Origin of the sequence: Xanthomonas sp. GPE 39 (assembly GCF_000963005.1) — a bacterium.
Lineage (GTDB): Bacteria > Pseudomonadota > Gammaproteobacteria > Xanthomonadales > Xanthomonadaceae > Xanthomonas_A.
In genome coordinates this window covers 1478217-1589132 of the sequence record NZ_JZHZ01000007.1, presented here as the reverse complement: position 1 = coordinate 1589132, position 110916 = coordinate 1478217, and the positions used below count along the sequence as shown (strand labels likewise).

Here is a 110916-nt window from a genome sequence, read left to right as displayed (position 1 = left end):
CTGCTCATGGACACCTCCGAATTAGCCATTTTCCATGGCCTTGAGATGTCTAGGGAACCCTGGGCGTATCAGCGACCATCCCCGCCAGCACGTCCATCAGGCTGCTTTTGCCAACACCCGATGGGCCGCTAATCAGGGTCAGGGTACCGGGTGCCAGGATCAAATCACACACACTCAGTGCCTCCAATGGAGGTGCCAGGCTGAGTCGCTGGATATGAATCGGCATCTGCACTGGCGCTGCGCTCATGCTCGCCGTCTGCGTTGGCATCACCGTGCCCAGGGCGACGTAGCGCTGCCACAACGCCAACGCCGGTGCGGCCGAACGCAGTTGCTGCACGCTCTGTCGGGTCGCGACCAGATAAGGCAGCAGTCGTCCCAGCAGCAGGCCCACGGTCATGAGCGCGCCGCGGTCGAGCCCATGCCACAGCGCGGCCAGCAGCATGAGCGTCGCGATGGCGACGACTGCGACCAATTCCAACACCAGGCGTCCGGAAGCGACCAGCGCCTGCTGGCGCCAATAGCCGTGCGCAAGACGTGCGGAGATGCGGTCGTAGGCGGCCTGCTCATGCTCCTGGCGGGCGAACGAGCGAACGTGGCGTAGGCGACGCGGGAAGTCCTCGCTGAGCCAGAACAGCTGGGTCATATCGGCAACGTATTGGCGACTGACACGTGCTTGTTCGTGACCGGCGATGCGAAAGGCGAGCATGGCCAGCGCCAGTAGCGGTGGCAACGCCAGCACCAGGATCGGCGAGAACAGAAACGCGATGGCAAAGCTCACCACTGCGGTGATGGCGGCGACCAGCAACTGCAGCAAGGCGCTGAAGCCCTGCACGACAATCTCCACGTTATAGGTCAGCAGATTGGCGATTTCTGCCGAACTAGCGTCTGCCAACGCATGCAGCGGCGCCTGCAACAAGCGCGCATGCACCCGCCGACGCAACTCCAGTGCATGCTGGCTGGCCAGGTGCGCGGCCATACGTGTGCATTGCCACCGCAACAGGGCAAAGCTGACGCTGGCAATGACGAACAGCATGGCCTGAGCGAACAAGCCATCGGGTAAGGGCAGCGTCTGTCCGCCAAGGATCAAAGCATGTCCGGGCTGCACCAGCGGCACTAACGCGACGGTGGCGATAGCGCCGGCCAGCGCCGTGCCCAGCGATACCAGCACGTACCAGGCGATGCGTCGGCGTTCGTCGCGCTGGAGCGTGGACAGAAAGATACCCAGCAAGCGGGACAGCGGTTGCGGCGTGGTGGTATCCGCGGACGCGATCACTGGCCGTCTCCAATGACGCTGCACTGCGGCCAGATATCGGTGTCATCGCCCCCCCTCTGGCGATACGCGTTGCCTCGACGGTAGTGCATCACCTGCGCGTGCCTGCTCATGCCAGTAGTGCCTGCAAGGCATCCACCGACGTATCCGGATGGGGGCCACGCTGCAATTCGTACATGCCCAGGCATTGCAACTGGTGGGCGAACAGTGACCAGTGTGGCTGGCCTGCGGCATAAGGTTGGTCCGCCGTCAGGCGCTCGAACGCCGTGTCCTCGGCGATCGGCTGTAACAGCCGGTGTGGATCGGCGGCAAGCGTAGCGGAAACAAAGACCGCCCCGACCAGACGTAACGGAGCCGGCGCGAGTCGCGCGATCCCCCTGCGAATGTCCACTTCGTGCTTGAGCACGCCACTACGGCGGCGAATGACCGGTGCGGCGGCAATCCACGCTCGGGTCGGCGGGTCCAGCAGAGGAAACAGGTCTGTGCGCAGATGCAGAAAGTTGCCGATGCCAGTGGCGAGCATGCTCGTCGGCGCGACGAAGAGTGCATCCTCGGCGATGAAGTCCAAGCCGCGCAGCAGACTGTGCAAGGCCAATGTGGATTTGCCGCTGCCGCTGCCACCGAGCAGTAGCACGCCGCGCCCGTCGCGACCAACACAGGCAGCGTGCAGCGGCACCAGGCCCATGCGCCGTGCCGCCAGCACGAACACCGCGAACTCGATCAGTTCGTAGCGCACGTGATAGGGATGGTCGAGCATGTCCTCGGACACCATCACCATGGCCCTACCCTGCTCCGGAGCTATCACCACATAGTTGTGCGCATCAACGACGCCGCACAGCACGCCGGCACCGCAATGCGTCTGCACCGGTGGCGGCTCCATCGCCAGCACATAAGGCGCATCGACGTGCGTGAGCAGGGTGAGTTCGATACGGAACTCGGCACTCTGCGCTAAACGATGCGGCGGGACTTCGCCAAATGCCGCCTCCACCAAGGCCAACAGCGCGGTGCTGTTGCTCTGGAAATGGAAACGGCCCCCAAGCAATTGCTTGTCGAGCGTATGCGTGCGGCGTAATTGCGCACCAAACGGATCGCTGGCGAAGCATGCGACTGAAGAGGGCATCGCCTCGGTGCCGTCAACGCACTGACTGCGCGCAGTGGATCGCTGCATTGGAGAACTTCGTTTTGAGCTGAATGTTGCGTTGGTGCATGCGCAGCGCACAAAGGTTGCATGCCGCGCTGCGGACACATCCGACGACAAGGTCGCCGCAAACGGCGCACAACCAAACGCCGCATGGGTGGCACTTACCGCCACAACCACCTTTGCGCAGTCATTGCTGCATGCGCCGCTTGCACGCTGTCGCCGAACGAGATCTTTCACCGATGCTCAAAATCCAGGTCAGCCATTCGTATTTTTTGCGTTACGACCCCAAGCAATGGGAGCGTGGCAAGCCGTATCCGCCACTGGCCACGTTGCAGGTGGCGTCGCTGCTGCGCCAGCATGGGCATCAGGTGACGCTGTTTGACGCGATGCTGGCCGAGGGTGTGCAGGACTATGCGGACGCGCTGCGCGGACAACAGCCGGACCTAGTGGTGCTCTATGAGGACAACTTCAATTTCCTCACCAAAATGTGTCTGAGCCGGATGCGTGAAGCCGCCTGTCAGATGATTGCGCAGGCACGCGCCAACGGCAGCCGCGTGATCGTCGCCGGATCCGATGCGTCCGATCATCCCGAGGCGTTCCTCGCCGCCGGTGCGGATGCCGTGCTGATCGGCGAAGGCATCGCCGCGTTACTGGATCTTGTCGCGCGATTGCAACAGACCCCGCACATCGCCCCCACCGACTGGGTGGCCAACGTGGCCGATGTCGCCAGCGCGGCATCGCCGCAACTGCGACGCGCGCAGATCGGTACGCGGCCGCCAGACCCGCGCCTGTCCACCATGGCCGCATGGGACTTGGTGGACATCGAGCGCTACCGACGCTTGTGGCAAGAACGGCACGGTTATTTCAGTTTGAACATGGCCGCTTCGCGCGGTTGCCTGTTCCATTGCAACTGGTGCGCCAAGCCGATCTGGGGGAACCACTACAAGCGCCGCGATGCGCAAGATGTCGCAGCGGAAATGATTCATCTCAAGCGCAACTTCGCACCGGACCACATCTGGATGGCCGACGACATCTTCGGCTTCCATGTCGAATGGGTGGAAGCCTTTGCCGAAGCATTGGCTGCTGCCGAAGGCTCGATCCCCTTCACCATCCAGACCCGTGCCGACCTGGGGAGCGAGCGCATGGCCGCAGCACTGGCTCGCGCCGGCTGCGTGGAAGCCTGGATCGGTGCGGAAAGCGGCAGTCAGCGCATCCTGGACAAGATGACCAAAGGAACGCACGTGGCCGGAGTGATCGCCGCACGTCAGCGCCTGGGCGCGCAGGGCATTCGCGTTGGTTTCTTCCTGCAACTGGGCTATCTGGACGAACAATTGGAAGACATCCTCGCCACCCGTCGATTGCTGGCGCAGGCACGTCCGGACGACATCGGCGTCAGCGTGTCCTATCCCCTGCCCGGCACCGTGTTCTACCAGCAGGTGAAAAACCAACTCGGACGCAAGACACATTGGCAAGACAGCGACGATCTGGCGATGATGTTCCATGGCGCTTACGACTCGGACTTCTACCGTCGAGTACGCGATCTACTGCACAGGCAAGTGGATCTACAACGCGACACAGCCGATGGCTCCAAGCAGGCGCAGGACGTTGCGTTATTGGACACCGACTGGGACAAACTGATCTCCAGCGAGATTCTGCACCGCACCGACGCCGCATTGCCGGCATCGGTACTCGCCGGTACTGGCAGTTCCGCACGGCGCATTGCGCTGGTGCAACGTTCATGACGCCACAGCCTTCCGCGCCAGTTGCGACCGCCACGGCCACGCCGCACCCCTCGCCACTCGAAGCCACGTTGCCTGGACTCAAACGGATCGGTCGCGGCCTGCGCCTGAGCACCGAAACGCTGGCGCGCGAACTGGCGCAGCCGGGGACTGCGTCGCCAACATGGGACCCATTGCAGTGGCAACTGGCGGCGGCGGCGGCGGTCGCGCATGGCGTGGCACCGTTGCTCAGCCAGCGCTCGCAATGGCCACGGTGCGACTGGCAGGAGTTCCTGACCGCACAGCGCGACCACGTCGCCGCGCGCTATCAGCGTATCGCCGCATTGCTCGAACGCATCGATGCGCTGGCGCAGACCGCCGGTATCGCCATCGTGCCGCTGAAAGGTGCGGCACTGCATGCGCAAGGTCTGTATCGGCCTGGCGACCGCCCCATGGCCGACATCGACCTGCTGGTCCGCGAGCAAGATGCGCAGCGGACCGCCACGCTATTGAGCGCATTGGGCTACGTCGCAGAGTGCGCTCTATGGAAACACCAAACCTTCCGTCCCGCGCAGGTACAGGCAACGCACCAGCTGGGCGAACATCGCGATACCCCGATCAACATCGAACTGCATGTGCGCATCCAGGAGCGCCTGCCGCTGGAGACGGTGGAGATCAGCTCACGGATCTTCCCTGGCAACGAGGCCGCCGGACTACACCCCTACCCCAGCAACGGCGCATTGATGAGTCACCTGCTACTGCATGCGGCCGGTGGAATCTGCAACCGCAGCCTGCGACTGATGCACCTGCACGACATCGCCTTGCTTGCAACGCGCATGCGTGCCAGCGATTGGGAGATGCTGTGCAATGCGCACGATGACGCTGGTGCCTGGTGGGCATGGCCACCAATCAGCCTGATGCTGCGCTATTACCGTGCCGCCATCCCTGCAACGGTGCTCGTGCAATTGCGTGCGCAGTGCCCACCACTACTCCGCCTGCAGACAACGTTACTGGACTTGACGGCAGCGTCGTGTTCGCACTTGTGGCTGCCGACATTGCCGGGAATCGCCTGGTCGCGCTCGTGCGGTGCGGCGCTGCGCTATCTGCGTCAGCGACTGCAACCATCACTGGAAAGCCAGCAGGAGCGTGCCGAGATGATCCGCACCCAACTCTGGCTGCAGGGCCAAACATGGGTGCATTTGCCGCACGTGCACCGGGTGTTGCAGCGGTTGCTACGCCCGGTGCCGCGCATGGATACCCTGTACGTGGTACGCAATGCACTGCAAGGATATGCGCCGAACGCATCATGAAACACCTCATGAGTCGTGGCTGCCGATGCGGCTGCTGCGATGCCTCGGTGATCGCAGCGCACCATCGTCGGAACTCGGCGCAACGATCACCCACGCCGGATCGTGACGCAGCTTAGAGTGGCTAGAAAAACCTCGCGATGCGATATCGGATCGGCGCGGAGAGCACGCAGGAGTCGCCATGGTTGTGTTGGCGACTCTTTGCCGTCACTGCGCGTTGGCAAGGGCCGACGCGACACATCTTGTGGCCTGCTGTCGCCACAGTAGGTCGGGAGCAGACGCCCCCCGCACACCGGCATCATCCTCTCGAGGCCGAAGCGGCGAGCAATTGTGCTAATCGCGCACCGCCGGCACCCAGGCGCAGATGCTGGGGACACGCATAGGCATCGCCGGACATCACGAAGGTGTTGTATGGCGGCGCCAGCAATCTTCGGCAAAACTCTTCCGCACCGACGGGGAGATGCAACCGGGCCAGCCCGAGCAATCCCGCCTGCGGCGGCGTCCAGCTCAGCGCCGGTTGCGTGGCGACGAAACGATCCAGCAAATCGATACGTTTGCGTCCGACCGAACGGGCATGTGCGACCGCATCTGCAAAGTGTTCCGGACGCAATGCGATCTCGGCGATCCGTTCGCCGAGGACGTTCATGATCTCGCTGGTGTTCTCGCGCAAGACCATGGCCGCCTGCAACACAGCGCGATCACGGGTCACCATCCAGCCAGTGCGCAAGCCCTGCAAGCCGAGCAGTTTGGAGACGCTGCCGGTACTGATACCACGCTCGTATAGGGTGGCGATGCGCGGCGTCTGCTGCGCATCCCACTCCAGGCCACGGTAGACCTCATCGGAGAGAATATAGGCACCGACACGGTCAGCGGCGGCGATGATGCGCGAAAGCGTCGCGGCATCCTCCACCCGACCGGTGGGATTATTCGGATTGCACAGGAAGATAAGTTTGGTCCTCGGCGTGACCAGCGCTTCGAGCTGGGCGATGTCCAGCGCCCAACCATTGGATTCGAAGCGTTGCACGCGCTTGGCGACCGCGCCGATTTGCTCGGCCAGCACCAAGGGCTGCTGCCAACCCGGCGCATCGATGACGAACTCATCGCCGCGCTGTAGCAACTGAGTTAGCGCTAGATAATTGGCCTCCTGCGCGCCAGCGGTGATCAGCACATCCTCCACGCCACAGGCAGGAGCATAGCCGTACTGTTCGAGCACGCGCTCGCGCAGCTTCGGCAGGCCCTGGTAATCCTCGGCGGACCAGTCCAGCGACTGCGCCGTGTCCAGCTCGGCGAGAAACCGTTGCAACGGTGGCGATGGCGACAACGAATAGGTCACGCAGGCATCGGGCTTGGCGCGATGTGCGGTGAGCCATTGTTCCCAGAAGCGGTTCGAGGGGACGGGCATAGCTGGCTCCTTAGTCCATGATGCCTGGGCACACGCCCAGGCCAAGCGATGCGTCGATGACGGCCCCGCGCAGGATGCGGGCTTCGTCGCGGCACAGATACAGGCACAGATCGGCGATTTCGCGCGGATGAATCAGGCGTCCGCCCGGCAACGAGGCTTCTAATGTCTGACGTTGCACGGCGGAAAGCGCATTCAAGGTACTGGCCTGGAACATCGGCGTATCGGTCGCGCCGGGACACACGGTGAACACATCCACGCCGGTGCAGGCACAAGCGGCGGCGAGCTGCCGGCCCAGGAACGCCACAGCCGCCTTGCTCATGCCATCGGCGGCGCGGAAACGTGGGAAATGGGTAATCCCACCATCCACCGAACTCATGAACAGCACTTTGCCATGCCCTCTGTTCTGCATTCCCGGTAGCAGATCTTCGGTCAACCAAAGCGGCCCTAACGTATTGACCCGGAAAAACGCTTCGTCCTGTTCCTTGTGGGTGGCCGCCGCACGCTCGACGGTCTTGGTGCCAAGCCCGGCATTGTGGATGACGATATCCACCGGATCGTGCAAGGTCTGCATGAAGCGGGCGTGGCTATCGCGATCACCGACATCGAGTACGTGCGCGGCCACGGCGGCCGGACCGACGCTCTCGAGCAGGGCCTGAGCCCGACGCTGACTGTCTTCTCCCGGGCGATACGTGAACGTCACCTTGTGCGCGACCTGCGCGAACGCGTGAATCAACTCGATGCCGATGCCGCCGGCTCCGCCGGTAATCAAGACATGCTTGTCCTGCAATGCCAAGCTCATGACGCGACGCCTTCTACCGCGTATGCAGGGCGCTGGCCTGTCCGCATCGCCGGTGTCGGCAACATGCTGGATGCCAAGGCATCGGCAAGCGACGCATAATCATCGAGCGTGTTGTAGATGTGCGCGGATATCCGCACGACTTGGCTTGCCGGAATCGGCCATGCGCAGATCGCCACATCGATGGCATGAGTGGTGTACAGATGCTCCTGCAATGCGCTTGCACTCAGCGCGCACCTCGCGGCATCAGCGTCGTGCAAGTCGAATGCGACCATGCTGCCGACCATCGTATCGGCTGCCAGGCGTGTCAACGGCAACTCTGCGGCAACACGCGCCGCCGCCGCGATGGCCAAGGCGCGGTTACGCGCGTACAGCGCCGACAGGCCGCCAGGCAGTAATCCGGCAAGAAACTGCACGGCCGTCGGCAGGCACAGTAGTGCGGTCGGATCGGCGGTGCCCAGCCAATCGAATTCCAGATGCAGACGCGGACGCGGCGTCGTTGTGTTGCCGTAGCCGCGACTGATCACCGGAGGATGCAGACCGCGTTGGCGATCAGCTCGGATATGCAGGAAACCAGCGCCACGTGGGCTGCACAACCACTTGTGGCAATCGCCTGCGTAATACGCCGCGCCGATCGTGTGCATATCGATGGGCAGCATGCCCGGAGCATGGGCGCCATCCACCAACGTCTCCACGCCGAGCGCGGCGAGCCGTTGCACCAGCGCGGCAATGGGAAACACGATGGCCGTCGGGCTGGTGACATGGTCGAGCACGGCCAGCCGTGTCCGCGCAGTGACGCGCTCCAGCACGGCGTCGATCACCTGCTTCGGTCCATCCACCGGTGTTCGCACCATCGCCACGACGATCACCGCACCGCTGCGTTTGGCGATGTAGTCGAGCAGATTCAAACAGGACAGATAGGCATGGTTGGTGGTCAGGATTTCATCGCCTGGCGCGAAGTCCAGCGAGCGCAGCACCGCGTTCAACGCCGTCGTGACGTTCGGCAATAGGACCACGTCCTCGGCGTCGGCACCGATCAAATCGCACAAGCTATGCCGGGCCTCGTCGAGCAGCGCGGGCAGCTCGTGCAACACGAAGGCGGCGGGTTGACGCTCGATGCGCGCGCGCAACGCGTCCTGCCGCTGGAGAACCGGGAGTGGGCACGCTCCGAGCATGCCGTGGTTGAGACAACGGACATCGGGATCCAGTGCGAAGTAATCACGGAAATGGGGCGGATCGGCGTCCGTATTCCAGATGGGATGCGGCATGCAACGCTCCAGAGAAGAGAAAATCAGGCAGGTGGATGGACGCAGTCGGCCATTCGGTTGTCGGCGATCAGCCGCATCAGCGCCGCTCGACTCGGTTGCGGTGGTGACGGCATGTCCTGCGCGCGATGCGCGTGGACGCGGACCAAGACGTCCTCGCGGGCGAAGATCGCCTCGGGTGCATCGAGCATGCCGGTGCGGCGCGCCAGCGCGTGCCAGACCAGGGGGTCATGGCGAGCGGTCGCGGCGATGTCCTGCAGCGTGATGTCCGCCGACCGGGGCGACGGCGGCATCCCGGCCCAGCACGCGGTGCGCACACGGTCCTGTTCGACGCTGTCCTGGTACCAAGGTCTGACCCAGCGTCCCGCCAGTCGGTCCGCTTGCAGCGCGAAACTTACGGGATCGTGCACCCCCTCGCAGGCGGCCAGATCGGCGAGCGCAAACGCATAGCGCATGGCCAGCGACATCCCACGGGTATAGGTCGGATTGGTGATGCATAGCGAATCGCCAACCGCGACCGCGCCCAACAGCAGCGGGCGCCCGTCCATCACGAAGCGATGCAAGCGATTCTCGCAGACCGGCCAACGCAGCACATCGGATAACGGCGTGCAGACTGTCGGTTGCAGCCAGTCGGCCACACCGGGATGCGCCCGCGCCACGGCAGTGAACAACAGAGGATCGTCGAAGACGTGCAGACGCTTGTCGGCTTGCGGCACCATCAGCGTCACCGAGGCGTAACCGTTGTCGGCAGGACACACCACGCACCCGCTCGCTGCGGCATATCCGCCTGCAGACAATCCCGCCTGCAACCGCACCGAAGGCGGCTGACGCACACGATACCAACGCGTGTAGTACGCAAGTCCGCATGGCTCGACGCTCTCCGACGGCTCCGGCATTCCGGCCGCATACAGCCACTTCGCCAGCGGCGAGCCGCGTCCCAATGCGTCGATTGTCAGGTCGCCGAGTACATCGCCAGCGGTGGTGCGTACACCCTGCACCGTCGGGATTGCGGCCCTGTCCAGGATCAGGCCCGTGACCGCTGTCTGCGAGCGCAGTTGCACGTTCGGTTCCGCGCAGACAATGGGCCGCAACACCGCCTCGACCAAGGAGCGCCGCACAGATAGGCCGAACAGATCGGGATCCTCGCAACGCGGGATGCGTCCCCGCCCGTCCAGAGTTGCGCCGAACGGCATCTCAAGAGCACCGGCCGCGAGCAAGGCATGCCAGACGTCTGCCGCACGCTCCCGCAGCACCTGGCGACCGAGGGCTGCCAGGGCATGCGTATGCCGTGCATGCGCCACGCCCTTGCGCCACCAGGCCTTGAGCGACGCACCCTGCCGCAGATCCGAAACGTTCGGATGGTCAATCGGATCGCGCTCGATCAAGGTGACCCGAGCGCCCTGTCGGGCGAAGGCCAGCGCGCTCGTCAGTCCGGCGACACTGCCACCCAGCACGACGACATGCGGCACCGTCATCGCCCCCGCTCCAGCGCACGCTCATCGCACACAGCATGACGCAGTGGCGGCAAACTCGCCGTGGGCAGCAGCAAGGAACGCACCGTCCATAGATCGGAAAATATCCGATATTGCAATGCCGTCTGATCCAGATACGCGACCCCGGGCGATCCGCCGGTGCCGACGCGATGGCCGATGAAACGCTCGACCATCCTTGCATGGCGCTGGCGCCAGATGAGCATCGACTGCTCCAGTGCGACGATCTCTTCGAGCAACTCCCATGGCCAGGTCAGCATGGGCAGATCACGGTGACTCTCGATGAAAATCAGCGCCGTGCGCACCGCGCGCCGCTGCGCTCTTTGCGCTGCGTTTGCCTGCGGATCGTCTTCGCCAAGCAGGAATGAGGCGGCATTGGTGCTCTCGATCGCCAAACGCGCATGCTGTTGCGCCACAGCTTCTGCACTTGCTCCGCTCGTGCAGGCAGCCCTGAACCGACGTTCGCTTTCGGCATCCAGTGCGTCGATGTAGTCATGCACGAATCGGGTGGCGACCACTGGATCGTGCGAGCCATTGATTGGCATGCGCGCAAGCCAGGCATCAAGACTCTGTTTCAAGCTCGGGCCGGAGCAGATCCGTGCTTGCAGCCGCCGTGCGGAACTGGATGAGGCTCCATTGGGAAGCTTGAGTGCATCCTTGAAGGAGCCGACTTGCCCCATCGCGATACGCTCGCCCTCCTCCAGCCCAAGCAAGACCTCGATCTCGCGCAACTGAGCGGATTGAAAGCCGCTGGCCGGCGCCAAACGCGCGCGAAATTCCAGGAAATCGCGTGCCGTCATCGTCTCCATCAATTTGAAGTGCGAATTGGCCTGTTCAAACACCGCAGTCGCCCGTCGCAGCGAGCGCACAGCCAGTGTCATGCGCGGGTCCTCCGGTTGCAGCACCTGGAGTAGATCACGCGTGCTGGTGAGTTCGCGCAGGATGAGTTTGAACCAGAGCTCGTAGATCTGGTGAACCGCGATGAATAAGGCTTCGTCGTTGCCGACAGAAGCCTCGTCATCGTTCAACCCACCCTGCAAGGCAAGCAACTGCTCGACCTTGATGTAGTCCCAGTAATTCATCGCCTTCGCCGTCTTGCTGCGCTCGCCTGGCTTACTGGAACAGGTACGTGCGTTCAGTACGGGGGCAATCGTGCTCATGTGGCAGCGGCCTGCTTCAATGCCACCCACCGGGCCAACTCGGCGTGGGCATTCTTCGCCAGATCGTCCCAGATCGCAGTCTGCGCGATTACAGGTTTGACCAGCAATTCCAGCCGATGCCCATTAGGGTCGCGGAAGTACCAAGAGCGGGCCAGTTCACCGCAGGTTTGATCGCCTGCTACTTCGTGGATCACTGGTCCCTCCACTGCAGTGCCGTGCGCGTGCAGACGAGCGGCGATCTGCTCGGCACGTTCCACATCATGGACTTCCAGTGCCAAGTGCTGCGCCCAAGTATCGCTCAAGGGCGCTGATGGGCCGTCATCGTCGATAATGTCGAAGAAACATAGATAACTGCCATCTTCCATCTCGAAAAAGACATTGTTATTGGACGGCCGCACTCCTTCCGATGGCGCATGATCGATCAATGCCGCAGCGAATTTCAGCCCGATCACGCGCCCATAAAAATCGACTGTTTCGGCAGCATCCCTGCAACGGTATCCAACATGATGTAACTTTTTCAGCATGGAATTCTCACCTGCAACAAGTGACGGGGGAGCCGCAATTACGCCGCATCATGCTGGCGCAACGGTTCAATCAGCGGCGATGAGGCTGTGTGCCAGAACACGCACAATGTGTTTCTCGCGCCTGATTAATCTGCGAGCAAAACAAAGCAATGGCAGTAGCGTCCTGTTTGTTAGAGATAAATTCAAGATGTTTTTCTTGATCGTTCATTGCAATGCAGCAAAAAAATTCAATCAAATTAATGCAACCATTATCTTGATAAAAAACACGTATCCGCGTGTCGCACAGTTACTCAGTGACACTCGTCTAAAATATCGGCGCTATTTTTTAAAAATAAAATTTTTTGCAGCCAAGACATCAGTCAATGAAAAATCACGAAGAGCTGACATCGCAGCACATCGACGCTATCTGCAACAACCATCGACATCACATGCCGATCACGCACGCCATGCCGACGATGACACTTGATTTCATTGCATATAGCCGAGCACACAGGAGGCAACGCATCGCGCAGTTGCCGGCAGCGGTAGCGATCAGCTCGCTGCCCCGCACAGGCGCTCATACAGGGCGCTGAAGCAGCGCACGCTGTGATCGATATCCTCGCGCACCGCGCGACACTGCGCCGACCAGGCCAGACGCAGGCGCAAATCATCGTCACTGAGGACCTGCCGTAATGCGTCGGCCAGGCCGGCCCAGTCGCCGACGGGCACCGCCAAGGCCGCCGACGGTGCCCATTCGAGTAGATGCCCAACCGCCGTGCCGACCGTTGGCACGCCGGCGACTGCGGCTTCCAGCAACACCAACGGCCCAGCCTCGTGCAACGAGGACATGACTAGTAGATCCGCCGCCTGCACCAGTGGACGCAATTCGCGCTGGGTCTTGAAGCCGAGGAAGCGCACGCGCTCGGCCAGGCCAAGTTGCACACTCAATGCCTGCATCGCACCGTCGAGCGTATCCACGCCAACCAGATCGATACGGAAATCCACCCCGGCACGAGTCAATGCGGCCAACGCACGCAGCAACGTCGGCTGATCCTTGACCCGGTTGAGGCTGGCAACGTGCAACAAGCGGGCCGGTCCATTGCCACGCGCACGCGGCGCAGACGGCGGCCATGCACGCAGATCCACGCCCAAAGGCACACGCTCGGCGGCGATTCCCAGCGCCTTCAGGCTATCGATGATGGGGGCGCTGGCGGCAGTCACCACGCTGGCTAATCGCAACACCACGGCCTCGCGTAGCCGTCCCTGCCATTTGCGTCGCCCGCCGTAGCCAATCGCGTGCAATGCGACCAGCTCGCCACCGGCGATATGGATCAGGCTGGGACGCCGTAGCCAGCGCGCCGCAGCGACCGCGATCAGGCCGCAGTGCCCGGAGAAGATCGATTGCAGCAGATCGAACGGCGCACGGCGATGCTCGGCGCAGATCGCGGCGATTGCGCGCCAGCGGGTACGGCCTTGGCCGATGTTGTGGATCTGCGCACCGAGCAGATGCCACTGCGCCGGCTGTGGCTCCTGATGCAGGACGAAAACGTGCAATTCATGTTCGCGCGCCAAGCGCTCGATCAAGCTCAGCAACACCGGAATCACCCGATATTCGCCGCTGCGATCCACTCCGCCGGGAACGACCAGCGCCAGTTTCATCGCTCACCTCGCGGCGAGTGTTCACGCAATTGCGCGTAGGCCTGCGCCCAGCGCCGGCCCACCGCCGCGAACGACAAGTGTGCATCGAAATGCGCGCGTACCAATGCGCGTGATGGCCCTTGCTCGACGACGTGTACCAGCGCCTCGGCGAGGCGGGCGGCGTCGCCGCATGGCCACAGTGCGCCGATCCGGCCGTGATCGCTGAGCATGCGGAAGGCGGGAATATCGGTCAACACCGGCACGGTGCCGCAGGCGAATGCCTCCAGCGCCGCGTAGCCGCAGCTCTCGCCGTGGCTGCCAGCGACGAAGACATCCGCCGCGCGCATCAGCGTCTGCACCTGCGCATGCGGCACACTGCCGAGCAGATGCACGCGACCACGCAAACGCGCATCCTCGGCGATGCGCTGCTGTACCGCAGGCAGCAACGGCGCATCGCCGAACACGCAGAACAATTGCAATTCAGGCAGACGACCAACCGCACGCGCCACACCGTCGAGGACACTCAACGGATCCTTGCCCGCGCTCAGATGCCCGACCCACAGCACGCAGGGGGCACCGCTCAATCCGCTCTCGCCTCGTGCCTGACTGCGATCACCGGGAGTGAAGCGGCAACTGGATTCGGGGATCGCGAACAGGCGCGTGGATGGAGCAAATAACGCGTGCTGGACGAAGCTGCGCGTCAGTTCCAGCGAAGTGAACGCGATGCCGGAGGCTGCCGCGTACAACCGTCGCCAGCGCGTGCGTTGCCACCAGCATGGCGGGCGGTTGGCATGGTCCTGCAGCAAGATGGGTAGCGTTGGCCATTGCTGTCGCAGCGCCCATGCCTGACGCGCGAATTCCAGGCCATGGATGTGCACCACGTCGGCGCCCAGCGTGTCCAGCCGCGCGATGGCGCGGTGTGCATGGCGACCACGGCGACCGCTGCCAAGATCGATGAAATGGTAATCGACCCCGTTGCGCTGTAGCCGCGTGTCACTGGCGGCGGCTTGGATCACCGAGACGCGGGTGCCGCCGCTGGCAGCGGTTTCGGCGATGTCGGCCAGCGACGGCCAATGCGCGAAAACCCGCGTTGGCGGTATGTTCGCCGGCACCGGGACAAAATTGATCTGCACCGCATGCAGTGGCCTGAGCACGCACTGCGGCATGGCGGACGCGCCCAGCACCTGGTTCACGACCAACGCCGCAGGCGCACGACCAACGCCACCGGCACCTGCAACGCGACAGGATCGAAATGGGCGCCGGCCGGAATATCGGCCGGGTCGAGCATGGGTTCGCACACCACTTCGATAGCCAACCCGAGCGCGGTACAGGCCGCGTGCCAATGGCTATACAGGTGTTGGGTGTGGCGCACCGCATAGTGCTTGCCTGCGGATTTGAAGTCGCGACGCCACCCCAGTGCCGACCCAATCGGATGCACATCACTGCACAGCACCCAACCGCCGGGCCGGGTGACACGGCGCAATTCCGCCAGTGCCGGAGTCAACTGCGGCAGATGTCCGATGGCCAGCGCACACAGACTCAGCTCGACGCTGGCATCGGCCAGCGGAAGCGCCTGCAGACACCCTTCGCGCAAGCTGTAGCGGCTGTCCTGGATATCGGCCAGTTCGCATGCTGCGCGTGCCAGCATCTGCGCGGACAGGTCCACACCGGTGACGTGCATCGCGCCGCGCCGCAACGCATGCAGTAGGTAGCGCCCGCTGCCGCAGCCTGCGTCGAGCACGCGCTGGCCTTGCAGCGAGGCCGGTAGTAACCCCAGCATTGCACGCTGCTCGGCTTGCATCACTGGATTGTGCGCGTGTGCCGGATAATGTTCCGCCCACAGTGCATAAGCGTCGAGCGGATCCAGGGTTGGCATCGCGCTCATGCCAGACAGGCCGTAGACGATGTGATCTCGTGCAGAGGCGACGGCGCGCTCAGCAACGCCAGCCCCGGCTCCAGTGCGAGCAACGCCGGGTCGGCCAGATCGGCCGCCAGCAGTTTGGGCACGCCATCCAACGTCACCGGCACCGTCTCCACGCCAGCGGCGGCAAACCAGTCGGCAAAATCCGGATCGGCGATTTGTGGGCATCCATCGCGCACGACCGCACGCAATGCGCTGCGTGTCAGGCCGACCAGACTCTGCGCCGGTGCACCATCGCAGTCGGCCACGATCACCAGATCGGCGTGCGCGCCGGGCGTCAGGCAGCCACGCCGAGGCAGACGCAGAATGTCGGCGGCGGCAACGGTCGCCAAGCCCACGGCCTGCGTCGCATCCAAGCCATGGGTTGCGGCCAGACCCAGGTCGTCGAGTAAATCGCGCCCGCCACTCAGACGCGAATCGCTACCCAATGTCAGACGTCCTGCCGCGCACAGCCGTTGCGGCGTCAGGGTTCGACCAAGCAATGTCAGGTTGCTCGATGGACACCACACCACCGCCGCACCGCAGGCGATGACGCGCGCGATATCCGCCTCGCTCAGGCCCACGCCATGGATCAGCACGCTGTTGTGCGCGAGACAACCGCGCCGCTCCAACTCGGCCAATTCGCCGGCGGCTACCGCATCGGTGCCCTCGGCCAGATGGATCATCCAGGGCCAGCCTGCGGCAGCCGCAGCGGCGAAACTCGGCAGCAGTGGTGGACCGTAGGCAGGTCCGTGCAAGGTGTAGGCCCAGCCGAAATCGCGCAGCAGCGCGACCGGAAAATCGGCGGTCTCCAGTTCGGCATGCCAGGGATCGTGGTGGGCGACGCAGGTGACTCCCGCCAGCAGATTTTTCAGTCCGCCGTGGCGCAGACGCAGCGCCTTGGGCCGTTGCAAGGCGGCGATCACGGCCGGCTCCTTGAAATGCGCGGCGAAGGCGGCGATCCAGGCATAGCTGTTGGCGAATGGCGTGCATTGCGGCAAGGGCGGTACCGCATTGACGTGCAGATGGTCGTGAGCGTTGATCAATCCGGGAAAGATCGTGTGCCCATGCAGCGCAATACGACACGCGCGCGCACCGACGCGCTCCACGATACGGCCCGCGCGCAGGGCCAGTGGTGCACGTTCGGCGCCCATCGGATGGGCCAGGCGGGCACCGTACAGGTACGCTTCGGCGGCGGCGGAAGGCACACGCATGGTTTAGCGTTTGCGCATCACGATCAGGAAGTGATCCCCCATGTCGCGCAGCAACGGCCAGCCGCCGATGCGATCATCCACACGGCCAAGCCACTGGCCCACACGCGGATGGCGACGGTAGTGTTCGACCAGATAAGGCGGCGGCAGGCAAAGGCTGAGTGCGCGGTAGGACTCCAGCGCGAAGTGCGGGGCGAAGGCGCGGTAGAACTCGCGCGGCAGGTAGTACCAAGTCCAGATCGTGTGCCCGTTCATGCCGACGGCGGTAGCGCCGCGCGCCGCGCGCACCGTGGCACGACGCAGGCGTCCGCGCAGCAAGTAATGGCCCAGTTCCCACGGACACAAACGACCGATCACCGAAAACACCAAGCGTCCATCGCCACGCAGCAGACGCGCGCACTGCGCTGCCACCTGCGGCAAATCCGGCGCGCAATTCAGCGGGCCGAAGTTGGAATACATGCCATCGAACTCGCCATGCAACTGGTCCAACTGCTGGATGCCGACATGCGTGGCGCTGAGGCGGCCATGCAGCGTCGGATCTTCGGCGCGGGCCTGGGTACGCGCCACCATTTGCGGCGACCAGTCGGTGGCTAGCACGCGATAGCCGAGCTGGGCGAAGGCGTAAGCATCCAAACCGGTACCACAACCCAGATCGATCAATCGCGAGCCGACGGGAAGCTGCGCTCTCACCGTATCCCAAAGCGTGGAGCGCATCCGCTGGATGAGTGCGTTATTACCGCGTGGGCCGTCGTAATCGACAGCCACGCTGTCGAAGGCGCGCTGCGTCTCCAATAGTTGCGACGGGTCGATCGTCATCGCGCGGGCGGCCGCGCCAAGCTTGCCGTTTGCCATCACATGCCTCTCTCCACTGCCCTAGCTGCATCGTTGGGGGAAGCCGCGCAGGGCCAAACGCGCGGTCACTGAGGTAAGTGCGGGGGCGAGGCGATTTGGTTGAATTCTTCTTCGACCGTGGCTCTATACCGCTTGCGAGGTGGCAATGGTGTGGGAAGCGGCACATGCCTGACGCCGGCGCAGCGCGTTCCTGATCACCGCAGCCAGTACACCACCACCGCCGCCCAACAGTAGCGCCAACCCCAGCACCAGCACCGAATTGGGGAATGCCGGCTGTCGCGGCACGTCGGTCGCCCACGGCGCCGAGGTGTCGTAGGTGTAACGTGGGTCGAGTCGGCTGAGTAGATCGTCGCGCTCGGCCTTGAGCGTGCGCAGAGAGGTGGCCTTTTCCGACATCAGCAGATGGATCAGCAATTGCTGCTCGGCACTGCCTTGGGCCTGGCGTTGTCGTTGCAGCAGAGCCTCGCGCTCGGCCTGGATCGCGGTCAGTGTGTCGTTGATGTCGCGCAGGCGGTCAGTGCTCTGGCGTAGCGGACCGGCCTGAATGCGCTGGTGCAAGGCACGCTGATGCGTTCGATTGCCATAAGCGTGCGTTGCCGACAAGGCAATTGCGGCGATGTCGTCGCGACCATGCAACCTTTTTCCGCCTCCCCGGCACCTATGCAGGACAACCGCTGCAGCGGCGCACCGCCCCATGCCACTGCCCCCGATATCGCTTCACCAGGATCAAAGCGACAAGGCCATGACTTCCACCACGCAGGCCGATGCAGAAATGACCTCGCACGTTCCCATCGGGCCCGTGCCCTCCGCCGCCTTGCCGCGCCCGATGGTATGGCTGCACTGGCTCACCGTGCTGTGCCTGGTGTTGGCGGCCGGCCTGATCCTGCTGCGCGAAGAGCTCGATGGGCGAATGCTGCGCCAATGGCTATTGGAAGGTCATCGCCACTTTGGCTTGTTCGTCCTCGTGCTGTTCTGCGTGCGCGTGGCACTGCGCCTGCGGCTCGGCCGCAGGCATGCCCCAGAGGTCGGCTCGGCGCTGATGCGCGCTATAGCGGCACTGACGCATATCGTCCTGTACGCGCTGTTGCTGACGCTGCCGGTGCTGGGCATTGGTCTGAGTCAGGCGCTGGACAAGCCGGTGCATCTGTTGGGTGCGACGCTGCCCACATTTGTCGCAGCGGACCCTGATTTGGCCGACACCTTGGGCGCATGGCACCTTGATGCTGCCTGGGTGTTGCTTGGTCTGATCGTGCTGCATATCGGTGCAGCGCTGTGGCACCACTTCGTGCGCCGCGACGAGATACTCAGGCGCATGTTGCCGTTCCTGCCTCGCCGTTGAATCCCGCGTTGCGTTCCCCTCCTCCCCACGATCCCGCCCGTCGCCGAACCGACCAGCCCAAGGACCTATCGCATGCCTTACGTCCCGTCCGTCTTTTCCTTCTCCCGTCACGACAGGACACGCGGCGCCGAGCAAATGTTGCTGTGGTCAGCGCTCGGCTCGCTTTTACTGGTGCTTAGCCCACGTGCGGCAGCGGTTCCGGCCTTCGCGCGGCAGACAGGCTCCTCGTGCGCGGACTGCCACATCGGCTCCTATGGTCCGGCACTGACTCCCTACGGCATTCGCTTCAAGATGAGCGGTTTTACCGACAGCGACGGCAAAGGCACCAAGATTCCTGTCTCCGCGGAACTCACCGCGACCCAAAGCGTGCCCAAGCACGGCCCAAGCCCTGCGCGCTTAAGCACAGCCAACCTGTATCTGGCGGGCCGCATCACCGACAACGTCGGTGGCTATATCGAAGTCAGCACCACCAACAACGGCAACAACAAATACACCACCAAGTTGGATAACGTGGATCTGCGCGCCGTCGCCAAGACCTTCCAGGTCGGCGGCAAGGACGCGCTGGTGGGCGTGAGCGTCAACAACAATCCCGGCAGCCAGGATCCGATCGGCATGCTGCCCAATGCCTCCGGCCTCGGCCCGGCATCCGCATACCCCAGTTCGACCACCTTGCTCAACCAATCCGCGTTGTCCAACCGGGTGATTGGCGCCACTGTCTACGGTCTCTACGATCGCAATTGGTATGGCGAGGTCGGCACCTACACCGCGCTGCCCGTGTCCACCCAGGACAAACTGGGTTACGACATCGGTGGCGATCCAGGCAAGCTCAGCGATACCGGCTACCTGCGGCTGAGCTACATGAAGGACTTGAAAAAACAGTTCTTCTCCGCCGGCGTGATCGCCCTGACGACCCACCTCCAGTTGCCACGCGACACCGGCCCGCGCGACACCTACACCGACCTGGGCTACGACCTGAACTACCAGTTCCTGGGTACCCGCGAACACGTGCTCAAACTCGGCTATCTCGACATCTACGAGCGCCGCCGCTACGGCAGTACGCTGTTCGACCCGACCACCCCCGGCCTGAGCAGCGCGCGCCGCGCCAGCATCCATGACCAATCGGTCAGCCTCAGTTACGCCTACCAGCAAACCTACGGCCTGCTGCTGGCGCACTTCATCAACACCGGCTCGAACGATCCGTTCCGCTATCGCCCGTATGGCGCCCCGGACACCACAAGCAATCTGGTCGTCGCCTATTGGGCGCCATTCGGTAAGGACGATTCGTTCTCTTCGATCTCCAACCTGCGCCTATCGGCAAGCTGGTTCCGTTTCAGCAAGTTCAACGGCACCACAGGTAATATTTTCGGGGCGCTGCCACCCACCCGCCCGGGTGACCTCAGCCAGTTCGCCTTGTCGCTGAGCCTTGCCTTCTGATCTCCCTCATGCCCAGAACCTCATTCATCATGAAACCGGCCAACACCATCGCGCTGTGGCGCACCCTGATCGTCGCTCTGTTGCCGCTGAGCCTGGTCCTTGTACCCGCCGCACATGCCGGCAGCGGCCCACCTGGCACTGGCGTGTTCGCCAGCGAGTGCGCCGAATGCCACAGCGCCACCGCTGGCAAGAACAAGAAAGGCCCCAGCCTGTTCGGAGTGGCCGGACGTCGTGCCGGCAGCGTGCCGGATTTCAACTATTCCGACGCCATGAAGCAAAGCCAGTGGACCTGGAGCGACGAGAAGCTGCACAGCTACTTGTCACAAACATCGTCCAAGGCACTGCCAGGCACCAAGATGAAGTACGACGGACTCGACGACGAAAAACAATTACAGGAGTTGATCTCTTATCTGCACAGCCTGCATTGAAGTCGCTGCGCGATCAGGTCATATTCGGTGGCCGGCTTGGCCGGCCATCGTGCCGTGCCAAGCTGGAAGCCCTGACCTGCGAGCATCGAGCCCCCCGTGCACTCCAGTCCCGTTTTCGTTAGCGTTTTTACCCACGCCGTTGTCCTTGTCCTAGATTGCCGCAGGCCTGCTCAGGCATGCTGAACAGGTTCTTGCAGGTCGCCATCCCGTTCGTGGGACATTGGCTGGCACCGCAGCTTAAGGCCGCCGGACCTCTACTGGCGCTGACCATCGCGACCGCATCGATATCCGACGTGGCCGCTGCGAGCGATTTCGGTGGTGCCGCCGGGCTCAGCTCGCAACTGGTTGATCGCGGCATTGCACTGACCCGCGATACCAGCGTCCTGCAAGGCACGCTGTTCTGGCTGCCCGCTCCGGACTGGTCGGTGAGCGTCTCGGCCAGCTCCGCGTTGAACGCCCCGGGCAAGATCCTGATGGTCACCGCTGGAGTGTCGCGGAACTGGACCCTGTCGGACAGTTGGCAGATGCAGGTCGAGGTCCTGCGCTACAGCTATCCCACCAATCGCATCAACCGGATGTTCAACCGCAACGAGGCCAGCCTCGGCTGGACCTACCGCGACCGCCTGAGCATTTCCCTGGCCGCGTTCCAGATGCCCGACAACGGCCTGAGGCAGCGCTGGTACGGTGCCGCCGACCTGAGCACACACCAGCCATTGATCGGTGCGCTGTCGTTGTCGGCCGGGATCGGCGTCAGTCAGGCGCCAGCGGCCATTTATGGAATGGAACACACATCGCACTACAACTACGGACACGCCGGGCTGATCTACACCACCGGCCACTGGAACGTGGAACTGAACCGAATATTCAGCAACTCCCATACTGGCTACCCAGACCACGGCCTATGGCCCTGGGTGGCCAGCGTCTCACGCAGTTTCTGATCCCGGTGCAACCTTTCCTTCCCACTTCCACACATACGTGTGTCCGTTGCCAAGTCCTCCCCCATGAACGACAACGATCTACTCGGCGATGCCACCGACCGCATGCTGCTGCAGCGTATGGCGGCCAGCGACCGCGATGCGCTGGCGCGTCTGTATCGCGCCTACCATGGGCGTCTGTGCCGGTTCCTATCGCGGTTGACCCGGCGCCCGGACATCATCGAAGAAGCCATCAACGATTGCTTCTGGATCGTGTGGCAAAAAGCCCGCGATTTTCGCGGCGACTCGCAAGTCTCGACCTGGATCATGGGCATCGCCTACCGCTGCGGACTCAAGGCGATTCGCCACCACTGCGATGACGCCATCGACGACGACACCAACGCCGAGGACCACGTCACCGCAGCGGATCCGGACGAAGATCGCGAATTGCGCGACTGGCTAGGCAAAGGGTTGGAACGTCTATCGACCGACCAGCGCCTGGTGGTGGAGCTGGTGTACGGCCTGGGCCACAAGCTGGAAGAGGTGGCGGCGATCATGCAGTGCCCGGTGGGCACCATCAAGGCTCGCCTCTTCCATGCGCGAGTCAAGCTTCGCAATGTATTGCCGGGATTGGCCGGCGACACGTCAACGCTGACGGGGAGCGTTTCATGAAAACAAGCTGCAACGAACCAGGCAACGAATGCACACATGCCTGGGATCTCATGCCGTGGGTGCTGCAAGGCAGTGCGACGGAAGAACAAAACGAATGGTTGGTGGCACACTTGGCCAAGTGCCGTTTCTGTAGCGCCGAGTTCGCGCAGCAGAGCCGCTTGCGTATGGCGATGTCGCTGCCCAGCGATGTACCCGTGGACGCCGAAGCCGGCCTGCAACGCCTGCTGCAACAGTTGGATACGCCAGTACCGCAACAGCCAGCGCTGCGTCCGCGCTCCAGTTGGACCACACGGGCACTGGTCGCAGCGGCCCTCTTGCAGGCTGTCGGCCTGGGCGTGCTTGGCGTCAGATTGTCGACCGATCACGACCGCGGCAGCGTCTACCGCACCCTCAGCGATACCGCGCCGCCAGTGGCCACCGGGGCGATCCGGGTGGTGCCGGACGCACGCATGGCCCTGGCCGACTGGGACGCCCTGCTGCACAAGCTACAGTTGCGTGTGATCGACGGCCCCAATGGCGCTGGCGGCTATACAGTGGCACCGGCGCAGGCAAACACCGCGGCACAGACACAACGTAACGTGCAGCAGTTGCGGGCCAGCACCGGCATCCGTTTAGCGGAACCGATTTCCGCGCCATGACCATCCGCCTACGTCTCGTCAGCTTGCTGGCGACCTGCCTGATCCTCGCCGCTTGTGCGCACAGCGCACCCGGCGCGCTCACCGGCACGGCCCACGCCAGCAATGCCCCACTACTGCCGCATCAGGACCCGTCACCGGCATTGGACAGCCAGCGCCAGATCGTCCTTGCCGTCGCCAACCCGATGGCCGCGCCGAGCCGCCATGCTGGCTCGGATCTGCTCGGCTACGCTTCGGCGCGCTACTACGGCGCCGGCACCCAGGCGGTCGCCACGCTGGAGGCGTTGAATCGCCGTTACGGCCTACGCCAGGTCGCCGGTTGGCCGATCAAGGCGTTGGGCCTGTACTGCGTGGTGCTGGAACCTGCACCCGGCAGCGACCGTGCGGCACTGCTCGCACAACTGGCCAAGGACGAGCGCGTCGCGCTATCGCAGCCGCTGCAGGAATTCGGTACCTATGCAGATCCAAGCGCAGCCGCAACTGCGCCAGCGCCGACACCAAAGTCCGCTTCCTCACCAAAGTCCGCTTCCTCGCCACAGGCGCTACGCTACAACGATCCCTACGTGGACATGCAACGCGGCTTCGTCACTACCAACGCCGCCGCCGCGCAGGTGTTGAGCCAGGGCCAGGGCGTTGACGTGGCAATCGTCGACACCGGCGTGGATACCGCCCATCCGGACCTGTATGGACGCTTACGCAACGTGCGCGACCTGGTCGCCGCCGATCCCACCGCGTTCAACCGCGATCACCATGGCACCGAAGTGGCAGGCATCATCGGCGCTGGAAGCAACAACCATCTGGGCATCGTCGGCATGGCCCCCAAGGCGATGCTGGACGTGTACAAAGCCTGCTGGTATCCGCAACAACCCGGCGTTGGTGCTGGCTGCAATTCCTTCACTCTGGCCAAGGCGCTGGCGGCAATCGGCGATACCCCCGCACGCATCGTCAACCTGAGCCTGGGCGGACCCGCCGACCCACTGCTGCGCAAACTGCTGGAACAACTGCTGCGACAGGGCCGCATCGTGGTCGCGGCGATGCCGCCGGACGGGCGCATGAACGGCTTTCCCGACAACACGCCCGGGGTCATCGTGGTCCGCAGCAGTGCGACCACGACGGCACCACCGGGAGTGCTGAGCGCGCCTGGGCAGGACATCCTCACCACCCAACCCGACGGCGGCTACGACTTCACCTCCGGATCGTCGATGGCCACCGCGCACGTCAGTGGCGTGGTCGCGTTGCTGCTGGCGCTCTCGCCACATCTGGACGCGCGCAGCGTGCATGACTTACTACTGCGTACCAGCCAGCAGCGCGATGGCTTGCTGCAAGTGGATGCGGCCGCGGCGGTGCAAGCCCTGCCCGGCATCCGCCGCAGCGTTCAGTGAGTGCTGCGCCATGACCTCGTGGATTCCGGCGTGGTTGCACCGGTTGGCGTCACCGCCGACCTTCTTCCGCGTGGCCGGTCGTGTGCGACCTTGGAGCCTTGGCGCGGCCGTCGTGCTTGGCGCCATCGCCCTCTACGGCGGCCTGGTGTTGGCACCACCGGACTATCAGCAGCATGACGCCTATCGCATCATCTTCGTACACGTGCCTTGCGCCTGGATGAGCCTGTTCGTTTACGCCGCCATGGGCGTGAGCGGATTCATCGCGCTGGTGTGGCGGATCAAGCTGGCGGAAGTGGCGTGCATGGCCTCGGCCCCGATCGGCGCGGCATTCACCTTCATCACCCTGTGCACCGGCTCACTGTGGGGCAAACCGATGTGGGGCGCGTGGTGGACCTGGGATGCACGGCTGACCTCCGAGTTGGTGCTGCTGTTTCTGTATCTGGGCGTGATCGGCTTGCACCGCGCCATCGACGATCCACGTCAGGGCGCGCGCGCCGCGGCGCTGCTGGCGCTGGTCGGGCTGCTGAATCTGCCGATCGTGCATTTCTCCGTGATATGGTGGAATACGCTGCATCAAGGCTCTACGGTGCGTGTTCTCGGCCCCTCGACGATGCCCCTATCCATGTTGTGGCCGCTGCTGACTGCGATGCTGGCAAGCAAGTGCTATTACCTGGCCAGCCTACTGGCACGCATGCGCAACGATCTATTGGCGCTGGAGTGTGGCAAAGCCTGGGTGCGCACGATCGCCATGGCCGCACACCCGTCGTCACGGTTGCCGGCCAATGCGCATTTGTCGATGTCGATACCGGAGCATGCGCAATGAACAGCGGCTTCTGGGCCATGGGCGGCTATGCCGTCTACGTATGGACCGCCTACGCACTGGCACTGCTGGTGCTAGTGATGGACTATGTGCTGCCGCGCGTGCGGCAACGCCGCCTGCTCGCCGCCGCCCGCGCGCATGTCATGCGCGAACACGCCCGCCGCGCACGCGGCGCCTCCGTCGGCACCTGGCAACACGATGAATCCCACCCGTAAACGTCGCTTGCTGCTGGTCCTGTTATTGCTCGGTGCGACGACCCTGGCTAGCGGCCTGTTCGTCCTGGCCCTGCAACACAATATCAGCTACCTGTTCACCCCGAGCCAGGTACAGGCCGGTGCGGCGAAAGGCTATCGTGTGTTCCGTCTCGGCGGCATGGTCAAGGCCGGTTCGATCCGACGCAGCACCGATTCCCTGCGTGTGGACTTCACTGTCATCGACAAAGCCGGTGCCACGACCGTGACCTATACCGGCATCCTGCCGGACCTGTTCCGCGATAACCAGGCGGTGATCGCCACCGGTTCGATGCAAGGCGCGGGTTTCGTCGCGACCGAAGTGCTAGCCAAGCACGACGAGACCTACATGCCGCAGGAACTGAAGGACGCCATGGCCCAGGCCCACGCCGCGCACCCGCACAGCGGCACCAGCGTGGTCACGCCGCACCCATGAGCCTACACATGGCCGCGCACCACGTCATGGTGCCGCGATGAGTGCCGAACTGGGCCAGTGCGCATTGATCCTGGCGTTGCTATTGGCGCTTGTGCAAGGCGTACTGCCGCTGCTCGGCGCCTGGCGCGGCGAGCGCGCCTGGATGGCAGTGGCGCGGCCAGCGGCGTATGCGCAGGCCGGGTTCGCCTGGCTGGCCTTCGCGCTGCTCGCGTATGCGCTATGGCGCCTGGATTTCTCGGTGCGCTACGTGGCCGCCAACGCCAATCTGGCGCAGCCCTGGTACTACCGTCTGGCGGCGGTGTGGGGTGCACACGAAGGCTCACTGTTGCTGTGGATCGCCATCCTCAACCTGTGGACGGTGGCGCTGGCGTGGAGCGGACGACACCTGCCGGAAGCTTTCGCCGCACGCGTGCTCGCTGTGTTGGGACTGGTCTCCAGTGGCTTTCTGGCCTTCGTCCTGTTCACCTCCAATCCGTTCGCACGACTCTCGCCGATGCCACGCGACGGCAGCGAGCTCAATCCGGTGTTGCAGGACCCCGGCATGGTGTTTCACCCGCCGGTGCTCTACACCGGCTACGTCGGTTTCTCGGTCGCCTTTGCCTTCGCCATCGCCGCGCTACTGGGCGGCGAACAGCAGCAGGCCTGGGTGCGCTGGGCGCGCCCGTGGACTAACGTCGCCTGGGGCTTCCTCACCGCTGGCATCGTCGCCGGCAGTTGGTGGGCCTATGCCGAACTCGGCTGGGGCGGCTGGTGGTTCTGGGACCCGGTGGAGAACGCCAGTTTCATGCCATGGCTGGTCGGCGCTGCGCTGATCCATACCCAGGCGGTGACCGAAAAGCGCGGTGCGCTCGGTGCCTGGACGTTGCTGCTGTCGATCATGGCATTTTCGTTGTCGCTGCTGGGGACCTTTCTGGTCCGCTCCGGCGTGCTGACCTCGGTCCACGCCTTCGCCGCCGATCCGCGTCGCGGCCTGTACATTCTCGGTTTCATGGTACTGGCAGTCGGCGGCTCGCTGCTGCTGTACGCATTCCGCGCGCCACGGCTGGCGGCAGGTAAACCGTTTACCGCGCTGTCGCGGGAAACCGCGATTCTGGTCGGCAATCTGATGTTGAGCGTGGCCGCGGCGATGGTCCTGCTCGGCACCTTGTTCCCACTGCTCGGCGAAGTGCTGCGGCTGGGCAAGATCTCGGTGGGACCGCCCTACTTCGGGTTACTGTTCCCGTTGTTGATGCTGCCAGTGGTACTGCTCATGCCACTCGGTCCTTATCTGCGCTGGGGTCGCACCGAACCCGGCGCGCTACGCGCGGTGGCCACACGCGCCGGCCTGGCCGCACTGGGCTGCGCACTGCTGGCCTGGCTGCTGACGGCCGGCACCCTGCGCGCGGTGCTCGGCGTTGCGGCGGCGGCATGGGTCGGCGTGGGAACGGTCCTGTATGCCTACACGCGCTGGCGCGAGGCACCACGCGGCCGCCGTTTTCCGGCAGAGATGACCGGCATGCTGCTGGCCCATATCGGCGTGGCGGTATTCGTCGCAGGCGTGTTGCTGTCGGAAAGTCTCTCGGTGGAGCGCGACGTGCGCCTGGATCCAGGACAAAGCACCCGCATCGGTGCCTACGATTTCCGCTTCGATGGCGTGCGCCTGCTCGACGGCCCCAACTGGAAAGCCGAACAAGGCACGCTGACCGTGCTACGCGATGGCGCCACGGTGGCGGTGCTGCATCCGCAAAAACGCTTGTACAGCAGCGAACGGATCCAGACCGAGGCGGCGATCGACGCCGGCATTGTGCGCGATCTCTATGTCGCCCTGGGCGAGCCGCTGGACGACCAGCACATCGAATACGGCTGGACCGTGCGCCTGTACGACAAGCCCTACATCCGCTGGATCTGGGCAGGCGGCCTGCTGATGATGCTCGGCGGCTTCGTCAGCGCTGGCGCGCGCCGGCTGCGTGCACGGCACGATGAAAACACAGCAACAGCAGCCCTCGCGAGCAGCACGGCGCAGACGATGGGGGCGACGCCATGAGCCGTGTGCTGCCGCTACTGGGTTTCCTGCTGTTGGTCATCCTGTTCGGAGTCGGGTTATGGTGGAGCCGCACCCACGATCCACGCGCACTGCCATCGCCGTTGCTCGGCAAGCCGGTGCCCGCATTTTCGCTGCCGCGCCTGGACCGTCCCACTGAAAAAAGTGGCAGCGCCGCGCTACGCGGTCGTCCATATCTGCTCAACGTCTTCGGCAGTTGGTGCATGGCCTGCAACGAGGAGCATCCGCTGCTGATGGCGCAGGCACCTAAGCTTGGCATTACCTTGATCGGATACGCCTATAAGGACAATCCGCGCGACACGGCAGCCTGGCTTGCACAACGCGGCAACCCGTATGCGCTGGTGTTGCTCGACGAAGACGGCCAGCAGGCGATCGACCTCGGCGTCTACGGCGCGCCAGAGACCTTTCTGATCGACGCACATGGTGTGGTGCGCTACAAATACGTCGGCGTCCTGACCCAGGCGGTGCTCGCCGAAGAACTCCGCCCAGCCATCGCAGCGCTGCTTGCGGAGGAGCGGCGATGAACGCTTTGCGCCTGCGCTGGTGCCTGTTGCTGGCACTGTTGTGGCTCGCCTGCAGCCTGCCAAGCTTCGCTCAGGCGGTGGATCCCCTGCCGTTCAAAGATCACGCGCAGGAGCAACGCTTTCAGCAGTTGACCACGCAACTGCGCTGTCTGGTCTGCCAGAACGAAAACCTTGCCGACTCTGACGCACCACTGGCGCGTGACCTGCGCCATCAAGTGTTCGCGCAGTTGCAAGCAGGGCGTAGCGATGCACAGATCAAACAGTACATGGTGGCGCGCTATTCCGACTTCGTGCTGTACGACCCGCCGCTGGCACCGGCCACCTGGCTGCTGTGGTTCGGGCCGGCCCTGTTGTTGGTCGCAGGCGCTGGCATGGTCGTGGCGACACTGCGACAGCGCCGACATGGGCCCGATGCAGGCGCAGCGCAGCCGGAAGCGGAGGATGGCTGGTGATCGCGATTTTCCTGCTGACAGTCGCCACGATGCTCGGAATTGCCCTGGCCGCCGTGTTGCGTCCGTTGTTGGCCCGTGGCGATGGTAGGCGTGCGCACTATGCGAGCGCCGCCGTGCTGACCATCGCCTTGCCCATGCTTGGCGCAAGCGTGTACTGGTCCATCGGCGATCCCGGCGCACTGGCTGGCGTGCCGCTGCAACCGGCAGCGTCCGCCATGCCTTCATCAGGTGTCCAGAAGACGCTAGCCACTCTGCTGCAACAAGGGTGGGACGCACAGCAGGCACAACGCCACGCCGACGCAGCGCAAGCCTATGCGCAAGCGTTGCAACTCGCCCCGGACAATATCGACGCCTTACTCGGCTGGGTCGAAGCAGACATGGCACAACGCCCCGATTTCGCCATCGTCACGATAGCGCGCGACAGGCTCGAACGGGTCCTGGCACTGCAACCGGACAACGAGCGTGCACTGTGGATGCTCGGCATTGCCGCATTCCAGCAACAACACTACGCGCAAGCCGCCGCGTACTGGCGCCAGCTACAACGTCTGCTGCCGCAGGCCACGCCACTGCGTGCAGCAGTGGCACAGAAGATCGCCATTGCAGAGAAGCGGGCCGGCACCACAGCACTCGCGCCCCGCTCGCCCAACCCTTGAGCGCCTCAGGCGATTCACGAGCGCCCGTGAGTCGGTACTGAAAAATGGCTTGAGCAGATCACCATCCAGCAACCACACCCAGTGTGGATAGGCGAATGCCCGCACCATCCCGATCAGCATGCCGCAGGCGCTGTGCCGTTGCACTGCCATGCTCATTCATCGCATGTGCTCATCGTTGCGCTCCTGTGTCTGCGGGGTTGGCGGCGTTTGCTGCGACTGTCCAACGCGACGCAGTCGGGAAGCCAGGCCGGCAATCCGCACAACCTGCGCAAGCGTCTGCGCACCGCGTCGATATTTGCCATGCCCCACGCGCTGGGAACGGTAGATCCCGCTGTGACCGGAAAACAGATAGGCCGTGACGCAGCCGATGGCCGCCAGCGGAGCGATGTCGGCGCCAAATAACTCCATCGCCATCAACGTGGTGGCGATCGGCGTATTGGCCGCGCCGGAAAAGACCGCAACGAAGCCAATCCCGGCCAACAACGAAAATGGCAGATGCAGCAGCGGCGCCAACGCGTTGCCGAGCGTCGCACCGATATAGAACAACGGCGTGACCTCCCCGCCTTTGAAGCCGCTCCCCAACGAGGTCACGGTAAATACCAATTTACCGAGGAAATCCAACGGCGGCATCGGTTGCTGAAACGAACGCACGATATCGGGAATGCCCAGGCCGACATAATGGTAGGCGTCGAGTGCCCAGACTGCTGCCGCGATCACGATGCCGCCAATGGCCGGCCGTAAGGGCGGGTAACCAATCGTGCGCTTGACCAACGCGCCAAGCCAATGCGTGGCGGTGGCAAACAGCATGCCGACCAGACCGAACACGATTCCTGCGGCGACCACGGCCATGACGCTTCCGGCACCGACCGGAACAAACTGACCTATCGCATACGCTGTGTGATGAATGCCCCAGGCCAAGCAAACTTGGTCGGCGATGATCGCGGCGACGATACATGGGAACAACGCGTCGTAGCGCATGCGTCCAATCGCCAACACTTCCAGGCCGAACACCGCGCCTGCCAACGGTGTCCCGAATACCGACGCGAAACCAGCGCTGATGCCCGCCATCAAGAGGATGCGCCGGTCCTGACGCCGCATGCGCAATCCGTGGGTGAGTTGGTCGGCCAAGGCTGCGCCCATCTGCACTGCCGTTCCCTCGCGCCCCACCGAGGCACCGAACAGATGCGAAACCACGGTACCGCCCAGCACCAACGGTGCCATGCGCAAGGGCACGACCTTCTTCGGGTCATGGATCTCGTCGATGATGAGGTTGTTGCCGCCATCGACCGCCTTGCCCAGCAGGTGATAGACCAAACCGACGCCGAATCCGGAGACAGGCAATAACCAGATCGCCCAATGGTGTGCTTCGCGCCAAGCCGTGGCACGGTCAAGGGACCACAAAAAGAGTGCCGAGGCACTGCCTGCCATCCCCCCCACGACACTGGAAATGAGCAGCCATTTGCCCAGATGAGGCACGACATCGAATTGTTCGGGACGTTGGAATTTAGGCATCGGTGGTATCCGCACGAATGGATATGGCCGACCGAAGCGAGGGATGTGGACGCATGCGCCTACAGCCCCGACTTGATCGGGCGACTGTAGGCGTCATCAACCATGCGGATCGCACGGTGGTTAAAGGAGGAACGCCATCTCCTACGGCGCAGTATGGAAGATGGCCCGTGACGTGTCCAGCCACGGCAACGCAGGTCGATGCCTCATGCCTACTCACCCGATACGCAGCACAAGCCAGAGCAACGCACCGCCTGGTTCACTGCGTCAACTGCGCGGTGGCTTGGCCTTCTCGGCACGGGCTTGTGCGCGCTCGGCGCGCAGCCGGTCGAGCTTGTCCTTGAGCTTGATTTCCAACCCGCGCGGCACTGGCCGGTAGTACACACGCTCGCCCATCGCGTCGGGAAACCCGGTCTGGTCCAGGGCGATACCGCCTTCGGTGTCGTGGTCGTATTGATATTCCGCACCGTAGCCCAACTGCTTCATCAGTTTGGTCGGCGCGTTACGCAGATGCAGCGGCACTTCCTGGGTTCCACTCTCGCGCACCTCCGCCTTGGCCTGATTGAACGCGGCGTAGCCCGCATTGGATTTTGCGGTACTGGCCAGGTACAGCACCAGTTGCGCGAACGCCAGCTCGCCTTCCGGGCTGCCCAGCCGCTCGTAGATGTCCCAGGCTTCCAGCGCCATCGACTGCGCGCGTGGATCGGCCAAGCCGATGTCCTCAATCGCCATACGCGTCAGCCGCCGCGCCAGATAGGCCGGATCGCAGCCGCCATCGAGCATGCGCGTCAACCAGTACAACGCCGCATCCGGATTGGAACTACGCACCGATTTATGCAGCGCCGAAATCTGGTCGTAGAACTGTTCGCCGCCCTTGTCGAAGCGGCGGGTACGATCAGCCAACACTTGCTGCAAGGTCTGCGCGGTAATTTCGCCGCCCTCGTCCTGAGCTAACTCTGCGGCGATTTCCAGCAGCGTCAATGCACGCCGCACGTCGCCGTCGGCGGCGCTGGCGATCTCCAACAAGGCCGCATCGGATACCTGGATCGCCTCGGCACCCAAGCCACGTTCGGCATCGTGCAATGCACGCTGCAAGGCCTCGACGATGTCCTGCGGCGATACCGCTTCCAGCACATGCACACGGCAACGCGACAACAACGCTGAATTCAACTCGAACGAGGGATTTTCTGTGGTGGCACCGACAAACAGGATGGTGCCGCGCTCGATATGCGGTAAAAACGCATCCTGCTGCGCCTTGTTGAAACGGTGCACCTCATCGACGAACAGCACCGTGCGGCGCCCATCGGCGAAACGCTGCGCGGCTTCGGCCAGCACCAGCCGCACGTCCGGCAAACCGGAGAGCACCGCCGAGATCGCCTTGAACTCGGCCTCGGCATAGTGCGCCAGCAACAAGGCCAACGTGGTCTTGCCGCAACCGGGTGGCCCCCACAGGATCATCGAGTGCACACGCCCGGCGGCAACGGCACGGCGCAGCGCGCTGGATGGCGTCAGCAGACGCTTCTGTCCGACCATCTCATCGAGCGTCTGCGGGCGCATGCGTTCGGCCAGAGGCCGCAGCGCTTCGCGATCGACGCGCAGCAGATCGGGCATATCGGAGGCGAGACGTCTGCGCTTGGTCACCTGCGCATTCTATCGCCGCAACCGCCGCAGCGTCGCGGCAGCGGCATGCGGCTACAATCGTCGCTCAGTCACACTTGCCTAGCGAATCCCGCCATGAGCCACCATCGCACCCTGGATACATTCACGCACTCCCACAATTTTCTGGGCGCGCGCCACGAGCGCAATGCGCGCCGCACCTGGGCAGTCGTGGCGCTGACCGCCACGATGATGTGCGTGGAGATTGTCGCCGGCTGGTGGACCGGTTCGATGGCGCTCTTGGCCGATGGTCTGCACATGGCCACCCACGCCGGTGCCCTGTCGCTGGCTGGCTTCGCCTATTGGTTCGCGCTACGGCACCGGAACAATCCACGCTTTACCTTTGGCACCGGCAAGGTCGGCGACCTGGCCGGGTTTTCCAGCGCGCTGATCCTGGCATTGATCGCACTCGGCATCGGCGTGGAGTCGGCGCTGCGGCTGGCACAGCCGGTGCAGATCGCCTACGACGAAGCCCTGTGGATCGCCGCGCTGGGCCTGCTGGTGAACCTGCTCAGTGCCTGGATGCTGGGCGCCGATCACCACCACGATCATGCGCATGGCCATCATCACGGCCATCATCATTCTCACCACGATCACCAGCACTCCCACGACGGGCACGATGATCATCACCATCACGACCACGCGCATCACCCTGCAGCGCACGCTGCCGCAGGCCATGACACGCACGCGCATGCCGACCACAATCTGCGCTCGGCCTACGTGCATGTGCTGGCCGATGCGCTGACCTCGGTGATGGCGATCGTCGCCTTGCTGCTGGCCAAATACTTGGGCTGGCAGTGGACGGACGCCCTCATGGGCATCGTCGGTGCCATCGTGATCGCACGCTGGTCGCTGGGACTGCTGCGCGATACCGGCGCCGTGCTGTTGGACGCGTCAGCCCCGCCCGCGCTGCAAGCGCAGATCCGCGAACGCCTGGAACAGGACGACGAACGCATCGCCGACCTGCACGTGTGGCGGATCGGCCCCGGGCAACACGCCGCCATCGTGTCGTTGGTGACCCATCGACCACGGCCGGTCGCGTTCTATCACGCACGCCTGCACGATATTGCGACGTTGGGACATGTCAGCATCGAAGTGCAGACCTGTTGCGACTAACAGTGGCTAACAAACCGTCACCAGTCGCTGCCGGGTAGGCGCGGAGCGCGCAGGAACCCCACGGGACACATGAGGATTCCGAGCACTGCCCGCGCCCGTCCGGCGGCAACGCCATCGTTCTGTTAGCGACTGTGCATACGTGCCGCATGCAAGTCACGGGGCGGGCACGCCTCAGCGGTCGCCGACCACGTCCACGTCCTTCTCGGGGACGTAGCGAAACGTACCTGTGGCAAAGCGCGGGTTACGCTCCCAGCCAGTGAAGCTGATCTCGGTGCGCTGGCCGACCGGGTCGACCACCTCCATCCTGGCGAGACCTTTGCCGTCGAAACCCAGCTTGGCTAACTGAAAGTTGGCCTCGGTACCGACCTTCGGGGTCATGGTCAACCACTGCAGTCCATCGCGCGCCACCGCCTCCTCGCTGACGTCGTACTGGCGATCGAGCTTGCCCGGGTCGATCAGCGCAGTCAGTGGGCTGTTCTGCTCTTCGGCCCCTTGCGTGCGCACCGTGGCTTGCTTCAGGTCTGGATCGTAGACCCACACCTTGCTGCCATCGGCCACGATCAATTGGCTATACGGCTTGCGGTACTCCCAACGGAACAAGCGCGGTGCCGACAGAGCGACACGGCCACTGGAACTTTCCTTCAGCGTGCCTTTGCCGTCGTAAACCTTCTGTACGAACTGACCGTCCAGGCCTTTAAGCCCGTGGGTGAAGGTCGTGAGGTCTTCGCGTGCACCGGCATAAGCGGTGCTGGCCAACAAGGCGGTGGCGAGGACGGTGTAGCGGAGTGTGGAAAACATACCGATAGATTCCGGACGAAGAATGGGAAGTGTGAGGCGCAGGGGCTGAATCGGCGATCAGACGGTGGCGTGTCGCTCAGGGTGCGGTCTGCATCCGGCGCAGGTCGCCGTAGAGGATCTGCCCGCGGAAACCACGCCGAACCTGCTGGTACAACTCGCGAAAAGCCACGTAATCCTGCGGCTGGCACAGCGCGGCCGGACCATGGATCGCGCGTCGGTGCAGCGTCTGCGTGGCGATCACAGTCTGCCCCTCGCGAACCCACTTCGCGGTGTATTCACCGGCAGCGTTACGGAAACGCATGTCATTCGGAATCGCAATGATCGGCACGCTATCGGGGAAGGTCAGCCGATAGGTCTCGCTGTGCGCGTTATCGTTGCAATAGAACGGGGTCAGGTTGTACTCCGCCGAAGTAGTGGTGTAAGCGGCGCGTATCGAATCGGCGCCAGGGATCAGCGGCAATGTCATGCCGCCGACCACACTGAAGTCAACCGCGTCGTCGGCACGAAAACGGTAGGCATAACCGAATGGCCGACTCGTATCCTGTGGTGTGCCCTGCAATTGCAGTTCGCCGCTGCCATCGAAACCGGAATCTGCAAGGATAGACTCCTCAATGCGTCTACGGTTTTGTGCGTTGAGCTGCACAAACATTGCGCGCAGGCTGATCTCGCCGATCTCGCCACTGTCCAGATGGGTGGTTCCGCTGAGGCTGCCATCGGCGGCGAAGCGATATTCGACCTCGACACGGTATCGATTGACCTTGGCATCGTTGGGCGGGGTCCGCGCGAGGGTGCCGTCGGCGGTGTGCAGGACCGGAACCCCCAGATCGCTGGCAGGCAACTGGCCGAAGCGTGCATACGGATTGGTCGAGTCCACGTAAAGCTTGAATTCGGGCAGATAGGTGATGGCATGATTGAAACGCCCAAGCACTGGCACGTCCGGCAGGGTCGGCCCGCCCTCGGCACCGATCAGCACCGGCGTACTGGCAATCCCCTTGGCCGCTAGCAGCGCCTCCAGTACCACGGTGTGGTCCTTGCAGTCGCCATAGTGATTGTCGAGGATGCTATCGGCGCTGTTCGGCTGCAGACCGCCGTTGCCCAGATACACCGCCACATAGCGGATATTGCGCGCCACCCATTCGTACAGCGCAGCGGCCTGCGCGCGACGGTCGTGGAGGCCGGCGGTGATCTGCTCGGCACGCGCGCGGACCTTCGGTGTCACCTGCGCGGCCACGGCACTGCGGCGCTGATAGGCTTGTGCCATCTGTGCCCAGCGACGGAAGCTGCTGGCCATGATGGTCGGGCTGAACTCCCAGGTCGCCGCCGCCCAGTTCTGGCTCTTCATCGGCTCGCGGCGGCTGTAATGCCATTCCCAGCGCGCATGCTCGCCGTCGATCTTCGGCGTGTTGCTGCCCTGTATGCCGCGCGTGTACACCTGCATCGGCATGCGACGCGGTGCCACCAGTGTCACCGTGGCGTCGTCGTACTGGGAGAACACGCTGAAAGTCTCCCATAGGCTGAAGTAACCAGGGAAGTACGGCATATGCCGGGTGCGACGGATCTGGTACACCAGCCGCGTGCCGGGCATCAGGTTCGGGAAGACCACGGCCTTGACCTTGCGATCGGCGTACATCGCCGCCGAGGCGCTGGAATAGCTTTCCTGAGTGTAGATCTTGTCAGCCGGCACGTCGTGACGGATGCCGTCGGGGGTGATGGTATAGGCCGTCAGCACCTCCAGCGTCTCCAGCTTTTCGCTATAGCTCAAGCGCACCTGGCTGAACTGGTCGACACCCGCCTTGGTTTTGAGCAGCAACTCGTACTCGTCGGTTTCCACGCTCGTGGCGTCCTCACCCACGACGTAGTCGGCGCGATAACGCACGTAACTGTAGTTATTGGCAACTTCCGGCGTGGTACTGACGGTCTTGGTCACGGGCGCTTTCGGCGCGGGCTGCACCGTAGCGGCAGCGGCAGCACCGGCAACAAGCAGCCATGCTGCGCACGACAACAAGGCCACCAAGGCGCTGGCAGACGCCCTCATGGCGCCAAACGACCTAGCGAACAACGCCGCGCGGTTCACTTCGGCGGCGGCGGCGCCAGCACACTGCGGTCGCCGTTATGTTCGGGCGGGCTGACCACGCCGGCCGCTTCCATCGCCTCGATCAGCCGCGCAGCGCGGTTGTAGCCGATCTTCAGCCGCCGCTGCACGCCGGAGATCGAGGCGCGCCGGGTCTCGGTGACGATGCGCAACGCTTCGTCGTACAGCGGATCGGATTCGTCGCCACCGCTTGCGCTGCTTTCGGGCAAGCCCGTCGCGCCGACCACGGTGCCGTCGCCCATGATCTGGACTTCGTCGAGCACGCCTTCGATATAGTCGACCGGGCCACTGGCCTTGAGATGCTCGACCACCCGGTGCACCTCTTCGTCACTGACGAAGGCGCCATGCACGCGGTCCGGCATCGCCGTGCCAGGCGGCAGGTACAACATGTCGCCATGGCCCAGCAGGGTTTCGGCACCGGACTGGTCGAGGATGGTGCGCGAATCGATCTTGGAACTGACCTGGAAGGCAATCCGGGTCGGGATATTGGCCTTAATCAGGCCGGTAATCACATCTACCGATGGCCGCTGGGTCGCCAGGATCAGATGGATGCCAGCGGCACGCGCCTTCTGCGCCAGACGCGCGATCAACTCCTCGACCTTTTTGCCGACGATCATCATCATGTCGGCGAATTCGTCGATAAAAATGACGATGAACGGCAACGTGTCCAGCGGCCGTGGCGCCTCTGCAAGATCCGGATTGGGCTTGAACAGCGGATCCATCAACGGTTGCCCAGCCTCCTCGGCATCCTTGACCTTCTTATTGAAGCCGGCCAGGTTGCGGACCCCGACCGCGCTCATCAGCTTGTAGCGGCGCTCCATCTCCGCCACGCACCAGCGCAGGCCGTTGGCGGCCTCCTTCATATCGGTGACCACCGGTGCCAGCAGGTGCGGGATACCCTGGTAGACGCTCAGTTCGAGCATCTTCGGGTCGATCATCAGCATCCGCAGTTCCTTGGCCGAGGCCTTGTACAGCAGGCTCAGCACCATCGCATTCACCGCCACCGACTTGCCCGAGCCGGTGGTGCCGGCGACCAGCAAATGCGGCATGCGCGCCAAATCCGCCACGGTCGGGCGCCCGGCGATGTCCTTGCCCAGCGCCAAAGTCAACGGACTGGTCGATTTGTCGTATTCCTTGGAACGCAACAGCTCGCTGAGGTAAATCATCTCGCGGCTGACGTTGGGAATTTCCAGGCCGATCACCGACTTGCCCGGAATCACGTCGACCACGCGGACCGACTTCACCGACAGGCCGCGGGCGATGTCTTTATCCAGGGAGCTGATCTGGCTGACCTTGATCCCTGCCGCCGGTTCGATCTCGAAGCGGGTGATCACTGGCCCCGGATAGGCGCCGACCACCTGTGCGTCGATACGGAAGTCCTTGAGCTTGAACTCGATCTGCCGCGATAGGGTTTCCAGAGTCTCCTCGGAATAGCCCTTGGCCTGGGGTTTGGGATCGTCCAGCAAGGCCAGCGGCGGCAGGCCCGACGCATCGCCGCCGGTGCCATGGAACAGGGGAATCTGCTGCTCGCGCTTGGCGCGGTCGCTCTTCTCCACCACTGGCGTCGGTGGCGGCTCGATCTTGACCGGCTCGCGCTTGGCACGCTGCACCGCATCGACCTTGCGGACTTCCTCGCGTTCCTCGCGCATGGCGCGGGTCTGCTGCCATTCGTTGGCCTGCTGAGTGCCACGCCGGGCCAGCGCCGGTAGCGTCATCACCGCTTTGCCGATGCGATCCATCAGGGCGAACCAGGACAGGCCGGTGGCCAAGGTGATCGAGACCAGCAGTAGAACCAGCACGAACAGGTTGGCGCCGAGCGCGCCGAAACCCGCCGCCAGCGAATTGCCCACCAGCTTGCCAAGGATGCCGCCAGCCACGCCTACATCGCCGGCGAATAAGCGCAGGTGTAGCAATCCGGTCGCGGCGATCATCAAACCGACGATGCCGACCAAGCGTAACGCGGGACCCAGGTCGGCCTCATCATCGCCATCGCGGTCCATCCCAAACAGCGCGATCCAGGAAATCGCACCGATCACCACTGGCAGCAGGAACGCCACATAGCCGAACAGTTGCAACAGCATGTCGGCGATCCAGGCACCGAACCTACCGCCCATGTTGTGGACCGGCGCGACCACGCTGCCAGTATGCGACCACCCTGGATCGGCTACCGAATATGTCGCCAGACTGGCTAGCAGATACAGCAACAATGGCGCAATGGCGATCAGTGCCAGATCGCGCCATAGCTTTTGCCGACGCGGGTTGGGAGCGGCGGCCTGCTTGCGTGCTGGCGCATTGCCGCCCTGGGATTTACCGCGTTCCGGAACCTGCTTCGCCACGCTATAACCAGACCTTAGAAATATACCGTTAGTGCTTGATAGTAAACGACTCTACTCAGAATTTCAGCAGCAGCCCTCTGAGTCACGCTCCCCTACCAAGAGCAATGTGCCCGCCATGGATCGGCGAACATGCACGCGAACGCAAGCGCTGGCGTCATGGCACTGCATGCCGCAGCGTTTCCACAGCACAGCTTGATTCGTCCCAGACCGGCCGCCACTCTATGGACCATCGCCGGAGTTGGCGCAATGCCACGATTCCGCCACCACTTCACCCTGTTCGCGAGTATACATGAGCCCCTCTGCCCCCCATTCTGCCAAGCATTCACGCCTTCTGATCCTGGGTTCCGGCCCCGCCGGCTGGACCGCCGCGGTCTACGCCGCGCGCGCCAACCTCAAGCCGGTGGTCATCACCGGCCTGCAGCAGGGTGGCCAGTTGATGACCACGACCGAAGTGGACAACTGGCCGGGCGACGCCCATGGCCTGATGGGACCAGACCTGATGGCGCGGATGCAGGCGCATGCCGAACGCTTCGAGACCGAAGTGATCTTCGACCACATCCACACGGCCGACTTGTCGCAGCGTCCGTTCAAGCTCAGCGGCGATAGCGGCGACTACACGTGCGACGCGCTGATCATCGCCACCGGCGCCACCGCCAAGTACCTGGGGATTCCCTCGGAAGAAGCGTTCAAGGGCCGTGGCGTATCCGCCTGCGCCACCTGCGATGGGTTCTTCTACAAGGATCAGGATGTGGTCGTGGTCGGCGGCGGCAACACGGCCGTGGAAGAGGCGCTGTACTTGTCCAACATCGCCCGCAAAGTCTATCTGGTGCATCGCCGCGACACCCTGCGCGCGGAAAAGATCATGCAGGACAAGCTGTTCGCCAAGGTCGCCGCGGGCAAGATCGAGACCATCTGGCACCATGCGGTGGACGAGGTGCTCGGTAACGACGCCGGGGTGAGCGGAGTGCGAGTGAAATCCGTCCTCGACGGCAGCATGCGCGAACTGCAGGCCCAGGGCTTCTTCGTCGCCATCGGCCATCATCCAAACACCCAGTTGTTCGATGGCCAACTGACCATGCACAACGGCTACCTGGAAATTCGCTCCGGCCTGGCCGGCGGTGCCACCGAAACCTCGGTGCCAGGCGTCTTCGCCGCCGGCGACGTCGCCGACCAGCACTATCGCCAGGCGATCACCTCCGCCGGCTTCGGCTGCATGGCCGCGCTGGACGCCGAGCGCTATCTGGACAAGAGTGCCTGAGTCAGCCCCACGCGCTAGCCGAATGCGACGGACTCCTGCCGCACTACTGCGCACCCGCATCTGCCTGCCCTTGCGGCGGGCAGAGCCGCCGCACAGGCCATCGCCATGAGCCGGGTGCGCTGGTTACGCCAGCTCGACGCGGTGCCTGCAGCCGCTTGGGACGCACTGCACGACGGTCGCAACCCGTTCGTCACCCATGCATTCCTTGAAGGGCTGGAACGGCACGGCTGCCTGCGCCCGGACTGGGGCTGGAGTCCGCTGCATCTCACCCTCTGGGACGGGGACACCTTGGTCGCCGCCGCGCCGGGTTATCTGAAGAGCAACTCGCACGGCGAATTCGTGTTCGACCATGCCTGGGCACACGCCTACGCGCGCTATGGCCAGAACTATTTCCCCAAATGGCTGTGCGCCGTGCCTTACTCGCCCGTCACCGGGCCACGACTGTTGGCGAACGACGCACTAACGCGGCAGGAACTGCTGGAGACGATACAGGCCCTGACCGAAAGCAGCGGCCTGTCCTCGGCGCACGTGAATTTTCATTGCACCGAGGAAGACGCTGCGTTCGGCGAGGACTGGCTGGCACGTCACGACGTGCAATATCAATGGCATAACGACGCCGGCTGGACTGAATTCGACGATTACCTGGGCGCGATGGATCACAAACACCGCAAGAATATCCGCCAGGAGCGGGCCAAGGTGCAGCGCGCGGGGATCGAGTTCCGCGTCGTGCATGGCGACGAGGCCACGGCCGCCGATCTGCAGGCGATGCATGGGTTCTATCTGCGTACCTTCGAGGACTATGGCAACTCGCCGGCACTGACGCTCGAATTCTTCTCACATCTTGCACGAGAAATTCCTCGCAAACTTTTGATATTTTTAGCAATTCATGAAGGGATTGCAGTGGCCGGAGCCATTTGCCTGCGTGGCGGCGATACCTTGTACGGCCGTTATTGGGGCGGCGCGCCCCTACCAGGCCTGCACTTTGAGACCTGCTACTACCAGGGCATCGACTACTGCTTGCGCGAGGGATTGACCCGCTTCGAGCCCGGCGCACAGGGGCAGCACAAGATCGCCCGTGGCTTTCTGCCGCGCCTGGTTCGCAGCCGCCACTGGATCGCCGATCCCGGATTCCGCGCGCCTTTGGCAGACTGGTGTGCACAGGAGCGCACGGCGGTACACGAACAGGCACAGGCGCTGCAGCGCTCCTCGCCATTTCGCCACGACGGCTGAGCCGGTCATCCAGGTTACTCACAGTGCCCCGTCTTCCCGTCCTACTGGAAGCAGACCCCACCGCTCCGTTCCCGCCACCTGAACGGGCCTTGCGCAATCCGGACGGATTACTCGCGCTCGGTGGCGACCTGACCCCCACACGCCTGCTCGCCGCTTATGCGCACGGCATCTTCCCCTGGTACTCCGACGGCCAACCTATCCTGTGGTGGAGCCCTGATCCGCGCACGGTGTTCCGCAGCGACGGGGTGCGGCTGTCCTCGCGCTTGCGTCGCTGGCTACGGCAGTCGCCCTGGGTTGTCCGTGCCGACACCGCCTTTGCGCAGGTGATCGACGCCTGCGCGCAGACACCCCGGCCCGGCCAGGATGGCACCTGGATCACCACGCAAATGCGCGACGCTTACGTGACCCTGCACCGTGACGGACATGCCCATTCGGTGGAAGTCTTCGATGGCACTACACTGGTCGGTGGTCTCTATGGGGTGGCACGCGGGCGCATGTTCTTCGGCGAGAGCATGTTCAGTGCGCATAGCGGTGGCTCCAAGGTGGCCCTGGCGGCACTGGCGATGCGTCTGCACGAATGGGGCTGGCCGCTGATCGATGCGCAAGTGGAAAATCCGCACCTACTCAGCCTGGGTGCCGAGAAATGGCCGCGTGCGCGATTTCTCGCCGAGATCGCGCCGCTCGTCGCGGCATCCACCGAAACTGCATCGTGGACCCAGCGATTCGGGGATCTGGCAGTGATAGACATTGCCGGCGCCTGAGCGGGATTAACGCAAACTTTGCATGACCCGAGCAGGGCGAGTAGAATTCCCGCTCTTAAGGCCATTGGCCGCACACGAATCGCACAGGATTACATGTCGAAAGACGACTCCATCGAATTCGAAGGCACCGTCAGCGAGACGCTGCCCAACACCACCTTCCGGGTCAAGCTGGAAAACGGCCACGAGATCATCGCCCACATCTCCGGACGCATGCGCAAGAATTACATCCGCATCCTCACCGGCGACCGGGTGAAGGTCGAGATGACGCCTTACGACCTGACCAAGGGTCGGATCACCTACCGCATGAAGTAATCCCTGCGGCGCGGATAGCGAAAAGGCGGCCGGCGGCCGCCTTTTCACGTCTGCGACATCACACGCCAACCGGGAAGCTAGCGCAGCGACAACGGATTTGCTGTCGTCGCTGGCGCAGCTTTGACCTCAGTCCACCGTCGCCGGCAGCAGGCGCTCCGGCTCGGCCTGTGTGTCCACCACCAGCTCGCCATCGCGAACGTCGATGGTGACACGACCGCCATTGACCAGCTTGCCGAACAGCAACTCGTCGGCCAATGGACGCTTGATCTTGTCCTGGATCAAGCGTGACATCGGGCGTGCCCCCATCAATGGGTCGAAGCCGTGCTGGGCCAGCCAGTCGCGCGCGGTTGGCGTGGCCGACAAGGAGACATGCTTTTCCTGCAACAGCATCTCTAGTTCGATCACAAACTTATCGACGACGCGCAGGATGTGGTTGAAGGCCAGCGCTTCGAACTGCACAACAGCGTCCAGACGATTGCGGAATTCCGGCGTGAAGCTGCGGCGGATGATCTCCATCGCGTCGGTGGAGTGATCCTGCTGAGTGAAACCGATCGAGCGCCGCGAGGCCTGGGTCGCGCCGGCATTGGTGGTCATCACCAGGATCACGTTCTTGAAGTTGGCCTCGCGTCCGTTGGTATCGGTCAACATGCCGCGGTCCATGACCTGCAACAGGATGTTGAAGATGTCCGGATGGGCCTTCTCCACCTCGTCCAGCAACAGCACGCAGTGCGGTGTCTTGACGATTTTCTCGGTCAGCAGGCCCCCTTGGTCGAAACCGACATAGCCTGGAGGAGCGCCGATCAGCCGGCTGATCGAATGCGGCTCCATGTACTCGGACATGTCGAAGCGCACCAGTTCGATCCCCAACTGCAGCGCCAGTTGCTTGGTCACCTCGGTCTTGCCGACGCCAGTGGGACCGGCAAACAGGAAATTGCCAATCGGCTTCTCCGGATTGCTCAGGCCCGAACGCGCCAACTTGATCGACGACGCCAGTGTCTCGATGGCCGGGTCCTGACCGAAGATCACCATCTTGAGGTTGCGCTCCAGGTGCTGCAGCACGTCCTTGTCGGTGGCGCTGACCTGCTTGGCCGGGATCCGCGCCATCTTGGCGACGATGGTTTCGATCTCCTCGATGTCGATCAATTCCTTGCGCTCACCCTCCGGCAGCAGCCGCTGCCGCGCGCCGGCCTCATCGATCACGTCGATTGCCTTGTCCGGTAGCAAGCGGTCGCCGATGTGCTTGACCGATAGGTCAACGGCTGCCTGCAGCGCTTCATCGGCGTAGGTCACGCCATGATGCGCCTCATACTTGGGCTTGAGGCCTTGCAGAATTTCAAAGGTTTCGCCCACCGTCGGCTCGACGATGTCGATCTTTTGGAAGCGTCGAGCCAGCGCCCGGTCCTTCTCGAAGATGCCGCGATATTCCTGAAAGGTGGTCGAGCCAATGCAACGCAATTCGCCCGATGATAGCGCTGGCTTGATCAGGTTGGAGGCATCCATGGTGCCGCCGGATGCCGAGCCAGCACCGATGATGGTGTGGATTTCGTCGATGAACAGCACCGCATTGGGCACCTTCTTCAACGCACTCAACACTCCCTTGAGGCGTTTTTCGAAATCGCCACGGTACTTGGTACCGGCGACCAGGGCGCCCAGGTCCAGAGAAAAGATCACCGCATCGGCCAGCACCTCGGGCACGCTGCCTTCGACGATGCGCTTGGCCAAGCCTTCAGCGATCGCGGTCTTACCGACACCCGCCTCACCCACGTAGAGCGGGTTGTTCTTGCGACGGCGGCATAGCACCTGGATGGTGCGCTCGATCTCGTCGGCACGGCCGACCAGAGGATCGATCCGACCATTGCGCGCCTGTTCGTTCAGATTGGTGGCGAACTCGGCAAGCGCATCGCCTTTAGGCTCGCCCTCGCCCACTTCGCTTCTGGCTTCTCCATCGACGGATGGCGCAGCATGTTCGCCCTCTTCGCCCATTTTGGCGATGCCGTGGGAAAGGTAATTGACGATATCCAGCCGGGTGATGTCCTGTTGGTTCAGGAAATACACCGCATGCGAGTCCTTCTCGCCGAAGATCGCAACCAGCACATTGGCGCCAGTGACTTCTTTCTTGCCGGAGGACTGCACGTGGTAGACGGCACGCTGCAGAACCCGCTGGAATCCCAGCGTCGGCTGGGTATCGCGACCGTCATCTTCGGCAAGCCGCGCCACCGAGGCGTCGATGGCTTGTTCCAGATCGTTGCGCAGGCGATCAACGTCCGCTCCACATGCCTTGAGCACAGCTTGCGCAGAGGGATTATCGAGCAAAGCCAGTAGCAGGTGTTCGACCGTCATGAATTCGTGACGGGCTTCCCTGGCGCGCTTGTAGCACTGGCCGATGGTCTGCTCTAGATCTTTGCTGAACATGATTCACTCCGACGTCTATTGCCGACAATATTTGGCTTGAGTTGCGAATTACCACAACCGTATCGGATCAGTGTGTTCAGACAGCGTTAGTAAGTCCTTGCAGGCCGATCACATACGCCTAGCACTATCAGGTTTTTTCCATCGTACACAACAGCGGGTGCTGGTTCATCCGCGAGAACTCGTTCACCTGAGCCACCTTGGATTCAGCCACCTCACGGGTATACAAGCCGCACACCCCGCGGCCGCGCGTATGCACATGTAGCATCACCTGGGTGGCGCGCTCAAGATCCAAGGCGAAAAACTGCTGTAACACGGTCACCACGAACTCCATCGGGGTGTAATCGTCGTTCAGCAAAAGCACCTGGTACATCGGCGGGCGGGCAGTCTCCGGCTTACCGGTCTCTACCATGACGCCATGGTCGTGCTCAGGGGAATTCTTACGGGGCATAGCGCAATTATATACGCCCGCTGTCCGGCCGGATTGGACGATCGCCATCACTGCCCGCACAATTCTCTCCCCTCCGATGGCGCTTCGCATGCATTCGACAATTGCGATGGATACCGAACTCAACGACCGCAAGGATGCGTTGTGACGACACTGGCAGCGTCCCACTGGCAGCCGGATGTGACCGTGGCGACCATCGTGGCGCACGATGGCCGCCTGCTGCAGGTGGAAGAAGCCATTGGCGGCGCGTTGGTACTGAACCAACCTGCGGGTCATCTGGAGCCAGACGAGAGCCTGGTGGAGGCCGCTGTGCGCGAGACGCTGGAAGAAACCGGCTGGCAGGTACGCCCCAGCGCATTTATCGGTGCCTACCAATGGAAGGCTGATAACGGCCGCCATTACCTACGCTTCGCGTTTGCTGCCGATCCGCTGGAACACCACCCGCACAGGCCGCTGGATACCGGTATCGTGCGCGCGCTTTGGATGACTCCGGCCGAGTTGCAGAGCGCCCAACCGCGCTGGCGCAGTCCGTTGGTGTGGCAGACCGTGGCCGATTTCCTTGCAGGGCAACGCTACCCACTAGACCTGGTGCGACAGTTGGCATGAGCGCACCACACATCATGGTCGGCGTCTCAGGAGGGGTGGATTCGTCGGTCGCGGCTTGGCAACTGGTGCAACAGGGGCACGCGGTGTCCGGACTGTTCATGCAGAACTGGGCCGACGACGGCAGCGTCGATGCGCAAGAAGGAGCGAGCGACGCCGAAAGCGGGAAACCGAAAGCGAGCGCATGCCGCGCCGAGACCGACCGACGCGATGCGGTGGCGGTCTGCGGCATGCTCGGCATTCCATTCCATTTTCGCGACTTCTCAAAGGAGTACTGGCAAGGCGTATTCGCGCACTTCCTGGCCGAATACGCCGCCGGGCGCACTCCCAATCCGGACGTGCTGTGTAATCGCGAGGTCAAATTCAAGCATTTCCTGGACGCGGCACGCGACCTTGGCGCCGAGCGCATCGCGACAGGCCACTATGCGCGGGTGACATTTACTGATCGTCGTTGGCGGCTGCTGCGCGGGCTGGATCGCAACAAGGACCAAAGCTATTTCCTGCACCAGCTGGGCCAGGCGCAACTCGCTGCGACCCTCTTCCCTGTAGGCGAGCTGCCCAAGGAACAGGTGCGACGCATCGCCCGCCAAGCGGGTTTGCCGACCCACGCCAAGAAGGACTCCACTGGCATCTGTTTCATCGGCGAACGCGACTTCCGCACATTCCTGAGCCGCTACCTGCCGGCCCGGCGCGGAGAGATCCGCGACCCGCACGAGCACATCGTGGCCGAGCACCCCGGCGTGTTCTATTTCACCCTGGGCCAGCGCGAAGGCCTGAACATCGGCGGTGTGCGCGGTCGGGCCGCAGCGCCGTGGTACGTGATCGGCAAAGATGTGGCGCGCAATGTGCTGTACGTCGACCAGGACCGCGACAGCCCCCATCTGATGGCCACGCAACTGCGCTCGGAAAACGCGCATTGGATTGCCGGCGCGCCACCAGCGCGGCATTTCGCATGTCGTGCGCAAACCCGCTACCGGCAGGCCGACGAACCGTGCATGGTCGAAGTCAGCGACGATGGCACCCTGACGGTACGCTTCGAGCGTCCGCAACGGGCCGTGACGCCGGGACAATCCCTGGTGCTGTACCAGGGCGAAGAGTGCCTAGGCGGGGCCGTGATCGCCACCACCGATGCCCCGCTGGAGCGCCGTCTGGCGCAGCGGGCGACTGCAACACACGAGGACACCAACCGATGATCGACACCATGGATACGCGCATGCTGGCGCTGGCAGGCATGGCCCAGGCCCTGCAGCAGGTACGCCGTATCGCCGAAACCGGCCACTCGGAGGCATCATTGGTCCGCACTCTGCTCGACAGCGTGTTCCGGATCGATGCACCGAGCGCAGAGGCGGTTTACGGCCACCGCAGCGACTTGGTGCCTGGCATGCGCCTATTGCACCAATACTTTCGCAATCAGGGTCAGGACGAGGTGTTACCACGCCTGGCGCTGGCGGTCATCCAACTGGAGCGTCGTCTCGTCAGCGACACCGAAACCGATGGCAAAATCAGCCGCGGCATCACTGGGGCCGCTTTACTGCTGGAACGGCATGGCGACAGTACGCATCCTGAGGTAATCGAAGCACTGGGCCAGCTCTATGCTCAGACTATCAGCCACTTACGTCCTCGGGTGATGGTACAGGGTAATCCACATTATCTCGGTCAGGCCGGGGTGGTCGCGGAGATCCGTGCTCTGCTGTTGGCCGCAGTGCGCTCTGCGGTCCTGTGGCGGCAGTTGGGCGGTAGTTTGTGGGATTTCCTCCTGGCCAAGCGGCGCATGCGTGAAGCCGTAGACCGGGCATTGCGCTGAACCTCAACGCTTTTGCCATCAAATACTCGCCAGATACGTTAATGGATCCGATAGCCTTAAGACGATTAACGCCAGTCCGCACCTAAAGAGCAGCAGGGGGCGGCCGATACAGCAATCGTGACTTTGCCGAGAACGTCCATGTATTCACGCCTCCTGATCCGTCTGGCCGCTCCGCTTGCCCTGACGTTGCTGTTCCCCATCGCTGCCGGCTTGGATTGGCCAGCCCCGGTCCGTTGGGCCATTCTCTCCACGATGACGTTGAGCTGGTTGGGCTTCGCCGCCTGGACCATCTACAGCCAAGGCCGGCGCTCGCCGGAACAGGCCAAAATCATGCGTGAACAGGATCAATTACTGAACGAGCTGCGCAGCTTCGTAGGCAATGAGATCGATGGATCGCGCGGGGATATCGAACGTGCCCGCGAACTGATCCGCCAGGCGGTCAGCGGCTTAGGCAACAGCTTCGAGGCAATGAATCGTAAATCGCGTCAGCAGAGCGTGGCGCTGGCACGGATCGTGGATCGTGCTGGCGAAGAAGGCGGCGCCGGGGTGGACGTGGCCCGGTTCGCCCAACATGCCAGCCAGCGCATGGAACAGTTGGTGGAAGCACTGGAACAAGTCAGCGGCCAGAGCAGCACCACGGTGCACTACATCGACGACATGTCGCAGCACCTGGACGGCATCTTCGCCCTGCTGGAGGATGTCAAGTCGATCGCCGACCAGACCAACCTGCTGGCGTTGAATGCGGCCATCGAAGCGGCGCGCGCTGGCGAAGCGGGCCGCGGCTTCGCGGTGGTGGCCGACGAGGTACGCAATCTGTCCGAGCGTTCCACCACCTTCAACGAACAGATACGCAAGCTGGCGCACAGCTCCAAGGACGCCATCGCCAAGGTGCGCGAGACGGTCTCACACATGGCCTCGCGCGACATGGACCGCTCCCGCGAGGCACGCGCCGAGGCTGCGGCGATGCTCGATAACGTGGCGGCGATCAATCACTCCCTCGGCGACAGCATGCGCGAGATTTCCGAATGCGGCCGCTCCATCGACAGCAGTGTCGCCGAAGCAGTGCGCGCCCTGCAGTTCGAGGACATCGCGACCCAGGCGCTGGGGGGCGTGCATACCCACATGGACCGTCTGGCCGCGATCAACCGCGAAGCGGTGGCCCTGCAGGAACTGTTGCACCGCAATGGCGGAGTATTCGACAGCGAACTGATCGATGCGCTGCAGCGGGTCGGCAAGCGTCTGCGCGATATGCGCACGGAATGGGAGCGCCCGCCGCACAAGCCGGTGGCGCAGCAGAGCATGGGCGCAGGCACGGTGGAATTGTTCTGAGTCTGGCTTGATCGCTTCCACACTATGAATCGACACGTCCCCGGTTCTACCGGGGCGTGTCGTCTATGCCCTACTCGCTTGGCCTAGCCGATGCATTTCCAGTCCCTTCCCAGAGGTGCGGTCATGTCCTGCGATGCGCGCAGCGATACGAGCGACACAGTACCGAGCGATACATGCGCACCGGCAGCGGACGCAGTTGCTCCAGCAGTGCCGCTGCGTCAGCACACGGGCAGCGTCCTGCGCCAACTGGAAACACTGGCCCAGGCCGAGCTGCACAAGATGCAGATTGCCCGTCCCTCCACGCCGCAGAACGCCTGCATTGACGACAGCGTCTGGGCCAGTCTGGCCTGGGACATGGGACTGAACGGAACCGACATCGACGCTGCCGGCACGCCGGAACCGATCATCAATTTTGTCTTGCACGACATCGACTGAGCGATCCTCGCCGCTGTCACGTTGAGGTCGCTGCGTCGCGCGCCCTTCAGCTCGGGTTTTCCAACGAGAACAGGTCGGCCTGCTTGTCGTAGGCGAAATACTCGGCGTAACGCGCCCAACTGGTCACCGCCTGCACGGTTTCCGTCGCATAGTCCTCCGACATGTGATCCTCCAGCTCGTCGCGGAAACGTCGCGCCGGTGCATGGTGTGCTGGACGCTCGTCGAGCACGCGCCGGATGTGCGCGGCCAGCGGCACATAGGTGGCCAGATGCTGGGCGAACAGTTGCTTGCGCGCATCGGTGCCGAGTTCGGCGAAACGCTGCCCTGCTGGGGTCAACTGCAGATCGCCCTTTTCGAAGACGGCAAAGCGCAACAATTGCAGGGTCTCGGCAATCGGGAAAAGTTCGTCGACTTCCAATTGCAAACCGGCCGCTAGAGGTGGCAGGTCGGCGCGGCCATGGTAGGGCTCGGCAGCGACCGCCTCGATCAAGCCAGCCAGCAGATTGCTCGACACTCGCGGCAGCACCATGGCAATGCCGCTGCCAGGAAAGACGCCCTCGCGTGCCTGTGGACGCTGCGGACTGGCGGTCATGCGCGCATAGATGTCGTCGACCAGCGCGCGAAACGCTGGCGCAAGTCGATTGCGCGGTTGCGGCAGGGTGACTTGAATCTCGCCGATCACCCGGCCCGGATTGGCGCCGAAGATCACGATGCGGTCGCACATCAACACCGCTTCCTCGATGTTGTGGGTCACCATCAGGATCGATTCGATCGGCATACGTCCTTCCGACCACAGATCCAGCAGGTCGGTGCGCAAGGTTTCGGCGGTCAGCACGTCCAGCGCAGAGAAGGGCTCGTCCATCAGCAGCAGCTTCGGTCGCACCACCAGCGCCCGCGCCAGACCCACGCGCTGGCGCATGCCTCCGGACAACTCCTTCGGATAGGCTCCCTCGTAGCCATCCAGGCCAATCAGGTCGATCGCCGCCAGCGAGCGGCGGCGCCGTTCGTCGACCTCCACCCCACGCGCCTCCAGCCCGACTTCCACGTTCTGCAGTACGGTCAACCATGGGAACAGCGCGAAGCTTTGAAACACCATCGCAATGTCGTCGGGCGCTTGATTCGGCGCAGCGTCGCGGAAGGCAATGCTGCCGGCGCTGGGCTGCAGCAAGCCGGCGATGGCGCGCAGCAAGGTCGACTTGCCCGAACCGGAACGGCCGAGTAAACCGACGATCTGCCCGGAGTTCAGGGTCAGGTCGACGTCCTCCAGCACCACCAACGGTGTCGCCCCACCCTTGTCGTAGCTCTTGCGCACACCCTGTACGCGGACCAGCGGTGCGCGCTCGGGAGCGCTTGCGGAAAAGCTCATGATCGGTCTCCTTGGATCAGTCAAAACGCAGCCGGCGTTCGGCAAAGACATATAGCCGCCGCCACACCGCACGGTTGAAGATGCTCACGAACAGCGACATCACCGCCACACCGAGCAGAACCCGTGCGCCATCGCCAGCCGCGGTGGCACGCGCGATATAGGAGCCCAGGCCGTAGGCCTGCACATGGCGATCGCCCCAACTGGCCAGCTCGGCCACGATGCTGGCATTCCAAGAGCCACCGGAAGCGGTCAGCGCGCCGGTCACGTAATACGGGAAAATGCCCGGCAGAATCACTCGCCGCCACCACGTCCACGAGCGCAGCCGGTAGATGCTGGCGGCTTCGCGCAGGTCGGTGGGAAAAGCACTGGCGCCAGCAATCACGTTGAACAGGATGTACCACTGCGTGCCCAATATCATCAGTGGCGACAGCCAGATGTTCGGGTTGGCGCCAGTGGCGATGATTGCCAAGACCACAAACGGGAATAGAACGTTGGCGGGGAACGCAGCCAGGAACTGCGCCAACGGCTGCACCCGTTGCGCCACCTTCGGGCGTAGACCGATCCAGACCCCGATCGGCACCCATACCAGACTGGCAAGCGCAATCAGCACAACCACCCGTAGCAAGGTGGCCAGGCCACCGCAGAACGCATCGCCCAGATCGTGCAGACTCAAATGGTGGCGGCCGTAGTCGAAGGCAAACCAAGCCGCCGTCAAGCCCGCGGCAGCCAGCGACGCACCCCATACACGATCCCCCCAGACCGCGCCGCGCCCCCGCGACGCCTGCGCCGTGTTCACCGATGCTCGTCGCGGCGTCCATCGCAGCAGCAAAGTGCGCTGCCAGGCCCACGCCAAGGGCGCGGCCAGGCGCTTGATCAGACGAGTACGGCGCAATAAGTCGTACAACCACGACTGCGGCTTGTCCTGCGAGGCGGTCAACTCGACGCGGAATTTGTCCGACCAGGCAACGATGGGACGGAACAACAATTGGTCGTACAAGGCGATCAGCACCGCCATCGCCAGCACCGCCCAGGCGACCGCGCCGAAGTTACGCTGGCCGATCGCCAGTGCGAGGTAAGCGCCGATGCCTGGTAGCTGCAAGGTGTGATCGCCAACGGTAATGGCCTCGGAGGCAACGACGAAGAACCAGCCGCCGGACATCGACATCATCATGTTCCAGATCAGCGATGGGGTGGCATAAGGCGCTTCCAGCCGCCAGAACCGCTGCCAGGCGCTCAAGCCGAAACCACGCGCCACCTCGTCCAGATCGCGCGGCACATTGCGCAGTGACTGGTAGAACGAGAACGCCATATTCCAGGCTTGGCTGGTGAAAATGGCGAAGATCGAGGCCAGCTCGGCACCGATCTGCCGACCAGGAAACAGGCCAAGAAAGAAGGTCACGGTAAAGGTAAGGAAACCCAGCACCGGCACCGACTGCAGGATGTCCAGCGCGGGCACGATCACCCGCTCTGCACGCCGGCTCTTGGCTGCCAGGGTCGCCACCACGAAGGTGAACAACAACGAGGCCGCCATGGCCGCGAACATGCGCAAGGTGGTGCGCAGGCCGTACTCGGGCAATTGCCATAGGTCCAGCGACACCGAGGTTGTGCCGGGCGGCGGCAGCGGCGCGCGCATGTCGGCGGCACCATGCAGCAACAGCACGCCCAAGCCCAGCAGCAGTGCGAACACCGTCAGATCGTGCAGGTTGGGCAACACACCGGGACGTGCCCCGCTCTGTCCAGGCGCGGAACGGTCGCGAACGAATGGAACCATGTGGAAGATCCGGCAAAGGCGGCAAGAAGCCGCGGCAATTGAAAAATACGCTGGCGCGATCGCGCAGCCGAACGATCAGTCTGACCGGGAAAAATGTACGCTGCGGGTCAACCGCTTTCGGCCGGTCCGTAGCCGATGCCGGGCGCCCTGCATACGCCAGCGCGCACCCGCCTGTATCGCCGCACTGAGACGCGCCGCAGCGCACACCAGCGCAGGTGAGCAGACGGACTCGCCGTCATGGTAGCGGGCAGTAGCAATCGCGATGACAGACACATGGATGGCTCCGGATACGGAAATGCCGTAGGCCAACACTTGGGGTCTTCGCGGATCGGGCTTGCTTTGCGCGGGAATCGAGCCAGCAACTCAGCGAGGCTGGCGAATGATCCCATCCTGAGCGGACGGGATCCATCTGGGACAACCCAGACCATGGCAATCCTGTCAGCTAGGTAGCTGCAGCGTCGGTCTAGGATGACTGTCCAAGGTGAGTGGCCTCTGGCCGGGAACAATGGTGGCGCAGTATAGCCAGCCCATCAGACACCGCAAGTCCAGCGCGTGATCAGGGCTGGCTTACATTCACGGCGTCGCCAGCTCCAGACAGGGTTGCGGTACCGATTCGGCATGCTGGCGCGCGCGCAACCAGGCGGCCAGTTCACGCGGCGGCAGCGGCCGCGAATGCAGATAGCCCTGGATTTCGTCGCAGCCCTGCTCGCGCAGCAGCTCATCTTCCTGCACTGTTTCCACGCCCTCTGCCACCACCTGCATGCCCAATGCGTGGCCCAGCTGCACGATCGCCTGGGTGACTTTGGCGGTACCGCTATCGTGCAACATGTCCTGCACGAAGCTGCGGTCGATCTTGAGCCGTTGTACCGGGAAACGATTGAGGTAGTGCAGATTGGAAAATCCGGTGCCGAAATCGTCCACCGCCAGGAGCACGCCTTCCTGCTCGAACAGTTCGAAGCAGCGCCGTAACGATTCGGTGTCGCGGATCAAAGCGGACTCGGTCAGCTCCAGTTCCAGTCGCTTCGGCGACCAACCGTTGCGCTGGCATAGCTCGATCACCCGCTCGGCAAAGCCACGGTCGCGTAACTGCATCGCCGAGACATTGACCGAGACCCGGTCGAAACTCAGTCCGGCCGCATCCCAGGCGGCCGCCTGACGGCAAGCCTCGCTGATCACCCAGTCGCCCAGGCGCACGATCTCCCCGCACTCCTCCGCGATCGGAATGAATTCGGCCGGATTGCAATGGCCATGGCCGGGCCGGTACCACCGCAGGAGCGCTTCGACCGCCGGCGGATGACCATCTGCCGTATGCACCAGCGGCTGGTACACCAACGAGAATTCCTCGCGGTCCAGCGCCCCATGCAGCGCGTGCTCGATCTCCAAACGCCGCTGCGCGCGCAGCAACACGTCCTGGCTGTAGTAGTGGCAAGTATTGCGGCCGGATTCCTTGGCAGCGTACATCGCCGCGTCGGCGGCGCGCAGCAAGCTGTCGAAATCCTGACGCCCGTCCTCCATGAGCGCGATGCCGATGCTGGCCCCGATCTTGATGACGTTCTCGCCGTTGGGCAACGGCTCGGCCAGCGCCGTGATCAGCTTACGGGCGACGTGTTCGGCATCACCGGGTTCGGCCAGATCGCGCAATACCAGCAAGAACTCATCGCCGCTTAAACGACCCAACAGGTCGCTGGTGCGCAGTTGCTGGTGCATCCGCGATGCGGCCAGCTTCAACAAAGCATCGCCGGCGGCATGGCCGAAAGAATCATTGATACTTTTGAAGCCATCCAAATTGACGAACAGCATCGCCAACGTACTGCCTCGTTCTATCGCATCGTGCATTGCCTTTTCGGACTGTTCGCGCAGCAATTGCCGGTTCGGCAATCCGGTCAACAGGTCGTAGTGCGCCAGCAGTTCGATGCGTTCGTTGGCCTCGCGTTCGTGAGTGATGTCGCGGAACAGCACCACAAAGCGCGGCGGTAGACCATCGCGTTCGTCCAGTTCGATCAGCACCTGCACCCAGATACGCTGACCCGACGGACGATGGAAACACAGGTCCAATTGCTCCGGAAGGCTACCTTCGACGATCCGCGCCAACGCAGCCTCGAACGCATCGCGCGAGTCTTGGGTATATAGCGAAAGCGCCTGGTGCAGCTCGATGGTTTCCTTGCGCAGGCCATGAATCCGATAGCACTCCTCGGTCCACTGCATGCGCCGGGTGGACACTTCGATTTCGCAGCCACCGATTTTACCCAGCGCCGAAACACGGTTGAGGAGTTCGGTACGCCAGCGAATCAGCGCATCGGTCTGGCGTTGCTCGGTGATGTTCTGGACTTGGCCTAAAATACGTTGAATGGCGCCATCGCTTCCCAACTGCGGCTGTGCCCAGACCCGCAGATGCAATGGTGCGTGGTTGTCACAGCGCAGTTCCACTTCAAAATTGACAGGTTTTTTATCGCGCCGCATGCGGCGCCAGCTCGAGACCAATTGCACCGACGAATCACGGCTGAGCAAACGCAGCCAAGCGCGGCTATTGGGTACCTGCTCTTCATTCAAGCCGGTGACACGCTGAAATTCGTGCGAGCACCAGAGCTGGTCATGTCGCGGATCCCAGGACCAACTGCCCATGCACGTCATGCGCTGCGCCTCGCGCAGCAAGGTCTGTTGGTCGAGTAGACGCTGCTCCAACAGCTTCTGCTCGTGGATATCCGTATGCGTGCCGACCATGCGCAGCGGACGACCATCGGCGGTCCGCGCTACGATCCGGCCACGGTCCAAGATCCAGTGCCAATGCCCGTCCTGCCCACGTAGGCGGAACTCGCACATGTAGGTCGCGGTACGGCCATCGAAATGGGCACGGATCGCCTGCTGCAGGCGCTCCTTGTCCTGCTCATGTACGAGCGGCAGCAAGCCGTTGAACCCGTGGAATGGGGCGTCACCCGCGTAACCGAGCATCTGCTTCCAGCGCTCGGAACGGAAGATTGTGTCGCTGGGAATGTCCCAGTCCCATAGGCCGTGGTCAGCGCTCTCAAGGGCGATCTCCCAACGCGTGGCGCCATCGCTGCCAACCGGCTCAGGAACGCTCAAAGTGTATGCAAGCAGAGCGCCGCTCTCGTCGCGCACGGAGCGCAACCAACCGTCCAGCCGCCGCCCCGCGCTACCAGGCAGCGTACAGGCCAGCATGTTCTCACCATCGACCAATCGCTCGCGCATATCACGCATGAGCTGGGCATAGGCCTCAACGGTGCGCGGCAAGCCCAACACCTGCGCTGACTGATTGGCAGCCAGAGGCCTACCTTCGGCGTCCAGCAGGACAATTGCCGAGGTAAGCGGATGCTGCAGCAAGCTTGCAATGAGGCCTTGGTCCACGCCCAGATGCTCCGTTTCGCCACGCAGAAGAGCTGTGGACAGGGGTGATAGCGGCATGTGGCAGGATTAATTGAGCGCTGGAAGCCGTCGATGGGCCGCAGCGTCCATCACCCGCTAAGATGTTCGTCAGAGACGAACCACTGCAACAGGCTGCCGGAGTATGCAATCACAACGCGGGAGCTCTCCACCTTCCCAGGCTCCATCCGGCATACGTTTGGCGCGACGGCTGGATCGCGGCATCTGGCGCACTGTGCTGCTGTATCTTGCGCTGGGTTTGCTCTGGTCCATCGCCAGCCAATTGCTGCTCGCCTATTTTGTGAAAGACTCCGCAACATTGGTTGTCTTGCAGTTGCTGAACGAAGCGGTGTTCCTGGCCATCACCGCGGTTGCCCTCTACCGTTTGCTGCATCCACTGGTTCGTGGCGCGATGCGGGCACATGCGCGCTTGGCGCTGTCGGAAGCCGGTTATCGGCAGATGTTCCAGGCCAATTCCAGCCCCATGTTGGTCTACAACTTGGAAAGCCTGCGGGTCATCGACGCAAACCCAGCCGCGGTGGTCTTCTTCGGCTGGTCCCACGATGAATTCGTCGGGCTGGAACTGGTGAAGTTGTGGCCCCCCAGCGTCAGTGCCCGCATGGCCGAGGTGATCGAGACGATCCGGCAAACGCCTTCGAAAATCTGCGTGGTCGCCGAGCCGCTATGTATGCGCGACGGCAGCCAGCGTATGGCCGAGGCGCGTAGCAGCAGCCTGGATTACATGGGGCATCAGGCACGCCTGGTGGTCATCAGCGACCGTAGCGCCGAATACGATGCACAACAACGCCGCGATCAGGCTTTGCAGCACCTGCAAGAAGCCCAGAGCATCGCACGCCTAGGGTCCTGGCAACTCGATAGAGCCAGCGGTCTGGGGATCTACTCAGACCAGGTCTATCGCATGCTTGGCCGGCGCGTACCGGAGCATCCGCGACAGCATCGCCTGGAAGAGTTGCTTGTCCCAAGCGATGTCGCATCGCAAGTGCGCCTGCAGCGTGTCATCGAAGATCTGTGCGGCGCCGAGCCGCTACAACTGGACATGCTGCTGCCGGTGCTGGCCGCAGATGGTCAGGCGCGGATGCTGCATCTGCGCGCCGAATCGGCGAACGCCGAGGACGGCTCCGCTTGCGTGCGCGGCACCCTTCAGGACGTGACCGAACACGAACGCTCACGGCGCCTGCTGCACGAACGCGAGGAGCAGTTTCGCGAACTGGTGCGCGTGCTGCCGGACGGTGTGGTGATCCTGCACCAGGAACATGTGCTGTACGCCAATGCGGCTTGTGCAGTGCAGTTCGGCTATGAAGGCGAGAACCTGCTCGGCGAGCCATTGCAGAGCTTAGTCAACAAGGCCAGCCTGGCAGAGGTACGCGAGCAGATGGGCACTGCCGCAAACAAGGGTAAACCCGGCAACGCCGCGCTGATGCGCCGTCGCGATGGCTCGCTATTCCACGCAGGGTTGTCGTTCGGTAACGTCCGCTACAGTGGACGCGACTGTAAGCTCTTGATCGTGCGCGACCTCAGCGAACCCGAGCGCATGCGCGATGCGCTGACGCAGAGCAACGGCGAACTACAGGCGATGGCACGACGTCTGTTTTCATTGCAGGAGGATGAGCGCCGCGCCATTTCGCGCGACCTGCACGACGACATCGGCCAGGCGATTACCGCCATGAAACTGTCCGCACATGCCGCACTGGACGAAACCGACGCCTCACGACGCCGCGAGGATCTCGCCGAGATCGTACAATTGGCAGACAGCAGCATCACCAAGCTGCGCAACCTATCCACCCTACTGCGCCCCCCGCAACTGGACGCACTCGGCTTGGAAGCGGCATTGCGCTGGCAAGCAGGCATGCTGTTTCGCGCTTCAGCGGTGCGCCTGCATCTGGACATCGCCACGTTGCCCCAGCGTCCCAGCAGTGAGGTCGAGCAGGCCTGCTTCCGCATCGCTCAGGAGAGCCTGACCAACGTACTGCGTCACGCCAGCGCCGGTGAAGTGCGGATGACGCTGAGCGACGAGCAACACGGCCAACTGCATCTAGAGGTGGTCGACGATGGCGATGGCTTCGATCCGACCGGCCCGCGTGGCCTAGGCCTGATCGTGATGCGCGAACGGGCGCAGAGCGCCGGCGGCACCCTGCAAATCGATACGGCCCCGGGCACTGGCACTCGGGTGACACTGTACCTACCCTACACAACCGCGGCGACGCCTCCCTCACCTGGATCTTGACTCGATGTGGAATCCCGCTGCCGCCGACACTGCGGACGACGAACTCCCTTCGCGCTTGGGTGCCGGACACCCGGCGCTGGCCGGAATGATCGCCGAAGCGCTGGCCGGTGGACCGGGAGTGATGCTGCTCCACATCGACATCGACCACTTCGCCTCGATCAACGAGAACATGAATCCGGAGGTCGGCGATCAGGCGCTGGCGCTGCTGACGCACCGGCTGCAGGCCCACCTGCGTGGTCGCGGCTTGCTATGGCGCCACGGCAGCGACGAACTGGTCATGGCGGTGCCGCGCACCGCTGACGTACCGCCCGCGGAAATGTTCGCCGAGGAAATTCGCCAGCAGATCGAACTGCCACTTTCGGTCCTGCCCTACACACTCTTCATGACCGGCAAAGTCGGCGTGAGTCTGTGCCCGGAACATTCGACCCGTCTGTCCAAACTGCTCGACTATGCCGAAGACGCGGTCTATCAAGCCGCGCGTGAGGGCGGCAACCTGGTTCGCCTCTACGCCGCCGACGGCCCACCCAGCGCGCACAGCGAAAGCATCATCTCGCGGCAGATCGTCGACGCTATTCCCAACGGCGAGCTGCGCTTGCGCTACCAACCCATGGTCAGCGCGCGCGATGGTCGCGTGGTCGGTATGGAATCGCTGCTGCGCTGGCAGTCGCCGACGCTTGGAATCCTCGTCCCTGAGCGCTTCATGCGTACCGCCGAACGCCTGGGGGTCATCGTGCAGATCGGCACCTGGGTGATGGAAGGCGCATTGCGCCAGGCGCGGCTGTGGCGCGACCAGGGCTTCGACGATTTCACCATCGCGGTCAATGTGTCCACGTTGCAACTGCTGCGCCCGACCTTCTTCAACGAGGTCATGTCGGCGCTGCAAGCAGCCGGCGTGCCACCCCAGATGGTGGTGTTGGAAATCAACGAGAGCGCACTGACCAATAACGTCAATTTCGTCTACGAGACCCTTGCCAACCTGTGCCGTGAAGGTATCAGCTTGAGCCTGGACAACTTCGGCACCGGCGACTCCAGCCTCAGCGCGCTGGTGCGCTATCCGGTGGACAAACTCAAAATCGACCGCAGCTTCATCAAAAGCGCACCGGCCGGCAACCGCGAGGCCGCCATCGCCCGCGCCATTATCGCCATGGGACACCAGTTAGGCATGGTGGTGATCGCAAACGGCGTTGAATCGCAGGCGCAACTGGGTTTCTTACGGCGCAACGACTGCGATATTTTCCAAGGCTACCTGTTCGGCGAGCCGATGTCGGCCGAAGCAGCGGGCATGGCGCTGCGGCGCCGTTACCTGCGCCCGGAATCCTTTGCCGAAACCCGACCGGACCGTACCCTGCTGTTGCTGGACGACGAGGAAAACGTACTGCGCTCCCTGGTCCGCCTGTTCCGCCGCGACGGCTATCGGATCCTTGCCGCCGGTAACGTCCGCGATGCCTTCGATCTGCTTGCCACCAACGACGTGCAGGTGATCCTGTCCGACCAGCGCATGTCCGACATGAGCGGCACCGAGTTCCTCGGCCGGGTCAAGATGCTCTACCCCGATACGATCCGCCTGGTGTTGTCCGGCTACACCGACCTGGCCACGGTCACCGATGCGATCAACCGCGGCGCGATCTATCGCTTCCTGACCAAGCCCTGGAACGACGACGAACTGCGCGAACATATCCGCCAGGCATTCCGCACGCACGACGATCAGCGCCGGGACGGACAGGCCTGAGATGGTGCCGCCACTGGCGTGCCAAACTCCAAAGAATCGACGCTCGCCACGTCTGCATGTCGACCATGGCGTTGACCTGGCAAGTCACCGGCACAGTCACATCACTTGGGTTGGCGTACCGGAATCACGATTCTAAAAGTGGAGCCTTCACCGACACTGCTGGATACGTCGATACGGCCATGGTGCTTGTTGACGATGCCGTAGGAGATCGACAGGCCCAGCCCAGTCCCACTGCCAACTGGCTTGGTAGTGAAGAAAGGATCGAAAATGCGTTGCAACAGATCGGCCGCAATGCCGGAGCCGGAATCCTTGAACTCGATCCAGACCTGATCGCCATCCTGACCGGTACTGACGACGATGGTGCCACGCTCTCCGATCGCCTGACCAGCGTTGAGCAGCAGGTTCATGTACACCTGATTGAGCTCAGATGGCAGGCACTCGACCAGCGGCAGGTTGCCGTAGTGGCGCTCCAGAGTGACCTTGTACTTGAGCTCGTTCCAGATGATGTTGATCGTGGATTCCAGGCCCGAATGCAGATCCACCAACTTCCATGAATCCTCGCGACCGGAATACGAAAAATCCTTGAGATCGCGAACGATGCGCGTCACTCGTTCGATGCCCTCGCGCGACTCGGCCATTAATTGCGGCAGATCGCGGCTGATGAAGTCGATGTCGAAGCGGTTGCGGATGTCGTCGATTTCCGGAATCAACGCTTTCGGTTCCGGCGCACGCAACGCGCGCTCGTATGCCTCGATCAAAGTAAACAGGCTGCGTAGATACTCTTGCAGGCTACCCAAATTAGAGTGGACATAGCCGATCGGATTGTTGATCTCGTGGGCGACGCCAGCGGCGAGTTGGCCGATGGAAGCCATTTTCTCCGACTGCAGCAGCTTTTCCTGTGCGCCGTTGAGACGCAAATAGGCTTGACGCAACTCATCGTGGCGTCGCTGCAATTCCTGCTCGTAATCCTGCTGCCCTTCGATGCCCTGGATCAGCATCAGGTAATGGCCGTCATCGACACCGAAGCCGACCTGGAAATACAGATGCGCCAGCACCACGTGCTGCTCGGTCGGTAAGCTTCCACTCCAACGGCCGCTGTTGCGTGCTTGCGACAGCGCATCGCCCGGCAACCATTGCGCCAGATGCGCACTCAGCGTGCCAGCATCGACACCGGATAGATAAGCTCGAGCGGCTCTATTGGCCAACACCAATTGACCATCGGCGCGGAACAGCACCACGCCTTCGTACAATAGTTCGCTCAATGCAACCAGGTGCTCCCGAGACGGTAGGACGACCGGGGCAGCGGAATCGATATCGACGAAATTCACGACGGTGGGCGGGGTGGTCGACGGGCGTTCAATATACGCCGTTGCCACCGCTGCGTGCGCGCCCCCGACAAAGGGGCGCGGAGAGATCAGGCGATCGCCAGGTGACGTTGCATGAGCGGCGTGCTCGATTGGCCTTTGGCGTCGTAGGCCGAAGCACTCTCGCTGCGGCCCAAATGACGTAGCGCCCAATTCACTTCACGCCGACGCCGTGCCAACAGCGCGCCGTTGGCGCGATTGGCGTCGGCCAGCTCGCGTAGGCGCAATTCCACCTCAGTCCCCGCCGGCACGTCTGCTTCCAGTGCGCGCAATGCGGCCAATTTGGCGCTGGTGGCCTGCATCAGACCTTCCACATCGTGATCCAACAACGCTTGCCGTTCACCGACGAGCGCGTCGCTAAGTTCTTGCAAGGGAGTGGTCACGGATGTGTTCATGCGCCGAGTTGCCTATCCATATCGATCATCCGGCTGGCAATGGCCTCCGGGTTGATCTTGTAGCTACCGTTCTGCAACGCGCTGCGGACTGCCTCGACGCGCTGCGTGTCAACCGCCGGGGCGGCCGCCAATTTACGTTGTATGTTCTGTAGTCCGGAGGCCTCGCCGGTCAGGCGTAGGCTATCGGTGGCGGCAGTCGCACCGACCGCACGGCTCTGATCTTCCTCGGATGCGCCAGAGGCGCTCTTGGTTCTGACAGACGAAGTGCGGAGTGTGGCCGAGGTCGACAAACTACCTTCAATTTTCTGGCTCATCACGCTGGTCCTGCTACGGGTTCGAATGTGATAACGACGTTACGATCCAGAACTTTAGGGGATTTGTCATCGCGTCACCAAAACGTCTCCATTTTGTGACACAGTTCCCTGAACGATGCGGCGAGACGACAAGTTTTCGACGGTGACCCGCTCATTTTCGCCTGCATCGCTCATGGCTCGACCGGCCATACGCACTTCCAACCCACCCTTGCGTGCCACCAGCGCCACATTGTCGCCGCGCCGAACCAGCCTCGGCGAGACCAAATCGCTGAGCGATAGTAAGGTACCGGCAGGCAAGGTCCGCCGGACCAGCTTGCCCACCGCCACGGCCGGGTCGGTCATCACGGCCCCGACGATCCGCGCAGCATCGCGCGTCTCAGCCACGATATCGGCGGCACCGATGGTCTCTCCAGCGCTCAGGCCGCGCGCCAACACCAATACCTGTTGCATGCGCCGAACCTTGACCGGCACAAACAGCCGCCAGCCAGCATCGCGCGGACAACTCACTTCCACCGTCGTGGTGCCGGTCGGCTGCGCTTGCAGCGGCACCGGACACAGCGGCACCCGAACCGCCGGATCCAGCGTCGCCTCAGCCTCAGTGCCTGGGCCTAGTGTCGACAGTGCTGCCGCACGGATCGTCTCCACCGGTTGGAATTCATCGGCCCAGGCAGGCGTGGCCACAAGTAGCATCAGCAACAGGATCGGACGCATCACCGTGTCTCTTCATAACGTAAGTGTCGCCTCCTCCATAGCAAATCATGTGCCGGGATTTGATGTAGTCAATCCCCGTCACAGCCTCAAGTTCCACTGCGCTGACGCCGATATGAAAGCCATGTCGCACGATCTGCTCAACCGAATCGACCAGCGCACCCGTTTGGCGGGTCACAATCGGCTTGCCTTGCTGCTGTTCAGGCTGGGTGGTCGTCAGCTTTTTGGCGTGAACGTCTTCAAGGTGCAAGAAGTATTGCGCCGACCGGAGCTATTCCAGGTGCCGGGGCTGCCATTGCAATTTTCTGGCGTCGCCGATGTTCGCGGCCGCTCGGTACCCGTGCTGGATCTGGGCCTGGCCATCGGCCACCCGGAGCGCGAACCCAACACGGAGGCAGGGCCACGGTACATTGTCGTCACCGAATTCAATCGCTCGGTCCAGGGCTTTCTTGTCAGCGGCGTGGAGCGCATCGTCAATATCGCCGTGGAAGATATTCATCCACCGCCGGAGTTGGGAGCAGAATCCAGCTATCTGACCGCGGTGACCCGCTTCCAAGGCGAACTGATTCAGGTCATCGACGTGGAAAGCGTCTTGGCTGACATCGCACAAACCCGGACGGAAGCGCAGATCGACCCGTCGTTGGCGCTCACCGGCCGGCAGTTGCAGGTGCTGGTGGTGGACGATTCGCGCGTTGCGCGGCAACAGATCCGTAGTGTGCTCGACCAGCTCGACGTGGGCGCGACCCTGCTTTCCGATGGGCGTCAAGCACTGGATCACCTCCTGCAGATCCACGCAGGCGGCGAGAATCCAGCCGACCGCTACGCCATGGTGATCTCCGACATCGAGATGCCGGCGATGGACGGCTACACGCTGACGACGGAAATCCGCCGTCACCCAGGTCTGTCTGGGCTATACGTACTGCTGCACACCTCGCTCTCTGGGGTGTTCAACAATGCGATGGTCGAGCGTGTCGGCGCCAACGCCTTCGTCGCCAAGTACAGCGCCAACGAGCTGGCCGACTACGTGCTGGCACGACTACGGGCCGTCGCCGATTCTCAGGCCGCTTAATCCTCGGCGCTGGCGACATCCCGGCGTCAGCAGTACATGCGGGCGCGAACAACTAGCCCGATAATCCTGCCCCGCTAAAGGCAGACACTCAGTTTGGCACACGTTTTGCCTGTGGTTTCAGTAACGAACCGCGGGATCGCGTGCCATGTCCAATCCGATTTCATCCTATTTAGGCGTCCACGGCGACGCCCTGCCGCTGCGCGAGCAACGGATGAAGCTGATTGCCAGCAACCTCAGCAACGTCGATACCCCGGGCTACAAGGCGCAGGATCTGGATTTCGATGCGGCGATGCGCGCCGCACAGGGTCAACGCGACGGCACCCAACTCCAGGTCACCGACAGCCGCCACATTGCGGTCGGCGGCGATGGCCTGAATCCGTTCCAGATCAGCCGCGAGTCCAGCCAGCCCAATTTGGACGGTAACACCGTGGACCCGGATGCCGAGCGCGCCGCCTATGGCCGTGCCGCACTGGAATACCGCGCCTCGTTGAGTTTCGTCGAATCCAAGGTGCGCACCATGCTCACCGCAATCACGGGCCAATAAGCCATGAGCAATTTGCCAATTTTCGATGTCGCCGGCTCTGCGCTGCAAGCGCAGTCGGTGCGAATGAGCACGATCGCCAGTAATCTGGCCAACGCCGATTCGGTGGCTGGCTCGGCAGAAGCGGCCTATAAACCAATCGAGCCAATCTTCCAGGCGGTGCGCGACCCGCACGACAGCGCACTGACCGGTGTCAACGTCAAGGAAATCAGCCAGAGCAAGGATCCGCCGATCAAGCGTTACGAACCCGGCCATCCACTCGCCGATGCAGACGGCTACATCTATTCGCCGGACATCGATCCGGTCTCGCAGATGGTCAACCTGATTTCCGCCTCACGCAATTATCAGGCCGGCGTGGAAGTCCTCAACACCGCCAAGGAACTGGCACTGGCCACCTTGACCATCGGCCGCTGAGCCGTCCTCCTTCCGTCGCCTCCTTCTACCTGGAATTCCATATGACCAGCGTTTCTTCCTCCACCGATCCCTATTCGAGCCTGGGACTTGGCGCAGCGAGCAACACCAGCACCACCGCCAGCAGTAGCCCGGCACTCAAACAAGCCGACTTCCTGAAGCTGATGACCGAGCAGTTGCAGCATCAAGACCCGCTCAAGCCGATGGACAACAGCCAGATGGTGTCGCAGATGGCGCAACTGTCCACCGTGCAGGGGATTGGTGACCTCAATAAGACCGTCACGGCGCTATCGTCATCGATGAGTACCGATCAAGTCCTGCGCGGCGCCAACCTGATCGGGCACAAGGTGCTGGTCCCGTCGGCCGGCCTCCCGCTAGGCAACGATGGCGGTGCCAGCGGAATGGTCGCCGCGACCAGTGGCGGCGTGGTCAACCTCACCATCAGTGACGCCAACGGCAAGGCGATCAAGCAGATCAGCGTGGCGGCCGACAAGGCCGGTCAGATCCCCTTCAACTGGGATGGCACCGACGCCAACGGTGCGCGGATGCCTGCGGGAACCTACAGCGTCACCGCCACGCAAAACGACACCACCGGCGCCTCCACCACACTGTCCACCTACGTTCAAGCACCGGTCGAAAGCGCCATCATCGGTTCGGACGGCATCTATCTCGATCTGACAGGGCTAGGCACCACGCCTCTGTCAAACGTCATCCGCGTCAGCTGAGCCAGCCAATCCACAGGAGTCCACCATGGGTTTCAACACTTCGTTGTCAGGCATCAAAGCCGCCAACACCGACCTCAACGTCACCGCCAACAATATCGCCAACGTCAATACGACCGGCTTCAAGGGTTCGCGTGCCGAGTTCGCCGACCAGTTCACGGTCAGCGGTTACGGCCTAGCGCGCAATGCCGTGGGCTCGGGCGTGAGGGTCAGCAACGTTGCCCAGCAATTCTCGCAGGGCAACATCGACCCGACCGGACGCAACCTGGACTTGGCCATTTCCGGTTCGGGCTTCTTCACCCTCTCCAACAACGGTGCCCGGATCTATTCGCGCGCCGGCAACTTCCAGACCGATGCCAACGGCTACGTGGTCAATCCGCAGGGCGCCAGGTTGCAGGTGTTCCCGCCCACAGCCAGTGGCAATGGCTTCGCGGTCGGCAGCCTGAGCGACCTGCAGCTACAAACCACCGACAGCCCACCGAATCCGACCAGCACGCTCAATCTGACCTTCACCCTGCCCGGCAATGCCCAACCGCCGACGGTCGCCACCTTCGATCCAAACAACGCCAACAGTTACAACAGCTCCACCGGCGGCACCACCGTCTACGACTCGCTGGGCGTGAGCCATATCCAGACCTCGTATTTCGTCAAGACCGCTACGCCTAACCAGTGGCAGGTCTACAACTATATCGATGGCGTCGCCGCAGGCGGTGCGAGCACACTGCAGTTTTCCAACAATGGCATGCTCAGCAACCCCGCCAACGGCCAAATCGCGCTGGGCACCTTTACCCCGAGTACCGGCGCTGGCCCCCTCAACCTCACCTTGAACGTCACAGGTTCAACGCAGTACGGCGAAACCTTCGCCCTGCGCGCGGCCTCTCAGGACGGCTACGCCAGCGGCAAGCTCAACGCGATCAGCATCGATCCCACCGGCGTCGTCTACGCGCGCTACTCCAACAATGCCAACAAGGCATTGGGACAGGTCGCGATGAGCAACTTCGTCAACCCGCAAGGCTTGACTTCGCTGGGCGACAACGCCTGGGCGGAAAGCGCGGGATCGGGCAGTCCGCGTACCGGAGTGGCGGGTTCTTCGGACTTCGGCAGCGTGCAGTCCGGCGCGCTTGAGTCTTCCACCGTCGACCTGACCGAGCAGTTGGTCAACATGATCGTGGCGCAGCGCAACTTCCAGGCCAACTCGCAGATGATCTCCACCCAGGATCAGGTCACCCAGACCGTCATCAATATCCGTTAACGGGTAAAGCCGAGATTGGTGGCTCGGGATCTGGAATTCTCTGGATCAAACGCTGTAAAGGACGCGGATCGATACATCGCGCCGCGTCCTACTCCCGACCGTTCAAGCACTTCCACTTCGCGCCTTTCCGGGCCACCAGCCCAAAGACCCGAGCCAAGGCTTTCGAGGATTTCCCATGGACAAAGCACTCTACGTCGCCATGACCGGTGCCCGCGCTTCATTGCAGGCGCAAACGACGGTGTCGCACAACCTGGCCAACGTCGAGACCGCCGGTTTCAAGGCGCAGCTCGCCAATACCGAAGCATTCCGCATTCAAGGCAACGGCTATCCGTCGCGCATTGATGCACTGCACATCGACCAGGGTTTTGATCGCGATGTCGGCGCGCAGCAAGTCACCGGCAATCCACTGGATGTCTCCATGAGTGCCAATAATTGGCTGGCGGTACAGGCCAGCGACGGCAAGGAGGCATACACGCGCGGCGGTGAATTGGCACTGACAGCGAACGGACAACTGGTCACCTCCAGTGGCCGTGCGGTACTCGACACCGAGGGCAACCCGATGTCGATCCCGCCACACCAGTCGCTGGAGATCGGCAACGACGGCACCGTCTCGATCGTGCCCTTGGGCGAAGGACCGCAGGCGATGAGCGCGATCGGCACGCTGAAGGTGGTGAATGCACCGGCCGATCAGCTCACCCGCCGTCTCGACGGCCTGATGCGCAACGTCAGCGAAGATCCGACCAAGGCCTTTCCACTTGCCACCGGCATCGCACTGCACACCGGCGCGCTGGAGGGTAGCAATGTGGATGCCGCGGGTGCGCTGGTGCAGATGATCCAGTTGCAACGCCAGTTCGAAATGCAAGTGAAAGTGATCAAAAACGGCGACGAAAACGCGCAGTCGGCCAACACCCTGCTGCGTATGAGCGGCTGAGGCCACCGCTGGCGCGGTGTTTGGCACGGCGCATGCATCAGTCTTCATGCACCCCGGCATCGCTCGGGGAACATTCTTCAGAGGAAATCGGGTCATGAATCAGGCTTTGTGGGTCGCCAAGACCGGCATGGATGCACAACAGACACGTATGTCAGTCGTCTCCAACAACCTGGCAAACACCAGCACCACTGGCTTCAAGCGCGATCGCGCCAGCTTCGAAGACCTGCTGTACCAACAGCGGCGTCAACCCGGCGGTGCCAGTTCGTCACAGACGCAATTGCCCTCTGGCCTGCAGTTAGGCACTGGTGTGCGCGTGGTCGCCACCTCCAAGGATTTCGAGCAAGGCAGCCAACAGCAGACGGGAAAGGCCTTGGATGTGATGGTCAACGGTCGCGGTTTCTTTGAAGTGCAGATGCCCGACGGCACCTCCGCCTATACCCGTGACGGCAGCTTGCAGGTCAACGCGCAGGGCCAACTGGTGACCAACAGCGGTTACGCCATACAGCCTGGCATCCAGATTCCGGAAGGTGCGCAGTCGGTGACCATCGGTAACGACGGCACGGTCAGCGTGCAGGTTCCTGGCTCCGCGGCCGCACTGCAGGTCGGCTCGCTGACTCTGACCGATTTCATCAATCCCTCGGGACTGCAGGCCACCGGCCAGAACCTGTACGTGGAAACCGCCTCCTCGGGTCCGGCACAAAGCGGGACGCCCGGCCTCAATGGCCTCGGCACCACCGTGCAGGGCGCTTTGGAAGGCAGCAACGTCAATGTGGTGGAAGAGCTGGTGAGCATGATCGAAACCCAGCGCGCCTACGAGATGAACGCCAAGGCGATCTCCACCACCGACGCCATGCTCGGTTACTTGAACAACAACGCCTGATCCTGCCGTTTCCGGAATCCGCCATGTCGCACCTGTCCTCTCTCTGCTTCTCCGCCGCGCTGTTGCCAGCCCTGCTCGGCGGCTGCGCCAATTTGGGCATCGCTGCCGGCGACATCCGTCCATATTCGCCGATGGCCCCGATCGTCCCGGTGGTCGCGCCGCAGGCACAGCCCAGCGCCGGCGCGATCTACGCCGCCGGCCCGGGTTTGTCGCTGTATTCGGACCGTCGTGCCCGTGATGTCGGCGACTTGCTGACCATCACCCTGGTGGAAAGCACCAATGCCAGTAGCACCGCTGGCACCAGCATCAGCAAAAAGGACAACGTGAAAATGTCCACGCCGACCCTGCTCGGCACCCCGTTCTCGATCAACGGCACCGACGTGCTCAATAACTCCACCAGCGGCGATCGCAGCTTCGCCGGCAAGGGCAACACCGCGCAAAGCAACACCATGCAGGGAAGCCTGACCGTGACCGTGATGCAGCGCTTGCCCAACGGCAACCTGGTGATCCAGGGCGACAAGAATCTGCGTCTGAATCAGGGCGACGAACTGGTGCAGGTGCAAGGCATCGTCCGCGCCGCCGACATCGCCCCGGACAACACCATTCCATCCAGCAAGGTTGCCGACGCGCGCATCGCCTACGGCGGTCGCGGTGCGGTAGCGCAGTCCAATGCCATGGGCTGGCTGAGCCGTTTCTTCAATTCACGCATCTCGCCTTACTGAGACCTGCCATGACTCTCCTGTCCCTGCCCTGCCGCCTGCTCACCGCCTTCGCGTTGTGCGCTGCTCTGGTCGCCCCGGCCGCGGCCGAACGCATCAAAGATCTTGCCCAGGTCGGCGGCGTGCGCGGCAATGCGCTGGTCGGCTATGGCCTAGTGGTCGGCCTGGACGGCAGCGGCGACCGCACCAGCCAAGCGCCATTCACCGTGCAGAGTTTGAAGAACATGCTCGGCGAGCTGGGCGTCAACGTGCCGGCGAACGTCAACCCTCAGTTGAAAAACGTGGCAGCGGTAGCGATCAGTGCGCAACTGCCGGCATTCGCCAAACCTGGACAGCCAATCGACGTCACTGTCTCCTCGATCGGCAATGCCATCTCACTGCGTGGCGGCTCCTTGCTGATGACCCCGCTGAAGGGGGCCGATGGTCAGGTCTATGCGATCGCTCAGGGTAACTTGGTGGTCGGCGGCTTCGGCGCACAGGGCAAGGACGGCTCGCGCATCTCGGTCAACATACCCAGCGTCGGCCTTATCCCCAATGGCGCAACCGTGGAGCGCGCATTACCGGATGTGTTCGGCAGCAGCAACGAAATCACCCTTAACTTGCACCAGGCCGATTTCACCACCGTCTCGCGGATGGTCGCGGCGCTGGAAAATACCTTCGGCCCCGGCAGCGCACACGCGGTGGACGGCTCTACCGTGGCAGTACGCTCGCCCACCGATCAAAGCGCAAGGATCGGCCTGCTGGCGCGGATCGAAAACGTGGAGCTATCGCCCGGTTCGGCGCCGGCCAAGGTCGTGGTCAACGCTCGCACAGGCACCGTGGTGATCGGCTCTCAAGTACGGGTCAGCCCGGCGGCGATCTCGCACGGCTCGCTGACCGTCACCATTAGCGAAGGCACGGAAGTCAGCCAACCAAACGCGCTGAGCAATGGCCAGACCGTGGCAGTGCCGAAGTCGACCATCACCGCAACCAACGAAGGCAGCCGCATGTTCAAGTTCGAGGGCGGCACCTCGCTGGATCAAATCGTGCGCGCAGTCAACGAAGTCGGCGCCGCGCCAGGCGATTTAATTGCAATTCTTGAAGCGCTCAAGCAGGCCGGTGCCCTGAGCGCGGAGCTAGAGGTGATCTGACATGCGCATTTCGGCCTCTCCCCTCGACCTGCACGCGAGCACCCAGAACGATCCCGCCAAGATCGACAAGGTGTCGCGCCAGCTGGAAGGACAGTTTGCGAACATGCTGGTCAAGAGCATGCGCGACGCCAGTTTCGGCGATTCCCTGTTTCCGGGCGAGAACCAGACCTTTCGCGACATGTACGACAAGCAGTTGGCGAAAGGCTTGACCGACGGTAAAGGGCTGGGCCTATCTGCACTGATCGCCAAACAACTCGGTGGCGGCCAACCTAGCGCAGCGCCGGCTACCAATACCGCGCTCGGCGCGGCCAAAGCGGCAAAGGCTTATTCGCTGGTATCGGACCAGAGCAGCCGCGCCATTCCCCTCGCCGCAGCGGCCGATGGGACTGAAAGCGGTCGATTGAGCGGCATGGAGGTGGCGGGGACACCACAACATCAGGTCGAACAGGTGCTGGACATGATCGCCGGTCGCGACAGCAACACCCGACAACAGTCGCCCGGCGTCAACCAGCTCGATGGTAGTGCTGGCCTGTCCTGGGATAGCACCGATGATCGCTGGTCGAACGTCCAGAAGCCTGCCGATAACGCCACCGTGATCGATCCAAGCGCCGCCGCAGCGGCCAACGCGGCGGCGGCAAGCCTCGGCGAACGCACGCCGGAAGGTTTCGTCGCCAAAATCTGGAACCATGCGCAAAAAGCCGCGCACGAGCTGGGAGTGGATGCGCGGGCACTGGTCGCGCAGGCTGCACTGGAAACCGGTTGGGGTCGCCATGGCATGGCGCACAACAACAGCCCCAGTTCGAACAACATGTTCGGGATCAAAGCCACCGGCTGGAGTGGAGACCGCATCACCGCCAAGACTCACGAGTATGTCGACGGGGTCAAGCAGTCGCAGACCGCGGACTTCCGCGCCTATGCGTCCCCGGCAGACAGCTTCGCCGACTACGTGCAAATGTTGAAGACCAACCCGCGCTACCAACAGGCGTTGAAGGCCGGTACCGACATCCGTGGTTTCGCACAGGGCCTGCAACGCGCCGGTTATGCCACCGATCCGTCCTACGCGTCCAAGATCGCCGCCATCGCGGCAGGGCCGACCATCGGCCGCGCTGTCGCGGCGATCAGCAACGCGGCTGCCAGCGGCATTGGCATGATCGCCAGCAGTGTCGACCCCTCCAGCATCATGCGACGCTGAGGTAGCCATCCATGTCCGTCATGTCCACCGGTACCGGCGCCCTGATCGCTTTCCAGCGCGCACTGCAAACCGTCAGTCACAATGTCGCCAACACCAACACCGATGGCTATAGCCGGCAACGCACCAGCTTTGCCACCAACGTGCCGAATCAGTTCGGCAACTACTACGTCGGCAATGGCACCCATGTCAGCGATATCTCGCGCGTTGCCGACCAGTTGGCGATCTCGCGCCTGTTCGACAGTACCGGCGAGGCAGCCCGGCTGAAGCAGTTGTCGGACATGTCCAGTCGCGTCGATAGCGTGTTTTCCGACAAGGCCACCGGCATCGCCGGGCCGTTGTCGAACTTCTTCGACGCCACCAGCAGTTTGTCCTCCAGCGCCCCCACCACCGCCAACCGGCAGAGTCTGCTGGACAGTGGCAATGCGCTGGTCACCCGGTTCAAGCAACTCAACGGCCAGATCGACTCGCTCAACAATGAAGTCAACGGTGGCTTGGTGTCGGGCACCACCGAAGCCAACAACCTGGCCACCGAGATCGCCAAGATCAACGGCCAGATCGGCAGCAATGCCACCAATGCCCCGCCGGACCTTCTGGATCACCGCGATCAGTTAATCAGCCAACTGGTCAGTTTTACCGGTGGCAGCGTGGTCCAGCAAGACGGCGGGATGATGAACGTCTACACCGCTGGCGGTCAGGCGATGGTGGTCGGAACCACCGCATCGGTCCTGGTCACCACACAGGACCCCTACCAACCGCAGCGGCTGCAGATTGCGCTGAAGACGCCAGGCGGCTCGACCCCGCTGAGCAGCCAGGCACTTGGCGGAAAGATCGGTGGCTACCTGGAATTCCGCAGTTCGGTGCTAGATCCGACCACGGCAGAGTTGGGCCGCATCGCCACCGGTCTGGCCAGCAGCTACAACCAACAGCACAAAGCCGGCATGGACCTGTACGGCCAGATGGGCGGCAATTTCTTCAACCTGCCCCCACCGACCGTCAACGGCAATAGCGCCAACACCGGCAATGCAGCGTTCACCACCAACGTCAGCGATGTCAGCAAGCTCGACGGGCAGAATCTACTGCTCACCTATAACGGCAGCACTTGGAGTGCCAGCCGCGCCGATACCGGGGCAAGTGTCGCCATGACCGGCAGCGGCACGGGGGCCGATCCGTTCATGGTGAATGGCGTGTCCCTGCAGGTCTCAGGTACCGCCGCAGCCGGGGACAAATTCCTGGTGCAGCCCACCGCCAGCGCCATCAATAACTTGTCCGTCGCCATCACCGATCCGTCGCGGATCGCGGCGGCCACGCCGATCAAAGCCACGGTCAGCTTGAATAACCAGGGAACCGGTATCGTCAGCAAGGTGCAGGCGGTGGATGCCACCAACGCCAACCTGTTGACGCCGTCCAACATCGCGTTCGTCGATGCCACCCATTACACCATCGATGGGACCGGGCCATTTGCCTATACCGCCGGGCAGACCATCAGCGCCAACGGCTGGAGCATGACGCTGGATGGCAAACCCTCCCCAGGCGACAGCTTCGCGGTCAGCCCCACTGGCCCAGGCTCCAGCGACAACGGCAACGCCCAATTGCTCTCGCACTTGGACAACGCCAAGGCGTTCAACGGCGGCACCATCACCCTCAACGGCGCGGTTGCAGGACTGAGCACCACTATCGGTTCGGCAGCACGTCAGGCGCAATATTCATCCGATGCGCAGAATGTGATCCAAAGTAATGCGAAGGATGCACGCGATTCGCTTTCCGGAGTCAATCTTGACGAGGAAGCGGCCAACATGCTCCAGCTGCAACAGGCCTATGAAGCGGCCTCGCATATCATTTCCACCGCAGACACGATGTTTCAATCCATTTTGAGTGCGATCCGATGAGTACGCGCATCTCCAGCGGCATGATCTTCAACCAGTCGCTCAACACCATGATCGACAAACAGGCCAGGATCGCGCACCTGCAAGAGCAGTTGTCCACCGGACAGCGCCTGGTCACTGCTGCCGACGACCCGGTCGCCTTTGGCACTGCGGTCACCATGGATCGCGCGGACGCCGCGCTGGCCCAGTTCGGCCAGAACGCCAACATCGTGCAGAACCGACTCAACCTGCAGGAGAACACGCTATCTCAGGCCGGAAGCCTGATGGCGCGCGTCAACGATCTGACCGTGCAGGCCAACAGCGGCGCCCTGAACACCTCCGACCGCAAGGCGATCGCCTCGGAACTCAAATCACTGCACGACAGCCTGCTCAGCCTGTCCAACAGCACCGATGGATCTGGTCGCTACCTGTTCGGTGGCACAGCAGACGGCAATCCACCGTTTTCTATGGTGAACGGCAAGGCTGTCTACAATGGCAATCAAACCCAGCGCACTGTGGAAGTGGCGCCGGACACCAAGGTCAGCGACACCCTGCCCGGCAGTGAGATCTTCATGCGCATCCGTACCGGCGACGGCACCGTCGATGCGCATCCCGCCGCCGCCAACACCGGTACCGGTCTGCTGCTGGACTTCAGCCGGGATGGCAGTAGTCCAGGCTGGAACGGGAGCAGCTATAGCGTCGTCTTCACCGACCCCACCACCTACCAGGTGAAAGACAGCAGCGGTACCGTGATCAATAGCGGCACCTATAAAGCCGGCGAAACCCTCAACTTTGCCGGCCTGAACATGCGCCTGGACGGCGCTCCAGCCGCTGGCGACAGTTTTCAGATCGGCCCCTCGACCAACAAGGATGTGTTTTCCACCATCGATGACTTGGTCAATGCGCTCAACACCGACCCTGTCACAGCGACCGACAAGGCCACGTTGCAGAACAGCCTGCAATCGTCGATGCGCGACATCAGCCAGGCGACCTCGAAGATGAGCGATGCGCGCGCTTCTGGCGGCGCACAGCTAGCGGCGATCGACAATGCGGGCGATCTACGCTCTGCCAACGATGTCTCGCTGAAAACCTCACTGTCCTCGATACGCGACCTGGACTACGCCAGCGCCATCTCCCAGTACCAATTGGAGCAATCGGCGCTGAAAGCGGCACAGACCATCTTCACCCAGATGCAGTCGATGTCGCTGTTCAACATGATCCGCTGAAGCACCCCAATCATCCTGGTATTACACACATCCTGGCCAACGGCTCCGCCAGGGTGACGTTAACCGAGGATGGGACAAACACGCGACAGCCGCGCCATTGGACATCGATCCAGCGTTCCAAGCCGATGCCCAACCTGATCATTCCTACAGACTAGGCAATGGTGGCCGTTTAACGGCAAGGGCAATTCAAGCACTATTCATGGTCAAGCTCGATGCCCACGCAGGTACGCTATCGGGCTTGCCCCAATCGGACTGGATCAGCCTCGATATACTCGCCCTGCGGAAGCCGGCAAGGCCGACCACCACCAATAGCCGAAGGCACGAAACGTGACAATCGTCACCAAACGAAAGTTCTGTGCCGACAACCCGTCTACATTTTTTGACAATGCTCAAAATCACTTTTCAGGTGATTTAACCCGCGCACGGAAAAGGACCAGCGACGTCGCAATGCATCCCGGCCTTTAATCGTTATAAAAAGATCGCCATTGCAAACAGCGTCACAAACAAGCCGCTCTTATCCCTAAAGTTTGCCAAAGCGCTGCCGAAACAAGCTCTTCGCCGCGTGCCTGCATTGCTGCCACATCATGGATCACGATATTTTCCGCAGCAAATCGCTAAAGCTTGCCAACACGCCGCCGTTATTTATCTCAGCAGCGGCAACGGCCAATTGATGGCCCCCCTGCGGAGGCTCCAGGCACCGTTGGGTTGCCGGATAAATCGCTTAGAGGAGATATCAAAATGGCACAAGTAATTAACACCAATATTCTGTCGCTGAACGCTCAGCGTAACCTGAATCTCAACAGCGCCAGTCTGGCGACGACGATTCAACAGCTGTCGACGGGCAAGATGATCAACAGCGCAAAGGACAACGCCGCCGGCCTGAAGATCACCGAGGGTTTCACCACCCAGATCAACGGCCTGGACGTCGCCGGGCGCAATGCCAACGACGGCATCTCGCTGGCGCAGACTGCCGAAGGCGCGATGGTCGAAATCGGTAACAACCTGCAACGCATCCGCGAGCTGGCGGTGCAGTCGGCCAACGCCACCAACTCTACCAGCGACCGTCAGGCGCTCAACGCGGAAGTCACTCAGCTGACCTCGGAAATCGACCGCGTCGCCAATCAGACCGACTTCAACGGCACCAAGTTACTGAACGGCTCATTCACTGGCGCCCTGTTCCAGGTCGGCGCCAACGCTGGCCAGACCATCGGCATCAGCTCGATCGTCGATGCCAACGTCAATGTCCTGGGCAAGACCGGCTTCGCCGCCACCCAGACCAGTTCGGCCGCATTGGCCTCGGGCACCGCGACCGCCAGCGGCAGCTTCAGCGGCATGGTGATCAACGGCATCGCCATCGATTCCGTCGCCGTGGCCGTTGGCGATGCCGACTCCTCTGTGTCCACCAAGATCGCCGCCGCGATCAACAACAAGATGGACCAGACCGGCGTCTATGCCTCGATCAACAGCACCACGGGCGCACTGCAACTGGACTCGATCAAGGGTAATCAGGACTTCTCGTTCACCGCGGGCAGCGCCACTGGCGCCACCGGCATCACCTTCAGTAACGCCGGCATCGCCGCTACTGCTACTGCAGTGGCAGGTAACACGAACTTCGTGAAGGATCTGGACATCACCACCTTCCAAGGTGCGCAGAGGGCCCTGAGCATCGTCGACAACGCGCTGAACGCGGTCAACTCCTCGCGCGCCGACATGGGTGCGATCCAGAACCGCTTCACTTCCACCATCGCCAACCTGAGCTCGGCCTCGGAGAACCTGTCTGCATCGCGCAGCCGCATCCTGGACACCGACTACGCCAAGGCAACCGCCGACCTGACCCGCGAGCAGATTCTGCAGCAGGCTGGTACCGCGATGCTGGCGCAGGCCAAGTCGGCCCCGCAGAGCGTGCTGAGCTTGCTGCAAGGCTAAGCAAAGGCAGACACAGGTCGCATCAGGCCCACCCGCAAGGGTGGGCTTTTTTTTACCCGCGGACTGACGGGCACAAAACTTGCCTTCACATCCGAATAATCACACATTGTAGACAAGATACTCAAGCATCGACGTCACCTGCCGATAGTTCTCCCAAGCGCTGGCCATTCCTGTGCCAGTCACCGTAAGGAAGGCCACCATGGCTGCTACTTCTTCAATCATGTCGTCCATCGGCTCTGGCCTGGATATCCCGACCTTCGTCGCCAATCTGGTCGCCCAGGAGCGCGCGCCCCAGCAAGACCGGATCAACAAAGACGGTACCGCCTCCACCGCCCAACTCTCGGCACTGGGGACGATCAAGGGGGCGATGTCCAACCTGCAGACCGCGATCAACTCCGTCTCCACTAGCGCCGACACACCCGCGTTCACCGCCTCCGTCGACGCTGGCGCCGGGTATACCGCCAGCGTCACCTCGAACGCTACTGCGGGCAATTACAACGTGGAGGTGGTCAGTTTGGCGCAGGCGCAGAAGCTGACATCGGCTGCTTATGCCAGCACCGCGACGGTCGGCAACGGTACATTGACGATCGCCTACGGCACGAGCTCGCTCAATGTCACCATCGCCCCAGGCAGCACACTCAGCGATATCGCTGCGGCAATCAACAAGGCCGCCGGCGGCAATGGTGTAACCGCCAGCGTGGTCAACGCCGACGATGGCAACCACCTGGTCCTCAATGCGGTGAATACCGGCACTAAGGGTGCATTGACCGTCACCGCCTCCGGTGGCGACGGCGGTCTGGCCGCATTCGCCTATCCAAGCAGTAGCAACAGTAGCGGCAGCAGTAGCGCCAGTGGCATGACCCAGAATACCGCCGCAACCGACGCGGTCGTGCGCGTGGACGGTTTTACACGCACCTCCAGCAGCAACTCCATCGCCGATCTGGTACCTGGCGCCGTCCTGAACCTGACCAAGGCCACGCCGGGCAGCACGTTCAAACTCAGCATCGCCAACGACAACAGCGGGCTGAAAGCAAACTTGACCGCCCTCGTCAGCGCCTACAACGCAACCAATACCGTGCTCAATTCCTCCAGCGACTACAATGCCACCACCAAGACAGCCTCGCCGTTGACCGGCGATGCGATGGTGCGTGGGCTGCAGGGATCATTGCGCAAGCAGGTCAGCGACAATATCGTCGCCCTCGGCGCACTAGGTGTCAGCATCGACAAGGACGGCGTGATGAGTTTCGACAGCGGCAAGTTCGACAGCGCGATGGCCAGCAACCCAGCTTCGGCCAAGAGCATGTTCGGTGCCAATGGTAGCTTCAGCTCCGGGATGAACACCCTGCTCAACGGCAATCTGGATGGGACCAACGGGACACTGACACAACGCACCAACGCACTTAACAAGCACATCAGCGACCTGACCGATCAACTCAGCGACCTGGACCAACGCATGTCGGCACTCAGCGACCAGTACACTGCCAGATTCAGCGCAATGAATACCCTCGTCGCACAGATGCAGTCCATTCAAGATAGTCTCTCCAAGCAATTCGGATAATGAAATCGACATCAAAACAACTCAAGTCCAAGCGCGTTTCGGCCGATATATTTAGTATCGACAGTCATTCAAGACTGCTAGTATGCACCCGCCGCAGGACATTTTCTGTCACGGGTGGAAATGCGATTAAATAAAGCACTTGAGAGGTTTTTATATGTATGGTTCCAGTCGCCAATGCGCCGAGCAGTACCGCAAGATGAGCATCTCCACGAGCATTACCGATGCGGACCCGCACAAGCTGGTGGCAATGTTGTTCGATGGTGTCTGCCAGCGTATTCGCCAAGCACAGGCATCCATGGCCCAGGGCGACCAAGCACGCAAAGGCAAGGCGATCGGTCAGGCCTGCGCCATCATTGGCCATCTCAACGGCTCGCTCGATCACAAAGCAGGCGGCGAGATCGCCAATAACCTCTCTGCCCTGTACGACTACGTGATGCGCCGACTGACCGCAGCCAATCTGCATAACGACGAAAGCGCGCTGATCGAATCGCTGGAATTGCTCAGCGAGATCGGCAACGCCTGGAACGCCATTCCCATGCAGCAACGGGAAGTGGCCACGGCTGCCGTGGCATGAACACTCCAACCATCAGCCTCGCCTCGCTGCATGCCCAACTAACGCAGTTGCAGCAGGTGCTGAAGACCGACGAATATGCTCTTGCCGAGCGCATCCTCAGCGATCACGCCCAGCAATTGCAGCAATATCTGCAACAAGACGGTGCCGATATCTCGCGTGAAACCTTGCAGAAGCTGCTGCAAAAGCAACAAGCGCTGACCACGCAGATGCTCCAGTTACGCGACGAGGCCGCCGTTTGGTTACGCGCCAATCACTATTTCAACAATGCCACCCGCGCATATGCGCAAGCTGGATTACTCAGATGAACGGCGCGTCAGACGGCACCTTGCAGCATCGTGCCGAGACCGAGCTGTTCCACGACACGCTGAGCTGCGAACTGACACTGCCCGCCGACTTTGTGCCCGGTCACGGCATTGGCCGGCTGAGCGCAGCCGAAACACTGCTGAGAGGACTCGCCCAGGTCGAGGATCTACGTGCCGAAGATGGTAGCGACGAGCGCGGCGATGCCTCCCTGCACTTACAACGCATGGACGCCAAGCTCGACCTGATGCTGGTACTGCTAGGACGGCTGGCCCGGCAACACGAAGACATACTGCCACTGCGCCCAGTGCGCTGGTCGCGGCGCGGCATCCGGCTGGAATTGAGCCAGCACGCTGGCACCCTCCCAGGGGCGGCAGGACTACTACGGCTACAACCCTCCGACTGGCTACCCGATCACCTGGAACTGCCGGTGCGGGTTCTTGACGAAGCCAATGACGCGGGCCGCTTCCATCTCTGGCTACAATTCGAGACACAACCGCCAAGCATGGAAGAAGCGATGGAACGTCATCTGTTTCGCCTGCACCGCCGACAGATCGCCAGCAGCAGGCGCGCCCGCTGAGCACACATCCCCCTGTCCGGTAAGCCAAGGCAAGGTTGGCGGCAGCCGCCGACTGGGCTAATGTGCGATTCTGAAAAGAAGGATCTTGCACCGTGCGAGTCATCATTGTCGACGATCACACCCTTGTACGCGCCGGCCTTAGCCGGTTGCTACAGACGTTTGCGGACGTCGATGTGGTCGCCGAGGCCAGCAATGCCCAGCAGGCGCTGGACCTGACCGTCCTGCATCGCCCCGACCTGGTGTTGATGGATCTCTCCCTGCCCGGACGTAGCGGACTGGATGCGCTCACCGATGTCTTGCAAAGCGCGCCCAAAACCCGCGTGGTGATGATGTCCATGCACGATGACCCGGTGCATGTGCGCGATGCGCTGGACCGTGGCGCCACCGGCTTCGTCGTCAAGGATGCCGCGCCATTGGAGTTGGAGCTGGCGCTGCGCGCGGCCAGTGCCAACCAGATGTTCTTGAGCCCGCAGATCTCCTCCAAAATGATCGCGCCGATGCTCGGGCGCGAACGCCCGGTCGGCATTGCCGCGCTTTCGCCACGGCAACGCGAAATATTGCGTCAGATCGGCCGCGGTCAAAGCAACAAAGAAATCGCATCGGACCTGGGCATCAGCGTCAAGACCGTGGAAACCCATCGCGCCCGGATGATGGAATCGCTAGGCTGCAGGCGTGCCAACGACTTGGTGTTGCTGGCCGCACGCCACCAGAACGAGCTGATCTGAACGATCGTGACGTCATTCCATCACCTTGCGTTGGCATGACGTTTGCCTGTACCGAACGAACAGACAAAACCAAGGCGTAGCTCTCCGCCCAGCTTGTCCTGACACCGTCGACAGTCCGACGCTCCTGACACGCCCGTCAGGATTTTCCCTACGCACCGTCAGGAATTTGACTACCTAGCTCAGAAACCCCCTGATTCTGTTAACGTCGGGCGGCAAGCACTATGCATGCCACAGGCGCTGAAGGTTTTGCGTCGAACCGAGGAAGTTCGCATGAAGCCGATCGTTTCCGCCCAACTGGGCCAACAACTGCATCTAACACCGCAACTCTTGCAGTCGATCCGACTGCTGCAGCTCGATGGTTTGCAATTGGAAATGGAGATCCGGCGCGCTCTGGAAAACAATCCGCTGCTGGAACTGGAAGAACCCGAGGCTGTGGCCGAACCGGAAACCACAGTCGAAGCCGCCCTACAAACCGCAGCATTCGACGAATTACCCGAATCCTCGATGTGGGATGTCCCGGCCGCCGGCTGGAACGACGGCGAGGACGACCGCCTGCAGCATATCGCCGCTGGCGAGTCCACCGACCCGCACCTACGCGTCCTGCAACGGCTGGCGCTGGAATTACCCCCGCGCGAGATTGAAGCGGCTGCGTTCTGGCTGGAACACTGCGACGATGCCGGTTACCTCAACGACGCGCTGGACACGCTGACCCTGCTGGCGTGTACACGCCTGGACCTATCGGCCGCACAGGTAGAGGCGGTGCGCCAGCGCCTGCTGCACGGCGATCCTGTCGGACTGGCCGCCCGCGATCTACGCGAGTGCCTGCACGTACAACTGCACGACCTGCCCGGCCCAGTCCCCGGCCGCCATCTGGCCGCGCGCATCCTCGATGGCGACCTGCATCTACTGGCCAGCCACGACTACGCACTGCTGGCACGCAAACTCGACGCCGAAACCGATGACGTCCGCGAGGCGATCCGGCTCATCCTGTCGCTGCAACCGCGCCCCGGCGACAGCCTGCAACCGCAGGATCTGGGCCATGTCATCCCCGATGTGGTCGCTTGGCAAGCCGATGGTAGCTGGCGCGTGGCGCTGAACCCGGCAACCACCCATCGTGTCAATATCAACCCCATGCACGAGCGTGCCCTGGCCCAAGCCGGCGAAGCGGCGCAGCCACTGCGCGAAATGCTGCAAGAGGCACGCTGGCTGACCCGTGGCCTGTCGATGCGCTACGAGACCCTGCTGCGCACCACGCGCAGCATCGTCGAACGTCAATCCGCGTTTCTGAACAAGGGCGAAGAAGCCATGGCGCCTTTGACCCTGAAAGAAGTGGCCGATGCAATCGGCATGCACGAGTCCACCATCTCGCGCATCACCACCGGCAAGTATCTGCAAACCCCGCGCGGCACCTTCGAGCTGAAGCACTTCTTCGCCGTGCGCCTGGAAGGCGCGGCGGTGTCCGGTCAGGCGGTGCGCGCGATGGTGCGCCGGCTGATCGAATCCGAGCCTAGTAGCCGGCCGCTAGCCGACGAGGCAATCGCTGCGCTACTGTCACGCCAGGGGATCAACGTGGCCAGACGCACCGTGGCCAAGTATCGTGAACAATTGGATATCGCTCCGGCACGCGAGCGCCGCCGCGGCAGCAAGCCACTACTGGCCCGCACGGGCTAAGGAAACTACCGCATATGAACAAATTGTCCGTGCTTCTGGTCGACGACCACGAAGGCTTCATCAACGCCGCGATGCGCCACTTCCGCAAGCTGGATTGGATGGACGTGATCGGCAGCGCCGCCAACGGCCTGGAAGCCATCGAGCGTTCCGAGTCGCTACGCCCGCAAGTGGTACTGATGGATCTGGCGATGCCGGAGATGGGTGGACTGCAGGCCACCCGCCTGATCAAGACCCAGGACCAGGCGCCATATATAGTCATCGCCAGCCATTTCGACGATGCCGAACACCGCGAGCATGCCATGCGTGCCGGGGCCGACAACTTCGTCAGCAAGCTGTCCTATATCCAGGAAGTCATGCCGATCCTGGAGGGGCTACGTACCGAAGGAGTACCGACATGAGCGAATCGCGGATCCTGGTGATCGATGACGACGCCCCGCGCGCCGAGCGCACTGTCAGCCTGCTCGAGTTCATGGATCTCAACCCACGCTGGGTCACCGATGTAGCGGACGTCCAGCCGGGTCGCCACCGCCAGAGCGAGTGGATGGCAATCCTGGTCGGCGGACTGGAGGATAAGTCGCAGGCCGATGCGTTTTTTGGTTGGGTCGCGCGCAGCCCGTTGCCACCGCCGGTGCTACTGCTCAACGACGACGCCCAGGCGTTCGCGCAACGGCATGGCCTGCACGAGGCCAATGTGTGGCAACTGGAGGCCCCGCTGCGCCATGCGCAACTGGAGACCCTGCTGCGCCGCGCCAGCCTCAAACGCCTGGATGCCGAGCACCAGGCCGGTGCCGCACAAGACAATGGGCCAACCGGCAATAGCGAAGCGGTCATCATGTTGCGGCGGCTGATCGACCAAGTGGCTGCCTTTGACACCACCGTCTTGGTACTCGGCGAGTCCGGTACCGGCAAGGAAGTCGTCGCCCGCGCGATCCACCAGAAATCACCACGCTGCGACGGCCCGTTCGTCGCGATCAACTGCGGCGCGATCCCGCCAGACCTACTGGAAAGCGAGCTGTTCGGCCACGAAAAAGGATCCTTCACCGGCGCACTGAGCGCGCGTAAGGGTCGCTTCGAGATGGCAGAAGGCGGCACGCTGTTGCTGGACGAAATCGGCGACATGAGTCTGCCGATGCAGGTCAAACTGCTGCGCGTCCTGCAGGAGCGCAGCTTCGAGCGTGTCGGCGGCAACGTCACTATCCGCTGCAATGTGCGGGTGATTGCGGCAACCCACCGCAACTTGGAAGAACGCATCGCCGGCAACCAGTTCCGCGAAGACCTCTTCTACCGCCTCAACGTATTCCCGATTGAGATGCCGGCGCTACGCGAACGCAGCGACGACCTGCCCGCGCTGGTCAACACGATCGCCGCGCAACTGGCACGTACTGGACGCGGCGAAGTACGCTTTTCCGAAGAGGCGTTGCAAGCATTGCGCAACTACGAGTGGCCAGGCAACGTGCGCGAGTTGACCAATCTGGTCGAACGCTTGGCCGTGTTGCACCCGGATAGTCTCGTGCGTGTGCAAGACTTGCCGGCGCGTTACCGTGGCGATTTCACCTCCTCAATCGACGTCTCTGCGCCACCGTCGCCAATCGCGACAACGGAGCCAAGGCGGCTCCCCAACGTGGTCGACCTGCGTACCGGCGGCAAACTGTATGGGGAGCAATCGCAGGCGACGCAGGTGGCTGCAACGCTGCCGGAGAGCGGACTGGATCTGCGCGGACACATGGCCAACATCGAGTTAGCGCTCATCAACGAGGCGCTGGAGCGCACTCAAGGTGTGGTCGCGCACGCAGCGCAATTGCTGGGCCTTCGCCGCACCACATTGGTCGAAAAACTGCGCAAGTACGGCATTGATCGCGATCAGGCCGAAATGGCCAGCTAAGACGGCCTGCAAAAACGACCGAAGCGACCCGCCGCGGCACATTGCCCTCTCATCGCTATCGTCGTCCTCTGGTAGCCTGCAAAGAGGAACCGTATACATTCGCAGACGCTGACTTCGACACCACACGCAAGCACTACGCCGGTGGCGACAACGCGACTCGAAGATAGTGGACAGGCATCATTGGCATGTGGCTTGCTTCAGATTGCAGTGAACCGATCGCATACATCCGTGCCCTTGGATTCTCCACCCCTCGCCAGGCAGGCCACTATGCCCATCCCCGTCACCAGTCCGCTGCTGCCGCCCCTGGAAGAGTTCGTCCCGTATCTGGAAAAGATTTGGCGCAGTCGCATCCTGACCAACGGAGGCGACATGCACCAGGCACTGGAAAAGGCGCTGGCGGATTACCTGGGTGTCAGCCATCTAGCGCTGCTGACCAACGGCACACTCGCCTTGCTCACCGCGCTGCAGGCGTTACGCATCACCGGAGAGGTCATCACCACACCCTACTCGTTCGTCGCCACCGCACATGCCCTATTGTGGAGAGGGATCAAACCGGTGTTCGTGGACATCGACCCGCTGACGATGAACCTGGATCCGCTCAAGATCGAGGCGGCGATCACCCCGCAGACCACGGCGATCATGCCGGTGCATTGCTACGGCACGCCCTGCGACACCGCCGCGATCGAGCGCATCGCCGACACCTACAACCTCAAGATTATCTACGACGCGGCGCATGCGTTCGGGGTCAAGGACGCGGGAGGCTCGTTGCTGCGTCACGGCGACCTGAGCGTGCTCAGCTTCCATGCCACCAAGGTATTCAACACCTTCGAAGGCGGCGCCATCGTGTGCCCGGATGCGAAAACCTACCAGCGCATCAGCCGGCTCAAGAACTTCGGTTTCGTCGATGAGACTACCGTGGTCGCCACCGGCATCAACGGCAAGATGAGCGAAATCAACGCCGCATTCGGACTGCTGCAACTGCAGCACATCGACGCCGCGCTGGCGCAGCGCGGCGCGATCGATGCGCATTACCGGCGACGGCTGGCGCAGGTGCCTGGAGTGCGCTGCCTGCCACCGCGCGCGCCAGGGCTGGCCAATTACGCATCGTTCCCGATTCTCGTCGATGAAGCGTTCCCATTGAATCGCGACACCCTGCATCGCTTGATGCGCAGCCACGACATTCTGGCGCGGCGCTACTTCTACCCGCTGATCAGCGATTTCCCCATGTACCGTGACCTGCCCTCCGCAGACCCGGCCGGACTGCCTGTTGCCCGGCAGATGTCCGAACGCGTGTTGTGCCTGCCGATCTATCCCGGTCTGACTCAGGAACAGGTCGATGCGATCTCCGATCTGATCGCCACAGCGGGCGACAGCGCATCCGCGTCAACCACCTCCAATTGCACCCCTTCCTCCTTCGCACATCCCGTGGAAATAGCATGAGCCAAGCAACATTTATCGAAAACTTCCTGTCGGCGACGGATTTCCAGAATCCAGTTGAGGTCAGCTTGGAAACCGTGTTGCGCGCGTTGCCCGAATGGGATTCGCTGGCGGCCTTGGGGGTCATCGTGATGTTCGATATGGAATACGGCAAGACCATCACCGGCGAGCACCTGACTGCGGCCATCACCATAGGCGACCTCTATCAGCTGACCGAGGCATAGTCCATGCCGACTTCCACGCTGCACAATGTGCGCTTTGCCGGCATGGCGACCTGCGTCCCGAAGCGCATCGTCTCCAACCTGACCGATTGCCGGCCGCAGATCCGCTCCGAGCGCGAGCGGCTGGTGCGCAACATCGGCATCGAAACCCGGCGCATGGCCGCCGATTGGCAGTGCTTTTCCGACTTGGCATTCGATGCGACACAGGTGCTGCTGGAACAACTGCAGTGGCAGCGCGAGGAAATCGATGCGCTGATCGTGGTCACGCAGTCGCCGGACTATCCGGTTCCGGCGACCGCGATCATCCTGCAAGACCGCCTCGGTCTATCGCATGCGACGGTCGCGTTCGACGTCAACCTGGGCTGCTCGGCATATCCGTTCGGCATCAATCTACTGGGTTCGATGATCGCCTCCGGTGGAGTCAAGAAGGGCCTGCTGCTGGTCGGCGACCGCAGCGCCACCTTCGACGATCCGATCTTTTCCGATTCCGGCACCGCGACCGCACTGGAATTCAGTGCCGATGCACCGCCCATGCACTTCGATCTCAACAGCGACGGTAGCGGCTACCGCGCGATCATCCTGCCGGTCGGCGGACATCGCGAACCGGTCGGGATACAGCATCTGATGCCCTACCGTGCCGACGAGAACGACTACTGGCACCGTGGCGTGGACCTGCAACTGGACGGCGTGGCGGTCCTGAGTTTTTCCACCCAACGGGTGCCGCCGGCGGTGCAGAAGCTGCTCGACTACAGCGGCGTGTCCAAGGATCAGATCGACTACTTCGTGTTTCACCAGGCCAACCGGATAATCAACGAGACCATTCGCAAGAAGCTCGGTCTGCCGGCGGACAAAGTCCCCTCCACCCTGCACGACTTCGGCAACACCAGTGGCGCTTCGCTTCCGGTCACGATGACCGCCCGGATCAACAAGCAACTGGAATCCGGGCGCAAGCGCGTGCTGCTATGCGGCTTCGGCATCGGCCTATCGTGGGGCACCTGCCTGGTGGACATCGAGGGCGCCGTGTTTCCCGATTTGATCGAGTCGTGACGATGGCGCCTGTCGCAAGCACAGACGCCTTCGCACTCCAGGGCAAGACCATCCTGGTGACCGGCGCCTCCTCCGGCATCGGTGCCGCCGTCGCCACGCTATGTGCAAGGCTGGGAGCGACGCTGGTACTGAATGGACGCGACGAGGCACGGCTGCACGCGGTGGCTTCCACCCTGCACGGTGGCGACCATCGCACAGTCGCCGGTGACCTGACCGAGGACGCCACTCGCACCCGGTTGCTGGACGCCGCAACGCATTACCACGGCCTCGCCTCCTGCGCCGGCATCGCCGCGCTGGTGCCGTTCCGGATGGCGGCGGAAAAACACCTGCAACAGATGCTGGCAGTGAACTATCTGGCGCCGATCCTGCTGACCCAGCAATTGCTGGCCAAACGCCGCTTGCACGAAGGCGCGTCGCTGGTGTACGTGTCCGCCTTGACCGCACGCGCGGCACCACAGGCCAGCGCAGGTTACGGCGCATCCAAAGCGGCGCTGGAAGCCGCGGTGCGCTCGTTGGCGCTGGAAAACGCCAGACATCGCATTCGCGCCAACTGCATCGCCCCAGGCTACGTGGACACGCCGATGCTGAGCAGGTTGGGCAGCACCGCCGACATGGACGACAAGATCGGGCTGACTCCGTTGGGACGGATCGACCCGAACGATATCGCCAATGGCGCCGTCTACCTGCTGTCCGACGCCAGCCGCTGGATCACCCGCAGCACCTTGACCATCGACGGCGGGATCTCCCTGCCAATCCGCTTATGACTTTGGAGAACCCCATGTCCGTTGCGGATGCGACATCCGTACTGCTGCGTGATCTGTACGGCGTACACGGCAAGACCGTGCTGGTCACTGGCGCGTCCAAGGGCATCGGCGAAGCCGTTGCCAGGGCATGTGCCAACGCCGGCGCACATCTGCTCATCGCTGGGCGCGATACAGCCCGGCTGCAAGCCGTCTTGGACGCATTACCCGGCCAAGACCACCGCCTCTTCGCTGGCGACCTGAGCGATGCGGCCACAGTGCAACGTCTGGCGGCCGAAAGCGGCCCGCTCGACGGTGTGGTGCATAGCGCCGGCATCCGCGGCCTGTCGCCGATGAAACTGGTGAGCGAGAGCTTCCTCACCGAGGTGATGACGATCAACTACATCGCGCCGACGATGCTCACCCGACATCTGCTCGCGCGCCAGTCGCTGCGCCCCGGTGGTTCCATCGTTTTTCTCTCGTCCATTGCCGCGCTCACCGGCACTGTCGGCGTCGGACCCTATGCTGGTTCCAAGGCCGCGCTGATCGGCATGTTGCGGCCGCTGGCGCTAGAACTGGCGCGACGCAAGATCCGTGCGAATGCGCTGTGTCCGGGCCTGGTCGAGACCTCGTTGATCAACGAGGACAAGGCATGGTTCGAGGAAAGCCGCAAGCGCTATCCACTCGGCATCGGCGAGCCCGACGACGTCGCCCTGGCCTGCCTGTACTTCCTCTCCGACGCCAGCAGCAAAGTGACCGGGCAGGCTTTCAGCATGGACGGGGGCGTGGAATTCGCATGAATAACGCCCCTCCTCAACACGTGCTGATCATCGGCGCCGGTGGCTTCGGTCGCGGCATCGCGGCGATGGCCCGCCATGACGACCCCGGTTACGGGCGGGACTGGGACATAAAAGGTTTCCTCGATAGCCGCAGCGCCTTGGCAGCGACCAGCCCCTGGCCGATCGTCGGCGACCCGGACAGCTACGCGCCCGTCCCCGGCGACCTGTTCGTCTGCGCGCTCGGCGACCCAACCGCGCGCCGCCGCTACAGCCAGGCCCTGCTGGCGCGCGGCGCGGATTTCATGGTGCTGCGCCCGCGCCTGCGCGAGGCCTCGGCCACCCCGATCGGGCGCGGCAGCCTGTTCGAGGTCGGCGTATCGATCGGCGCGGACAGCCGCATCGGCGAATTCGTCACCATCCTGTCCACCACCATCATCGGCCACGACGTGCGCATCGGCGACTACGTGCAGATCGGCAACTTCGTGTTCGTCGGTGGCGGCGTCAGCATCGGCAGCGACGTGGTCATCCACCCGCATTCCACCCTGATCCCCGGGATCACGGTCGGCGATGGCGCGGTGATCGGCGCTGGCAGCGTAGTGGTGAAGGATGTCCCGCCACAGGTGACCGTAGCCGGCAATCCCGCGCGCATCATCTTCCAACGTTGATACTGGCGAACAGGATCCTCGCGCATGTCCCGTCACGCACTCGACGCCACGCACTACACCAGCCCGGACACCTTGCGCCTGGAGCAACAACGGCTGTTCGGTCGGCTATGGATCTTCGTCGGCTTCGCCTCGCTGGTGCGCGAGCGCAACCAATTCTTCGCCCGTCAGGTCGCGGGTGTGCCGGTGCTGGTGCAACGCACCGACGCCGGTATCCGCGCCTTCCTCAACCAATGCCCGCACCGGCAATCGGCGATCCAGAGCGAACCCCACGGCAAACGCCCCTTGGTGTGCCCGTACCATGCCTGGTCGTTCGGGGCCGAGGGCGAGCTACGTGGGCTGCCCAATTCCGGCCTGTACCAGTTCAGCGCGGAAGAAAAAGCCGGCATCTGCCTGAAAAAGCTGCACCTGCGGCAGGTCGGCGAGTTGCTGTTCGTGAACCTGGCAGAGCAACCGTTGCCGCTGGAGGAGCAATTTACTCCCGAGTTCCTGGAAAACCTGCGCGTCGCATCCTCGCACCTGGATTCGCAGATCATTTATAGCTGCCATCGCGTGCGCTACAACTGGAAGCTCAATATGGAGAACGTCAAGGACTACAACCATCTACCGTTCATCCATCCAAAGACCTTCAATCCGCTGATGACAGCGACTCCCAAGTCATCCGCCCAGGTTGAAAGACCGGCTGATGTGCCGTCCGTGGTCGAGCAATTGCTGCAAGCAGGCCACGCCCCTGCCCTCGATGCGCTGAGCTTCCCAGCCAAGGCCGAGATGGCTGACCACGACAACTGGTACCGCCCACTGTGCGAGCGCTATGGCGAGGATTCGGCGTTCTACAACTGGTTCGTCTATCCGAACGTCAACTTCTACAGCGTGCGCGGTGACTCCTTCGTGCTACAGCAGTACGACCCGGTCTCGCCCCATGAGAGCGACTACCATCTGTGGGTAGCAACCGCACGCCGCAAGAGCGAGCGTACCGATTTCACTGCGCTGCTGCGCACGCTGATCCGCATCGAACATCAAGTCATCGCTGAGGACACCGCAGTGTTAGAACGCCTGCAAGCACACCTCGGGCCCCATTCCCCACACAGCATGCACGGCGACTACGAAACCGAACTGGTCCGCCAGCACGTGTGGTACCGCACCAACGTGCTGGAGCAACCGGCATGAAAACGTTGCTGCTGCTCGGCGAAGGCGACGCGCTGGAGCAGGCACGACGCACCGCGCAAGCGTGCGGCTTGGTCCATGTCAGCCTCGTGCTGCACTCACCTGACCGCTACAACTTCGACCTGGGCGAACTGCACGCCAGCCATGCCGCGACGGAGACCGACGTGTTCATCGCACTCGACGAACGCGCGGTCAATCAGTCGCGGCACAAGCTACTGGCTGACGTGCGACTGGCCGGCTACCGCAGCATCGATCTGGTCTGGCCGCAGGCGCATCTCGATGCTGACGTGCGGCTGATGGGCAATGTGTACGTGGGGCCTGGCTGCAATCTCGCGGCGGGAAGCAGTCTCGGCGCAGGCGTCTGGCTGGAACGGCAGGTGATTGTCGAACAGGATGTCCGAATCGGCGCCTGCGCCACCCTGCATGCCGGCGTCCATCTTGGACGCGGCACCCAGATCGGCCAAGGCAGCACCCTGGGCAGCGCCAGCATGACCCGCAGCGGCAGCAAAATCGGCCGGCACTGCGAATGGCTGTTGCCTGGGATGCTGCCGGATGTATTACCCGATCGTTGTTTTTACGATGCACTGATGCCAAACGGAGCACGGATTCTGTGCTGACGCCGCCTCCGCCAAGTCGGGTCAATGGCCTTGAACAGTCAAACAGCACGACCTAGCGGCGACATCTAATCAGGAAAAACAGACACAGCGAAGCTGCACCAGACCACCTTGGTCTCTGCACTGACGATCATCGCGGAAATCTCCAATAACACCCATCTCAGGAGTGCACCCATGAACGACACCTCAAGCACGCCTCGCGACGAAACAGACCTGATTGCACACTGCGCCGACGCGGGCAGCGCAATCTTCATGGCGCCCAGTTCCACTCTCGGTAGGATTTATGCAACGCACGCAGCCACTGCGCTGGTGGAGCGCGCTCCTGGCATCAGGATCATTGCCCTGGACGATGTGCTGTATGCGGGTCATACCGCCGACATGGGTTTCAGCGATATACGGCCTACCAATGCGTTCCGGAACGACCCGGAACTGATGGCGCTGCCCACCATCAACTGCGCATTCATGCCAACAGCATGGCTGCATTTTGCGCAACTACAAGATGCAGGCAGCGGACGCCGCATCGATCTTCCGGAGCTGTTTTACGCCCTGGACATCCCACTGGTGTATCAAACTGGTCGTTTGACTCGCGAACAGACGCTGGCGCACAGCGCGCAATTCGCCGCGCTACGCGAACGCTTCGCCGATCCCCTGAGCATGCGCACACTCGATGCCGTGCTGCAAATGCGCATGAATGGCGACCGGCGGCCGTTACTGGACGTACTGTGCCCGATGGAGCAGGAATACTTCTCCGTTTACTCCACCAACGCACATCCGCTGCGAATCGGTACCGACGAGCACTACGTGGACATCGGTGCCTACCGTGGCGACACCGTGAAGAAATTCCGCGCCGCCTCGCGCTATCGCTACGCCTCGATCCACGCGTTCGAGCCGGACCCGGCCAACTTCGCCGCGCTGCAACGCGACCTCGCCGACGATGCCGGGCGCACGCTGCTGCACAATGCCGCGGTCTCCGATGTCGCCGGAACCCTGGCCTTCCATGCCGAAGGCACCATGGGCAGCCGGCTCGATGCCAACGGCACGGTCATGGTCCCAAGCGTACGCCTGGACGAGCTGATCGAGCACGTCACGATTATGAAAATGGATGTGGAGGGATTCGAGCCGCAGGTGTTGCGCGGCGCCGCCGGGCTGATCCAGCGCTGCCGCCCGCGCATGGCCATCACCTGCTACCACAACGCACTGGACCTGCTGGAGATCGTCGCCGTCCTCGATCAAATACTGCCGGATGCGCAATTGCGTCTACGCCAGTATGCGATGTACTTCTTCGATACCGTCCTCTACGTGGAATAACGGCAAGAAGCGTTTGCGTATGACCTGGATCAAAAACCGCGCGCCGTTCGCAGATCCAGCACGCTAGACATCAACTCGCTTGGTCAGCGACATGTCACCGACGCAAGGGCATACCGAGACCGGCATACATGTTGCATCAAGCATGGATCGGGCGCGATGCGCTCCACGCCATTTGCTTTGAGACGGCCCAGCATTCATGAGTCCCCTCCCCCTGGTCAGTGTGGTCATGCCGGCCTACAAGGCCCGCTACTTCGAGCAGACGCTCGACAGCGTACTCGCGCAGACCTACCCGGCGCTGGAGTTGGTGATCTGCGACGACAATCCCGATGGCATGATCCAGGCCATCGTGGAGCGCCGTCGCATCGACGCACGCCTGCCGATCCGCTACCACCGCAACCCCAGCCGCTACGGCGAATTGGGCAGCACCGTGCGCGGTATCGCGCTGGCCGAGGGCGAGTACCTGAAATTCCTGCACGACGACGATGTGCTGGAAGCGGACTGCATCACGGCGCTGGTCGCCGCCATGCAAAGCCACCCCGACGTGGTGCTGGCCTCGTCGCGACGCCAGCGTATCGGCAGCGACGATGCGCCGCTGGAAGACATCCCCGCCACCGCTTTCCCATTCGCCGAGGATGTGCGGCTGGATGGCCCACAACTGCTGTCCTTCCTCGCCGACCACACCATCAACTTCATCGGCGAGCCCAGTTGTGTGCTGTGCCGGCGCAACGATTTGCTGGAGTTCGGCGATCAGTTGATGTCGCTGGATGGCCGGGTGACGCATTGGGTCGGCGACCTGTCGATGTACGCCAAGCTCCTGCATCGCGGCGATCTGGCCCTGCTGGCAAGACCGCTGACCCGCTTTCGCGTGTCGCAGGAACAATACAGTCAGACAGGCCGCGACCAACCCGGGATCGGCGATCAAGGCCACGACGATTTCCGCCGCGGCGTGCGCGCCATGGGCTGGTATCGCGGGGATGGCGACGCGCGCCTGGTCGGAGTGACGCCCTTGGCCGGCGGCAGCACCACACCGGTGGACCTGATACAGGCCATCCAAGCCGCCTATGCACGTCAACGCATACAAGCTGCCTTAGGCGACTGGCAAGCGCGCCGGCAAACGACGCCCGTCCAACGCACGCTCATCGACGCACGCATGGCCGCACTGGGCGGCCCGGCGCGGCTGACGGTGCTGATCGATGCGCGCACAGCCGACATCGCCGCCGTGGAGACGACGCTGCACAGCCTGCTGCTGGAAGGGGCCGCGTTCGTGCATCTGCGCGTGCTCGTCCTCAGCGAGGGCGCCACCACGCCATGGTCGGACCCGAGAGTGCAATCACTAGCGCCACTGGCGGCCAACGCCGATGCCACCGCGATGAACGCCGCAGTGGAGGCAGCCGAGACAAGCGACTGGTGCCTGCGGGTGACGGCCGGGACCCGCTTCTGCGCCGGAGGCCTGCTGCGCCTGCTGCTGGAACTGGCCCAGCATCCGCAGTGCAGCGCGCTGTATGCGGACGAATGGCTGGCGTTGGACGCACACACCCTGGCGCCGGTGCTGCGCCCGGATCCAGACCTGGACCTGTTGCTGGGCAACCCGCTCGCCACTGCGGGCCATTGGATCTTCCGCCTCGCTCTGGTCCGCGAACTGGGCGGTTTCGATCCCAACTACGATGGTGCCAGCGAACTGGAATTGATCCTGCGCCTGTTCCTGCGCGATGCCGGCGCCAGCATCGCGCATCTGCCCGAACCGCTACTGATCGCCACGCCGGCTGTGGCCGATAACGGCGCTGAGGCACGCCAACGGGCGATCTTGGCGCACTTGCAGGCACGCGGCTATACCGACGGCAGGGTCGATGCGCTGCCGGGCGGACTGTGGCGGATCGACTACGGCCACACCCAACATGCCTTGGTCTCGATCATCCTGCTGGGACAGGACAATCTACCGGCACTGCAAAGCGTGGTGGTCAGCCTGCTCGAACACACCACCTATCCGGCCTACGAACTGCTGCTGGTCGACAATGTCAGCATCGCACCCGCCGTGACCCAATGGATGCAAGCCGTGGCCGAATTAGGCAACGGCCGCATCCGCGTGTTCGCGCTGGAACAGCGTGTCAGCCAGGCCGAGGCGCGCAATCTGGCGGCGACGCAAGCCCAGGGCGAGTACCTGTTGTTCCTGGACGCCGACAGCAATCTGCTCCAGGGCAGTTGGCTGCACGCACTGATGAACCACGCACAGCGTCCGGAAGTCGGCATCGTCGGCGCCAAGGGCGTTTCCAGCGATGGCGCGATCACCCACGCTGGGCTATTGCCGGGCCTGCTGCGCGACGCCGGCCATGCCTTCGCTGGCGAAGCGATGGCGCAGCCTGGCTATATGGGGCGGCTGCAGGTGACGCATCGTTACAGCGCCGTCTCCGACCGTTGCCTATTGGTCCGGCGCACACTGTTTGAGCAGTTATCGGGCTTCGACGCCGCCGCGTTCGGCGCAGGCGGTGCCGATGTGGATCTGTGCCTGCGTGCCGCGGCGCAGGGCCAATGGACACTGTGGACTCCCGACGCGCTGCTGCTGCAACCCGCCGCTGCAACACGCGCGGACGCCGCCACCGACGCCCTGTTACAGCGCTGGCTGCCGGCAATGGCGCACGACCCCGCCCATTCGCCCAGCCTGAGCCTGGACCAAACTGGCGGCTTCAAATTGGGCGAATCCGATTTTTCCTGGCAACCACTGTCGTGGAAGCCCCTGCAACGGGTGCTGGCGTATCCCGGCGATGCGTTCGGCAGTGGTCATTACCGCGTGATCCAACCGTTCCAGGCGCTGGCCTCCACAGGACAGATCGATGGCGTTTACTACGCACGGCTGCTCGACCCAGTGGAGAGCGAACGCATTGGCGTCGACGCAATGATCGTGCAGCGCCGGGTGGGTGAAGCGGAACTGGCGCAAATGGAACGCCTGCGCCGCCTCTCCAGCGCATTCAAAGTCTACGAGCTGGACGACTACCTCCCCAACCTGCCATTGAAAAGCGCGCACCGCGCACAGATGCCCAAAGATGTGCTGCATTCGTTGCGCCGCGCCGCCAACTTGGTGGACCGCGTGGTGGTGTCCACGCCGACCCTCGCCGATGCCCTGGCCGGCCTGCACGCGGACATCCGCGTGGTGCGCAATCGCCTGGACCCGCACATGTGGGGCGGACTGAACGCACGAGCCCGCATGCCCTCGGACAAGCCACGGGTCGGCTGGGCCGGTGGCGCCAGCCATACCGGCGATCTCGAACTGATCGCCGACGTGGTCAAGGCATTGGCCGGCGAAGTGCATTGGGTCTTCATGGGCATGTGCCCGGAGCGGCTGCGGCCGCATGTGGCCGAGGTACACGCTGGCGTGGACTTCGCGCGCTATCCGCAGGCCCTGGCCGCGCTCGGCCTGGACCTTGCCCTGGCGCCGCTGGAAGACAACCTGTTCAACCGCTGCAAAAGCAACCTGCGCCTGCTCGAATATGGCGCTTGCCGCTACCCGGTGGTAGCCAGCGACCTGCCGCCCTACCGGGACGGCGGACTCCCCGTGACCTTGGTGAAGAATCGTTTCCGCGATTGGATCACGGCAATCCGCGCGCACCTTGCCGATGCCGATGCGCGGGCCGCGACAGGCACCACACTGCACGCTGCGGTACAACGCGACTGGATGCTACAAGGCACCAACCTGGACGAATGGCGCGCGGCCTGGCTGCCGAACTGAGCCCTAGCACCCCACTGCCGCCCCCGTTCACCAGTGAAATCCAACGCTGTCGCCACGTCCGCCGACGGCAGCGTCAACCGCCGGGCCGTCAATCGCCTGGCATGTCGGGCGTTGGCAGCACATGTAACTGCGTCAGGAAGTCGACGCGGCACATATCACTTCCGACAGGCGACCTTGCCCGCAGTTTCGGCACGTTGTTTGCATTGGTGGATAAGCCGCCTTCCGGCATGGACTTTCAGGTATGAGCGACTCCATCAGCTCCATTCTTTCGCAAATCCGCAGCTACCAGGGCCAAGTCGCTCAGGCAGCCCCGGCGCGGGTGGGCGATACGGCGCGCAGCAATGCGATCGAAGGCCTGACTGGGAACCAGGGCGTCCAGGGTCCGAGCTTCAGCGAGACCCTGCGCAGCGCGATCAGTAGCGTCAACGAGACTCAGCAGAACTCCAGCAATCTTGCCAAGGCATTTGAATTAGGCGACCCCAACGCGGGTCTGGCCAAAGTCATGCTGGCCGCACAGCAGTCCCAGGTGGCGTTCCGCGCCACCGTGGAAGTCCGCAACCGACTCGTCCAGGCGTACCAGGACGTGATGAACATGCCGCTGTAAGGTAGAAGACGATGGCGCTTGCGCTCAGCAAAGAAACAATCAACAGCGAAAAAGCAGGCGCTTGGTTCGATCGCCTGCAAAGCCTGCAGATCACCCGACGCATCGGCTTGATGGCGATGATCGCGGTGGCCGTGGCTGCCGGTCTGTTCGTATTCTTCTGGTCGCAAAAACCGGACTACACCCCGCTGTACACCGGCCTGGACGAGAAAGGCACAGCCGAGGCCACCGACCTGCTACGCACTGCGCAGATCCCATTCAAGCTCGACCCCACGACCGGCGCGATCACCGTGCCGCAGGAAAAGCTCTACGACGCCCGACTGAAGCTGGCCGGCTCCGGCCTGACCGACAAAAGCGGCAACATGGGCTTTGAAGTGATGGAAAAAGACCCGGGCTTCGGGGTCAGCCAATTCGTGGAGAACGCGCGCTACCAGCACGCGTTGGAGACCGAGCTGTCACGGACCATCGCCAGCCTTCGCCCGGTGCGCGAAGCACGGGTACACCTGGCCATCCCCAAGCCGAGCGCGTTCACCCGTCAGCGCGAAGCCGCTAGTGCCTCGGTGGTGCTGGAACTGCGTGGCGGTAATACCCTGGAACGTAACCAGGTCGATGCGATCGTCAACATGGTGGCCTCCAGCATTCCGGATCTCTCGCCGAGCCGGGTGACGGTGGTCGACCAGAGTGGACGCATGCTGACCATCGCCGATCCTAACAGCGACGCAGCACTCAACGCCGCCCAGTTCGATCAGATCCGTCGCCAGGAAAGCTCCTTCAACCAACGCATTCGCGAATTACTGGAACCGATGACCGGCCCCGGCCGAGTCAATCCGGAAGTCAGCGTGGACATGGACTTCTCCGTGACCGAAGAAGCGCGAGAGCTGTACAACGGCGATCCGCCGAAGCTGCGCAGCGAACAGGTCAGCGACAGCAACACCAGCAAGGGCGGTCCGCAAGGCGTCCCCGGCGCGACCAGTAATTCGCCCGGTACCGGCGCGCAAGCTCAGCCCGCCGCCGCAGCCGCCGGCACCCCGGCTGCCGCGGCAGCGGCGAACCAGCAGGCCGCCAACCCGACCGAGAGCTCCAAGAGCGCGACCCGCAATTACGAGCTGGACCGCACCCTGCAACATACGCGGCAACCCGCAGGCCGGATCAAGCGGGTGTCGGTCGCGGTACTGGTGGACAATGTGCCGCGCCCGGGTCCCAAGGGCAAGATGGTCGAACAGGCGCTCAGCGCCGCCGAACTGACCCGTATCGAAGGCTTGGTCAAGCAGGCGGTCGGCTTCAACGCCGAGCGTGGTGACACGGTCTCGGTGATGAACGCCCCGTTCGTGCACGAGGCCCCGGAGGCAACAGACAAGCCGAGTTGGTGGCAGGATCCGCGGGTGATGAATGGATTGCGTCTGCTGGTCGGCGCCGCCGTGGTGCTGGCGCTACTGTTCGGCGTGCTGCGTCCGGCGTTGCGCCAGATCGCCGGTCCAGCCCCCGAGGCCGGCGGCAAGGACAAGGCAACGCCGCAGGACGCCAAGTTGTCGATGTTGGAAGACGGCAACAACCCGCTGCTGCAGTCGCTGGGCGAAGACACCGCCAGCATCGCCGGCGGCGCTAATCCCGCCATCGCCCTGCCCGACGCTTACGAAGAACGTCTGCGTCTGGCACGCGAAGCGGTCAAACAGGATTCCAAGCGCGTGGCGCAAGTCGTAAAGGGATGGGTGGCCAGTGAAGCCTGATGCGAGCCCAATGAATGGCACCCAGCGCGCCGCAATACTGCTGCTATCGCTCGGCGAGGCCGATGCGGCAGAAGTGCTCAAGCACATGGACCCCAAAGAGGTGCAGAAGATCGGCATCGCCATGGCCACCTTGACCGGCATCTCGCGCGATCAGGTCGAGAAGGTGATGGAGGAATTCAACGCCGAACTCGGCAGCAAAACATCACTGGGCGTGGGTGCCGACGACTACATCCGCAACGTGCTGGTGCAGGCATTAGGCGCCGACAAGGCCGGCAGCCTGATCGATCGCATCCTGCTCGGGCGTAACACCACAGGTCTGGACACGCTGAAGTGGATGGACCCACGCGCGGTCGCCGACTTGGTGCGCAACGAACACCCACAGATCATTTCCATCGTGATGGCGCATCTGGATAGCGATCAGGCCGCAGAGGCGCTGAAGTTACTCCCCGAACGCACCCGCGCCGATGTGCTGATGCGCATCGCGACCCTCGATGGGATTCCGCCGAATGCGCTCAACGAACTCAACGAGATCATGGAGCGGCAGTTCTCCGGCAACCAGAACTTGAAATCGTCCAACGTCGGCGGCGTCAAAGTCGCTGCAAATATCCTCAACTTCATGGAAAGCGGCTCGGACCAAGGCGTACTGGCGGCGATCAGCAAGATCGACGCCGACCTGGGCAGCCGCATCCAGGATCTGATGTTCGTGTTCGACAACCTGGTCGAACTGGAAGACCGCGCACTACAGACCATGTTGCGCGAGGTCAGCGGCGACCGCCTCGGCCTGGCCCTGCGCGGTGCCGACATCAAGGTGCGCGAAAAAATCACCAAGAACATGTCCCAGCGTGCCGCCGAAATCCTGCTGGAAGACATGGAAGCACGCGGCCCGGTGCGTCTGTCCGACGTGGAAGCGGCGCAGAAGGAAATTCTTGCCATCGTGCGGCGCCTGGCCGATGAGGGTGTGATCGCCCTCGGCGGCAGCGGTGCGGAGGCCATGGTATGAACAACAACGTCGTGCGCTGGCTGGCACCGGAACTGGATGCCCCTGCGCCGCCTGCGGTATTGGAAGAGACACTGCCAGAGGTGCCGGTGCTGCGACCGCCGAGCCTGGAAGAAATCCAGGCAATCGAGGCGGCCGCCCAACACGAAGGTTTCGAGCGCGGCCACGCCGAAGGTCTGGCGCAGGGACAATCGGAAATCCGCCGCCTCACCGCACAGATCGAAGGCATTCTGGATAATTTCTCGCGTCCACTGGCGCGGCTGGAAAACGAGGTCGTCGGGGCACTCGGCGAACTGGCGGTGCGGATTGCCGGCAGCCTGGTCGGCCGCGCCTACCAGACCGACCCGGGATTGCTCTCGGAACTGGTCGGCGAAGCACTGGACGCGGTCGGCGGCACGCACCGTGACGTCGAGGTGCGCCTGCATCCGGACGACATCGCCGCGCTGACCCCGCTGCTGACCTTAATGGACGCCGGTATCCGGCTGGTGCCCGACCTAAGCCTGAGCCGCGGCGATCTGCGCGTACACGCCGAGTCGGTGCGGATTGACGGCACTCTCGATGCGCGTCTGCGCGCGGCGCTGGAAACGATCATGCGCAAGTCCGGAGCCGGACTGTGAGCGCGCTATTCGGCACGCATCCGGGCGACTGGCTGGAAGCACGCAACCTGCGTGTCGCCACACGCCTGGGCAATCTCGACCTGGACCCGGCCAACGGTCGTGGGCTGATCCGCGAGGGCATCCTGCGCCGCGCAGTGGGCCTGACGCTGGAAGCGGTTGGCTGCGAAGCGCCGATGGGCGCGATCTGCAGGGTCGAGGTCGATGGCGGCTGGGTCGATGCCGAAGTGGTCGGCTTCTCCGGCGACCGCACCTCCCTGATGCCCAGCGCCGAAACCCATGGCCTGTTGCCCAACGCACGGGTGGTGCCACTGCATCGCCGTGGCGGCGTGGAAGTCGGCGAAGGCCTGCTCGGCCGGGTCATCGACTCCGACGGCTTGCCGCTGGACGGCAAGGGTCCGATCCGCGCCGAAGGCTCCGTGGGAATGGCGGGCGTGTCGATCAACCCACTGGCCCGCGAACCGATCACTACCCCGCTGGACGTGGGCGTGCGCGCGATCAACGCCCTGTTGCCCATCGGCCGCGGCCAGCGTGTCGGCCTGTTTGCCGGCTCCGGCGTCGGCAAGTCCACGCTGCTCGGCATGATGACCCGCTATACCGCTGCCGACATCATCGTCGTCGGGCTGATCGGCGAACGTGGCCGCGAAGTGCGCGATTTTGTCGAAACCACCCTCGGCGAGGAAGGCCTGCGTCGCGCCGTGGTCGTCGCCGCACCGGCGGACCGGCCACCGCTGGCGCGCCTGCATGGCGCTTACCGCGCCACCGCCATCGCCGAATGGTTCCGCGACCAAGGGCTGAACGTCCTGCTGCTGATGGATTCGCTCACCCGCTTCGCCCAGGCGCAACGCGAAATCGGCCTATCGGTCGGCGAGCCGCCGACCACGCGCGGCTATCCGCCCTCGGTCTTCGCCAAGCTACCGGCCCTGGTCGAACGCGCCGGCAATGGCGCCAAGGGCCGTGGCTCGATCACCGCCTTCTACACCGTGCTGACCGAAGGCGACGACCCGCAGGACCCGATCGCCGACGCCGCCCGCGCCATTCTCGACGGCCACATTCTGCTCTCCCGACGCGTCGCCGATAGCGGCCTGTATCCGGCCATCGACATCGAATCCTCGGTCAGCCGCGTGGTCCAGGACATTGCCGACGAACCATGGCGGTTGCGCATCCGCGCACTCAAGCGGCTGGTTTCGGCGTATTCGTCCAACCGCGACCTGATCACCATCGGCGCCTACCAGCGCGGCAACGACGCAGCCGTGGACGAAGCACTGGAACGCTGGCCGGAGATCATGGAGTTCCTCGGGCAAGACGTCGCCAGAGCTGCAGACCTTCCCCATAGCCAAGACGCACTGAAGCGGCTGGTTGAACGTGAGAACTAACCCATGATGCAGTCAAAGCGTCTCGCCCCCTTGCTCCACCGCGCCCAGCAACACCAGGACGAGGTGGCGCGCGATTTGGCCGAACGCCAGCGCGTACTGGCGACCCACGAATCGCGACTGGAGGAATTGCGCCGCTATGCCGAGGAATATGCCAACAGTCATATGTCGGCCACCAACCTGGCACAGCTAGCCAACCGCCGTGCATTCTTGGACCGTTTGGAAAGTGCCGTACAACAGCAGTGCCAGACCGTGGACCGCAACCGCGAGAAAGTGGAAATAGAACGTAGCCGGCTGCTGCTGGCCAGCCGCGACAAACAAGTGCTGGAGCAGCTCGCCGCCAGTTATCACGCGCAGGAACGCAAAGTCGATGACCGTCGCAGCCAGCGCGAAATGGACGACCTGGGCGCGCGTCGCGTGCGCATTGCCGCAGCGACAGCGCAGCACGAGCACAGCAACGGAGACGGACAATGAACAACGCACTTTCTGCGCTGGGCGGCAGCAGCCGTTCCAGTCAACTCGGCAATACCGGCAGCGAGACGCAAAGCAACGACGGCAGCGGCGACAAGGATTTTGACAAGCTGCTCAGTGGCGACACGCCGCGTGACGCATCCACGCCAACAACACGGCCGACCACACAACAGACCACACAACAGACCACGAAGCAGAACAGCGAGCAGACCACGGAGCAGGCCAAAAAAGCACCATCGTCGGCGCCAAGCCAAGCCGACGCCGGCAAACGCCCTGCAACGAGCGACGACCACAGCAACGATCCGGCACCCAGCGCACAGGCAGGTGACAAGGTTGCACAGGAAAGCGACAAAAGCAGCGTCGATGTCAAAGCACCAACCAAGGGCAAGACGGCAGCCAAGCTGGGCGACGAAAAGAAGGACGATAGCACCTGGCCGCCGGCTGGCCTGGCCGGGATCGGCTTGGGCCTGTTGCCGACGATTGGTGCAGCCGTACTGCCTGCCGCCAATACCACTCCTCTAGGCGCTGCCGCCGGACTGGCGATCGGCGTGGCCGGAACCGCCACCAAGGAAATCGGCGCCCTACTCGGCGGCGACACCTTAGCTGCTGGCGTATCCCAGGCCATGGGCGCCATCGCAACGGCTGCAACGACCGCGAGCGGCACCGATCCCACGACCACCTCGGCGACCAGCGCAACCGCCAATGCTGGGGGCAGCACCGCCAATAGCTTCGGCGCAATGCTGGCCGAAGTCGCCAGCAACGCCAAGACGACGGGCAGCGAAAGCGCGAGCCCAATGGCGAATTTGGCAGCGATCACCGCGGTGATCGAGGACAAGCATACCGAGAGCAGCAACGTCGCCCCCGGCGATAGCACACCGATCAATCTGCTCGCATCCACTGGGATCCAAACCCCAGCAAGGGTGATCGACGCGGCCACGCCGTTCACTGGCTCGCCAACCCCGACCCCCAACCTGCACAGCATGCACTTCGACGAAGAACTGGGGGCACGCATCAGTTGGTTGGCCGACCAGACAATCGGCCATGCACACATCAAACTCAATCCAGCCGAACTCGGTCCGATCGAGGTGCGTTTGCACTTGGCCGGCGACCAGGTCAACGCCAGCTTCACCAGTGCTCAAGCCAACGTCCGCCAGGCAGTGGAAAACAGCCTGCCACGGCTACGCGAGATGCTGGGTCAACACGGATTCCAGCTCGGCCAGGCCGATGTTGGCCAGCAGCCACAACAGCAACAGGCCGGAACGCAGAGCATGCCGCAGCAGTATGCCAACGGTAGCGGCGAAGTGGCCGAAGAGCGGATCGGCAACGTCGAAATTCCGACGATGCTGCTGCGCCAACGTGGCCTGTTGGACGCCTACGCATAATCAGCACGGCCCACGCGGTCGCACTGAACAGGGCGAGGCATCGCACGGGAAAGCTTGAACCCCATAGAACTCAAGCTTTCCCAGATGACGCGCGGGGGAAGATCATCCGTCAAATGTCCGGCGTTTTGCAGGCATCATTTCGGCACACCGATTGCATCCACACAGAGAGCCTCTCTTTTAGGAACGATCCGTGTCAGCCCCCGACAAATCGAGTAAAGACGCCAAGGACGCCCCCGAGGGCGGCAAGTCGAAGAAGAAACTGCTGATCATCGTCATCGCGGCGGTGCTGTTGCTCGGCGGCGGTGGCGCTGGCGCATTTTTCTTCCTGAATAAGAAGCCGGAAACAGGCCACAAGAAAGCAGAGGCCAAGCCCGCCGAGGTCCCCAAGCCAGCACAATACTTCGCGATGGAACCGGCATTCGTGGTCAATCTCAACGGGGCGCCCGAAGACGGCCCGCACTACCTGCAACTGGAAGTGCAACTGATGACCCGTGACCCGGAAGAACTGAAACTGATCACAGAAAATGCACCGGCAATCCGCGCGCACCTGCTGATGTTGTTTTCGCAGGTCAAGGCACAGGAAATCACCGATATCGCCGGACGGAAAAAGCTACAAGAAAACGCACTTGCCGACGCGCAGAAACTGATGACCGGCGAGACCGGCAAGAAATGCGTGGAAGAATTGCTTTTCACCAGCTTCGTGACTCAGTAATAAGGCGCCATCACCATGAGCGACCTGCTTTCTCAAGATGAAATCGATGCCCTGTTGCATGGGGTCGATGCCGGCGTGGTGGATACCGAGCCTGCGCCTACGGAACCTGGAGAAGCTCGCCAGTACGACTTCTCCAGTCAGGATCGGATCATCCGTGGGCGCATGCCCACGCTGGAGATGGTCAACGAGCGTTTCGCACGGCTGTGCCGGATTGGCTTGTTCAACCTGATCAGGCGCTCGGCTGACCTATCGGTGCGCGGCATCGATCTGATCAAGTTCAACGACTACATGCATTCGCTGTACGTGCCCAGCAACCTGAACCTGATTAAATTCAAACCGCTACGCGGTACCGGCTTGATCGTGTTCGAACCGACCCTGGTGTTCACCGTGGTCGACAACTTCTTCGGTGGCGATGGCCGCTACCCCACCCGCATCGAAGGCCGCGAGTTCACCCCGACCGAGATGCGGGTGATCCAACTGATGCTCAAGCAAACCTTCGCCGACCTGCACGAAGCCTGGGCACCAGTGATGAACGTGGAGTTCGAATACCTCAACTCCGAGGTCAACCCGCACTTCGCGAACATCGTCACCCCACGCGAGTACGTGGTGGTCAGCCGCTTCCACGTCGAACTGGAAGGCGGCGGCGGGGAAATACACGTGACCCTGCCGTATTCGATGCTGGAACCCATCCGTGAACTGCTCGACGCCGGTATCCAGAGTGACCGCGTGGACCGCGACGAAAGCTGGAACATCATGCTGCGCGAGCAGTTGTACGGATCGGAAGTCACCATTTCCAGTGTGCTGGCACAGAAGGAAATGAGCTTGCGCGACCTGACCCGGCTGAGAATCGGCGACATCCTGCCGATCGACTTACCCAAGCAAGTACCGCTGTGCGTAGAGAACATCCCGGTGTTCACCGGGGAATTTGGCGTCTCCCAAGGTCAAAATGCGGTCAAGATCACCGCCACCCATCCCCCCGGCGCACTGCGCCGCCGCCCTGCTTTCCAGGAAGACGCACCATGAGTGAGAACGAGACTAACCAGGCCGAACCGGCCCAGTTCGACAACCTCCAGCAGGAGACCGTGGCGGAGACCAACGACCTGAATCTGGACGTGATCCTGGACGTGCCGATCACCCTGTCGCTGGAAGTCGGTCGCAGCCGCATCCCGATCCGCAACCTGCTGCAACTCAACCAGGGCTCGGTGGTGGAACTGGAACGCGGCGCCGGGGAACCGCTGGACGTGTACGTCAACGGCACCCTGATCGCGCACGGCGAAGTGGTGACGATCAACGATCGCTTCGGCGTGCGTTTGACCGATGTGGTCAGCCCCAGCGAACGCATCCGGAGACTGCGGTGAGCACATTGCTTGCGGTCGCCACGCAGGCAGCCAAGAGCAGCTCGGCAATCGGCAGCGCCGCGCCGTCACCGCCCAGCCTGCTCGGCGCGGTATTCGCCCTGCTACTCGTGCTGGGCCTGATTCTGGCGATGGCATGGGTACTCAAGCGCTTGCCCGGCAGCGGCTTCCGTCCAACCGATGGCTTGCGCGTCGTCGCCAGCCTGGCGGTCGGAGCCAAGGAGCGCGTGGTGGTGATCGATGTCAACGGCGAGCAACTGCTGCTCGGGGTCTCGCCTGGTGGAGTCAGTACCTTGCATCGCCTGCCCGAGCCGCTACCGCAGGCATCGGCACCATCGCTCCCCAACCTCAAGCAACTCAAGCAACTTCCCGATTTCGCCCAGTTGCTGGCGCAGAAGCTGCGCAAGGAAAAATAATCATGTCGCTTCGTTGGAACCGCAACGCGCGCCGCCTGTGCCTGTTACTGCTCCTGCTGACGTTGAGCCTGCTGCCGGCACTGGTCTGGGCGCAGGCGGCGCACACCGTGGCAGCGACCACACAGAACAGCGCCCCCACCCTGCCCTCGCTGCCGGACGTCAACGTCGGCAAAATCGGCGGGCAGTCGGTCAGCCTGCCGCTGCAGACGCTGATGTTGATGACCGCCATCACCCTGCTGCCATCGATGCTGCTGGTGCTGACCGCGTTCACCCGTATCACCATCGTGCTCGGCCTGTTGCGCCAAGCGATGGGCACCGGACAAACCCCATCCAACCAGGTATTAATGGGTCTGGCGCTGTTCCTGACCGCCTTGGTGATGATGCCGGTGTGGGAAAAAGCCTGGGGCCATGGCATGAGCCCGTACCTCAACGGCCAGATCGATTTTCAGACCGCCTGGACGCTGACCACTCAGCCGCTACGCGCCTTCATGCTGGCCCAGATCCGCGAGAGCGATCTGATGACCTTCGCCGGCATGGCCGGCAACGGAACCTATAGCAGTCCGGACGCGATCCCGTTCCCGGTACTGGTGGCCTCCTTCGTCACCAGCGAACTGAAAACCGCTTTCGAAATCGGCTTTCTGATCTTCATTCCGTTCGTGATCATCGATCTGGTCGTCGCCAGCGTACTGATGTCGATGGGCATGATGATGATGTCGCCGATGTTGATCTCGGCACCGTTCAAGATCCTGCTATTCGTGCTGGTCGACGGTTGGGTACTGACCGTCGGCACGCTCGCTGCCAGCTTCAACGGAGTGTGAGCCGATGAGTCCCGAACTGGCTCTGACCGAACTGCGTGGCGGCCTGGTCACCGTGTTATGGGTCGCCGGCCCATTGCTGCTGGCGATGCTGGTGGTCGGCGTGGTGATCGGCGTGTTTCAGGCCGCGACACAGCTCAACGAGCCGACCATCGCCTTCATCGCCAAGGTCATCGCCCTGACCGCGATGCTGTTCGCTACCGGTAGCATGCTGCTGGCGCATCTAGTGGAGTACACCACGATGCTGTTTCAGCGTATTCCGCATCTGATCGGCTAGCGGCTGTACCGGGATGGACGCCGCCACACAAATGGTCATCGACGGCTCGCGTGCATTCGCGATGGTCGGCGCAATCCTATGGACCATGCTACGCATCGGCGCAATGCTGATGGTGATGCCCCTGGTCGGCACCCGCGCGATTCCAGCACGTATCCGAGTGATCCTGGCGGCCACCCTGGCCATGGCCTTGGCACCGCTGTTACCGCCAGTGCCGGACTGGAATGGCTTCGATGCAGCGGTCGTCCTCAGCGTGGCACGCGAATTGGCCGTCGGCGCCAGCATGGGCTTCATGTTGCGGATGATCTTCGAGGCCGGCGCAATGGCCGGTGAAATGATCTCGCAGAGTACGGGGCTGGGCTTCGCGCAAATGGCCGATCCACTGCGCGGAGTCAATTCCGGTGTGATCGGGCAATGGTTCTACTTGGCGTTCGGCCTACTGTTCTTCACCGCCAATGGGCATCTGGCGGTCGTGGCGCTACTCGTGGATAGCTACAAAGCACTGCCAATCGGCAATGCGTTGCCGGACGCGCAGGCCATGATCGCGGTCGCACCGGACTTCTTCATGAGCATGATGCGCGGTGCGGTCAGCTTGGCGCTGCCAGTGATCGTGGCGATGTTGGCGGTCAACCTGGCCTTCGGCGCATTGTCCAAAGCCGCGCCGGCGCTGAATCCGATCCAGATCGGTCTGCCAGTGGCGATGGTGCTGGGATTAGCGCTGCTGGCAGTGCTGGTCAGCGAAATGGGACCGCCGGTGCAACGGCTGTTCGACGCCGCCTTCGATGCCGCGCGCCAGCTCACTGCGTAGATACCTCAAGTTAAAGAACACAGCGGCCGATACTACTGACGTGTATCGGCGCGATGCTGCGTTGGCAGGCAGCACGGCCATCCTCGCAGGTCGCTCTACTCGAGGTTTTCTCCACCACCTGTGATCCGGCCTGCCATGCACTCCTCATCTCTAGCGCACGCTCGTCAACGATATCCGCGCGCCATGCAGCGGCAAGGCAACTGATCCGCACATGCACACCCTGTCACGCCTGTGCCTGCTATGGCTGTGCCTGCTGCTGGGATCCGGATTGAGCGATGCCGCGCACGCCCAGACGATCCCGCTGCGGCGCTACGGACAGGATCAAGGCCTGCTGGGCTTGGCTGGCACCTGCTTGTTACAGCGCCACGACGGCAGCATGTGGGTCTGCACGGAAAGCGGGCTGTACAGTTTCCACGGCCACGATTTCCAGCAAGTGCCACTGCAAGGCCAGCTCGGCCTCTATGTCATCGATGCAATTGAAGATGCCCAACAGCACGTCTGGGTCACTACCTTCGACGCGGTGTTCGTCAGCGACGGCGCACAATTGCGCCGACTGACACCAGAGCAAACCGGGCCACTGCTGAAGAATCGCTTGCGTCTGGCAAACACCAGTTGGGGCACCATCGTCCTCGATGGAAAGCAGGTTCTACGCGCCGTCACCGACCAGAACGGTGATTGGCAGTTACGCCCGATGTTCAACACCGCCACCTTGGCACGGCTACCGCAACTGGGCGAGGTCCACGATGTGAAAGGCGAGGCCGACAGCCTGTGGCTGGGCTGCGGCAAGGCGCTATGCCGGGTCCACGCAGACGGCAGCGTCATGCTCTACGGGCCATCACAAGGCTTGCCGCCCGCACAATGGCGCAGCATCGTCCACGATCGAAATGGCAACTTGTGGGTGCTGGGCGATCGCAACATCATGCGGTTACCGGCAGGGGCCAGCCAGTTTCAGGAGCAAACCCCACCCACGCTAGATGGCCCGGAACGCGTCATGATGCGCACGCAAATCCTGCTCGATCCGCAGGGGCGTGTGCTGGTGCCCACAGGGCAAGGTCTAACGCGCTGGGAAGACGGTCACTGGCGCAGTTTCGACCTGCGCAACGGTCTGCCCGACAGCAGCATCGTCGCCCTGTCATTCGACCAGGCCGGCGAGCTGTGGATGAGCATAGATGGCGAAGGCGTGCTGCGTTGGAACGGCTATGGCTGGATCGAGAACTGGGACACCTCGCAGGGCATGAGCAAAGCGCCGACCTGGAGCATTCAACGCAGCCGCAGCGGCGAGCTACTGCTCGGCAACGAAGGCGGCATGAACCGCCAGCTCAGTAACGGACGGTTCCAACCCTGGCTCCAAGACGCCGACACGCAGGTCGTCAGCATCGCTCGGGCAGCGGACGGATCACTATGGTGTATCGATTCGCCTGGACAGTTACGCCATTACGACCCTCAAGGACAATTGCTGCGCGTCTATCCTCGCCTTGGTCACACCGCCAACCGACTCTACCTGGACACCGCAGGCCGGATCTGGATCCTGACGTTGGACGGCATCTACATGCTCGATTCCGCACACTCCGATGCAGTTCCGCAACGGATACAGGCACTGCCGGGCGGGGAATATTCCGACATCCAACAACGTAAAGACGGCAGCATCCTGATCGCAGGCGTGGCGGGGCTGTTCCAGTTACGCGGCACCGTCTGGACGCCGATCAAGCTATTGCTCGATGGTAAGCCCACTGACGCACAACTGAGCAAGCTGCTCGTCCAGGACGACGGCAGCGTCTGGGCGACGCTGTACGCACCTGGCCTGCATCAAGGCCGGTTCGACGGCGGCACCCTGACGTTGTCGCAGAAAACCGCGCATTTACAGACGCTGCAGGTCTATGCCATTCGACGCACGCGCAATGGCTGGGTGTGGATCGGCCACAATCAGGGCATCGATGTCTTCAACGGACACGCCTGGTCGCGCTTGACCCAAACCCAAGGATTGCTCTGGAACGACATCTCCGATTCAGCCCTCTTCGAGGATGCCGATGGGTCGATGTGGATCGGGAGCAGCCGGGGCGTCAGCCATGTACTGGATCCTCGACGCCTGTTCGATGCGCAGAAACCGCGCTTGACGCTCAACAAGTTCAGCCGTGACGACAAACCAATCACCGCTGGAACACGCCTATCCTGGAGCGAGGAGCCCCTGCACATCGAATTGGGCTCGCCAGACCTCTACGATGATCGCAACAGGATCTCGATCCGCTATCGTTTCCAGGGCGAGAACGCGCGTTGGATCCACACTCCCAACCTCGAGATCGAGCAACCACCGTTGGAACCCGGTGACTATGTCCTGGAAGTCCAATTGTTCGATGCCTACCGGCATACCGCCTCGGCACCAATCCGGGTGGCGTTCTCGGTGGCGCCAGTATGGTGGTGCAGTGAACCAATGCAGGGACTCTATCTACTGCTCGGCGGAGCACTTGTGGTGGCGGCACTGCATTGGCGCGAACGCCGCATGCGCCAGCACCAACGCGAACTGGCCGAGTTGGTTGCACTTCGCACCGAGGAATTGGAGCGCGACAAACACGAATTGGAGCTGGCCCGCTCAGCGCTGCTAGTCAAAGCCTCGCACGACGCCCTCACCGGCCTGCTCAACCGTGCCGGCATCCTCGAAACTCTGACCGCGCAGATGCGCTACAGCGATGCCACAGGTAACCCGCTGGCGGTGGCGATGATCGATCTGGACCACTTCAAACGGATCAACGATAACCACGGTCATCTGGTCGGCGACGCGGTACTGATCGAAGTCGCGCAGCGCCTGAGCAGCAACCTGCGTGACGACGATCGGATCGGGCGCTACGGCGGCGAGGAACTGCTGAGCGTCCTGCCAGGATTGCCGCCGCCCTCGCACGAACGGCTGGAGTCCCTACGCAGGGTGATCGGCGAACAACCGCTGCACCTGGACGAACATCAATTGTGGATTACCGCATCGATCGGCGTGGCCTGGTATCGCCCGGGAGAGAGCCTGGAGCAGATGCTGGCCCGTGCCGACAAAGCGCTTTATCAAGCCAAGCGCCTCGGCCGCGACCGGGTGGAACTGCAGCCAGCCTAACCCGCCAACGCGTATTGGCAACAACAGCGCTGGTGGACATCGGCATCGCGGCATAGGCCTTGCAATGGGCAGTGGCACTCCCCCGCCACGCACAAGCCCATGTCCGAAAACGAAGAAGGCGCAGAACGCACAGAACAACCGACCGAAAAGCGTCTGCGCGAAGCCCGTGAACAGGGCAATATCCCGCGCTCGCGCGAACTGGCTACAGCGGCGGTATTCAGCTCCAGCATCTTCGCGTTGATGGGCATGTCCGGTTCGATGAGCGCCGGTGCGGTGGCATGGATGAAACACGCACTGCAGCCGGACCCGCATCTACGCGACACTCCGCAGGCCCTGTTCGGCTATTTCGGTGATCTGCTGATCGGGCTGTTCTGGGTAGTCCTGCCACTGATCGGCATCTGTGTGGCCGCTGGCTTCATCGCACCGCTGCTCATGGGCAGCCTACGTTTCTCTG

General features: G+C 62.8%; 104 protein-coding genes, 1 pseudogene and 1 riboswitch (1 of these 106 cut by a window edge). Of the genes and pseudogenes, 76 read left to right on the top strand and 29 right to left on the bottom strand.

All coding sequences use genetic code 11. The features are described 5' to 3' along the window. Positions 1-79: 79 nt before the first annotated feature. Both XALGPE39_RS06650 and XALGPE39_RS06645 read right to left on the bottom strand, forming a co-directional pair. Positions 80-1237, bottom strand: a pseudogene (locus XALGPE39_RS06650) (ABC transporter transmembrane domain-containing protein); the annotation flags it as partial. A gap of 142 nt (positions 1238-1379) precedes the next feature. Beyond that, on the bottom strand, positions 1380-2438 hold the full coding sequence (locus XALGPE39_RS06645; RefSeq protein WP_045727504.1) for a serine kinase: 1059 nt from the start codon (positions 2436-2438) through the stop codon (positions 1380-1382). A gap of 212 nt (positions 2439-2650) precedes the next feature. Here XALGPE39_RS06645 and XALGPE39_RS06640 point away from each other — a divergent pair, with 212 nt between their 5' ends. Both XALGPE39_RS06640 and XALGPE39_RS06635 read left to right on the top strand, forming a co-directional pair. Beyond that, positions 2651-4153 (top strand): radical SAM protein, encoded by a 1503-nt coding sequence (locus tag XALGPE39_RS06640; protein WP_045727503.1) that lies wholly within the window; start codon positions 2651-2653, stop codon positions 4151-4153. After that, a complete protein-coding gene (locus XALGPE39_RS06635; protein ID WP_082061842.1) occupies positions 4150-5439 on the top strand; it encodes a nucleotidyltransferase family protein in 1290 nt (429 codons plus the stop codon). Before XALGPE39_RS06640 ends, XALGPE39_RS06635 begins: the two co-directional genes overlap by 4 nt. Positions 5440-5734: 295 nt before the next feature. Here XALGPE39_RS06635 and XALGPE39_RS06630 read toward each other — a convergent pair whose 3' ends face one another. The 6 genes from XALGPE39_RS06630 to XALGPE39_RS06605 are packed head-to-tail and all read right to left on the bottom strand — an operon-like array spanning position 5735 to position 12073. Beyond that, positions 5735-6838 carry an aminotransferase class I/II-fold pyridoxal phosphate-dependent enzyme gene (locus XALGPE39_RS06630; RefSeq protein WP_045727502.1) on the bottom strand — a complete coding sequence of 368 codons (1104 nt, stop codon included), beginning with the start codon at positions 6836-6838 and terminating at the stop codon, positions 5735-5737. 10 nt (positions 6839-6848) lie between these two features. Next, complete coding sequence (locus XALGPE39_RS06625; RefSeq protein WP_045727501.1) at positions 6849-7637, bottom strand: SDR family oxidoreductase; 789 nt, start codon at positions 7635-7637, stop codon at positions 6849-6851. Beyond that, the gene (locus XALGPE39_RS06620) at positions 7634-8902 is read right to left on the bottom strand and encodes an aminotransferase class V-fold PLP-dependent enzyme (RefSeq protein ID WP_045727500.1); all 1269 of its coding nucleotides are present in this window, start codon (positions 8900-8902) and stop codon (positions 7634-7636) included. Before XALGPE39_RS06620 ends, XALGPE39_RS06625 begins: the two co-directional genes overlap by 4 nt. 23 nt (positions 8903-8925) lie before the next feature. After that, positions 8926-10374, bottom strand: a complete 1449-nt coding sequence (locus XALGPE39_RS06615) for an FAD-dependent oxidoreductase (protein ID WP_045727499.1) — start codon at positions 10372-10374, stop codon at positions 8926-8928. After that, complete coding sequence (locus XALGPE39_RS06610) at positions 10371-11549, bottom strand: tryptophan 2,3-dioxygenase family protein (RefSeq protein ID WP_235429762.1); 1179 nt, start codon at positions 11547-11549, stop codon at positions 10371-10373. The genes XALGPE39_RS06615 and XALGPE39_RS06610 overlap by 4 nt, the downstream gene beginning before the upstream one ends. Continuing rightward, positions 11546-12073 carry a VOC family protein gene (locus XALGPE39_RS06605; protein WP_045727498.1) on the bottom strand — a complete coding sequence of 176 codons (528 nt, stop codon included), beginning with the start codon at positions 12071-12073 and terminating at the stop codon, positions 11546-11548. The genes XALGPE39_RS06610 and XALGPE39_RS06605 overlap by 4 nt, the downstream gene beginning before the upstream one ends. On the opposite strand from XALGPE39_RS06605, the gene XALGPE39_RS15575 reads away from it, so the two are divergent. Then, positions 12072-12539, top strand: a complete 468-nt coding sequence (locus tag XALGPE39_RS15575; RefSeq protein WP_152624841.1) for a hypothetical protein — start codon at positions 12072-12074, stop codon at positions 12537-12539. The genes XALGPE39_RS06605 and XALGPE39_RS15575 overlap by 2 nt on opposite strands. A gap of 65 nt (positions 12540-12604) precedes the next feature. Here the strand turns inward: XALGPE39_RS15575 and XALGPE39_RS06600 are convergent, their stop codons facing one another. From XALGPE39_RS06600 to XALGPE39_RS06575, 6 genes are all read right to left on the bottom strand, one after another. Continuing rightward, positions 12605-13711 carry a glycosyltransferase family 4 protein gene (locus XALGPE39_RS06600; protein ID WP_045727497.1) on the bottom strand — a complete coding sequence of 369 codons (1107 nt, stop codon included), beginning with the start codon at positions 13709-13711 and terminating at the stop codon, positions 12605-12607. After that, entirely contained in the window at positions 13708-14856 is a 1149-nt protein-coding gene (locus XALGPE39_RS06595; RefSeq protein ID WP_152624954.1) for a glycosyltransferase family 4 protein, read from the bottom strand. Before XALGPE39_RS06595 ends, XALGPE39_RS06600 begins: the two co-directional genes overlap by 4 nt. 23 nt (positions 14857-14879) lie before the next feature. Beyond that, positions 14880-15575: a class I SAM-dependent methyltransferase gene (locus tag XALGPE39_RS06590; RefSeq protein WP_045727496.1), complete on the bottom strand. Its 696-nt coding sequence runs from the start codon at positions 15573-15575 to the stop codon at positions 14880-14882. Then, positions 15572-16744 carry an amidohydrolase family protein gene (locus XALGPE39_RS06585; protein ID WP_235429877.1) on the bottom strand — a complete coding sequence of 391 codons (1173 nt, stop codon included), beginning with the start codon at positions 16742-16744 and terminating at the stop codon, positions 15572-15574. Before XALGPE39_RS06585 ends, XALGPE39_RS06590 begins: the two co-directional genes overlap by 4 nt. Positions 16745-16807: 63 nt before the next feature. After that, a complete protein-coding gene (locus XALGPE39_RS06580) occupies positions 16808-17653 on the bottom strand; it encodes a class I SAM-dependent methyltransferase (RefSeq protein ID WP_045727494.1) in 846 nt (281 codons plus the stop codon). Between the two features lie 123 nt (positions 17654-17776). Continuing rightward, the gene (locus XALGPE39_RS06575; protein ID WP_152624840.1) at positions 17777-18211 is read right to left on the bottom strand and encodes a hypothetical protein; all 435 of its coding nucleotides are present in this window, start codon (positions 18209-18211) and stop codon (positions 17777-17779) included. 184 nt (positions 18212-18395) lie between these two features. Between XALGPE39_RS06575 and XALGPE39_RS06570 the strand changes: the two genes are divergently transcribed. From XALGPE39_RS06570 to XALGPE39_RS06505, 14 genes are all read left to right on the top strand, one after another. Then, the gene (locus XALGPE39_RS06570) at positions 18396-18992 is read left to right on the top strand and encodes a cytochrome b (protein WP_235429761.1); all 597 of its coding nucleotides are present in this window, start codon (positions 18396-18398) and stop codon (positions 18990-18992) included. Between the two features lie 135 nt (positions 18993-19127). Further along, positions 19128-20426 (top strand): cytochrome C, encoded by a 1299-nt coding sequence (locus XALGPE39_RS06565; protein WP_235429875.1) that lies wholly within the window; start codon positions 19128-19130, stop codon positions 20424-20426. Between the two features lie 29 nt (positions 20427-20455). Next, positions 20456-20854 carry a c-type cytochrome gene (locus tag XALGPE39_RS06560; RefSeq protein WP_045727492.1) on the top strand — a complete coding sequence of 133 codons (399 nt, stop codon included), beginning with the start codon at positions 20456-20458 and terminating at the stop codon, positions 20852-20854. Between the two features lie 176 nt (positions 20855-21030). Then, positions 21031-21792 carry a hypothetical protein gene (locus XALGPE39_RS06555; protein ID WP_235429760.1) on the top strand — a complete coding sequence of 254 codons (762 nt, stop codon included), beginning with the start codon at positions 21031-21033 and terminating at the stop codon, positions 21790-21792. Positions 21793-21855: 63 nt separating this feature from the next. Further along, positions 21856-22440 (top strand): sigma-70 family RNA polymerase sigma factor, encoded by a 585-nt coding sequence (locus XALGPE39_RS06550; protein ID WP_045727491.1) that lies wholly within the window; start codon positions 21856-21858, stop codon positions 22438-22440. Further along, positions 22437-23078, top strand: a complete 642-nt coding sequence (locus XALGPE39_RS06545; RefSeq protein ID WP_045727490.1) for a hypothetical protein — start codon at positions 22437-22439, stop codon at positions 23076-23078. The genes XALGPE39_RS06550 and XALGPE39_RS06545 overlap by 4 nt, the downstream gene beginning before the upstream one ends. Before the next feature lie 2 nt (positions 23079-23080). After that, positions 23081-24457 carry a S8 family serine peptidase gene (locus XALGPE39_RS06540; protein ID WP_235429873.1) on the top strand — a complete coding sequence of 459 codons (1377 nt, stop codon included), beginning with the start codon at positions 23081-23083 and terminating at the stop codon, positions 24455-24457. A 10-nt stretch (positions 24458-24467) separates the two neighbouring features. Beyond that, positions 24468-25280: a heme ABC transporter permease gene (locus XALGPE39_RS06535; RefSeq protein ID WP_045727488.1), complete on the top strand. Its 813-nt coding sequence runs from the start codon at positions 24468-24470 to the stop codon at positions 25278-25280. Then, on the top strand, positions 25277-25492 hold the full coding sequence (gene ccmD, locus XALGPE39_RS06530) for a heme exporter protein CcmD (RefSeq protein ID WP_045727487.1): 216 nt from the start codon (positions 25277-25279) through the stop codon (positions 25490-25492). Before XALGPE39_RS06535 ends, ccmD begins: the two co-directional genes overlap by 4 nt. Further along, positions 25476-25943 carry a cytochrome c maturation protein CcmE gene (gene ccmE / locus XALGPE39_RS06525; protein WP_045727486.1) on the top strand — a complete coding sequence of 156 codons (468 nt, stop codon included), beginning with the start codon at positions 25476-25478 and terminating at the stop codon, positions 25941-25943. The genes ccmD and ccmE overlap by 17 nt, the downstream gene beginning before the upstream one ends. 37 nt (positions 25944-25980) lie before the next feature. Further along, positions 25981-27966 carry a heme lyase CcmF/NrfE family subunit gene (locus tag XALGPE39_RS06520; protein WP_045727485.1) on the top strand — a complete coding sequence of 662 codons (1986 nt, stop codon included), beginning with the start codon at positions 25981-25983 and terminating at the stop codon, positions 27964-27966. Next, complete coding sequence (locus XALGPE39_RS06515; RefSeq protein ID WP_045727484.1) at positions 27963-28508, top strand: DsbE family thiol:disulfide interchange protein; 546 nt, start codon at positions 27963-27965, stop codon at positions 28506-28508. Before XALGPE39_RS06520 ends, XALGPE39_RS06515 begins: the two co-directional genes overlap by 4 nt. Next, on the top strand, positions 28505-28960 hold the full coding sequence (locus tag XALGPE39_RS06510; RefSeq protein WP_045727483.1) for a cytochrome c-type biogenesis protein: 456 nt from the start codon (positions 28505-28507) through the stop codon (positions 28958-28960). The genes XALGPE39_RS06515 and XALGPE39_RS06510 overlap by 4 nt, the downstream gene beginning before the upstream one ends. Then, positions 28957-29613 (top strand): cytochrome C biogenesis protein, encoded by a 657-nt coding sequence (locus XALGPE39_RS06505; protein WP_152624839.1) that lies wholly within the window; start codon positions 28957-28959, stop codon positions 29611-29613. Before XALGPE39_RS06510 ends, XALGPE39_RS06505 begins: the two co-directional genes overlap by 4 nt. 156 nt (positions 29614-29769) lie before the next feature. On the opposite strand, the gene XALGPE39_RS06500 is transcribed toward XALGPE39_RS06505, so the two are convergent. Both XALGPE39_RS06500 and XALGPE39_RS06495 read right to left on the bottom strand, forming a co-directional pair. Next, positions 29770-31125 (bottom strand): voltage-gated chloride channel family protein, encoded by a 1356-nt coding sequence (locus XALGPE39_RS06500; protein WP_045727482.1) that lies wholly within the window; start codon positions 31123-31125, stop codon positions 29770-29772. Positions 31126-31205: 80 nt separating this feature from the next. Next, a riboswitch (Fluoride riboswitch) is annotated at positions 31206-31276 on the bottom strand. Between the two features lie 113 nt (positions 31277-31389). Beyond that, positions 31390-32763 (bottom strand): replication-associated recombination protein A, encoded by a 1374-nt coding sequence (locus tag XALGPE39_RS06495; protein ID WP_045727481.1) that lies wholly within the window; start codon positions 32761-32763, stop codon positions 31390-31392. A gap of 93 nt (positions 32764-32856) precedes the next feature. Between XALGPE39_RS06495 and dmeF the strand changes: the two genes are divergently transcribed. Beyond that, positions 32857-33894, top strand: coding sequence for a CDF family Co(II)/Ni(II) efflux transporter DmeF (gene dmeF, locus XALGPE39_RS06490; RefSeq protein ID WP_045727480.1), 1038 nt, complete (start codon positions 32857-32859; stop codon positions 33892-33894). 171 nt (positions 33895-34065) lie between these two features. On the opposite strand, the gene lolA is transcribed toward dmeF, so the two are convergent. The 3 genes from lolA to XALGPE39_RS06475 all read right to left on the bottom strand — a co-directional run bounded on the left by lolA (position 34066) and on the right by XALGPE39_RS06475 (position 39120). Then, positions 34066-34692, bottom strand: a complete 627-nt coding sequence (gene lolA, locus XALGPE39_RS06485) for an outer membrane lipoprotein chaperone LolA (RefSeq protein ID WP_045727479.1) — start codon at positions 34690-34692, stop codon at positions 34066-34068. Positions 34693-34768: 76 nt separating this feature from the next. Then, positions 34769-36727 carry a DUF3857 domain-containing transglutaminase family protein gene (locus XALGPE39_RS06480; RefSeq protein WP_162836125.1) on the bottom strand — a complete coding sequence of 653 codons (1959 nt, stop codon included), beginning with the start codon at positions 36725-36727 and terminating at the stop codon, positions 34769-34771. A 35-nt stretch (positions 36728-36762) separates the two neighbouring features. Continuing rightward, positions 36763-39120, bottom strand: a complete 2358-nt coding sequence (locus tag XALGPE39_RS06475; protein WP_045727478.1) for a DNA translocase FtsK — start codon at positions 39118-39120, stop codon at positions 36763-36765. Between the two features lie 289 nt (positions 39121-39409). On the opposite strand from XALGPE39_RS06475, the gene trxB reads away from it, so the two are divergent. The 4 genes from trxB to infA all read left to right on the top strand — a co-directional run bounded on the left by trxB (position 39410) and on the right by infA (position 42681). Beyond that, positions 39410-40378, top strand: a complete 969-nt coding sequence (trxB, locus tag XALGPE39_RS06470; RefSeq protein WP_045727477.1) for a thioredoxin-disulfide reductase — start codon at positions 39410-39412, stop codon at positions 40376-40378. A gap of 99 nt (positions 40379-40477) precedes the next feature. After that, positions 40478-41608 carry a GNAT family N-acetyltransferase gene (locus XALGPE39_RS06465; protein ID WP_200893907.1) on the top strand — a complete coding sequence of 377 codons (1131 nt, stop codon included), beginning with the start codon at positions 40478-40480 and terminating at the stop codon, positions 41606-41608. Positions 41609-41631: 23 nt separating this feature from the next. Beyond that, entirely contained in the window at positions 41632-42369 is a 738-nt protein-coding gene (aat, locus tag XALGPE39_RS06460) for a leucyl/phenylalanyl-tRNA--protein transferase (protein WP_045727475.1), read from the top strand. Between the two features lie 93 nt (positions 42370-42462). Then, positions 42463-42681, top strand: coding sequence for a translation initiation factor IF-1 (infA, locus tag XALGPE39_RS06455; protein WP_004425677.1), 219 nt, complete (start codon positions 42463-42465; stop codon positions 42679-42681). Between the two features lie 126 nt (positions 42682-42807). On the opposite strand, the gene clpA is transcribed toward infA, so the two are convergent. Together clpA and clpS are read right to left on the bottom strand one after the other, a co-directional pair. After that, positions 42808-45093 (bottom strand): ATP-dependent Clp protease ATP-binding subunit ClpA, encoded by a 2286-nt coding sequence (clpA, locus tag XALGPE39_RS06450; protein ID WP_045727474.1) that lies wholly within the window; start codon positions 45091-45093, stop codon positions 42808-42810. A 127-nt stretch (positions 45094-45220) separates the two neighbouring features. Beyond that, on the bottom strand, positions 45221-45541 hold the full coding sequence (gene clpS, locus XALGPE39_RS06445; RefSeq protein ID WP_045729018.1) for an ATP-dependent Clp protease adapter ClpS: 321 nt from the start codon (positions 45539-45541) through the stop codon (positions 45221-45223). Positions 45542-45691: 150 nt separating this feature from the next. On the opposite strand from clpS, the gene XALGPE39_RS06440 reads away from it, so the two are divergent. The 5 genes from XALGPE39_RS06440 (at position 45692) to XALGPE39_RS06420 (ending at position 49709) form a co-directional block, all read left to right on the top strand. Then, on the top strand, positions 45692-46144 hold the full coding sequence (locus XALGPE39_RS06440) for an NUDIX hydrolase (RefSeq protein WP_045729017.1): 453 nt from the start codon (positions 45692-45694) through the stop codon (positions 46142-46144). Further along, the gene (gene mnmA / locus XALGPE39_RS06435; RefSeq protein WP_045727473.1) at positions 46141-47334 is read left to right on the top strand and encodes a tRNA 2-thiouridine(34) synthase MnmA; all 1194 of its coding nucleotides are present in this window, start codon (positions 46141-46143) and stop codon (positions 47332-47334) included. The genes XALGPE39_RS06440 and mnmA overlap by 4 nt, the downstream gene beginning before the upstream one ends. After that, on the top strand, positions 47331-47945 hold the full coding sequence (hflD, locus tag XALGPE39_RS06430; protein ID WP_045727472.1) for a high frequency lysogenization protein HflD: 615 nt from the start codon (positions 47331-47333) through the stop codon (positions 47943-47945). The genes mnmA and hflD overlap by 4 nt, the downstream gene beginning before the upstream one ends. A gap of 138 nt (positions 47946-48083) precedes the next feature. Then, positions 48084-49274, top strand: coding sequence for a methyl-accepting chemotaxis protein (locus XALGPE39_RS06425; protein ID WP_045727471.1), 1191 nt, complete (start codon positions 48084-48086; stop codon positions 49272-49274). A gap of 123 nt (positions 49275-49397) precedes the next feature. Then, positions 49398-49709, top strand: a complete 312-nt coding sequence (locus XALGPE39_RS06420; protein ID WP_045727470.1) for a hypothetical protein — start codon at positions 49398-49400, stop codon at positions 49707-49709. A gap of 46 nt (positions 49710-49755) precedes the next feature. Here XALGPE39_RS06420 and XALGPE39_RS06415 read toward each other — a convergent pair whose 3' ends face one another. From XALGPE39_RS06415 to XALGPE39_RS06405, 3 genes are all read right to left on the bottom strand, one after another. Further along, entirely contained in the window at positions 49756-51075 is a 1320-nt protein-coding gene (locus XALGPE39_RS06415; protein ID WP_045727469.1) for a nitrate/sulfonate/bicarbonate ABC transporter ATP-binding protein, read from the bottom strand. A 16-nt stretch (positions 51076-51091) separates the two neighbouring features. After that, on the bottom strand, positions 51092-52846 hold the full coding sequence (locus XALGPE39_RS06410) for an ABC transporter permease subunit (protein WP_045727468.1): 1755 nt from the start codon (positions 52844-52846) through the stop codon (positions 51092-51094). A gap of 573 nt (positions 52847-53419) precedes the next feature. Continuing rightward, the gene (locus XALGPE39_RS06405; protein WP_045729016.1) at positions 53420-56209 is read right to left on the bottom strand and encodes a bifunctional diguanylate cyclase/phosphodiesterase; all 2790 of its coding nucleotides are present in this window, start codon (positions 56207-56209) and stop codon (positions 53420-53422) included. Between the two features lie 160 nt (positions 56210-56369). Between XALGPE39_RS06405 and XALGPE39_RS06400 the strand changes: the two genes are divergently transcribed. Together XALGPE39_RS06400 and XALGPE39_RS06395 are read left to right on the top strand one after the other, a co-directional pair. Continuing rightward, positions 56370-58469 carry a PAS domain S-box protein gene (locus XALGPE39_RS06400; protein ID WP_045727467.1) on the top strand — a complete coding sequence of 700 codons (2100 nt, stop codon included), beginning with the start codon at positions 56370-56372 and terminating at the stop codon, positions 58467-58469. A gap of 4 nt (positions 58470-58473) precedes the next feature. Continuing rightward, positions 58474-60198, top strand: a complete 1725-nt coding sequence (locus XALGPE39_RS06395) for an EAL domain-containing protein (protein WP_045727466.1) — start codon at positions 58474-58476, stop codon at positions 60196-60198. A gap of 101 nt (positions 60199-60299) precedes the next feature. On the opposite strand, the gene XALGPE39_RS06390 is transcribed toward XALGPE39_RS06395, so the two are convergent. The 4 genes from XALGPE39_RS06390 to flgA all read right to left on the bottom strand — a co-directional run bounded on the left by XALGPE39_RS06390 (position 60300) and on the right by flgA (position 62982). After that, a complete protein-coding gene (locus XALGPE39_RS06390; protein ID WP_200893906.1) occupies positions 60300-61511 on the bottom strand; it encodes an ATP-binding protein in 1212 nt (403 codons plus the stop codon). A gap of 101 nt (positions 61512-61612) precedes the next feature. Beyond that, a complete protein-coding gene (locus XALGPE39_RS06385) occupies positions 61613-61957 on the bottom strand; it encodes a flagella protein (protein ID WP_045727464.1) in 345 nt (114 codons plus the stop codon). Continuing rightward, positions 61954-62271: a flagellar biosynthesis anti-sigma factor FlgM gene (flgM, locus tag XALGPE39_RS06380; protein WP_045727463.1), complete on the bottom strand. Its 318-nt coding sequence runs from the start codon at positions 62269-62271 to the stop codon at positions 61954-61956. The genes XALGPE39_RS06385 and flgM overlap by 4 nt, the downstream gene beginning before the upstream one ends. 66 nt (positions 62272-62337) lie before the next feature. Continuing rightward, positions 62338-62982: a flagellar basal body P-ring formation chaperone FlgA gene (gene flgA / locus XALGPE39_RS06375; RefSeq protein ID WP_045727462.1), complete on the bottom strand. Its 645-nt coding sequence runs from the start codon at positions 62980-62982 to the stop codon at positions 62338-62340. Between the two features lie 121 nt (positions 62983-63103). Between flgA and XALGPE39_RS06370 the strand changes: the two genes are divergently transcribed. The 13 genes from XALGPE39_RS06370 to XALGPE39_RS06310 all read left to right on the top strand — a co-directional run bounded on the left by XALGPE39_RS06370 (position 63104) and on the right by XALGPE39_RS06310 (position 76840). Beyond that, positions 63104-64048, top strand: coding sequence for a chemotaxis protein (locus XALGPE39_RS06370; protein ID WP_045729015.1), 945 nt, complete (start codon positions 63104-63106; stop codon positions 64046-64048). A 145-nt stretch (positions 64049-64193) separates the two neighbouring features. Next, positions 64194-64592, top strand: a complete 399-nt coding sequence (gene flgB / locus XALGPE39_RS06365; protein WP_045727461.1) for a flagellar basal body rod protein FlgB — start codon at positions 64194-64196, stop codon at positions 64590-64592. A gap of 3 nt (positions 64593-64595) precedes the next feature. Then, positions 64596-65003 (top strand): flagellar basal body rod protein FlgC, encoded by a 408-nt coding sequence (flgC, locus tag XALGPE39_RS06360; RefSeq protein ID WP_045727460.1) that lies wholly within the window; start codon positions 64596-64598, stop codon positions 65001-65003. A gap of 41 nt (positions 65004-65044) precedes the next feature. Then, complete coding sequence (locus XALGPE39_RS06355) at positions 65045-65725, top strand: flagellar hook capping FlgD N-terminal domain-containing protein (protein WP_045727459.1); 681 nt, start codon at positions 65045-65047, stop codon at positions 65723-65725. Between the two features lie 25 nt (positions 65726-65750). Next, positions 65751-66974: a flagellar hook protein FlgE gene (flgE, locus tag XALGPE39_RS06350; protein ID WP_045727458.1), complete on the top strand. Its 1224-nt coding sequence runs from the start codon at positions 65751-65753 to the stop codon at positions 66972-66974. Positions 66975-67149: 175 nt separating this feature from the next. Then, positions 67150-67905, top strand: a complete 756-nt coding sequence (locus XALGPE39_RS06345; protein ID WP_045727457.1) for a flagellar basal body rod protein FlgF — start codon at positions 67150-67152, stop codon at positions 67903-67905. 94 nt (positions 67906-67999) lie between these two features. Continuing rightward, entirely contained in the window at positions 68000-68785 is a 786-nt protein-coding gene (gene flgG, locus XALGPE39_RS06340; protein WP_045727456.1) for a flagellar basal-body rod protein FlgG, read from the top strand. Between the two features lie 23 nt (positions 68786-68808). After that, a complete protein-coding gene (gene flgH, locus XALGPE39_RS06335; protein ID WP_045727455.1) occupies positions 68809-69507 on the top strand; it encodes a flagellar basal body L-ring protein FlgH in 699 nt (232 codons plus the stop codon). Between the two features lie 8 nt (positions 69508-69515). Next, a complete protein-coding gene (locus XALGPE39_RS06330; RefSeq protein ID WP_045727454.1) occupies positions 69516-70634 on the top strand; it encodes a flagellar basal body P-ring protein FlgI in 1119 nt (372 codons plus the stop codon). A 1-nt stretch (position 70635) separates the two neighbouring features. After that, positions 70636-71826, top strand: coding sequence for a glucosaminidase domain-containing protein (locus XALGPE39_RS06325; RefSeq protein WP_045727453.1), 1191 nt, complete (start codon positions 70636-70638; stop codon positions 71824-71826). Between the two features lie 11 nt (positions 71827-71837). After that, entirely contained in the window at positions 71838-73712 is a 1875-nt protein-coding gene (gene flgK, locus XALGPE39_RS06320; protein ID WP_045727452.1) for a flagellar hook-associated protein FlgK, read from the top strand. Continuing rightward, positions 73709-74914, top strand: coding sequence for a flagellar hook-associated protein FlgL (flgL, locus tag XALGPE39_RS06315; RefSeq protein WP_045727451.1), 1206 nt, complete (start codon positions 73709-73711; stop codon positions 74912-74914). Before flgK ends, flgL begins: the two co-directional genes overlap by 4 nt. Before the next feature lie 738 nt (positions 74915-75652). Continuing rightward, positions 75653-76840 carry a flagellin gene (locus tag XALGPE39_RS06310; protein ID WP_045727450.1) on the top strand — a complete coding sequence of 396 codons (1188 nt, stop codon included), beginning with the start codon at positions 75653-75655 and terminating at the stop codon, positions 76838-76840. A gap of 99 nt (positions 76841-76939) precedes the next feature. On the opposite strand, the gene XALGPE39_RS16575 is transcribed toward XALGPE39_RS06310, so the two are convergent. Further along, on the bottom strand, positions 76940-77071 hold the full coding sequence (locus XALGPE39_RS16575) for a hypothetical protein (RefSeq protein ID WP_255352744.1): 132 nt from the start codon (positions 77069-77071) through the stop codon (positions 76940-76942). Here XALGPE39_RS16575 and fliD point away from each other — a divergent pair. The 34 genes from fliD to flhB form a co-directional block, all read left to right on the top strand. Next, the gene (fliD, locus tag XALGPE39_RS06305) at positions 77040-78398 is read left to right on the top strand and encodes a flagellar filament capping protein FliD (RefSeq protein WP_045727449.1); all 1359 of its coding nucleotides are present in this window, start codon (positions 77040-77042) and stop codon (positions 78396-78398) included. The two genes, XALGPE39_RS16575 and fliD, sit on opposite strands and share 32 nt — an antisense overlap. A gap of 154 nt (positions 78399-78552) precedes the next feature. After that, on the top strand, positions 78553-78972 hold the full coding sequence (gene fliS / locus XALGPE39_RS06300; protein WP_045727448.1) for a flagellar export chaperone FliS: 420 nt from the start codon (positions 78553-78555) through the stop codon (positions 78970-78972). Further along, positions 78969-79277, top strand: coding sequence for a hypothetical protein (locus XALGPE39_RS06295; RefSeq protein ID WP_045727447.1), 309 nt, complete (start codon positions 78969-78971; stop codon positions 79275-79277). The genes fliS and XALGPE39_RS06295 overlap by 4 nt, the downstream gene beginning before the upstream one ends. Next, the gene (locus tag XALGPE39_RS06290; protein ID WP_045727446.1) at positions 79274-79852 is read left to right on the top strand and encodes a PilZ domain-containing protein; all 579 of its coding nucleotides are present in this window, start codon (positions 79274-79276) and stop codon (positions 79850-79852) included. Before XALGPE39_RS06295 ends, XALGPE39_RS06290 begins: the two co-directional genes overlap by 4 nt. Before the next feature lie 92 nt (positions 79853-79944). Next, a complete protein-coding gene (locus tag XALGPE39_RS06285) occupies positions 79945-80577 on the top strand; it encodes a response regulator transcription factor (RefSeq protein ID WP_045727445.1) in 633 nt (210 codons plus the stop codon). A gap of 270 nt (positions 80578-80847) precedes the next feature. Next, complete coding sequence (rpoN, locus tag XALGPE39_RS06280; protein WP_045729014.1) at positions 80848-82248, top strand: RNA polymerase factor sigma-54; 1401 nt, start codon at positions 80848-80850, stop codon at positions 82246-82248. A 14-nt stretch (positions 82249-82262) separates the two neighbouring features. Beyond that, positions 82263-82646, top strand: coding sequence for a response regulator transcription factor (locus XALGPE39_RS06275; protein WP_045727444.1), 384 nt, complete (start codon positions 82263-82265; stop codon positions 82644-82646). After that, a complete protein-coding gene (locus XALGPE39_RS06270) occupies positions 82643-84130 on the top strand; it encodes a sigma-54 dependent transcriptional regulator (protein ID WP_045727443.1) in 1488 nt (495 codons plus the stop codon). The genes XALGPE39_RS06275 and XALGPE39_RS06270 overlap by 4 nt, the downstream gene beginning before the upstream one ends. 267 nt (positions 84131-84397) lie before the next feature. Further along, positions 84398-85570 carry a DegT/DnrJ/EryC1/StrS family aminotransferase gene (locus XALGPE39_RS06265; protein ID WP_045727442.1) on the top strand — a complete coding sequence of 391 codons (1173 nt, stop codon included), beginning with the start codon at positions 84398-84400 and terminating at the stop codon, positions 85568-85570. Further along, entirely contained in the window at positions 85567-85791 is a 225-nt protein-coding gene (locus XALGPE39_RS06260) for an acyl carrier protein (RefSeq protein WP_045727441.1), read from the top strand. Before XALGPE39_RS06265 ends, XALGPE39_RS06260 begins: the two co-directional genes overlap by 4 nt. A gap of 3 nt (positions 85792-85794) precedes the next feature. After that, complete coding sequence (locus XALGPE39_RS06255) at positions 85795-86835, top strand: ketoacyl-ACP synthase III (protein ID WP_045727440.1); 1041 nt, start codon at positions 85795-85797, stop codon at positions 86833-86835. Between the two features lie 2 nt (positions 86836-86837). Continuing rightward, on the top strand, positions 86838-87599 hold the full coding sequence (locus XALGPE39_RS06250; protein ID WP_045727439.1) for an SDR family oxidoreductase: 762 nt from the start codon (positions 86838-86840) through the stop codon (positions 87597-87599). A gap of 14 nt (positions 87600-87613) precedes the next feature. After that, entirely contained in the window at positions 87614-88375 is a 762-nt protein-coding gene (locus XALGPE39_RS06245) for an SDR family oxidoreductase (RefSeq protein WP_045729013.1), read from the top strand. Beyond that, positions 88372-89019 carry a NeuD/PglB/VioB family sugar acetyltransferase gene (locus XALGPE39_RS06240; protein WP_045727438.1) on the top strand — a complete coding sequence of 216 codons (648 nt, stop codon included), beginning with the start codon at positions 88372-88374 and terminating at the stop codon, positions 89017-89019. The genes XALGPE39_RS06245 and XALGPE39_RS06240 overlap by 4 nt, the downstream gene beginning before the upstream one ends. Positions 89020-89043: 24 nt before the next feature. Beyond that, complete coding sequence (locus XALGPE39_RS06235) at positions 89044-90183, top strand: aromatic ring-hydroxylating dioxygenase subunit alpha (RefSeq protein WP_045727437.1); 1140 nt, start codon at positions 89044-89046, stop codon at positions 90181-90183. Next, positions 90180-90797, top strand: a complete 618-nt coding sequence (locus XALGPE39_RS06230; RefSeq protein WP_045727436.1) for an acetyltransferase — start codon at positions 90180-90182, stop codon at positions 90795-90797. The genes XALGPE39_RS06235 and XALGPE39_RS06230 overlap by 4 nt, the downstream gene beginning before the upstream one ends. A gap of 171 nt (positions 90798-90968) precedes the next feature. Next, positions 90969-92102 (top strand): FkbM family methyltransferase, encoded by a 1134-nt coding sequence (locus XALGPE39_RS06225; protein ID WP_045727435.1) that lies wholly within the window; start codon positions 90969-90971, stop codon positions 92100-92102. Between the two features lie 226 nt (positions 92103-92328). Then, positions 92329-95823 (top strand): glycosyltransferase, encoded by a 3495-nt coding sequence (locus XALGPE39_RS06220; RefSeq protein ID WP_045727434.1) that lies wholly within the window; start codon positions 92329-92331, stop codon positions 95821-95823. Positions 95824-96064: 241 nt separating this feature from the next. After that, complete coding sequence (gene fliE / locus XALGPE39_RS06215) at positions 96065-96427, top strand: flagellar hook-basal body complex protein FliE (protein WP_045727433.1); 363 nt, start codon at positions 96065-96067, stop codon at positions 96425-96427. An 11-nt stretch (positions 96428-96438) separates the two neighbouring features. Next, complete coding sequence (gene fliF / locus XALGPE39_RS06210; RefSeq protein ID WP_045727432.1) at positions 96439-98151, top strand: flagellar basal-body MS-ring/collar protein FliF; 1713 nt, start codon at positions 96439-96441, stop codon at positions 98149-98151. A gap of 10 nt (positions 98152-98161) precedes the next feature. Continuing rightward, a complete protein-coding gene (gene fliG / locus XALGPE39_RS06205) occupies positions 98162-99151 on the top strand; it encodes a flagellar motor switch protein FliG (RefSeq protein WP_045727431.1) in 990 nt (329 codons plus the stop codon). Beyond that, on the top strand, positions 99148-99765 hold the full coding sequence (locus tag XALGPE39_RS06200) for a FliH/SctL family protein (RefSeq protein ID WP_045727430.1): 618 nt from the start codon (positions 99148-99150) through the stop codon (positions 99763-99765). The genes fliG and XALGPE39_RS06200 overlap by 4 nt, the downstream gene beginning before the upstream one ends. After that, positions 99762-101138 carry a FliI/YscN family ATPase gene (locus XALGPE39_RS06195; RefSeq protein WP_045727429.1) on the top strand — a complete coding sequence of 459 codons (1377 nt, stop codon included), beginning with the start codon at positions 99762-99764 and terminating at the stop codon, positions 101136-101138. Before XALGPE39_RS06200 ends, XALGPE39_RS06195 begins: the two co-directional genes overlap by 4 nt. Before the next feature lie 3 nt (positions 101139-101141). Beyond that, positions 101142-101609 carry a flagellar export protein FliJ gene (gene fliJ / locus XALGPE39_RS06190; RefSeq protein ID WP_045727428.1) on the top strand — a complete coding sequence of 156 codons (468 nt, stop codon included), beginning with the start codon at positions 101142-101144 and terminating at the stop codon, positions 101607-101609. Continuing rightward, positions 101606-102988, top strand: a complete 1383-nt coding sequence (locus tag XALGPE39_RS06185; protein WP_052690021.1) for a flagellar hook-length control protein FliK — start codon at positions 101606-101608, stop codon at positions 102986-102988. The genes fliJ and XALGPE39_RS06185 overlap by 4 nt, the downstream gene beginning before the upstream one ends. Before the next feature lie 190 nt (positions 102989-103178). Further along, positions 103179-103700 (top strand): flagellar basal body-associated FliL family protein, encoded by a 522-nt coding sequence (locus tag XALGPE39_RS06180; protein WP_045727427.1) that lies wholly within the window; start codon positions 103179-103181, stop codon positions 103698-103700. A gap of 9 nt (positions 103701-103709) precedes the next feature. Continuing rightward, positions 103710-104723 (top strand): flagellar motor switch protein FliM, encoded by a 1014-nt coding sequence (gene fliM, locus XALGPE39_RS06175; RefSeq protein ID WP_152624838.1) that lies wholly within the window; start codon positions 103710-103712, stop codon positions 104721-104723. Then, positions 104720-105058 (top strand): flagellar motor switch protein FliN, encoded by a 339-nt coding sequence (gene fliN / locus XALGPE39_RS06170; RefSeq protein ID WP_045727425.1) that lies wholly within the window; start codon positions 104720-104722, stop codon positions 105056-105058. Before fliM ends, fliN begins: the two co-directional genes overlap by 4 nt. Then, on the top strand, positions 105055-105471 hold the full coding sequence (gene fliO / locus XALGPE39_RS06165; RefSeq protein WP_045727424.1) for a flagellar biosynthetic protein FliO: 417 nt from the start codon (positions 105055-105057) through the stop codon (positions 105469-105471). The genes fliN and fliO overlap by 4 nt, the downstream gene beginning before the upstream one ends. 2 nt (positions 105472-105473) lie before the next feature. Beyond that, complete coding sequence (gene fliP / locus XALGPE39_RS06160; protein ID WP_045727423.1) at positions 105474-106289, top strand: flagellar type III secretion system pore protein FliP; 816 nt, start codon at positions 105474-105476, stop codon at positions 106287-106289. A gap of 4 nt (positions 106290-106293) precedes the next feature. Next, a complete protein-coding gene (locus tag XALGPE39_RS06155; protein WP_045727422.1) occupies positions 106294-106563 on the top strand; it encodes a flagellar biosynthetic protein FliQ in 270 nt (89 codons plus the stop codon). Between the two features lie 13 nt (positions 106564-106576). After that, entirely contained in the window at positions 106577-107368 is a 792-nt protein-coding gene (gene fliR, locus XALGPE39_RS06150; RefSeq protein ID WP_045727421.1) for a flagellar biosynthetic protein FliR, read from the top strand. 211 nt (positions 107369-107579) lie between these two features. After that, a complete protein-coding gene (locus XALGPE39_RS06145; protein ID WP_045727420.1) occupies positions 107580-110462 on the top strand; it encodes a ligand-binding sensor domain-containing diguanylate cyclase in 2883 nt (960 codons plus the stop codon). A 99-nt stretch (positions 110463-110561) separates the two neighbouring features. Beyond that, a protein-coding gene (flhB, locus tag XALGPE39_RS06140; protein ID WP_045727419.1) for a flagellar biosynthesis protein FlhB crosses the window boundary here: on the top strand, positions 110562-110916 show its beginning. Its footprint extends 776 nt past the window's final position; only the first 355 of its 1131 coding nucleotides appear in the window; the start codon lies at positions 110562-110564; its stop codon lies beyond the right edge, outside the window.

Coding starts and splice junctions, on each gene's coding strand:
- XALGPE39_RS06645 (WP_045727504.1), bottom strand. CDS start 2,438: ATGCAGCGATCCACTGCGCGCAGTCAGTGCGTTGACGGCACCGAGGCG.
- XALGPE39_RS06640 (WP_045727503.1), top strand. CDS start 2,651: ATGCTCAAAATCCAGGTCAGCCATTCGTATTTTTTGCGTTACGACCCC.
- XALGPE39_RS06635 (WP_082061842.1), top strand. CDS start 4,150: ATGACGCCACAGCCTTCCGCGCCAGTTGCGACCGCCACGGCCACGCCG.
- XALGPE39_RS06630 (WP_045727502.1), bottom strand. CDS start 6,838: ATGCCCGTCCCCTCGAACCGCTTCTGGGAACAATGGCTCACCGCACAT.
- XALGPE39_RS06625 (WP_045727501.1), bottom strand. CDS start 7,637: ATGAGCTTGGCATTGCAGGACAAGCATGTCTTGATTACCGGCGGAGCC.
- XALGPE39_RS06620 (WP_045727500.1), bottom strand. CDS start 8,902: ATGCCGCATCCCATCTGGAATACGGACGCCGATCCGCCCCATTTCCGT.
- XALGPE39_RS06615 (WP_045727499.1), bottom strand. CDS start 10,374: ATGACGGTGCCGCATGTCGTCGTGCTGGGTGGCAGTGTCGCCGGACTG.
- XALGPE39_RS06610 (WP_235429762.1), bottom strand. CDS start 11,549: ATGAGCACGATTGCCCCCGTACTGAACGCACGTACCTGTTCCAGTAAG.
- XALGPE39_RS15575 (WP_152624841.1), top strand. CDS start 12,072: ATGGAATTCTCACCTGCAACAAGTGACGGGGGAGCCGCAATTACGCCG.
- XALGPE39_RS06605 (WP_045727498.1), bottom strand. CDS start 12,073: ATGCTGAAAAAGTTACATCATGTTGGATACCGTTGCAGGGATGCTGCC.
- XALGPE39_RS06600 (WP_045727497.1), bottom strand. CDS start 13,711: ATGAAACTGGCGCTGGTCGTTCCCGGCGGAGTGGATCGCAGCGGCGAA.
- XALGPE39_RS06595 (WP_152624954.1), bottom strand. CDS start 14,856: ATGCCGCAGTGCGTGCTCAGGCCACTGCATGCGGTGCAGATCAATTTT.
- XALGPE39_RS06590 (WP_045727496.1), bottom strand. CDS start 15,575: ATGAGCGCGATGCCAACCCTGGATCCGCTCGACGCTTATGCACTGTGG.
- XALGPE39_RS06585 (WP_235429877.1), bottom strand. CDS start 16,744: ATGGGCGCCGAACGTGCACCACTGGCCCTGCGCGCGGGCCGTATCGTG.
- XALGPE39_RS06580 (WP_045727494.1), bottom strand. CDS start 17,653: ATGGCAAACGGCAAGCTTGGCGCGGCCGCCCGCGCGATGACGATCGAC.
- XALGPE39_RS06570 (WP_235429761.1), top strand. CDS start 18,396: ATGACTTCCACCACGCAGGCCGATGCAGAAATGACCTCGCACGTTCCC.
- XALGPE39_RS06565 (WP_235429875.1), top strand. CDS start 19,128: ATGTTGCTGTGGTCAGCGCTCGGCTCGCTTTTACTGGTGCTTAGCCCA.
- XALGPE39_RS06560 (WP_045727492.1), top strand. CDS start 20,456: ATGAAACCGGCCAACACCATCGCGCTGTGGCGCACCCTGATCGTCGCT.
- XALGPE39_RS06555 (WP_235429760.1), top strand. CDS start 21,031: ATGCTGAACAGGTTCTTGCAGGTCGCCATCCCGTTCGTGGGACATTGG.
- XALGPE39_RS06550 (WP_045727491.1), top strand. CDS start 21,856: ATGAACGACAACGATCTACTCGGCGATGCCACCGACCGCATGCTGCTG.
- XALGPE39_RS06545 (WP_045727490.1), top strand. CDS start 22,437: ATGAAAACAAGCTGCAACGAACCAGGCAACGAATGCACACATGCCTGG.
- XALGPE39_RS06535 (WP_045727488.1), top strand. CDS start 24,468: ATGACCTCGTGGATTCCGGCGTGGTTGCACCGGTTGGCGTCACCGCCG.
- ccmD (WP_045727487.1), top strand. CDS start 25,277: ATGAACAGCGGCTTCTGGGCCATGGGCGGCTATGCCGTCTACGTATGG.
- ccmE (WP_045727486.1), top strand. CDS start 25,476: ATGAATCCCACCCGTAAACGTCGCTTGCTGCTGGTCCTGTTATTGCTC.
- XALGPE39_RS06520 (WP_045727485.1), top strand. CDS start 25,981: ATGAGTGCCGAACTGGGCCAGTGCGCATTGATCCTGGCGTTGCTATTG.
- XALGPE39_RS06515 (WP_045727484.1), top strand. CDS start 27,963: ATGAGCCGTGTGCTGCCGCTACTGGGTTTCCTGCTGTTGGTCATCCTG.
- XALGPE39_RS06510 (WP_045727483.1), top strand. CDS start 28,505: ATGAACGCTTTGCGCCTGCGCTGGTGCCTGTTGCTGGCACTGTTGTGG.
- XALGPE39_RS06500 (WP_045727482.1), bottom strand. CDS start 31,125: ATGCCTAAATTCCAACGTCCCGAACAATTCGATGTCGTGCCTCATCTG.
- dmeF (WP_045727480.1), top strand. CDS start 32,857: ATGAGCCACCATCGCACCCTGGATACATTCACGCACTCCCACAATTTT.
- lolA (WP_045727479.1), bottom strand. CDS start 34,692: ATGTTTTCCACACTCCGCTACACCGTCCTCGCCACCGCCTTGTTGGCC.
- XALGPE39_RS06480 (WP_162836125.1), bottom strand. CDS start 36,727: ATGAGGGCGTCTGCCAGCGCCTTGGTGGCCTTGTTGTCGTGCGCAGCA.
- trxB (WP_045727477.1), top strand. CDS start 39,410: ATGAGCCCCTCTGCCCCCCATTCTGCCAAGCATTCACGCCTTCTGATC.
- infA (WP_004425677.1), top strand. CDS start 42,463: ATGTCGAAAGACGACTCCATCGAATTCGAAGGCACCGTCAGCGAGACG.
- clpA (WP_045727474.1), bottom strand. CDS start 45,093: ATGTTCAGCAAAGATCTAGAGCAGACCATCGGCCAGTGCTACAAGCGC.
- clpS (WP_045729018.1), bottom strand. CDS start 45,541: ATGCCCCGTAAGAATTCCCCTGAGCACGACCATGGCGTCATGGTAGAG.
- mnmA (WP_045727473.1), top strand. CDS start 46,141: ATGAGCGCACCACACATCATGGTCGGCGTCTCAGGAGGGGTGGATTCG.
- hflD (WP_045727472.1), top strand. CDS start 47,331: ATGATCGACACCATGGATACGCGCATGCTGGCGCTGGCAGGCATGGCC.
- XALGPE39_RS06425 (WP_045727471.1), top strand. CDS start 48,084: ATGTATTCACGCCTCCTGATCCGTCTGGCCGCTCCGCTTGCCCTGACG.
- XALGPE39_RS06420 (WP_045727470.1), top strand. CDS start 49,398: ATGTCCTGCGATGCGCGCAGCGATACGAGCGACACAGTACCGAGCGAT.
- XALGPE39_RS06415 (WP_045727469.1), bottom strand. CDS start 51,075: ATGAGCTTTTCCGCAAGCGCTCCCGAGCGCGCACCGCTGGTCCGCGTA.
- XALGPE39_RS06410 (WP_045727468.1), bottom strand. CDS start 52,846: ATGGTTCCATTCGTTCGCGACCGTTCCGCGCCTGGACAGAGCGGGGCA.
- XALGPE39_RS06400 (WP_045727467.1), top strand. CDS start 56,370: ATGCAATCACAACGCGGGAGCTCTCCACCTTCCCAGGCTCCATCCGGC.
- XALGPE39_RS06395 (WP_045727466.1), top strand. CDS start 58,474: ATGTGGAATCCCGCTGCCGCCGACACTGCGGACGACGAACTCCCTTCG.
- XALGPE39_RS06385 (WP_045727464.1), bottom strand. CDS start 61,957: ATGAACACATCCGTGACCACTCCCTTGCAAGAACTTAGCGACGCGCTC.
- flgM (WP_045727463.1), bottom strand. CDS start 62,271: ATGAGCCAGAAAATTGAAGGTAGTTTGTCGACCTCGGCCACACTCCGC.
- flgA (WP_045727462.1), bottom strand. CDS start 62,982: ATGCGTCCGATCCTGTTGCTGATGCTACTTGTGGCCACGCCTGCCTGG.
- XALGPE39_RS06370 (WP_045729015.1), top strand. CDS start 63,104: ATGTCGCACGATCTGCTCAACCGAATCGACCAGCGCACCCGTTTGGCG.
- flgB (WP_045727461.1), top strand. CDS start 64,194: ATGTCCAATCCGATTTCATCCTATTTAGGCGTCCACGGCGACGCCCTG.
- flgC (WP_045727460.1), top strand. CDS start 64,596: ATGAGCAATTTGCCAATTTTCGATGTCGCCGGCTCTGCGCTGCAAGCG.
- XALGPE39_RS06355 (WP_045727459.1), top strand. CDS start 65,045: ATGACCAGCGTTTCTTCCTCCACCGATCCCTATTCGAGCCTGGGACTT.
- flgE (WP_045727458.1), top strand. CDS start 65,751: ATGGGTTTCAACACTTCGTTGTCAGGCATCAAAGCCGCCAACACCGAC.
- XALGPE39_RS06345 (WP_045727457.1), top strand. CDS start 67,150: ATGGACAAAGCACTCTACGTCGCCATGACCGGTGCCCGCGCTTCATTG.
- flgG (WP_045727456.1), top strand. CDS start 68,000: ATGAATCAGGCTTTGTGGGTCGCCAAGACCGGCATGGATGCACAACAG.
- flgH (WP_045727455.1), top strand. CDS start 68,809: ATGTCGCACCTGTCCTCTCTCTGCTTCTCCGCCGCGCTGTTGCCAGCC.
- XALGPE39_RS06330 (WP_045727454.1), top strand. CDS start 69,516: ATGACTCTCCTGTCCCTGCCCTGCCGCCTGCTCACCGCCTTCGCGTTG.
- XALGPE39_RS06325 (WP_045727453.1), top strand. CDS start 70,636: ATGCGCATTTCGGCCTCTCCCCTCGACCTGCACGCGAGCACCCAGAAC.
- flgK (WP_045727452.1), top strand. CDS start 71,838: ATGTCCGTCATGTCCACCGGTACCGGCGCCCTGATCGCTTTCCAGCGC.
- flgL (WP_045727451.1), top strand. CDS start 73,709: ATGAGTACGCGCATCTCCAGCGGCATGATCTTCAACCAGTCGCTCAAC.
- XALGPE39_RS06310 (WP_045727450.1), top strand. CDS start 75,653: ATGGCACAAGTAATTAACACCAATATTCTGTCGCTGAACGCTCAGCGT.
- fliD (WP_045727449.1), top strand. CDS start 77,040: ATGGCTGCTACTTCTTCAATCATGTCGTCCATCGGCTCTGGCCTGGAT.
- XALGPE39_RS16575 (WP_255352744.1), bottom strand. CDS start 77,071: ATGGACGACATGATTGAAGAAGTAGCAGCCATGGTGGCCTTCCTTACG.
- fliS (WP_045727448.1), top strand. CDS start 78,553: ATGTATGGTTCCAGTCGCCAATGCGCCGAGCAGTACCGCAAGATGAGC.
- XALGPE39_RS06295 (WP_045727447.1), top strand. CDS start 78,969: ATGAACACTCCAACCATCAGCCTCGCCTCGCTGCATGCCCAACTAACG.
- XALGPE39_RS06290 (WP_045727446.1), top strand. CDS start 79,274: ATGAACGGCGCGTCAGACGGCACCTTGCAGCATCGTGCCGAGACCGAG.
- rpoN (WP_045729014.1), top strand. CDS start 80,848: ATGAAGCCGATCGTTTCCGCCCAACTGGGCCAACAACTGCATCTAACA.
- XALGPE39_RS06275 (WP_045727444.1), top strand. CDS start 82,263: ATGAACAAATTGTCCGTGCTTCTGGTCGACGACCACGAAGGCTTCATC.
- XALGPE39_RS06270 (WP_045727443.1), top strand. CDS start 82,643: ATGAGCGAATCGCGGATCCTGGTGATCGATGACGACGCCCCGCGCGCC.
- XALGPE39_RS06265 (WP_045727442.1), top strand. CDS start 84,398: ATGCCCATCCCCGTCACCAGTCCGCTGCTGCCGCCCCTGGAAGAGTTC.
- XALGPE39_RS06260 (WP_045727441.1), top strand. CDS start 85,567: ATGAGCCAAGCAACATTTATCGAAAACTTCCTGTCGGCGACGGATTTC.
- XALGPE39_RS06255 (WP_045727440.1), top strand. CDS start 85,795: ATGCCGACTTCCACGCTGCACAATGTGCGCTTTGCCGGCATGGCGACC.
- XALGPE39_RS06250 (WP_045727439.1), top strand. CDS start 86,838: ATGGCGCCTGTCGCAAGCACAGACGCCTTCGCACTCCAGGGCAAGACC.
- XALGPE39_RS06245 (WP_045729013.1), top strand. CDS start 87,614: ATGTCCGTTGCGGATGCGACATCCGTACTGCTGCGTGATCTGTACGGC.
- XALGPE39_RS06240 (WP_045727438.1), top strand. CDS start 88,372: ATGAATAACGCCCCTCCTCAACACGTGCTGATCATCGGCGCCGGTGGC.
- XALGPE39_RS06235 (WP_045727437.1), top strand. CDS start 89,044: ATGTCCCGTCACGCACTCGACGCCACGCACTACACCAGCCCGGACACC.
- XALGPE39_RS06230 (WP_045727436.1), top strand. CDS start 90,180: ATGAAAACGTTGCTGCTGCTCGGCGAAGGCGACGCGCTGGAGCAGGCA.
- XALGPE39_RS06225 (WP_045727435.1), top strand. CDS start 90,969: ATGAACGACACCTCAAGCACGCCTCGCGACGAAACAGACCTGATTGCA.
- XALGPE39_RS06220 (WP_045727434.1), top strand. CDS start 92,329: ATGCCGGCCTACAAGGCCCGCTACTTCGAGCAGACGCTCGACAGCGTA.
- fliE (WP_045727433.1), top strand. CDS start 96,065: ATGAGCGACTCCATCAGCTCCATTCTTTCGCAAATCCGCAGCTACCAG.
- fliF (WP_045727432.1), top strand. CDS start 96,439: ATGGCGCTTGCGCTCAGCAAAGAAACAATCAACAGCGAAAAAGCAGGC.
- fliG (WP_045727431.1), top strand. CDS start 98,162: ATGAATGGCACCCAGCGCGCCGCAATACTGCTGCTATCGCTCGGCGAG.
- XALGPE39_RS06200 (WP_045727430.1), top strand. CDS start 99,148: ATGAACAACAACGTCGTGCGCTGGCTGGCACCGGAACTGGATGCCCCT.
- fliJ (WP_045727428.1), top strand. CDS start 101,142: ATGATGCAGTCAAAGCGTCTCGCCCCCTTGCTCCACCGCGCCCAGCAA.
- XALGPE39_RS06185 (WP_052690021.1), top strand. CDS start 101,606: ATGAACAACGCACTTTCTGCGCTGGGCGGCAGCAGCCGTTCCAGTCAA.
- fliN (WP_045727425.1), top strand. CDS start 104,720: ATGAGTGAGAACGAGACTAACCAGGCCGAACCGGCCCAGTTCGACAAC.
- fliP (WP_045727423.1), top strand. CDS start 105,474: ATGTCGCTTCGTTGGAACCGCAACGCGCGCCGCCTGTGCCTGTTACTG.
- XALGPE39_RS06155 (WP_045727422.1), top strand. CDS start 106,294: ATGAGTCCCGAACTGGCTCTGACCGAACTGCGTGGCGGCCTGGTCACC.
- fliR (WP_045727421.1), top strand. CDS start 106,577: ATGGACGCCGCCACACAAATGGTCATCGACGGCTCGCGTGCATTCGCG.
- XALGPE39_RS06145 (WP_045727420.1), top strand. CDS start 107,580: ATGCACACCCTGTCACGCCTGTGCCTGCTATGGCTGTGCCTGCTGCTG.